This window comes from Rickettsia endosymbiont of Urophora cardui, from assembly GCF_964030725.1.
GTDB lineage: Bacteria > Pseudomonadota > Alphaproteobacteria > Rickettsiales > Rickettsiaceae > Rickettsia.
In genome coordinates this window covers 1-115,343 of the sequence record NZ_CAXIPY010000004.1, presented here as the reverse complement: position 1 = coordinate 115,343, position 115,343 = coordinate 1, and the positions used below count along the sequence as shown (strand labels likewise).

Genomic DNA, 115,343 nt, shown 5'->3' with positions numbered 1-115,343 from the left:
CGTTCATCTAGTTTTTGCATGATGATATTTTTGATTTATGTGGAGTTAGACACGATTTGTAAATGATTTGCAATGCATCGTAAATTCAAACCAATAGCAGAGATTATTGGATTGATAATATCTCCTATCATACCTTTCAAGAAGTTTCTACCCATCCGACCATATTGCTTTAAGTGACCTATTATTGGTTCTATGGCACTGCGTCTCTTGATCATAGACTTGTCCTCTTGTAACAACTTCTTCCGCGTTTTTGGGGTATATACCTTACTCTTCTCCTTTACATTGCTACCACTATACCCAAGATCAACAAATGATTTCTTTATCTTGATTCCAGTGACACTCTCTACTGCTTCAAAGCTCTGATGCAATGTATGACCATCATAAGGATTATTATGAAACGATTTTGCGGATAAAACAAAATTTCTACGACCACTTACTACTACCGCTACTTTATTGCCAAACTCATATGGCTTGTTGCGTTTTCCCTTTCCTATACACTCTACTTCAGGGGCATGAAAACTATATAATACTTTGTTATCTTCTTTATATTGCTTTTTAGCTTCTCTTTTTAAAACAGATTGGTTATGTATTTGTTTTATTTTTTGCAATACTTCTTGATTTTTGAGAGACAAGTTTAATTGCTTATTTTTGATCTCACGCTCACATACTCTAATCAAACGACCCAGTAATATTTTTAAATGCTTCATTATTTTCCAACGCTTCTTGGCTTTACTATGTTCTTTATATTTCCATAGCTTTACTATATCGCGTTTATAGGTTCTAGCGTATGTTTCATTCAAATGTATACCCAAACTGTTGCAAAGCTTTACTATGCTAAGCCTAGCTTTATCCATTAAATAAACATCGTGTGGGTGTTTGATATTCTTAATTTGTACAGTCGTATCAGCGATGATTAATTCCAAATCTTTTTTTTTAATTGTGTTAGTTTTTATCCCAACCCTGATCAACTCCGATAATATCTCATTATATCCAGCTTCACCTAATACACTACGAAACCGTCGTATACTAGTTTCCGAGATAGCTATGTCTTTTTCTATATATTCCCACCCGCAGAAATACTGCCAATACATATTCTCTTTTAGCTCTTCCTCTGATAATGAATCTGAAAAATTATACATTGCTTGTAGCATCGTTATGCCAAGCATCACTCTATGACATTTTCTATTTCTACCAAATTTCTTAATACAAACATTTTTTGATAACCACTCTTCGAGCCTAGACCAATTTATTAATTCTCTTAATTTATATAGCTTATTATTTGGGTTTAATTCTTCTTTTAATTTATAACCAAACAGTTTCCCTTGTTCTTGCGATTTGATAATGTTGTCTATTGGCATTGACTGAAATCCATAAGGTTTATGACCATATTTTATCATTTTCTTACGGATTGTTGTATTACTTCTTGTCTTAAAACCATATTATCTATAAGGCTTGTAGAGTTTTGGCGGACGGACTAGATAATGGCAAAGAATTTACCAATCATGAACAACTATTGCCAAAATCTGAACGAAAAGTATATTTTTGCAATCCTTATTCTCCATGGCAAAAACCATTGATAGAGAAGATTAACTCAATGGTGCACAGAGTATACTCTAAATCTTTAGATATAAAAAAATTAACAATAAAGCAATTACAAGAAATTGAGGATTTTTTAAATAATTTACCAAGAAAAGTGCTCGGTTATAAAACACCCAATGAGGTATGGGAAGAAAATATAAATCTGGCTTAATTAATACTGGAATTTACCTATAATTCAGATATACATTCATAGGCTTTTTATAACCAATACTTGAATGAAATCTGTGATAATTATATTTATTCAGATAATGATCAATCCCATCTTTTAACTCTTTAACATTGTTAAAATCATTAATAAAGATACAATTATATTTTAAAGTTCTAAAAAACCTTTCTATTACTATATTATCAATACTTCTACCTTTGCCATTCATTGAAATTTGGATATCATGCTCCTTGAGAATCTTTATGTGGTCATAACTGGTATATTGGCTACCTTGATCACTATTAAATATCTGTGGAGCGTTATACTTACTGAGAGCTTGTTTCAAGACATCAGTTACAAGAGATGCATCCATAGAATTTGACAGTTTATAGCTCAATATGGCCTTGCTATGCCAATCTATAATAGCTGCCATATACATAAAGCCACCATTAGTTCTAATGTAAGTAATGTCACCACTCCAAACCTCATTCACATTAGGCACATACACTTGCTTTGTTGAGCCAGATTTAGTCCAATATTGATCAAGTAAGTAGCTATAGATCTTATGCTCACTATCGTTTCGAGAAGTAGATTTTTTCTTATGTGGGTAAATAGCTTCTATACCCATCATCCTCATATATTTCAGTACTCGATCTTTACCGACAATAAAACCATCTTCTAGTAACTGTTGATGAATATAGCGATAACCAAATTCAGGATTATCTGTATATATTTCATCTATTCTATTTAAAATACTTAATTTATTTATACTCATCTCCTTGGATTTATAGTAGGCTGTAGATCGACTAATCTTTAATAGTTCACACTGTCTTGATTTTGAGAGTTGATTTAGCTTGGAGTGTACAAGACTCTTTTTATTTGATAAATCCAAGCTTTTGAGCTTTCCCACGGCCCAGTCCCTCTCAACTGTGATTCTACCAAGAGCTTTAGCAAGTTCATCATTTTGCTCTTGTAAATGATTTATTTGTTCTTGATATTCACTCAAAACTTTAGCTGGTTCAAAAGCTAATGCCGCATTACCTAAAAACTGTTTTTTCCAATTTTGAATTGTTTTAACACTTATTGCATATTTTGAAGCTAACTGACCAAGTGTCGACTCCTCTTTTATTAATTCTGGTAAATTCCAGTATTAATTAAGCCAGATTTATATTTTCTTCCCATACCTCATTGGGTGTTTTATAACCGAGCACTTTTCTTGGTAAATTATTTAAAAAATCCTCAATTTCTTGTAATTGCTTTATTGTTAATCTCTCAGGGTTTAATTCCCCGAAGCTCTGCTTCGTGATATACTACTTGAATGGAAGAAAGCAGTTATATACATAAGAGTCATAATGTCACAGTACTAATATATCATTTAGTAACGCCGGCAAAGTATAGAAGAGTAATATTCAATCAAGAACTAGATGATTATTTGTGTAAAATTTGTGAGCACATAGAAGATCGTTATGAAATTAGATTTTTAGAAATAGGAGTAGATAAAGATCACGTACATTTTTTATTACAGTCAATACCAATGTATAGCCCAACAAAAATAACTCAAATCATAAAAAGTATTACTTCTAAGAAAATGTTTGAGAAATATCCAAATCTTAAAGAAAAATTATGGGGAAGTGAGTTTTGGAGTAAGGGATATTTTATGAGCACAGTAGGTAAACATGGTGATGAGCAGAAATTACGTAATTATGTACAGAATCAAGGTTCAGGCAAACCTTCTTATAAAGCATTTCAACAAAAACAGTTAAAGCTTTTTGGATAGATACCTCGTAGCTCTGCTGCGAGGAGCATCATTTTTTTTATATCTAAAGATTTAGAGTATACTCTGTGCACCATTGAGTTAATCTTCTCTATCAATGGTTTTTGCCATGGAGAATAAGGATTGCAAAAATATACTTTTCGTTCAGATTTTGGCAATAGTTGTTCATGATTGGTAAATTCTTTGCCATTATCTAACGTTATGCTTTTGATTATATGCGACAATTGTTTAAGTTTTTTATTCATGTTACCAATCACATCTTGTGTTCTTTTTGAACGGTTTAAAGTGAGAAACACTTTTTGTGTTCTGATATCCACAAGAGCGCCTATATTACGACTTTGATTACCTTTGTTAAAAGTTAAATCACCTTCTAAATGACCTATTGCTGCTATCTTTCTATTTATCTCTGGTCTTTCAGTAATGGAAACTCGATTTGGTATTGTAATTCTTTTGTTTCTGATTCTTGTACCATGATGCAACCTATTTTTCCTTTTTCTTGCTAAAGATAAATATAATTTTTGCCTTTGTGCTATAGGAGATGTATAAATAAACTGGTATATACTCTCTGTAGAAATATTGACAGTATCTCGTGATAGTTTACGTCTACCTGAAATTATATCTGGTGAAATACCCTGTGTTAACTGCTTTATTATTTCTGCTCGTAAATTATTATCAATATCTAATTTTCTTTTTCTCTTACCTTGCCTTAAACTGCAAGCAAGTGTGTTAGCCCTATCTGGTCTATAATTATGCCTCATTCTCTTGAGTTCATAACATATAGTGCTTTTATCACGGCCAATCTTTGTCCCTATATATCGCGAGCTATAACCACTCTTATTCATTTCGTATATTTTAAATCTTTCATCTATCGTTAAATGAGCCATGATATATCTATATTTAAATGATGCTCCTCGCAGCAGAGCTACGAGGTATCTAAAAAAGTTTTAGTTGTTTCTTATGATATCACGAAGCAGAGCTTCGGGGAATTAAACCCTGAGAGATTAAAAATTGATTATATCTGGCTTAATTAATTATAGAACTTTCCCCCGTTTTTTCTGAAGCACTGAAAATTTTTACTTTATTTTTCTTCATCTTTCCTCTTAAGTTTATTGCTATTTATTCTAACTTATTGCGGAAACACACTCCTTCATTTTTTTGTCCAATTTTTTCATGTATGGACCTCCTGTAGAATGCAAGAAAAAAATAACATCAATAATAAAAACAAACAAATGCAGTCATGTATCCGGCTTATAGCTGATAAATCAACCTAATTTATTCTACAGCCCTGATGGAATTCGCTGGCTTACAAACTATATACTTATCAGTCCATCGGCTTCTAAAAGAGCCACTGAAAAACGCAGTTTTTTTGTAAGCTAAGGTTTGTCTTATTTACCATCAATATTAATTATCTCAAGCATATTTCGGGTTGGAATCTCTTACATATTGTTTTGCTTTTACCTATTCATTATATAAATCACCATTTATTTTACTTATAAGTGCTATGCTACACACTCTTTAGCTACAAACTTTACTCTCTACATAATCATCTCCTGATCTTAGTACAGCAAACACCACTCTTGCCAACTTATTAGCTATGGCAACTGTCGTTTTATTATGGCTACTTCGCTCAGATAAATTAAACATCCATTTCGTAAATTGGCTAAAATCTTTTTTAGATTTCTGTTCTTCCGATGTAAATCTTATCTTGGCATTTAGTACAGCTCTAGCCCCTTGAATTAATAAAGTGCGTAAGTATACATCACCTCGCTTGCTAATTCCCAGCAGCTTATCCTTCCCACCACTTGAATGTTGTCTTGGCACTAATCCTAGCCATGCCGATAATTGCCTGCCATTCTCAAAACTTGTAGCATTACCTATTGATGCTATTAAAGCAGTAGCAGTAATTAAACCAAGACCAGGTATAGCTCTTAATCGTTGATATTGAGTTAGGTTACTTGCTATCATTGTTAATCGTTTTTCTATCTCTTTTATTTTTCTGTTATTATCTAAGAATTCTTCTTTTAGTTCACTAAATGTTTGATAACTTAACTGGCTTAATTTCCCTGCATCTAAAATCTCAATTAATTTTGTGATAACCTTATTAATGCCTTGAGGAACAATAAAACCAAACTCATGTAGTAGCCCCCTAATTTCATTAGCAAGTGCTGTACGATTTTTTACCAATCTCTCTCTTACCCTATGTATTGATAAAATTTCTTGTTGCTCTATAGTTTTAATTGCAACAAATCTCATATTAGGTCTTGTCACGGCTTCACATATCGCTTCAGCATCTGCTTGATCATTTTTATTAGTTTTAACATATGGTTTGACAAATTGCGGTGCCATTAGTTTTACTTCATGCCCTAATTTAGTTATTTCTCTTGCCCAATAACTAGAACCACCACAAGCTTCCATCCCTACTAAACATTGTGGTAAATTAGCCATAAATGTCAAAACCTGATCTCTCATCAATTTTTTCTTTAATACTGTCTTGCCATTTTTATCTACACCATGAATTTGAAAAATTCTTTTTGCAATATCTATACCAATTGTAGTAACCTCCATATGGACCTCCTTAATTGTTGTTTTAATATGTTAAATATTAACCCTAGAAGATTAGCAACTGCTTTTCATTCTCTATATCAGGAGGTCCATACCATTAGTCCATTATACGTGTCCTATATTTACGTATTGTGCGTAATTCGCTTGGATACTTATTAATACGTAAATACTTACGTGCCGTTTTTACACTCATACCTGCTTTTGCAGCAGAAATTATCTGATTATATTTTTTGATCTTTTGCATTAAAATACCTACTTGGTTATTTGTACATGTCATCAGTAATTCTCGAATAATATTTAAATATTTAAAAATAAATTTTTATTCGATTTTACTGTCCATAGTTACTTCTTTTTTATAGGTAATTTTAATGTTCGTTGAGGGTAATTCTAATATTCGTTAGTCAATCTTCTATCCCTTGTAAATACTTACTTCCAAACCTAGATTAATCCAGAATTCAGGTATTTAGTGTGCTGAAGGGTGCTTTCGAGATCGAACATACAAGACATAGATCAATTTGGAATGCCTTTGTACATATCTTATCCGCCCTAATTGCATACTGTATGAAACCTAACAAACCTGCTATATCTCAAAATTAGCTAATCCAGAATTCAGGTTAGTAATAGAGTTTTTGGTAAAATTGCCAAAGTTGGGATGAGTAGTTATGGTTGGTTTATGGGATTTAAATTACATTTAATCATTAATCATAAAGCAGAGATTATAGCTGTTAAAATAACAAAAGCAAATAGAGCTGATTTATCTGTTCTTGAATCTATAACTCAGAAGATAACAGGTAAGGTATTTGGTGATAAAGCATATATTTGTAAAGAGTTATGGTTTAAACTCTAGGCTCTGTTTCATCAATTGTGTAAATTTCGTGAGCCATTAAATCCTACCATCAAATTTGATCATAAAATGAGCCATAGCTTCATTCCAATTGGGGATAGGCATAGACCATTTTTTGGTAATATAATCAATTGTCAGATATAAAACCTTAAATACTGCGTCATCATTTGGAAAGATGCGTTTATTCTTAGTAACTTTTCTCAATTGGCTATTCAGCGATTCTATCGCATTTGTAGTGTAAATAATCTTACGAATCTCCTTTGGATATTGCAAGAAAATTATCAAATTATCCCAATTATTATACCAAGATTTAGCTATATGCGGATATTGCTTACTCCATTTTTGATCAAATGACTCAAGAGCTAATTCTGCTTCTTTTTCAGTAGCAGAAGTATAGATTAGTTTCAAATCCGCTGCTAATTGCTTTCTATCTTTATATGATACATATTTGAGGCTATTCCTGATCTGATGGACAATACAAATTTGATGTTCAGTTTTCGGATATACTGATGCAATAGCATCAGACATACCAGTTAGATTATCACTACAAGCAATTAAGATATCTTTTACTCCTCGATTCTTCATTTCAGTAAAATTACCAAGCCAAAATTTAGCTCCTTCATTCTCACTTATCCATAAGCCTAAAATATCCTTTCTGCCAGATAAATCTATTCCTAAAGCTACATATACTGATTTATTAATAATAAGTTTATCTTGTCTTACTTGCACTACTAAACAGTCAAAATATACTATAGGGTATACTGATTCAAGAGGTCTACTCTGCCAAATCTTGACCTCATCTATTACTTCATCTGTAATCCTGCTGATTAGGCTCTCACTGATCTCAGCTCCATATAATTCTTGCAATTGTGTTTTAATATCAGACACACTCATACCCTTCGCATATAAGGATATTATCTTTTGGTCTAAGCCATCTATTCTTGTTTGTTTCTTTGAGACTATTATAGGTTCAAATTTACCTTGTCTGTCTCTTGGAACATTTAGCTCTATAGTACCATTCTCACTAATCAGATTCTTACTAAAACTACCATTCCTCGCATTCTCAGTTTCAGCTCTATCATACTTGCTATAACCTAAATGTTCTGACATCTCAGCATGCAGTGCTCGCTCTAAAATACCCTTGGTTAATCCCTGTTGGGTTAAATTCCCCGTGGCTTGCCACGATTATTTAATGGTAGAAATGATTTATTAATCCACTGCTCGCTAATTTTACAAAAATCATCGACAAAACAAAATAATGCAGTAATATCTTTCTTCATGGGGATACTCTTGTTTTTTTGCTAAAAATTATATAGAGTATCTTCTATCCCTTGTAAATACTTACTTCCAAACCTAGATTAATCCAGAATTCAGGTTATTACAGTCAATACCAATGTATAGCCCAACAAAAATAACTCAAATCATAAAAAGTATTACTTCTAAGAAAATGTTTAAGAAATATCCAAATCTTAAAGAAAAATTATGGGGCAGTGAGTTTTGGAGTAAAGGATATTTTATGAGCACAGTAGGTCAACATGGTGATGAGCAGAAATTACGTAATTATGTACAGAATCAAGGTTCAGGCAAACCTTCTTATAAAGCATTTCAACAAAAACAGTTAAAGCTTTTTGGATAGATACCTCGTAGCGCTGCTGCGAGGAGCATCATTTAGTCCATTCTGACTTAGTACTGTTTTTAAATCTACTCCGCCTTCTATCAGCAAATCTATTGCTTCATTTATTTTTTTATTCTTCTCTATTTGCATTTCTGTTACCTATATTTTTCATTACCAGGAGTTTCGCACTTAGCAAAATTGTGTATTAGTTAGAAGCCATTTAATGTTGTTCTGAATTGATGTTTTTATAACTTCCCAAGTTTGTTGATATAAAGTAATGTTTTCATTTATCCTCCTTTTGTTCATATCAAGCCAGGCCAATACAGCAAGGCAAATATGATTTCTTTGAGCTCGACCCGTGCGTGCCTGACAGCATTCAATACCACAAGTTTGTTTCAATTCTCGATGATAAACTTCTATAGACCAACGCGCCTTAACAATTTTCTCTATTTGCTCACGTGTAGGATTCTCTAAATTAGTTGTTATGTAATCAATGCGACCATTTTTTGCCACAAACTTAAATACCGTAACCCAACCGTATCCACGTAGGTGAATTTTTAGCCCTTCATCGGGAATCTCTAAAGTTTCCAAGCTAACATTACGATTAACTTTTCTATTTTTTCTTAGGTTGGTAACCCATATCCAACCTAAATTACGTATATGTTTTAAATTATCCAAACCACTATACCAAGCATCCATAACTATAGCATCAGGCTTGATACCTCTTTCTTTAGCTAAAGTAAGCATATCACAAAAATGCTCGTTCTTTGTTTTACCATCAGTTTCTTTATCATATATTCTATAATCTACAGGAGTAGATTGATCAATTTGAGTATTGTAATGCAGTAAGTTTACCATTCCTATACCAGGTATAACATCATGTACAGCCCCAGAATATTGATAATTTACAAGCTCGATCCTCTTACTGTATTGCTTTGACAATAAGGTGTCATCTCCCACTAATAAACAAGGATCTTCCAGATCAATATATTTTGACACTTTGCTATAGATTTCGCTAGGGCGAAAATCCTTACTCTTTAACCATCGACTTGCACTATCGTGCGATAGATCTAATGGACTTACTTCAGATAATGCTTTGCTAGTATATCTTACACTACTTGCTTGTAAGAATGATTTATATAAATCTTTGCTACATTTTGATCTTGTCATTTTTATCTAAAACTATTTTTCTCTAGATTAGCATATTATTTGCTAAGTGCGAAACTCCTGATTACTTCTAATATAGGCTCAACAAAAATTTACACAATCATTGCAAAAGACTCATATGTTATTCTGTTGCGTAAATAAGCTCCACCATTGTCACCCCGTGACTCGTTCACGAGGTCAGTTAAAAATACTAAATAAAATTAGTATTTTTTATTATTTTCTGGATCCCGTGGCGGGGCCACGGGATGACACTATATTACAATAATCCACTATAATATTACAAACTGCAATTAATAAGATTTTTGCAGTAATAGTTGTCCCTATTTCAAACTTTATAAAATTCACAAGCAGCATAAAAATTTAAAGTATGGGAACAAATTTTGTAATAGAACTTTTAGAGGTTCGACAATGGACGAAAAAAGAGAGTTTTTAAATTTCACCTTCTCGAACCTAAGCTTGAAGGACGGAAAAGTGCTTTACTCTATGACTTTTTCGTTCGATAAACTGCAAGAAATTTCTAGTTGTCGCATGTGGCGAGAGTGACGGGACTCGAACCCGCGACCTTCTGCGTGACAGGCAGACGCTCTAACCAACTGAGCTACACCCCCCTTTAAGGGATAACAAATTATATATAACAATTCTTTCGATCGTGCAAGAATAAAATAGTTTATTTTCATTTTTTTGGAGTATATATACAGCATATGAAATATTTAACCGCATAGCGAAAATCTAGGGAGCTTGCTCCCTAGATGGATAGCGTTATAATATAAGCGTTGGCATATTATAATTTAGTAGAATGGAATTGAGGCGTAATAGTCATCATGTTTTTAGAATAATGTATCACTTTGTGTGGATACCAAAATCAACTAAACGCAATGGATAAAATTGAAAAAGAAACAAAGCAGTTTAACCTGTTTTGAAACTCGGTCGCTTGCGGCCGAGTTCTTCATATTACATTTAATCATTAATCATAAATAGATCTATCGCACGATAGTGCAAGTCGATGGTTAAAGAGTAAGGATTTTCGCCCTAGCGAAATCTATAGCAAAGTGTCAAAATATATTGATCTGGAAGATCCTTGTTTATTAGTGGGAGATGACACCTTATTGTCAAAGCAATACAGTAAGAGGATCGAGCTTGTAAATTATCAATATTCTGGGGCTGTACATGATGTTATACCTGGTATAGGAATGGTAAACTTACTGCATTACAATACTCAAATTGATCAATCTACTCCTGTAGATTATAGAATATATGATAAAGAAACTGATGGTAAAACAAAGAACGAGCATTTTTGTGATATGCTTACTTTAGCTAAAGAAAGAGGTATCAAGCCTGATGCTATAGTTATGGATGCTTGGTATAGTGGTTTGGATAATTTAAAACATATACGTAATTTAGGTTGGATATGGGTTACCAACCTAAGAAAAAATAGAAAAGTTAATCGTAATGTTAGCTTGGAAACTTTAGAGATTCCCGATGAAGGGCTAAAAATTCACCTACGTGGATACGGTTGGGTTACGGTATTTAAGTTTGTGGCAAAAAATGGTCGCATTGATTACATAACAACTAATTTAGAGAATCCTACACGTGAGCAAATAGAGAAAATTGTTAAGGCGCGTTGGTCTATAGAAGTTTATCATCGAGAATTGAAACAAACTTGTGGTATTGAATGCTGTCAGGCACGCACGGGTCGAGCTCAAAGAAATCATATTTGCCTTGCTGTATTGGCCTGGCTTGATATGAACAAAAGGAGGATAAATGAAAACATTACTTTATATCAACAAACTTGGGAAGTTATAAAAACATCAATTCAGAACAACATTAAATGGCTTCTAACTAATACACAATTTTGCTAAGTGCGAAACTCCTGATAAAGCAGAGATTATAGCTGTTAAAATAACAAAAGCAAATAGAGCTGATTTCTCTGTTCTTGAATCTATAACTCAGAAGATAACAGGTAAGGTATTTGGTGATAAAGCATATATTTGTAAAGAGTTATGGTTTAAACTCTATTCTAGAAATTTAAGAATGATAACTAATATTCGCAAGGATATGAAGAATTATTTACTAGAATTAGAAGATAAAGCTATGTTACGTAAACGATCAGGTAAATTCCAGTATTAATTAAGCCAGATTTATATTTTCTTCCCATACCTCATTGGGTGTTTTATAACCGAGCACTTTTCTTGGTAAATTATTTAAAAAATCCTCAATTTCTTGTAATTGCTTTATTGTTAATTTTTTTATATCTAAAGATTTAGAGTATACTCTGTGCACCATTGAGTTAATCTTCTCTATCAATGGTTTTTGCCATGGAGAATAAGGATTGCAAAAATATACTTTTCGTTCAGATTTTGGCAATAGTTGTTCATGATTGGTAAATTCTTTGCCATTATCTAACGTTATGCTTTTGATTATATGCGACAATTGTTTAAGTTTTTTATTCATGTTACCAATCACATCTTGTGTTCTTTTTGAACGGTTTAAAGTGAGAAACACTTTTTGTGTTCTGATATCCACAAGAGCGCCTATATTACGACTTTGATTACCTTTGTTAAAAGTTAAATCACCTTCTAAATGACCTATTGCTGCTATCTTTCTATTTATCTCTGGTCTTTCAGTAATGGAAACTCGATTTGGTATTGTAATTCTTTTGTTTCTGATTCTTGTACCATGATGCAACCTATTTTTCCTTTTTCTTGCTAAAGATAAATATAATTTTTGCCTTTGTGCTATAGGAGATGTATAAATAAACTGGTATATACTCTCTGTAGAAATATTGACAGTATCTCGTGATAGTTTACGTCTACCTGAAATTATATCTGGTGAAATACCCTGTGTTAACTGCTTTATTATTTCTGCTCGTAAATTATTATCAATATCTAATTTTCTTTTTCTCTTACCTTGCCTTAAACTGCAAGCAAGTGTGTTAGCCCTATCTGGTCTATAATTATGCCTCATTCTCTTGAGTTCATAACATATAGTGCTTTTATCACGGCCAATCTTTGTCCCTATATATCGCGAGCTATAACCACTCTTATTCATTTCGTATATTTTAAATCTTTCATCTATCGTTAAATGAGCCATGATATATCTATATTTAAATGATGCTCCTCGTAGCTCTGCTGCGAGGAGCATCATTATACTAAAAAATAGAATGAACCTAGAGCATACAAGGCATAGATCTCCTGTTAATTTCTTGGTGCATATTCTAGCTTGTGTTACTTCTTATGCTATAGCTAACACGGAAAGGTTTTTACCATAGTTTTTGTATTTACTCACATATTCACCAGATCTAAATCCTATTAAACATTGCTGGACTAACTTTAAAAACTGTTTACGTAAAATTATTGATCAATGCCTAAGTTTTTCCTAATCTGTGGTAGAAACATTTCCGTGTTAGCTATATCACTAAATCTCGTATAAAACTTGATGCTTTAGCTCCAGAACAACTTCTCTTATCCTAAATTGGCGTTAGTACTGTGACATTATGATTCTTATGTATATAACTGCTTTCTTCCATTCAAGTAGTATATCACGAAGCAGAGCTTCGGGGAATTAAACCCTGAGAGATTAAAAAATTTACTTGTTAATTTTAGAAATATTATATATAATGCCGTTCTGATCAATTAACAAATATTAATAATTATGAAAATAAGTAAATTAAGTTTAGCCTTTGCTACATGCATTTTGTCAGTAGCAGCAAATGCGTTAAGCATAGATAATACCTCATCCAAAAAAGGATATAGTTATGTAGTAACTTATGATAAAGATATGTCTTCTATAGCAAGTAGTAATGCTGCTATGTCATTGCTCGAAGGATATCGTGCGTTAGACGATGCTATATTTGCGAATTCCGATAATATAGCTATGAATATTTTAAGCTATGTCACAAGATATACTGCTGCTTCATGGATTATGGTTGCTAATCATGAAATCGGTGGGCATGGTGCTAGGGTGAGAGAGTTTGATTTAAAAGTAACAAAGTATAAAGTTAATCCTTTCGACGGATGGACTCAATATAAGGCAAAAGATTGTGACTCTTTACAGGTTCATAAAAAAGCAGCTATAAATGTTGGAGGAATGCAAGCAAGTTATCTATTATCTGAAAATATTAAAGATAGATATATGAGCAATAATAAAATTAACCCTACTTACGGTATAGGTTATTTTATAGCAAGATTAGATCAAGCAACTTATATTTTTGACACTAATTTTAATGCAACTGATAAAAGCAATGATATTAATGCTTATACAAAATTGATGAATAGCATATATGGTAATAGTTATATTACCAAAAGCAAAATGCGTTCTTATGCTTATTTAGATTTAATTGATCCGTTTTTATTCTATTCTGCTTATTCATTTGTCATGAATACTAATCTTGATAATATTCCAATGATTAATTTAGGAAGAGTAAAATATTTACCAGCTACCAGAGCTATACTTGCTCCATATGGTTTAGAGCGTGGTTTAGTTAATCATTTTGTTATTGACGATAAATATATCCAACTTAATATTAACTACGGAAAAAATCAAAAATTTAAGTCTTATGGCGTTGGATTTAAGGCAAATAACTTAGCAAAATTTGATTTTGTTTCTTTAGGTTTAGAAGCTGCTTATTGGAATCAGCCTAAAATGTTAACTGCTACTCCTTTAAAAGAAAAATGTAAAAAAGGTGGCTTTGGAGCTGTTAATTTTGAACTTAGTTTAAATGGTACATTTAAAATAGTTGCTTCAGGTGGTTATAAAACAGCAGGATTTATAGAGGGTATGCCTTTAAAATCTTCAGCTATAGTTAGAGCGGGTCTAAAACTAGATTTATAAGCCTTAAAATAATGAGTACCAGAGATGAAAAGCGGTTTTCATCTCTGGTACAAAATGTGTAATAGTTGAGATTATATCTTACATTTAGTAAAATAAATTAAGGAAAGTTCTATAATTAATTAAGCCAGATATAATCAATTTTTAATCTCTCAGGGTTTAATTCCCCGAAGCTCTGCTTCGTGATATCATAAGAAACAACTAAAACTTTTTTAGATACCTCGTAGCTCTGCTGCGAGGAGCATCATTAAATATAGATATATCATGGCTCATTTAACGATAGATGAAAGATTTAAAATATACGAAATGAATAAGAGTGGTTATAGCTCGCGATATATAGGGACAAAGATTGGCCGTGATAAAAGCACTATATGTTATGAACTCAAGAGAGAATGAGGCATAATTATAGACCAGATAGGGCTAACACACTTGCTTGCAGTTTAAGGCAAGGTAAGAGAAAAAGAAAATTAGATATTGATAATAATTTACGAGCAGAAATAATAAAGCAGTTAACACAGGGTATTTCACCAGATATAATTTCAGGTAGACGTAAACTATCACGAGATACTGTCAATATTTCTACAGAGAGTATATACCAGTTTATTTATACATCTCCTATAGCACAAAGGCAAAAATTATATTTATCTTTAGCAAGAAAAAGGAAAAATAGGTTGCATCATGGTACAAGAATCAGAAACAAAAGAATTACAATACCAAATCGAGTTTCCATTACTGAAAGACCAGAGATAAATAGAAAGATAGCAGCAATAGGTCATTTAGAAGGTGATTTAACTTTTAACAAAGGTAATCAAAGTCGTAATATAGGCGCTCTTGTGGATATCAGAACACAAAAAGTGTTTCTCACTTTAAACCGTTCAAAAAGAACACAAGATGTGATTGGTAACATGAATAAAAAACTTAAACAATTGTCGCATATAATCAAAAGCATAACGTTAGATAATGGCAAAGAATTTACCAATCATGAACAACTATTGCCAAAATCTGAACGAAAAGTATATTTTTGCAATCCTTATTCTCCATGGCAAAAACCATTGATAGAGAAGATTAACTCAATGGTGCACAGAGTATACTCTAAATCTTTAGATATAAAAAAATTAACAATAAAGCAATTACAAGAAATTGAGGATTTTTTAAATAATTTACCAAGAAAAGTGCTCGGTTATAAAACACCCAATGAGGTATGGGAAGAAAATATAAATCTGGCTTAATTAATACTGGAATTTACCTATAATCTACGGGAGTAGATTGAGCAATTTTAGTATTGTAATGTAGTAAGTTTACCATTCCTATACCAGGTATAACATCATGTACAGCTCCAGAATATTGATAACGTACAAGCTCAATCTTCTGACTGTATTGCTTTGATAATAAGGTGTCATCCCCCACTAATAAACACGGTGCTTCCCAATCTATATATTTTGACACTTCCTTATAGATTTCGCTAGGACGAAAATCCTTACTCTTTAACCATCGACTTGCACTATCGTGAGATAGATCTACTGGACTCACTTCAGATAATGCCTTGCTAGTATATCTGACACTACTTGCTTGTAAAAATGATTTATATAAGTCCTTGCTACATTTTGTTCTTGTCATTTTTATCTAAAACTATTTTTCTCTAGATTAACATACTTTTTGCTAAGTGCGAAACTCCTGATTGAGACACAGCATCCAGGGTATCTAGGATGCCAAGATACATATTATGTAGGCAACTTTAAGGGTATAGGTAAGGTTTATTCTCAGGTATTTATTGATAGCTACAGCAGAGTAGCTGATGTTAAACTATATACTGATAAAACAGCTTTAACTGCTGCTGATATGCTTAATGACCGAGTGTTACCATGGTATGAGACTCAAGGGATACCAATACTTCGTATTCTTACAGATCGTGGGTCAGAATATAAGGGGAATATAGAGCATCATGCTTTTGAATTATTTCTAAGTATCGAAGGTATAGAGCATACTACACTAAAGCATATTCTCCTCAAACAAACGGTATGTGTGAGCGTTTTAATAAAACAATGAAACAAGAATTCTTTGATACAGCTATGCGGAAAAAGATTTATACAAATCTTGATGACCTACAATTAGATCTTGATATCTGGCTAGAGTATTTCAATAATGAAAGACCTCATTCTGGTAAATATTGTTATGGTAAAACTCCTATGCAAACTTTTAAGGATAGTAAGAAATTAGCTGTTGAAAAGAATAATGAAATCTTGTACCTTGAATATGTATCTGACAGTCAAAATTTAACTGACAATCAGGTACGAAATTTATAGTGTCTGTAAGATCAAATCTTGACTTCTACATTAGTACTGTGACATTATGACTCTTATGTATATAACTGCTTTCTTCCATTCAAGTAGTATATCACGAAGCAGAGCTTCGGGGAACTAAACAACCCTCAGCTATAAGCTGAGGGGTTATAAAGTGGCATCGATTAGAAATCGATCATCATTTACTGGCTCACCTTCTTGTTCATCAATATACTGCTGTATCATTTCGTCAGTAATATTACCTGAACTCACCGCCATATATCCTCTAGCCCAAAAATGATTACCCCAAAATTGTTTCCTTAAATGAGCAAATTCTTGCAATAATATTCTTGAGCTACTCCCTTTTAGATATTGTACAAGCTTACTTAAAGCCACTTGAGGACGGTATGAAATAAATATATGAATGATCACAAGATACTTTACCTGAAATTATATATGCTTCATGTTCCATGCAAATTTGCCTTAATAAATCCCTGACTCTCTCAGCTACTTTTCCTACCAATGCTCTTTTTCTATACTTTGGTATCCATATAATATGTACTTTTAAATCATACTGGCTATGACTATTTTTTCTATAACTTCTCATATCTTTTTATCAATTCGTTGCTAAAGCAACTTCATTATATCTTCCCTTCGCCTGAAGGCGAGGGATTTTTTATCCCCGTAGGGGGACATTAAACCCTGAGAGATTAAACATATAGTTCTTTTTATTGTTAAATAAATATTGCTTATATATATGAACTAGTGTATTCTGCCTTTTTGAGGGATACAATATTGGAATTAAAAAAAGGTGGGTTGTCCCGCCTTTTTTTGTTATAAAATTGATAATGCAAACTATTGAACAACAAATAACAGATTTGATACAAGAAACCTTAAGTGATATGGGGTTTGAGTTAGTGCTTGTGCGTGTTAAAGGTCTAAGCTCTAAAGTAGTTGAGATATTAATAGACAAGCTTGATGATCAAAAAGTAACGGTAGAAGATTGCACTAAAGCAAGCAATACTATTTCGGCTATTCTAGATGTTGAAGATTTGATAGAAGAGGCATATTACTTGGAGGTTTCGTCAAGTGGTGTTGAACGTCCATTAGTAAAATTTGAAAATTATAAAAGATTTATAGGACGAGAAGTTAAAGTTAAGCTTAAAGAGTTGTTAAATGGTAGAAGTCGTTATCAAGGTACGATAATTGAGGCTAAAGACGACAAAGTATATTTAAAATGGGAAAACCAAGAAGTAATAATTAATTATGATTTAATTAAAAGTGCTAACCTAGTTTTAACAGAAGAAATGTTTAAAAAATTATTAGGTTCTGAGAATAAAAGTAATACAAGGTAATATAATATATGTCTAATATAGGTAACATAGAAATTTTACAAATTATAGATTCTGTAGCTCGTGAGAAAGGAATATCAAAAGAAGTTTTGATATCAACTGTAGAACAAGCAGTGCAAGTAGCAGGGCGAAAAAAATACGGCAATGAATATAATATCAAAGCACAAATAAATAGAAAAACAGGTGAAATAAATCTTTTAAGAGTGCTTAAAGTAGTAGAAAATGTAGAAGATTATTTAACACAAATTTCACTTACCGAAGCTTTGCAAAAAGATTCTGAAGCTAAAATTGATGGTGAAATATATGAATATTTGCCTTCTATTGATCATGCAAGAGTAGCAGCTCAATCCGCAAAGCAAGTCATAACACAACGTGTTATAGAAGCAGAGCGTGAAAAACAATATCATGATTTCAAAGATAGAAAAGGTGAAGTTATAAATGGTGTTGTCAAAAGAATAGAATATGGTGATATAATAGTTGACCTTAACCGTGCTGAGGCAATAATAAAGAGAGAACAACAGATTAAAGGTGAAAATTTTAAAGTTGGTGATCGTGTTAAAGCATATGTACAAGATGTAAGACACGAAACAAAAGGCCCCCAAATCTTTTTATCTAGAGCAGATGATAGGATGCTTGCTAAACTATTTGAGTTAGAAGTAACAGAAATTTATGAGGGAATGATCGAAATAAAAGCAGTAGCACGTGATGCTGGTTCAAAAGCCAAAATAGCTGTATTTGCTTCAGATAGTAGTATAGACCCGATAGGTTTATGTGTTGGTATTAGAGGCCATAGGGTAAAAGCTATAACAAATGAGCTAAATGGAGAAAAAATTGATATAATATTATGGAATAGAGATGTTGCACAGTTTATAATTAATGCTCTTGCACCTGCTGAAATTTTAAAAATTCTTATTGATGAAGATAAAAGAAAAGTAGAGGTAGTAGTTTCGCAGGAAAATCAAAGTCTTGCTATAGGCAGAAGAGGGCAAAATGTAAGACTTGCTGCTAAGCTTACAGGATGGAATATCGATATAATGACTGAAGAGCAAGAGTCAAAACGAAGAAATGAAGAATTCGTAACTTCTACAGAATTATTTATGGAAGCTTTAGACGTTGAAGAAGTAATAGGGCAGCTTTTATCAGTTAGTGGATTTAACACAGTAGAACAAATTGCAAATAGCGATATTAATGCTTTAATGAATATTGAAGGTTTTGAAGAAGAACTTGCTGTAGCGATTAGAAATAGAGCTATTAATTATGTTAATCTCAAAAATGAAAAGATTGTTAAAGAACTTGAAGAGCTTGGAGTTGAACAGGAATTAATAGATATATTAGAAATACAACCTGAATTAATATTAAAATTTGCTGAATATGGTATTAAGACTATAGAAGATTTAGGTGAAATGAGCGTAAATGAATTTAAAAATCTAGCTCCAAATTCTAATATAACAGATGAAAATATTAAATTATTAATTAAGACTGCTAAACAACATAGCGAGCTAAAAGAAGAATAGTGTCATCCCGTGGCTTGTACCTGCGGAGTCCAGATAAAAAATACTAATAATATTAGTATTTTTTATTGTTTTTCTGGATGCCGTGGACAAGCCACGGCATGACATCGAGAGTGCTTTTCGATCCATGCAACAAAGCCGGCATGTCCACAGGGTGACACCGGTACTAAATACAAAGGTTTAAATATGAAGGATAACCAGGAAAACAAACCCAAAAAGTTGACACTTAGCAATACGAAATTGTCACTTAACAAGTCTTTTGACTCTCTTGCGAGTACTCAAAATTTTGTCAATGCTAAGTCGAAAACATTAGTAGAGGTTAGAAAAAGCTCTAGTGGTTCTACTACTACCCTTTCATTAAATAAAGAGAAAGGTAGTTTAGAAACTGGTTCAAGTAGTGGTAGTGAAGAATTTAACAGACGCTTATCTATTCTAAAAAAAGCTGCAGAACAATCAAAATTAAATGATAATTCACAAATAAGTACTTTAAGTAAACTTGCAAGTATTAATCAATCTATTGCTTCACAAGAAGATCCTATAGAAGTTGAGCAAAAAGAAAGCAGCGATACTAACAAAGTTAAAGAAGAGCCAAAAATAGAAGAAGTAAAAGATACTGAGGCGTCTGCACTTCAAACCCCTAAAAAGAAAGAGGATATTTTTGTAAAGTCTCCATTAGTAGGAACTAGAACACGTTACGGTATAGAATCAGAAAAAGTTGTAGATAAAGTAACCGCAAATAAGGTGATTGCACCAAAACCTACAGTTGAAGAATCAAGAAAGTTTAAAAAGACTGACCTCTTTAATATGGTTGGTGACGATGAAAACGACAATAGGAATAGAACTAGAACTAGAAGTCTTGCTTCTATAAAAAGAGCAAGAGAAAAAGAAAAGCGTAAATCATTAGTACAAGTCCCTGAAAAAGTATATAGAGAAATAACGCTACCTGAAGTTATTGGTGTTGGTGATTTTGCAAATGCAATGTCTGAGCGTGTATCTGATGTTATTAAAGAGTTAATGAAGCTTGGCATTCTTGCTAATGCTAGTCAAATAATTGATGCAGATACTGCAGAGTTAGTAGCTACACATCTAGGTCATGCTGTCAAAAGAGTCCAAGAATCGGATGTTGAAAATATCTTAATTACCAATGATAAAGCAGAAGATTTAAGATCACGTGCACCAGTTGTTACAGTTATGGGGCATGTTGACCACGGAAAAACTTCTCTGCTTGATGCTCTGAAATCTACAGATGTAGCATCCGGTGAGACAGGAGGAATTACTCAGCATATTGGGGCTTATAGAGTAACGCTTGCTGATGGTAGAGCTATTACATTTATTGATACTCCTGGTCATGAAGCTTTCTCAGAAATGCGTTCAAGAGGTGCAGGTGTCACTGATATAGTTATCATAGTAGTTGCAGCAGATGACGGAATTAAGCCGCAAACTGTTGAAGCGATTAACCATGCAAAAGCAGCAAATGTTCCTATAATAGTTGCCATTAATAAGATTGATAAACCTGATATTGATATTGAGCGTGTAAAAAACGAGCTCTATATGTATGAAATTATTGGTGAAGAAGCTGGTGGTGACGTTATGGTTATTCCAATCTCGGCACTTAAAAAAATTAATTTAGACAAGCTTGAAGCAGCTATTTTATTAATTGCAGAAATGCAAAATTTAAAAGCTAGTCCGTTCGGATCAGCTAGCGGCGTTGTGATCGAATCAAAAATCGAAAAAGGAAGAGGTGCGTTAACAACCATGCTAGTTCAGCGTGGTACTTTAAAAAGTGGCGATATTATAATAGCTGGAACTGCGTATGGTAAAGTCAAAAAAATGACTAACGATAAAGGAATAGAAGTTTTAGAAGCTACCCCGTCCGTTCCAATAGAAATTCAGGGATTGAGTCATGTTCCTCATGCCGGTGATATGTTTAACGTAGTACAAACTGAACAGCAAGCAAAAGACATAGCAGAATATAGAGAGCGAGTTGCTAAAGAAAAGAAAATATCTATAGCACCACGTTCAAGCTTAGAAGATTTATTCTTAAAAGCTTCTGGTAGTAGTAAAATTAAAGAATTACCTTTAATTATTAAAGGCGATGTTCATGGTTCAGTGGAAGCTATTGCTGGTAGTTTATTAAAATTACCAAATGATGAAGTTAAGCTCCGCATTCTTCACAGTGGTGTAGGTCCTATAACAGAATCAGATGTATCACTTGCTCATGCTTCTTCAGCTATCATTGTTGGTTTTAATGTTAGAGCAGGTGCAAACGCAAAAACTGCTGCAGAGAAAGAAAAAGTTAAAATTAGATATTATAGCATAATATACGATCTATTAGATGACGTAAAAGCAATCATGAGCGGAATGCTTGATCCGATTATTAGAGAGCAATATATTGGATCAGTAGAAATTAGGCAGATATTTAACATTACTAAGATTGGTAAAATCGCTGGTTCTTATGTCACTAGAGGTATTATTAAGAAAGGAGCAGGAGTACGCTTATTACGTGATAATATAGTAATGCATGAGGGTAAGCTGAAGACTTTAAAACGCTTTAAAGAAGAAGTTAAAGAAGTCAGAGAAGGCTATGAGTGTGGTATCGCATTTGAGAATTACGAAGATATCAGAGAGGGCGATACAGTCGAGGTATTTGAGCTGATTCAAGAGAAAAAACAGTTATAACTTAGTTTCCGTCATTGCGAGAAGAAACTGTAAGTTTCGACGAAGCAATCTAGTAAAAAAATACTAATAACGCCAATTTAGGATAAGAGAAGTTGTTCTGGAGCTAAAGCATCAAGTTTTATACGAGATTTAGTGATAGCATAAGAAGTAACACAAGCTAGTCCGTCCGCCAAAACTCTACAAGCCTTATAGATAATATGGTTTTAAGACAAGAAGTAATACAACAATCCGTAAGAAAATGATAAAATATGGTCATAAACCTTATGGATTTCAGTCAATGCCAATAGACAACATTATCAAATCGCAAGAACAAGGGAAACTGTTTGGTTATAAATTAAAAGAAGAATTAAACCCAAATAATAAGCTATATAAATTAAGAGAATTAATAAATTGGTCTAGGCTCGAAGAGTGGTTATCAAAAAATGTTTGTATTAAGAAATTTGGTAGAAATAGAAAATGTCATAGAGTGATGCTTGGCATAACGATGCTACAAGCAATGTATAATTTTTCAGATTCATTATCAGAGGAAGAGCTAAAAGAGAATATGTATTGGCAGTATTTCTGCGGGTGGGAATATATAGAAAAAGACATAGCTATCTCGGAAACTAGTATACGACGGTTTCGTAGTGTATTAGGTGAAGCTGGATATAATGAGATATTATCGGAGTTGATCAGGGTTGGGATAAAAACTAACACAATTAAAAAAAAAGATTTGGAATTAATCATCGCTGATACGACTGTACAAATTAAGAATATCAAACACCCACACGATGTTTATTTAATGGATAAAGCTAGGCTTAGCATAGTAAAGCTTTGCAACAGTTTGGGTATACATTTGAATGAAACATACGCTAGAACCTATAAACGCGATATAGTAAAGCTATGGAAATATAAAGAACATAGTAAAGCCAAGAAGCGTTGGAAAATAATGAAGCATTTAAAAATATTACTGGGTCGTTTGATTAGAGTATGTGAGCGTGAGATCAAAAATAAGCAATTAAACTTGTCTCTCAAAAATCAAGAAGTATTGCAAAAAATAAAACAAATACATAACCAATCTGTTTTAAAAAGAGAAGCTAAAAAGCAATATAAAGAAGATAACAAAGTATTATATAGTTTTCATGCCCCTGAAGTAGAGTGTATAGGAAAGGGAAAACGCAACAAGCCATATGAGTTTGGCAATAAAGTAGCGGTAGTAGTAAGTGGTCGTAGAAATTTTGTTTTATCCGCAAAATCGTTTCATAATAATCCTTATGATGGTCATACATTGCATCAGAGCTTTGAAGCAGTAGAGAGTGTCACTGGAATCAAGATAAAGAAATCATTTGTTGATCTTGGGTATAGTGGTAGCAATGTAAAGGAGAAGAGTAAGGTATATACCCCAAAAACGCGGAAGAAGTTGTTACAAGAGGACAAGTCTATGATCAAGAGACGCAGTGCCATAGAACCAATAATAGGTCACTTAAAGCAATATGGTCGGATGGGTAGAAACTTCTTGAAAGGTATGATAGGAGATATTATCAATCCAATAATCTCTGCTATTGGTTTGAATTTACGATGCATTGCAAATCATTTACAAATCGTGTCTAACTCCACATAAATCAAAAATATCATCATGCAAAAACTAGATGAACGATAAAAAATCGTTAACAATAGCTCCATATCAAAATTAGACCAACACAGAAATGTATCAGTAAAAATTAACATAACTTATTAATTTTTATTGAAAATCTTAGCAATTTGTTGTCAAAACTCTATCCCATTACAAATGATCAGGATTTGAAGTGTTTTTGGCGGATAGACAAGCTAGAATATGCACCAAGAAAATAATCGTGGCACAAGCCACGGGGAATTTAACCCAATAGGGAATGATGCTCCTCGCAGCAGAGCTACGAGGTATCTAAAAAAGTTTTAGTTGTTTCTTATGATATCACGAAGCAGAGCTTCGGGGAATTAAACCCTGAGAGATTAAAAATTGATTATATCTGGCTTAATTAATTATAGAACTTTCCATTCATTGAAATTTGGATATCATGCTCCTTGAGAATATTTATGTGGTCATAACTGGTATATTGGCTACCTTGATCACTATTAAATATCTGTGGAGCGTTATACTTACTGAGAGCTTGTTTCAAGACATCAGTTACAAGAGATGCATCCATAGAATTTGACAGTTTATAGCTCAATATGGCCTTGCTATGCCAATCTATAATAGCTGCCATATACATAAAGCCACCATTAGTTCTAATGTAAGTAATGTCACCACTCCAAACCTCATTCACATTAGGCACATACACTTGCTTTGTTGAGCCAGATTTAGTCCAATATTGATCAAGTAAGTAGCTATAGATCTTATGCTCACTATCGTTTCGAGAAGTAGATTTTTTCTTATGTGGGTAAATAGCTTCTATACCCATCATCCTCATATATTTCAGTACTCGATCTTTACCGACAATAAAACCATCTTCTAGTAACTGTTGATGAATATAGCGATAACCAAATTCAGGATTATCTGTATATATTTCATCTATTCTATTTAAAATACTTAATTTATTTATACTCATCTCCTTGGATTTATAGTAGGCTGTAGATCGACTAATCTTTAATAGTTCACACTGTCTTGATTTTGAGAGTTGATTTAGCTTGGGCTCTGTCTCATCAATTGTGTAAATTTCGTGAACCATTAAATTCTACCATCAAATTTGATCATAAAATGAGCCATAGCTTCATTCCAATTGGGGATAGGCATAGACCATTTTTTGGTAATATAATCAATTGTCAGATATAAAACTTTAAATACTGCGTCATCATTTGGAAAGATGCGTTTATTCTTAGTAACTTTTCTCAATTGGCTATTCAGCGATTCTATCGCATTTGTAGTGTAAATAATCTTACGAATCTCCTTTGGATATTGCAAGAAAATTATCAAATTATCCCAATTATTATACCAAGATTTAGCTATATGCGGATATTGCTTACTCCATTTTTGATCAAATGACTCAAGAGCTAATTCTGCTTCTTTTTCAGTAGCAGAAGTATAGATTAGTTTCAAATCCGCTGCTAATTGCTTTCTATCTTTATATGATACATATTTGAGGCTATTTCTGATCTGATGGACAATACAAATTTGATGTTCAGTTTTCGGATATACTGATGCAATAGCATCAGACATACCAGTTAGATTATCACTACAAGCAATTAAGATATCTTTTACTCCTCGATTCTTCATTTCAGTAAAATTACCAAGCCAAAATTTAGCTCCTTCATTCTCACTTATCCATAAGCCTAAAATATCCTTTCTGCCAGATAAATCTATTCCTAAAGCTACATATACTGATTTATTAATAATAAGTTTATCTTGTCTTACTTTCACTACTAAACAGTCAAAATATACTATAGGGTATACTGATTCAAGAGGTCTACTCTGCCAAATCTTGACCTCATCTATTACTTCATCTGTAATCCTGCTGATTAGGCTCTCACTGATCTCAGCTCCATATAATTCTTGCAATTGTGTTTTAATATCAGACACACTCATACCCTTCGCATATAAGGATATTATCTTTTGGTCTAAGCCATCTATTCTTGTTTGTTTCTTTGAGACTATTATAGGTTCAAATTTACCTTGTCTGTCTCTTGGAACATTTAGCTCTATAGTACCATTCTCACTAATCAGATTCTTACTAAAACTACCATTCCTCGCATTCTCAGTTTCAGCTCTATCATACTTGCTATAACCTAAATGTTCTGACATCTCAGCATGCAGTGCTCGCTCTAAAATACCCTTGGTTAATTCCTTAATTAATCCATTCTGACTTAGTACTGTTTTTAAATCTACTCCGCCTTCTATCAGCAAATCTATTGCTTCATTTATTTTTTTATTCTTCTCTATTTGCATTTCTGTTACCTATATTTTTAATTACTTCTAATATAGGCTCAACAAAAATTTACACAATCATTGCAAAAGACTCAAATGATCAGGATTTGAAGTGTTTTTGGCGGATAGACTATCTAACGTTATGCTTTTGATTATATGCGACAATTGTTTAAGTTTTTTATTCATGTTACCAATCACATCTTGTGTTCTTTTTGAACGGTTTAAAGTGAGAAACACTTTTTGTGTTCTGATATCCACAAGAGCGCCTATATTACGACTTTGATTACCTTTGTTAAAAGTTAAATCACCTTCTAAATGACCTATTGCTGCTATCTTTCTATTTATCTCTGGTCTTTCAGTAATGGAAACTCGATTTGGTATTGTAATTCTTTTGTTTCTGATTCTTGTACCATGATGCAACCTATTTTTCCTTTTTCTTGCTAAAGATAAATATAATTTTTGCCTTTGTGCTATAGGAGATGTATAAATAAACTGGTATATACTCTCTGTAGAAATATTGACAGTATCTCGTGATAGTTTACGTCTACCTGAAATTATATCTGGTGAAATACCCTGTGTTAACTGCTTTATTATTTCTGCTCGTAAATTATTATCAATATCTAATTTTCTTTTTCTCTTACCTTGCCTTAAACTGCAAGCAAGTGTGTTAGCCCTATCTGGTCTATAATTATGCCTCATTCTATTGAGTTCATAACATATAGTGCTTTTATCACGGCCAATCTTTGTCCCTATATATCGCGAGCTATAACCACTCTTATTCATTTCGTATATTTTAAATCTTTCATCTATCGTTAAATGAGCCATGATATATCTATATTTAAATGATGCTCCTCGCAGCAGAGCTACGAGGTATCTAAAAAAGTTTTAGTTGTTTCTTATGATATCACGAAGCAGAGCTTCGGGGAATTAAACCCTGAGAGATTAAAAATTGATTATATCTGGCTTAATTAATTATAGAACTTTCCCAGGTTCTTAAGTTTATTGCTATTTATTCTAACTTATTGCGGAAACACACTCCTTCATTTTTTTGTCCAATTTTTTCATGTATGGACCTCCTGTAGAATGCAAGAAAAAAATAACATCAATAATAAAAACAAACAAATGCAGTCATGTATCCGGCTTATAGCTGATAAATCAACCTAATTTATTCTACAGCCCTGATGGAATTCGCTGGCTTACAAACTATATACTTATCAGTCCATCGGCTTCTAAAAGAGCCACTGAAAAACGCAGTTTTTTTGTAAGCTAAGGTTTGTCTTATTTACCATCAATATTAATTATCTCAAGCATATTTCGGGTTGGAATCTCTTACATATTGTTTTGCTTTTACCTATTCATTATATAAATCACCATTTATTTTACTTATAAGTGCTATGCTACACACTCTTTAGCTACAAACTTTACTCTCTACATAATCATCTCCTGATCTTAGTACAGCAAACACCACTCTTGCCAACTTATTAGCTATGGCAACTGTCGTTTTATTATGGCTACTTCGCTCAGATAAATTAAACATCCATTTCGTAAATTGGCTAAAATCTTTTTTAGATTTCTGTTCTTCCGATGTAAATCTTATCTTGGCATTTAGTACAGCTCTAGCCCCTTGAATTAATAAAGTGCGTAAGTATACATCACCTCGCTTGCTAATTCCCAGCAGCTTATCCTTCCCACCACTTGAATGTTGTCTTGGCACTAATCCTAGCCATGCCGATAATTGCCTGCCATTCTCAAAACTTGTAGCATTACCTATTGATGCTATTAAAGCAGTAGCAGTAATTAAACCAAGACCAGGTATAGCTCTTAATCGTTGATATTGAGTTAGGTTACTTGCTATCATTGTTAATCGTTTTTCTATCTCTTTTATTTTTCTGTTATTATCTAAGAATTCTTCTTTTAGTTCACTAAATGTTTGATAACTTAACTGGCTTAATTTCCCTGCATCTAAAATCTCACAGGAGTTTCGCACTTAGCAAATAATATGCTAATCTAGAGAAAAATAGTTTTAGATAAAAATGACAAGATCAAAATGTAGCAAAGATTTATATAAATCATTCTTACAAGCAAGTAGTGTAAGATATACTAGCAAAGCATTATCTGAAGTAAGTCCATTAGATCTATCGCACGATAGTGCAAGTCGATGGTTAAAGAGTAAGGATTTTCGCCCTAGCGAAATCTATAGCAAAGTGTCAAAATATATTGATCTGGAAGATCCTTGTTTATTAGTGGGAGATGACACCTTATTGTCAAAGCAATACAGTAAGAGGATCGAGCTTGTAAATTATCAATATTCTGGGGCTGTACATGATGTTATACCTGGTATAGGAATGGTAAACTTACTGCATTACAATACTCAAATTGATCAATCTACTCCTGTAGATTATAGAATATATGATAAAGAAACTGATGGTAAAACAAAGAACGAGCATTTTTGTGATATGCTTACTTTAGCTAAAGAAAGAGGTATCAAGCCTGATGCTATAGTTATGGATGCTTGGTATAGTGGTTTGGATAATTTAAAACATATACGTAATTTAGGTTGGATATGGGTTACCAACCTAAGAAAAAATAGAAAAGTTAATCGTAATGTTAGCTTGGAAACTTTAGAGATTCCCGATGAAGGGCTAAAAATTCACCTACGTGGATACGGTTGGGTTACGGTATTTAAGTTTGTGGCAAAAAATGGTCGCATTGATTACATAACAACTAATTTAGAGAATCCTACACGTGAGCAAATAGAGAAAATTGTTAAGGCGCGTTGGTCTATAGAAGTTTATCATCGAGAATTGAAACAAACTTGTGGTATTGAATGCTGTCAGGCACGCACGGGTCGAGCTCAAAGAAATCATATTTGCCTTGCTGTATTGGCCTGGCTTGATATGAACAAAAGGAGGATAAATGAAAACATTACTTTATATCAACAAACTTGGGAAGTTATAAAAACATCAATTCAGAACAACATTAAATGGCTTCTAACTAATACACAATTTTGCTAAGTGCGAAACTCCTGTCTCAATTAATTTTGTGATAACCTTATTAATGCCTTGAGGAACAATAAAACCAAACTCATGTAGTAGCCCCCTAATTTCATTAGCAAGTGCTGTACGATTTTTTACCAATCTCTCTCTTACCCTATGTATTGATAAAATTTCTTGTTGCTCTATAGTTTTAATTGCAACAAATCTCATATTAGGTCTTGTCACGGCTTCACATATCGCTTCAGCATCTGCTTGATCATTTTTATTAGTTTTAACATATGGTTTGACAAATTGCGGTGCCATTAGTTTTACTTCATGCCCTAATTTAGTTATTTCTCTTGCCCAATAACTAGAACCACCACAAGCTTCCATCCCTACTAAACATTGTGGTAAATTAGCCATAAATGTCAAAACCTGATCTCTCATCAATTTTTTCTTTAATACTGTCTTGCCATTTTTATCTACACCATGAATTTGAAAAATTCTTTTTGCAATATCTATACCAATTGTAGTAACCTCCATATGGACCTCCTTAATTGTTGTTTTAATATGTTAAATATTAACCCTAGAAGATTAGCAACTGCTTTTCATTCTCTATATCAGGAGGTCCATACCATTAGTCCATTATATATCTTTTTATAAATTCGTTGCTAAAGCAACTTCATTATATCTTCCCTTCGCCTGAAGGCGAGGGATTTGTTATCCCCGTAGGGGGACATTAAGATACTGACACTAAATTCGTGGGATGCCTTATTATATGACATATTAAACATTACCACCATGTAAGGACCTTAGTGAAATAAGCTATAGTTCGAAAATTGCAGAAACAAGGGATTTAGTAAACCTAGTATTCTCTAACCTTTCTTTCAATACCAAAAAGCTTGATTTTAAGCTATGTTTGACGTTTGATGTGTTATAAAAAAATACCGAGAACTGGAGAATGGTGGGTTTGAGAAGACTTGAACTTCTGACCTCACGCTTATCAGGCGTGTGCTCTAACCAGCTGAGCTACAAACCCATAGTTAATTAATATTTTTGGTGTTTATCTTTTTACCTATTACTTGATTAGGTTTTTCTCACACTTGTCACCAAATAGGGCTGAATTAACTATAGAATGCGAAGTTAGGATAAGAAATTATTTTAACTTCGGTAAAACGGTTAAATAATATGGTGAGCTCGCCGGGATTCGAACCCGGGACCCTTTGATTAAAAGTCAAATGCTCTACCAACTGAGCTACAAGCTCTTAAATGATATTTATATACTCGCTTTATTTGAAAAATTGGCGACAATGTTCTATAAGTACTGCAGTACGAAACTATATTAAGTATACGCTTCGTTCCTCGTCTTATGAACTCCTTGCTCTTTTCCAAATAAAACTTCGTCTATATTACTTTTTAAATTTATACGTTAAAGCGTTAAAGTTTTATACTTAGTATAATAAATAATATTTAAAATTATGTTTTACTTTATCGCTGAAAAAGGCTAATCTGTCAACAATTATTTTCGGATTTAATTTAAATAAGGTAAATTCATGAAGCATCAAGACGTTGCTATAATCATCCCTTCCCGTCTTAGCTCAACTAGACTTACACGTAAACCTCTACAGCTAATTGGCTCATCTACTTTAATCGAACGTGTATTTAAACAAGTAAATCAAACTAATCTTGAACATATTTATGTTGCGACTGATTCACAGGAAATAGCAAGCGTAATTGAAAAGCTCGGCGGAAAAGTTATATTTACCGATAGTAATATTCCAACCGGTACTGATCGTACTTATGAAGCTTTTAAGTTAATTCCAAATAATCAAAATATTAATTATATAGTTAATGTGCAAGGTGATATGCCCTTCATTGAACCGGAATCAATTTTAAAAGTAATAGAAGATTTAAAAAATAGCAAATATGATATTGTAACCCCTGTAGTAAAAGTAGAGAAAGATTCAGTAGAAGCTGCAAGTAATGTTACTGTAGCTATTGACTCTAAAGGAAAAGCCATATATTTTTCACGTAGTCTTATTCCAAATGGTGCGGAAGACTTTTTATATCACGTGGGGATGTACGGATTTCGTAAAAGTGCTTTGGAAAAATTTGTGGCTCTTGAACCAACATTTTTAGAGAAAACAGAACGCCTAGAGCAATTACGACTTCTTGAAAATGGCATGACAATCGGCACATGTTTAGTTAATAATGTCCCTATTGCAGTTGATACACCTGAAGATTTAAGTAAAGCAGTAAAATTTTATGAAAAGAATCAATTAGTTTAAAGAATGGTACGTTTTATCTTTATTACAGGCGGAGTAGTTTCGGCTCTGTCTCATCAATTGTGTAAATTTCGTGAACCATTAAATTCTACCATCAAATTTGATCATAAAATGAGCCATAGCTTCATTCCAATTAGGGATAGGCAAGACCATGGCTCTGTTTCATCAATTGTGTAAATTTCGTGAGCCATTAAATCCTATAGCTTAATGCGATAAGGTAGTGACTTATAGTATGAGTTGGATTATACTAAATGAAAAACTTATGGCCAAGGCATATTCATACGATTTAAGAATACGAGTAATAAAAAGTTTAACAGATGGTAAAACAATCAAAGAGACTGCAGAGATATACTCTATTAGTAGGAAGACTATAATAGAGTGGAAAAAAATGATGCTCCTCGCAGTAGAGCTACGAGGTATCTAAAAAAGTTTTAGTTGTTTCTTATGATATCACGAAGCAGAGCTTCGGGGAATTAAACCCTGAGAGATTAAATATAACAATATACTATGACCTTATTTAAAAATCTTGACATAATTTTTATTATAGTCTAGGTTGCATTAGAGTTCTTTAACACTCTATAAAATAAGCTCATAGGTAAATTAATGGACGGCGTGAATTCTAACTTCACCTTTTGGAATAGAGCAAGAAATAGTAAATTTAGGCATATAGTTTGGCCGATTAGATCATATGAATTAACCAAATTCATACCTATGGCTTTGTTAATGTTTTTTATTTTGCTTAATCAAAACTTAGTTCGCAGTATTAAGGATAGTTTTGTTGTTACTTTAATTAGTACGGAGGTACTTAGTTTTATCAAACTTTGGGGTGAAATGCCAATGGGTATTTTATTCGTCATTCTTTATTCTAAGCTCTGTAATTTAATGACTACAGAGCAGGTTTTTAGAATAATTACTGCCACTTTTTTGCTTTTTTTTGCTATTTTTGGTTTTGTTCTATTTCCATATAGAGAATTTTTTCATCCTGACCCTGAATTAGTCAAACATTACATAACATTACTTCCACATTTAAAATGGTTTATAATAATTTGGGGACAATGGAGCTTAGTATTATTTTATATAATGGGCGAGTTATGGCCTGTAATAGTCTTTACTCTCTTATATTGGCAACTGGCAAATAAAATTACTAAGGTCGAAGAAGCTCCTAGGTTTTACTCATTTTTTACTTTATTTGGACAGACTAATCTACTAATTTCTGGAACAATAATTATCTATTTTGCTAAAAGCGAACATTTCCTATTGCCATTATTTTCTCATTTAAGCGACACTAATGAAATTCTTTTAAAATCATTTGTTAGCGTTATTTTAGTTTCAGGATTAATTTGTTTAGCTCTGCATAAATTTATCGATAAAAAAATTGTAGAAGCCGATAAGAACATCAAATTTAAAAATCAAAGAACAGATATATTAAAATTAAGCTTAATTGAAAGTACAAAAATAATATTAACTTCTAAATATCTTGGTTTTATTTGTATTCTTTTGATTTCTTATTCGATGAGTATTAGCTTAATTGAAGGGCTATGGATGTCCAAAGTAAAACAATTATATCCTGATACAAAAGATTTTATTTCATATCACGGTAAGGTATTTTTTTGGACAGGGGTACTTACTTTAGTTAGTGCATTTTTAGGAAGCAGTTTAATTAGATTATGTGGTTGGTTCTGGGGAGCAATTATTACCCCAATTATGATGTTTGGAGCGGGCGTGATGTTTTTCTCCTTTACAGTGTTCGAAAATCACTTAAAAAATATTATAGATACGCTGGGTTATAGCTCACCGCTTATTGTAATAGTTTTTATTGGCGGTTTGTGGCATGTGCTTGCTAAATCAGTAAAATACTCACTTTTTGACGCTACTAAAGAAATGGTATATATTCCGCTAGATAGAGAAATGAAAACCAAAGGTAAGGCCGCAGTCGATGTTATGGGAACTAAGATAGGTAAATCAATAGGTGCTATTATTCAATTCGTATCCTTTAGTATTTTTCCAAATGCCGTGCATAATGATATAGCAGGCTTATTAATGTTCAGTTTTATTATAGTATGTTTAATATGGCTATATGGCGTAAAAGTCTTGGCAGAGTACTATAACAAATTGGTAAAACGTTAAAAATATTGTCATACTGTGGCAGCATTGTTGCGTGGATCATTCCCCCCCTGTCATCCCGTGATTTATGAACTAGAGCCAGTTAAAAATACTAATAACCTGAATTCTGGATTAATAATAGGCTCTGTTTCATCAATTGTGTAAATTTCGTGAACCATTAAATTCTACCATCAAATTTGATCATAAAATGAGCCATAGCTTCATTCCAATCGGGGATAGGCATAGACCATTTTTTGGTAATATAATCTGTAGAAGTTAAGATTTGATCTTACAGACACTATAAATTTTGCCCCTGATTGTCAGTTAAATTTTGACTGTCAGATACATATTCAAGATACAAGATTTCATTATTCTTTTCAACAGCTAATTTCTTACTATCCTTAAAAGTTTGCATAGGAGTTTTTCCATAACAATATTTACCAGAATGAGGTCTTTCATTATTGAAATACTCTAGCCAGATATCAAGATCTAATTGTAGGTCATCAAGATCTGTATAAATCTTTTTCCGCATAGCTGTATCAAAGAATTCTTGTTTCATGGTTTTATTAAAACGCTCACACATACCGTTTGTTTGAGGAGAATATGCTTTAGTAGTAGTATGCTCTATACCTTCGATACTTAGAAATAATTCAAAAGCATGATGCTCTATATTCCCCTTATATTCTGACCCACGATCTGTCAGAATACGAAGTATTGGTATCCCTTGAGTCTCATACCATGGTAACACTCGGTCATTAAGCATATCAGCAGCAGTTAAAGCTGTTTTATCAGTATATAGTTTAACATCAGCTACTCTGCTGTAGCTATCAATAAATACCTGAGAATAAACCTTTACCTATACCCTTAAAGTTGCCTACATAATATGTATCTTGGCATCCTAGATACCCTGGATGCTGTGTCTCAATTTCTCCATGAGCTTCTTTTTCATTACGACGCTTCTCTAGCACTTGTAATTGTGCCTCAGTAAGCACAATACCATCTTGAGCCATTTTTGCTTCTAATGCTTTAAGTCTTTTACTGATGTTGTTTAAATCATTACGTAACCAAATTGATCTTACTCCCCCAGGTGATACAAGTACACCTGTCTTTTTAAGCTCATTTGATACTCTTAGCTGACCATATGCTGGATATTCTATTGCCATATCTAGTACTGCTTTCTCTACAGCAGGATCAACTCTATTCGCTATTATTGGCTTTCTTCGACTAATTTCATACAACGCTTCTTCGCCACCAGTTTCATACAGTTCTTTAAATCTGTAATAACTATCTCTACTATATCCCATCGCTTTACATGCTGATGATATACTACCAAGGCTCTTAGCTAATTCAAGTAAACCTAATTTTGGTTTTATTATTTTTTGATTTAAGTTCATTCTTTATCTCCATTTAATAATTAATTTATTTTACTAAATGTAAGATATAATCTTGTATCTTAGTATTGTCTTTAGTAAACAACTATAAGATACTTAAGGGCACTTAAGTAAGAAGACTAATATGCCGTATTAAATCTTAGGGCTATGTAACCCTGTAGTTGAGATCAAACAATTAGTCTTCACATACTCATTAAAGATCGGACGGTATTCTTAGGTCTTGAAATTAATCAATGAACCTGTATTTACAAGGTTGATCTTTGGGTATTCTACTTATTATTAACATAGAAGGTCAAATATGAGTAGCATTATTTTGGGTATAGATATTTCTAAAGCAACATTTGACGTAGCTTTATTAAATGATAATAAAATCAAAACCAAAAAGTTTAATAATACTGCAAAAGGCTTTGCTGCACTAAAACAATGGTTAGAAAAAAAGGGAATAGATACTGCTCACGCTTGTATGGAATCAACAGGTGGTTACGAAGTTAGGTTAGCTCAATATCTTTATGATAATACATTTAAAGTTAGTGTCGTAAATCCAGCTCGCATCAAGGGCTTTGCAATGAGCAAGCTTTCAAGAGTTAAAACTGACAAATCTGATTGTGAATTGATAGCTTCTTTTTGCAAGGCTATGCAACCTGATCTTTGGCAACCAACCCCTATACATATTAAAGAATTACAACAATGGGTAAGACGCTTGGATAGTTTGATTGCTAATAAAAATCAAGAAAATAATAGATTGAGCGGAGCAAGTAAAGCAGTTGCCATTAACATTATGATTCATATTGAATTTCTGGATAAGCAAATTAAGGAAGTAGAAGAACTTATCTCTAATCATATTAAAGGACACAAAGACTTACATGATAAAAGTAAACTTCTTGATTCAATCCCTGGTATAGGAGAAAAAACAATAGGAGTGATACTTGCTTTTCTTGTTGTAGAAAATTTTAATTCTGCAAAACAACTAGCTGCGTTTGTTGGTCTTAACCCAAAGCCAAAACAATCAGGCACTTCTGTCCATGGAATAGGAAAAATATCAAAAACAGGAGATGCTAATTTACGTAAAGCTTTTTATATGCCTGCCATAGTTGCTATAAAACATAATCCGATTATTAAGGATTTTAGTCAACGTTTGAGCAATGTTGGAAAATCTAAAATGGTTATAGTGATTGCTGCTATGCGTAAGTTGCTTCACATAATTTATGGTGTTCTTAATAACAAAACATCTTTTAGTGCAAATATAAAAACCCTGTAAAATAAAATTGAGGTAAAATAATGAAAAAGTTGTTGACACTCAAGACGGTATCTCAACTATTACATATAATCAATTGTCAGATATAAAACCTTAAATACTGCGTCATCATTTGGAAAGATGCGTTTTTCTTAGTAACTTTTCTCAATTGGCTATTCAGCGATTCTATCGCATTTGTAGTGTAAATAATCTTACGAATCTCCTTTGGATATTGCAAGAAAATTATCAAATTATCCCAATTATTATACCAAGATTTAGCTATATGCGGATATTGCTTACTCCATTTTTGATCAAATGACTCAAGAGCTAATTCTGCTTCTTTTTCAGTAGCAGAAGTATAGATTAGTTTCAAATCCGCTGCTAATTGCTTTCTATCTTTATATGATACATATTTGAGGCTATTCCTGATCTGATGGACAATACAAATTTGATGTTCAGTTTTCGGGTATACTGATGCAATAGCATCAGACATGGAAAGTTCTATAATTAATTAAGCCAGATATAATCAATTTTTAATCTCTCAGGGTTTAATTCCCCGAAGCTCTGCTTCGTGATATCATAAGAAACAACTAAAACTTTTTTAGATACCTCGTAGCTCTGCTGCGAGGAGCATCATTTCTTGCAACATTTCTTGTATAATCATACACACTAAAACCCCTTTTGTATTTGAGCGTATTTATATCATAACTTATAAGTTTGGCTATCTTTTTGTCAAAACTTCAGATTCATAGGCTATAGAATAAATAAACTTTGTTATTACTAAAAAAGTATAAAAAAATTGGAATACATTTATGTAAATAAGTAATTTAGAAATTAGTTGGCTGGGACGGGAGGATTCGAACCTCCGGATGACGATACCAAAAACCGTTGCCTTACCACTTGGCGACGTCCCAATGTATGAATTTGCTGTGTTGATGTCATTCCCGCATAGGCGAGAATCCATTAAATTATACTAATGCTAGTATAATTTTGACTGGATCCCGTGGACAAGCAACTAGATGACACCGATGTTTAAGTTGACGCCTGTGCATATTAAACAATATGTGACATAGTTATAGACTTTATACCAATAAATAGCGGAAACGTCAATTACAATAATAGCTATAAAAATAAATTTATTGCATTATCAAACCACTTCTGAGCAGCTGGGGATAATAAATGATGAATTTGTGTTTTAATTTTCTGATAATAATGCTTTATATAACTTATTTCATCATTATTAAGCAATTTAACATCAATCAATTCTTTGGCATAAGGCACTAAGCTTAGAGTTTCAAACTCTAGCCAGCCGTTATTTTCTTTTACATATATTAAATTTTCAATCCTAATACCATATTCCCCAGGAATATAAAACCCTGGTTCGTTGGATAAAATCATACCAGCTTGCAAAATCGTTTTATTACGAAGATTTATACTTTGCGGACCTTCGTGAACGCTTAAGAAGCTTCCAACGCCATGCCCTGTGCCATGAGGATAATCCAGCTCGTCTTGCCATAAATATTGCCGTGCTAAGATATCAAGATTTGCTCCCGTAATGATATTTTTAGGGAATTTGGCTTTAGCTAAAGCAATATGCCCTTTAAGCACCTGCGTATAACGCTCTTTCTGTTCATCGGTAGCGATGCCTATCATAATTGTTCTTGTTATATCAGTAGTAGCACCCTTATATTGACCGCCTGAATCAATAAGCAATATCCCCTGCCCTTCAATCTTCTTAGCGGTTTTAGCGTCAGCTCTGTAATGAATGACTGCACTATTTTCCCTAAAGCCACAAATAGCCGGAAAACTATCCGAAACATAGCCCTCCTGCTTGGCTCTATATTCAGTAAGTTTTAGACCGAGAGTATATTCGTTTAATATTTCGTCATTGCAAGCGGTCCCAGACTGTGTGGCAATCTCCTCATATTCTCCTGAGATTGCTTCGTCGACGCTTTGCGTCTTCTCGCAATGACGAGTACTTTCCTCCAACTCAGCAAAAAACTCGCATAAAGCCACTGCATCTTTGATATGAAAGTTTATAGCATGCTTAATTTCTACTTCATTTTTACAGGCTTTAAGCATTAAGCAAGGATCTTTAATTTTATGTACTTTGTTATCTGCTATCAAATCCATTATATGAATAGATGCTATGCTATCATCGATAAAAATATTATCCTGATCTTTTAAGATATTCTCAAATTCTTCTTCAGGTAAAATCGTTATTTCAGGACGCTCTTTAATAATTTCAGGGCTGATTCTTGCAGGATTAATAAATAGATATAACTTTTCAGGAGTAATTATCACTTTAGCAAACATTAAAGGCGTATAAGCAACATCGCTAGCCCGCATATTCAATAGCCAGCATATAGAAGAGCTATCTAGGATGATTAAAGTATATTCTTCGGTATCTATTTTTCTGGATTCCGTGGATAAACCACAGGATGACGTGTTACGGCATTTATTAATCTTCTCTAGATGTGAGATGCCTGCAAACTGAATGTCATGTAAATAAACTTGAGAATTTGGCTCTTGAGGCTGGTTTTGCCAAATTTTATCAATTAGATTACCTTTGCTTTTTTGTAGATTGTCATCCCATGGTTTATCCACGGAATCCAGTAGATTAGCTATAGCAGGGTAAGTAAATAATTCTGGATCATACCCTGCTCTACTTAAATAATCTTTCCAAGCAAATTTAGATATGTCCTTTAAGTCAAAAATCTTATAAAGCTGCGGGTCAAGTTCTTTGCGTGCTTGTTCTAAATACCTACCATCAGTAAAGAATAGCACTATATCTTTGCATATAACAGCCATACCATTTGAGCCGGTAAAACCTGTAATATACTCAAGCCTTTTAGCATATTCAGGTACATACTCGCTCATATATTTATCATTAGACGGAACTATATAACCATCTATGCTATATTCTTTAAACAAACTTCTTAGCGAATTAATACGTTCTTTTACCATAAACTTTTTTTTATTGCCCACTATTATCTAGTTGCTTGTTCGGCTTTGTTGCATGGCTCGAACAAGCCCTGTATATCATTCCTAGCTAAAAGCGGGAATCCAGCATAAAGCGAGATACCTAAGCTTTTAATTTTAACAACTTGCGGCTTTTTATTTTTCTGGATTTCCGCTTCTACGTAGTAGTTTCTGAAAAAAAATAAACATTGTTATTATTAGGTTTTTTCGTCCAGGAAATAATGATGAGATTGCTTCGTCAATTACCTCGTAATTTCCTCGCAATGACGGAAAAACCGATTCACGTGGGCAATGCCATCACGGGGTGACAAAGGAAAAAAGGAAAAATAGAAAATTGAGCCATAGCGGTCGAAGACCGCCTGGCAATAGATAGGATTAGATTAGAAATTTACTCGTACTTTTAAACTACCTGAATGTGCTTCACACTTCTTAGCAAAAGTAGCAGTATAATTAATGCCGTATTCCATCATATTATGTTTTAATGAAAGACCGACACCTAAATTATAATCTACTTTATTACTCTTAAAGTTAATTGTTGGTAAAGCCTCATCTATACCTTGCAATTGAGCGTTAACACTAGGAGTTGTATTTTTCAGAGAATAATTAACAAAGCTATATAATGCAGGTGTTATCGTTAACTTACCTTGATTTATATTCTTAAATGTTCTCACTCCTAATGTGCTGCTTAATTTATTATAATGTTTCTTCGCAACATTTAAATTCTGAAAGTTAGTTCCAGTTTCTTTATATCCAGAATCTTTAATTAAAGAACCTGTCATTCCTAAGCTTGGTGTAATATAGATGTCATTACTTGTATGATAATCATATCCTAAAGACACGCTACCGCTATATAAATGTGATTTATATTTGCTTGATGCTACTTCGTTACCATTACGTACATTTTTACCTCTTATAACACTTTCTGCATAAGATATAGTACCACCTACAAACCAATTATAATTCGGTATATTATATGAACTATATAATGAGAACATATTAGTTCTGGCTTTGTCCACATTACCTGCATTTTGATTTTGCGGCTTTATGCTTGTGTAAGCGTTAGTATATGCTAAACCAAGAAGTAGATTATCGTTTATTAAGGTATCAACACCTATAGTATTACTATGTCCTTTTGTTTTATAACCACTAAAATATTCTGCTGTCTTATTACTTGCTTTATCTTTACTGTGACTAATTGATGCCCTAGCCCATACGCCATGTTGCCATGTATCACCAGCGACATCATCATCACCTACTACTAAAGGTCCATTACTTAACCTGCTATGTATCGCACTCATTGCAGAATTATGAGTATCTGTTAATGCATGTCTTAACGCTGCACGTATAATTTCGCTATTTCGCTCTTTTGGACGATCAGTTAACTTAGAAAAAGCTTCTTTTATTTGCTGCTCCTCAATTAATCCATCAAGACTCTCACTAAATTTTTCTGCATCACTACCTGGTAATGCTTTATTTAATTGCTCGGCAAATTTTTTATCTTTAGCCGCATTAAAAACTTCCTCTTTATCTTCAAAATAATCTTCATCTTCTTGAGTAACGATACCTGCGTGTTTGTTACGAAGCATTTGGGCATCTTTTATATTAGAAAGTAATTCTCTTGCTGATTCTAGAGTCAATTTTTCATCACTCATCTTTGCTAAAACTACAAGATCTTCAGCAGTAAACGCTCCACAAGAAGTGGTATCACTTTGTTGATGTACTTGTAAGTCACGTAATTGGATCTCAGGTCTTAAAGCTCTTATTGCTTCAAGTAATGGTGTAGAAGTATATGAACCACCATTAGGATCGTTATAATATAATGCAGCAACTCCTGATGCATCTTTACGTATTGCTGATGCAGTCCAATGACCACCAAGATTATTATATATTAAAGATACTTTACCATTATTTAAATTATTAGAAACTTCTTGAGCAATTGGTCCTACATAATAATCTGGATCATTTATTCCATTTACCGGTGCAATGTATATATTTGGATTATTACCCATACGATTCTCTACAACATTACGAATATCATCATCCCCATATGATTGGTTAGGATCAACTACGTTGGTAGATAAAGGTCCAGAAAATGATATGCTACTAGTTAGTAACATTAAAGCAAGAGTACAGCGATTTAGTTTATTAAACATACTAATCTCTCTAATATATTGATTTATTTTTAGTTAATGCGTATTATACACATATTTTATTTTTTCTGTCAATCAAATTATTAATCCCTGTTGGGTTAAATTCCCCGTGGCTTGCCACGATTATTTAAAAATTTTTTGTCAAAACTTCAGTTATAAAGCATTTCAACAAAAACAGTTAAAGCTTTTTGGATAGATACCTCGTAGCTCTGCTGCGAGGAGCATCATTTTTTTCGTGTGTATACTGGCTCCCCGAGCCGGACTCGAACCAGCGACCGAACGGTTAACAGCCGTTTGCTCTACCACTGAGCTACCGAGGAACATTAGAAGCATCTGGAAAATTTCAGATAATTCCTTATAACAAATCTTTTTGTTAACGTCTAGCCTTTTCTTTCAATAAAATAAAAAAAGTTATAAAAATACGGCTAGACATATTTTAATTTAACCTAACTATGGCTTTGCTTTTACTTTTGCATAATTTTTTTAGCTTTAGAATCATCTTTCTGATGAACAGTTTTTGATTTTGAATCTTGCTTAGTTGTCTCTACTGCTTTTAGCTTTGTTGGTTTTAAAATCTCTTCTTCTGAAGTTTTGACAAAATCCTTTCCATAAGGAGAAATGTATTCCAATTTTTTTATACTTTTTTAGTAATAACAAAATTTATTTATTCTATTTGGGTACATAATGTATCAAAAACTGTAGCAATTTTGTCTAATAACGCTAATTTAGGATAAGGGATAGATAGAAAGCTTATAGATAAAGGGTTTAAAGGAGATTAATGTTGAGTTATGATAGATTTTTTTAATAAAAGATCAGTAACTCAACATGAAAAGATGTATCATAACTGTATATTATTTAGTAGATAATTTTTGTAAAATATATGAAGAATGGATAGAACACCGTCTATTATCAACAAATCAGCAAAGGCATAGAATAGGAAAATTAAGTCTTGCAGCATTGATGACAATAGTCATATATTTTTATCTATAGCTAACACGGGAAGGTTTTTACCATTGCTTCCGTTATTGCATCACGAAAATCTTTAAAGTTTTTAATCTCTCAGGGTTTAATCTCTCAGGGTTTAATTCCCCGAAGCTCTGCTTCGTGATATCATAAGAAACAACTAAAACTTTTTTAGATACCTCGTAGCTCTGCTGCGAGGAGCATCATTAATTTTTCTCAAGTAATTTTTAAAATTAGCCCAACAGTGTGCAATAGAATTTAAATCTGGAGAATAGACCGGTAGATAAATAAGAGTACAACCCGCTTTTTCTATTAATGTCCCCCTTCGGGGATCAAAAATCCCTCGCCTTTAGGCGAAGGGAAGATATAATGAAATTGCTTTAGCAATGAATTTATATCAAGAAATATGAGAAGTTATAGAAAGAATAGTCATAGTCAGTATGATTTAAAAGTGCATCTTATATGGATACCAAAATATAGGAAGAGAATATTGATAGGCAAAGTATCGGAAAGGACTAGAGATTTACTGAGGCAGATTTGCATGGAACATGAAGTACATATAATTTCAGGGAAAATATCATGTGATCACGTACATATGTTTATCTCATATAAGCCGCAAATATCTCTTAGCAAGTTAGTACAGTATTTAAAAGGCATTAGCTCAAGAATTTTATTGCAAGAATTTACTCATTTACGAGAACAATTTTGGGGCAATCATTTGTGGGCTAGGGGCTATATGGCAGTCAGTTCAGGTAATATAACTGATGAAATGATACAGCACTATATTGATGAACAGGAAGGTGAACCTGTGAATGATGATCGATTTCTAATCGATTCCACTTTATAACCCCTCAGCTTATAGCTGAGGGTTGTTTAGTTCCTTTACCAACGGTGACTTATGAACCTGAATTCTGGATTAATCTAGGTTTGGAAGTAAGTATTTACAAGGGATAGAAGATACTCTATATAATTTTTAGCAAAAAAACAAGAGTATCCCCATGAAGAAAGATATTACTGCATTATTTTGTTTTGTCGATGATTTTTGTAAAATTAGCGAGCAGTGGATTAATAAATCATTTCTACCATTAATTAATAAAAACCCTACAAGAAAGCCTGAAATAAGCTATTCTGAGCTGTTAACAATAGTGCTTTTATACCATCAATCACCTTGTAAACCTGAATTCTGGATTAGCTAATTTTGAGATATAGCAGGTTTGTTAGGTTTCATACAGTATGCAATTAGGGCGGATAAGATATGTACAAAGGCATTCCAAATTGATCTATGTCTTGTATGTTCGATCTCGAAAGCACCCTTCAGCACACTAAATACTGTTTCGATAATTGAGCGTTTGCGTAATAATATTTTTTCAAATAGTGGCATAAGTTTATTCTTCATTTTCTTCTTTATGCCAGTTACTAACTTGATTCCTTTGCTGTATAGATCATCAAAGAGCTCCTGTTTGATATAACCCTTATCGCCAAACAATAATCCCGTGATATGTTTGGTGATTATCGAAACCGGCGCTCTATCATCTACATTACCAGGCGTTAGTTTTAGACCTTGAATCTCACCTTTTTCGTTAATAACCAAATGTAATTTTAGACCAAAAAACCAACTTTTTGTTGTTTTACCCAAGGCAGCAATACCGGCAAAGACTTTATTCTGAAGTTTTGACAAAATCCTTTCCATAAGGAGAAATGTATTCCAATTTTTTTATACTTTTTTAGTAATAACAAAATTTATTTATTCTATTTGGGTACATAATGTGTCAAAAACTGTAGCAATTTTGTCTAATATTGCTGGTTTATACTTACTAATATTATTTGGTAATTCTAGCTTTTTATTAAATGAGGTTTTGGTAATTTGGTTACTTCCATCAAAACTTGATTTTATTGTAATTTCCAACTTACCGTGTTTATTACTTTTGCGTATTACTGGTGCAAATGGTTTGACCTGATGATTATTTCTAATATTTCTATGATCTGGTATCCCTCTGGATATAGACTTTTCTAATATTTCTTCAAGGGCAATTTGTGGCATAGATCTATAAACTTCACTTGGAGACAACATATTGCTATTGATTTTTTTATCCCATGCCCTTACTTTTCTTGCCTTAACTGAAGATTGTGCATGATACAATATGTTGTACGCTAGCATTACGAATAACATATAATCCTCATCTTTATTTGGATCATTCGTTTGAAATTTATCCATCAATAATTTTGACTTACCAAATTTAAAAAAATGCTCAATATCAAACCTTTGTCTATAGTATTCATATACTTCTTTACCACTGATTTTATCTTTTTGTTGGCCAGAAACACATAACCATAAATCTCTGTTATATTTCCTATTTCCTGATGCATCTAACACCTTAACCTGAATAAAATTCAGCGGTTTATCAGACATGATATGCTGTTTCTTGCCCTTGATTAGATAATTCTTAAATAGTGAAATACTAATTGATATGTCACCATTTTTTGTAGCCTTTACTACAGTTTCTTCTGTATCTGGAATCAGTAAATTATCAGAACTACTACAAGAAATCTTAGCTCCATAAGATCTTTTACGACCTCTTGTTTTTTGCTCCTCTATATATATTTTGTAAATACTGCGATTAATTCTTTGGCGGGTTATTGTTACCGTATTTGCTTCATTGTGCAGCGGGTGAATGAAAGATAGAGCGCTATAACCTGCATCACCTACTGTTATATTTAGAGCCTTTTGTGGTATTTGCTTAACAATTTTCATTATTTGTTTGCTACCTTTGCTATACTTATTCTCATCTGATTTTACTCTATTTATAGATATTGGTACAGACCATTTAGGCTGAGCACCGATGCAAACTACACTATATTCATAACCCGCAACTGGTCGGTTATTAGCATTCTGTCTAATATATGTACGATCAATTGCTTTCTTGGAATCTTTCTTGCTACTCACTGTAGTATCTATTTGCAGTAAGTTTTTACCCTCATTAATCAGTTTACTTATTAAGTATTTTTCTATATCTTCTCGAGTCTTAAAACGTTGCTCATCTCTTATATTTAATGATTCATCACGAGCACAGTAAAAATTCTCTATAGCTCTGTATACACTTGACCAACTACGCTGAAAATATTTATTAGTTGTTAATTCAACAACAGATCTTGCTTTAACGCTATCATTAGTTACTAGTGATAGTATTAATTCTAAAACCACATCTTGATTATAGGGGAAAATTTTTTATTTCTTGCAACATTTCTTGCATAATCATACACACTAAAAACCATTTTGTATTTGAGCGTATTTATATCATACTTTATAAGTTTGGTTATCTTTTTGTCAAAACTTCAGTTTATTACGAGAGATTCTTTTTCGATGACAAACCTCTAACTACCTGAATTCTGGATTAATCTAGGCTTGGAAGTAAGTATTTACAAGGGATAGAAGATACTCTATATAATTTTTAGCAAAAAAACAAGAGTATCCCCATGAAGAAAGATATTACTGCATTATTTTGTTTTGTCGATGATTTTTGTAAAATTAGCGAGCAGTGGATTAATAAATCATTTCTACCATTAATAACCAAATGTAATTTTAGACCAAAAACCAACTTTTTGTTGTTTTACCCAAAGCAGCAATACCGGCAAAGACTTTATTACGAGAGATTCTTTTTCGATGACAAACCTCTAAAGATGTGGCGTCAATATAAGAAACTCCCGTAGATTGAGCTGCCTGCATATACCATTCAAGTAATAAAACTAAATAACTCAGAACTCTTGGTTTTAGAGCTATAAAACGAGTATATGATGGAAGAGTTACAAAGTCTGATTTATATAATTGTAGATAGGACATATAAAAATATTTAAAGTTTTTACAAGGTGATTGATGGTATAAAAGCACTATTGTTAACAGCTCAGAATAGCTTATTTCAGGCTTTCTTGTAGGGTTTTTATTAAATGATGCTCCTCGCAGCAGAGCTACGAGGTATCTAAAAAAGTTTTAGTTGTTTCTTATGATATCACGAAGCAGAGCTTCGGGGAATTAAACCCTGAGAGATTAATTCTAATACTATCCCCGTTTTTTCTGAAGCACTGAAAATTTTTACTTTATTTTTCTTCATCTTTCCTCTTAAGTTTATTGCTATTTATTCTAACTTATTGCGGAAACACACTCCTTCATTTTTTTGTCCAATTTTTTCATGTATGGACCTCCTGTAGAATGCAAGAAAAAAATAACATCAATAATAAAAACAAACAAATGCAGTCATGTATCCGGCTTATAGCTGATAAATCAACCTAATTTATTCTACAGCCCTGATGGAATTCGCTGGCTTACAAACTATATACTTATCAGTCCATCGGCTTCTAAAAGAGCCACTGAAAAACGCAGTTTTTTTGTAAGCTAAGGTTTGTCTTATTTACCATCAATATTAATTATCTCAAGCATATTTCGGGTTGGAATCTCTTACATATTGTTTTGCTTTTACCTATTCATTATATAAATCACCATTTATTTTACTTATAAGTGCTATGCTACACACTCTTTAGCTACAAACTTTACTCTCTACATAATCATCTCCTGATCTTAGTACAGCAAACACCACTCTTGCCAACTTATTAGCTATGGCAACTGTCGTTTTATTATGGCTACTTCGCTCAGATAAATTAAACATCCATTTCGTAAATTGGCTAAAATCTTTTTTAGATTTCTGTTCTTCCGATGTAAATCTTATCTTGGCATTTAGTACAGCTCTAGCCCCTTGAATTAATAAAGTGCGTAAGTATACATCACCTCGCTTGCTAATTCCCAGCAGCTTATCCTTCCCACCACTTGAATGTTGTCTTGGCACTAATCCTAGCCATGCCGATAATTGCCTGCCATTCTCAAAACTTGTAGCATTACCTATTGATGCTATTAAAGCAGTAGCAGTAATTAAACCAAGACCAGGTATAGCTCTTAATCGTTGATATTGAGTTAGGTTACTTGCTATCATTGTTAATCGTTTTTCTATCTCTTTTATTTTTCTGTTATTATCTAAGAATTCTTCTTTTAGTTCACTAAATGTTTGATAACTTAACTGGCTTAATTTCCCTGCATCTAAAATCTCAATTAATTTTGTGATAACCTTATTAATGCCTTGAGGAACAATAAAACCAAACTCATGTAGTAGCCCCCTAATTTCATTAGCAAGTGCTGTACGATTTTTTACCAATCTCTCTCTTACCCTATGTATTGATAAAATTTCTTGTTGCTCTATAGTTTTAATTGCAACAAATCTCATATTAGGTCTTGTCACGGCTTCACATATCGCTTCAGCATCTGCTTGATCATTTTTATTAGTTTTAACATATGGTTTGACAAATTGCGGTGCCATTAGTTTTACTTCATGCCCTAATTTAGTTATTTCTCTTGCCCAATAACTAGAACCACCACAAGCTTCCATCCCTACTAAACATTGTGGTAAATTAGCCATAAATGTCAAAACCTGATCTCTCATCAATTTTTTCTTTAATACTGTCTTGCCATTTTTATCTACACCATGAATTTGAAAAATTCTTTTTGCAATATCTATACCAATTGTAGTAACCTCCATATGGACCTCCTTAATTGTTGTTTTAATCTCTCAGGGTTTAATTCCCCGAAGCTCTGCTTCGTGATATCATAAGAAACAACTAAAACTTTTTTAGATACCTCGTAGCTCTGCTGCGAGGAGCATCATTATGTTAAATATTAACCCTAGAAGATTAGCAACTGCTTTTCATTCTCTATATCAGGAGGTCCATACCATTAGTCCATTATATGGTCCAATCAGACTGACTCTGTTTGCCAGGAAGAATATTTTGTAAAAAGATTACTGTCTTATCCTTACCATGTGCAGCTCTCCATTGTTTCAACCTTTTCTGCAAACAGCGTAATTGCTTCCCATTATAACAGGAGTTTCGCACTTAGCAAAGTTGCGAATCAGTTAAAAGCCATCTGATATTGTTTTGAATTGATGTTTTTATAACTTCCCAAGTTTGTTGATATAAAGTAATGTTTTCATTTATCCTCCTTTTATTCATATCAAGCCAGGCAAATACTGCAAGGCAAATATGATTTCTTTGAGCTCGGCCCGTGCGTGCCTGACAGCGTTCAATACCACAAGTTTGTTTTAATTCTCGATGATAAACCTCTATAGACCAACGTGCCTTAACAATTTTCTCTATTTGCTCACGTGTGGGATTTTCCAAGTTCGTTGTTATGTAATCAATGCGACCATTCTTTGCCACAAACTTAAATACCGTAACCCAACCGTATCCACGTAGGTGAATTTTTAGCCCCTCATCGGGTATCTCTAAACTTGCCAAGCTAACATTATGATTAACTTTTCTATTTTTCCTTAGGGTGGTAACCCATAGCCAGCCTAAATTACGTATATGTTTTAAATTCTCCAACCCGCTATACCAAGCATCCATGACTATGGCATCAGGATTGAGACCTCTTTCTTTAGCTAAAGTAAGCATATCACAAAAATGCTCATTCTTTGTTTTACCATCAGTGTCTTTATCATATATTCTATAATCTACGGGAGTAGATTGAGCAATTTTAGTATTGTAATGTAGTAAGTTTACCATTCCTATACCAGGTATAACATCATGTACAGCTCCAGAATATTGATAACGTACAAGCTCAATCTTCTGACTGTATTGCTTTGATAATAAGGTGTCATCCCCCACTAATAAACACGGTGCTTCCCAATCTATATATTTTGACACTTCCTTATAGATTTCGCTAGGACGAAAATCCTTACTCTTTAACCATCGACTTGCACTATCGTGAGATAGATCTACTGGACTCACTTCAGATAATGCCTTGCTAGTATATCTGACACTACTTGCTTGTAAAAATGATTTATATAAGTCCTTGCTACATTTTGTTCTTGTCATTTTTATCTAAAACTATTTTTCTCTAGATTAACATACTTTTTGCTAAGTGCGAAACTCCTGTATAATTCCCATGATACTTTTCTGTCAAATATGCTAATATGGTAGTTGCTTGCAACTCCGGTGCTGATTCTAGCATTGATTCTATTTCATCCCAGTGCTTCACAAATGGATCCTTACGTGTCCTGACTAATGAATATTAGAATTACCCTCAACGAACATTAAAATTACCTATAAAAAAGAAGTAACTATGGACAGTAAAATCGAATAAAAATTTATTTTTAAATATTTAAATATTATTCGAGAATTACTGATGACATGTACAAATAACCAAGTAGGTATTTTAATGCAAAAGATCAAAAAATATAATCAGATAATTTCTGCTGCAAAAGCAGGTATGAGTGTAAAAACGGCACGTAAGTATTTACGTATTAATAAGTATCCAAGCGAATTACGCACAATACGTAAATATAGGACACGTAAGGATCCATTTGTGAAGCACTGGGATGAAATAGAATCAATGCTAGAATCAGCACCGGAGTTGCAAGCAACTACCATATTAGCATATTTGACAGAAAAGTATCATGGGAATTATAATGGGAAGCAATTACGCTGTTTGCAGAAAAGGTTGAAACAATGGAGAGCTGCACATGGTAAGGATAAGACAGTAATCTTTTTACAAAATATTCTTCCTGGCAAACAGAGTCAGTCTGATTGGACCAATATGAATCAATTGGGTATTTGTATTGGTGGGCAACCAATATCCTCACTTACTATTTCATTTTATGTTGCCTTATTCATGTTGGGAAACTTTTAGCATATGCCATAGTGAAAGTTTTGATACATTAGCATCAGGGTTTGAAAAAGCTGTATGGGAGTTAGGTGGAGTTTTACCAGAGCATCATACAGATAATTTAAGTGCAGCTACCAAGCAATGTGGTAATAGTAGACAATTTACAGAAAGATGGCAAGAATTGCTTGGTTATTACAATGTTGCACCATCGCGAAATAATCCAGGCGTCAGTCATGAAAATGGTTCTGTTGAAAAAAGTCATGATACATTTAAGCAAGCAGTGAATCAACATCTGCTATTACGTGGATCACGTAATTTTGTTGATTTAAAAGCTTATGAATTATTCTATAATGGACTAATGGTATGGACCTCCTGATATAGAGAATGAAAAGCAGTTGCTAATCTTCTAGGGTTAATATTTAACATATTAAAACAACAATTAAGGAGGTCCATATGGAGGTTACTACAATTGGTATAGATATTGCAAAAAGAATTTTTCAAATTCATGGTGTAGATAAAAATGGCAAGACAGTATTAAAGAAAAAATTGATGAGAGATCAGGTTTTGACATTTATGGCTAATTTACCACAATGTTTAGTAGGGATGGAAGCTTGTGGTGGTTCTAGTTATTGGGCAAGAGAAATAACTAAATTAGGGCATGAAGTAAAACTAATGGCACCGCAATTTGTCAAACCATATGTTAAAACTAATAAAAATGATCAAGCAGATGCTGAAGCGATATGTGAAGCCGTGACAAGACCTAATATGAGATTTGTTGCAATTAAAACTATAGAGCAACAAGAAATTTTATCAATACATAGGGTAAGAGAGAGATTGGTAAAAAATCGTACAGCACTTGCTAATGAAATTAGGGGGCTACTACATGAGTTTGGTTTTATTGTTCCTCAAGGCATTAATAAGGTTATCACAAAATTAATTGAGATTTTAGATGCAGGGAAATTAAGCCAGTTAAGTTATCAAACATTTAGTGAACTAAAAGAAGAATTCTTAGATAATAACAGAAAAATAAAAGAGATAGAAAAACGATTAACAATGATAGCAAGTAACCTAACTCAATATCAACGATTAAGAGCTATACCTGGTCTTGGTTTAATTACTGCTACTGCTTTAATAGCATCAATAGGTAATGCTACAAGTTTTGAGAATGGCAGGCAATTATCGGCATGGCTAGGATTAGTGCCAAGACAACATTCAAGTGGTGGGAAGGATAAGCTGCTGGGAATTAGCAAGCGAGGTGATGTATACTTACGCACTTTATTAATTCAAGGGGCTAGAGCTGTACTAAATGCCAAGATAAGATTTACATCGGAAGAACAGAAATCTAAAAAAGATTTTAGCCAATTTACGAAATGGATGTTTAATTTATCTGAGCGAAGTAGCCATAATAAAACGACAGTTGCCATAGCTAATAAGTTGGCAAGAGTGGTGTTTGCTGTACTAAGATCAGGAGATGATTATGTAGAGAGTAAAGTTTGTAGCTAAAGAGTGTGTAGCATAGCACTTATAAGTAAAATAAATGGTGATTTATATAATGAATAGGTAAAAGCAAAACAATATGTAAGAGATTCCAACCCGAAATATGCTTGAGATAATTAATATTGATGGTAAATAAGACAAACCTTAGCTTACAAAAAAACTGCGTTTTTCAGTGGCTCTTTTAGAAGCCGATGGACTGATAAGTATATAGTTTGTAAGCCAGCGAATTCCATCAGGGCTGTAGAATAAATTAGGTTGATTTATCAGCTATAAGCCGGATACATGACTGCATTTGTTTGTTTTTATTATTGATGTTATTTTTTTCTTGCATTCTACAGGAGGTCCATACATGAAAAAATTGGACAAAAAAATGAAGGAGTGTGTTTCCGCAATAAGTTAGAATAAATAGCAATAAACTTAAGAGGAAAGATGAAGAAAAATAAAGTAAAAATTTTCAGTGCTTCAGAAAAAACGGGGATAGTATTAGAATTAATAAAAGAGGAGTCGACACTTGGTCAGTTAGCTTCAAAATATGCAATAAGTGTTAAAACAATTCAAAATTGGAAAAAACAGTTTTTAGGTAATGCGGCATTAGCTTTTGAACCAGCTAAAGTTTTGAGTGAATATCAAGAACAAATAAATCATTTACAAGAGCAAAATGATGAACTTGCTAAAGCTCTTGGTAGAATCACAGTTGAGAGGGACTGGGCCGTGGGAAAGCTCAAAAGCTTGGATTTATCAAATAAAAAGAGTCTTGTACACTCCAAGCTAAATCAACTCTCAAAATCAAGACAGTGTGAACTATTAAAGATTAGTCGATCTACAGCCTACTATAAATCCAAGGAGATGAGTATAAATAAATTAAGTATTTTAAATAGAATAGATGAAATATATACAGATAATCCTGAATTTGGTTATCGCTATATTCATCAACAGTTACTAGAAGATGGTTTTATTGTCGGTAAAGATCGAGTACTGAAATATATGAGGATGATGGGTATAGAAGCTATTTACCCACATAAGAAAAAATCTACTTCTCGAAACGATAGTGAGCATAAGATCTATAGCTACTTACTTGATCAATATTGGACTAAATCTGGCTCAACAAAGCAAGTGTATGTGCCTAATGTGAATGAGGTTTGGAGTGGTGACATTACTTACATTAGAACTAATGGTGGCTTTATGTATATGGCAGCTATTATAGATTGGCATAGCAAGGCCATATTGAGCTATAAACTGTCAAATTCTATGGATGCATCTCTTGTAACTAATGTCTTGAAACAAGCTCTCAGTAAGTATAACGCTCCACAGATATTTAATAGTGATCAAGGTAGCCAATATACCAGTTATGACCACATAAATATTCTCAAGGAGCATGATATCCAAATTTCAATGAATGGCAAAGGTAGAAGTATTGATAATATAGTCAGGAGTTTCGCACTTAGCAAAATTGTGTATTAGTTAGAAGCCATTTAATGTTGTTCTGAATTGATGTTTTTATAACTTCCCAAGTTTGTTGATATAAAGTAATGTTTTCATTTATCCTCCTTTTGTTCATATCAAGCCAGGCCAATACAGCAAGGCAAATATGATTTCTTTGAGCTCGACCCGTGCGTGCCTGACAGCATTCAATACCACAAGTTTGTTTCAATTCTCGATGATAAACTTCTATAGACCAACGCGCCTTAACAATTTTCTCTATTTGCTCACGTGTAGGATTCTCTAAATTAGTTGTTATGTAATCAATGCGACCATTTTTTGCCACAAACTTAAATACCGTAACCCAACCGTATCCACGTAGGTGAATTTTTAGCCCTTCATCGGGAATCTCTAAAGTTTCCAAGCTAACATTACGATTAACTTTTCTATTTTTTCTTAGGTTGGTAACCCATATCCAACCTAAATTACGTATATGTTTTAAATTATCCAAACCACTATACCAAGCATCCATAACTATAGCATCAGGCTTGATACCTCTTTCTTTAGCTAAAGTAAGCATATCACAAAAATGCTCGTTCTTTGTTTTACCATCAGTTTCTTTATCATATATTCTATAATCTACAGGAGTAGATTGATCAATTTGAGTATTGTAATGCAGTAAGTTTACCATTCCTATACCAGGTATAACATCATGTACAGCCCCAGAATATTGATAATTTACAAGCTCGATCCTCTTACTGTATTGCTTTGACAATAAGGTGTCATCTCCTACTAATAAACAAGGATCTTCCAGATCAATATATTTTGACACTTTGCTATAGATTTCGCTAGGGCGAAAATCCTTACTCTTTAACCATCGACTTGCACTATCGTGCGATAGATCTAATGGACTTACTTCAGATAATGCTTTGCTAGTATATCTTACACTACTTGCTTGTAAGAATGATTTATATAAATCTTTGCTACATTTTGATCTTGTCATTTTTATCTAAAACTATTTTTCTCTAGATTAGCATATTATTTGCTAAGTGCGAAACTCCTGATAGTAATAGAAAGGTTTTTTAGAACTTTAAAATATAATTGTATCTTTATTAATGATTTTAACAATGTTAAAGAGTTAAAAGAGGGGATTGATCATTATCTGAATAAATATAATTATCACAGATTTCATTCAAGTATTGGTTATAAAAAGCCTATGAATGTATATCTGAATTATATGCAAAATTATCAGCAAATTGCTGCCTGATAATCGAAAAATTAGGAAAACATACTACTCATTTTTTTGTCTTGATTTTTGAGTCTTTTGCAATGATTGTGTAAATTTTTGTTGAGCCTATATTAGAAGTAATTAAAAATATAGGTAACAGAAATGCAAATAGAGAAGAATAAAAAAATAAATGAAGCAATAGATTTGCTGATAGAAGGTGGAGTAGATTTAAAAACAGTACTAAGTCAGAATGGATTAATTAAGGAATTAACCAAGGGTATTTTAGAGCGAGCACTGCATGCTGAGATGTCAGAACATTTAGGTTATAGCAAGTATGATAGAGCTGAAACTGAGAATGCGAGGAATGGTAGTTTTAGTAAGAATCTGATTAGTGAGAATGGTACTATAGAGCTACATGTTCCAAGAGACAGACAAGGTAAATTTGAACCTATAATAGTCTCAAAGAAACAAACAAGAATAGATGGCTTAGACCAAAAGATAATATCCTTATATGCGAAGGGTATGAGTGTGTCTGATATTAAAACACAATTGCAAGAATTATATGGAGCTGAGATCAGTGAGAGCCTAATCAGCAGGATTACAGATGAAGTAATAGATGAGGTCAAGATTTGGCAGAGTAGACCTCTTGAATCAGTATACCCTATAGTATATTTTGACTGTTTAGTAGTGAAAGTAAGACAAGATAAACTTATTATTAATAAATCAGTATATGTAGCTTTAGGAATAGATTTATCTGGCAGAAAGGATATTTTAGGCTTATGGATAAGTGAGAATGAAGGAGCTAAATTTTGGCTTGGTAATTTTACTGAAATGAAGAATCGAGGAGTAAAAGATATCTTAATTGCTTGTAGTGATAATCTAACTGGTATGTCTGATGCTATTGCATCAGTATATCCGAAAACTGAACCTCAAATTTGTATTGTCCATCAGATCAGGAATAGCCTCAAATATGTATCATATAAAGATAGAAAGCAATTAGCAGCGGATTTGAAACTAATCTATACTTCTGCTACTGAAAAAGAAGCAGAATTAGCTCTTGAGTCATTTGATCAAAAATGGAGTAAGCAATATCCGCATATAGCTAAATCTTGGTATAATAATTGGGATAATTTGATAATTTTCTTGCAATATCCAAAGGAGATTCGTAAGATTATTTACACTACAAATGCGATAGAATCGCTGAATAGCCAATTGAGAAAAGTTACTAAGAATAAACGCATCTTTCCAAATGATGACGCAGTATTTAAGGTTTTATATCTGACAATTGATTATATTACCAAAAAATGGTCTATGCCTATCCCCAATTGGAATGAAGCTATGGCTCATTTTATGATCAAATTTGATGGTAGAATTTAATGGTTCACGAAATTTACACAATTGATGAGACAGAGCCTGATTTTTCATGTATGGACCTCCTGTAGAATGCAAGAAAAAAATAACATCAATAATAAAAACAAACAAATGCAGTCATGTATCCGGCTTATAGCTGATAAATCAACCTAATTTATTCTACAGCCCTGATGGAATTCGCTGGCTTACAAACTATATACTTATCAGTCCATCGGCTTCTAAAAGAGCCACTGAAAAACGCAGTTTTTTTGTAAGCTAAGGTTTGTCTTATTTACCATCAATATTAATTATCTCAAGCATATTTCGGGTTGGAATCTCTTACATATTGTTTTGCTTTTACCTATTCATTATATAAATCACCATTTATTTTACTTATAAGTGCTATGCTACACACTCTTTAGCTACAAACTTTACTCTCTACATAATCATCTCCTGATCTTAGTACAGCAAACACCACTCTTGCCAACTTATTAGCTATGGCAACTGTCGTTTTATTATGGCTACTTCGCTCAGATAAATTAAACATCCATTTCGTAAATTGGCTAAAATCTTTTTTAGATTTCTGTTCTTCCGATGTAAATCTTATCTTGGCATTTAGTACAGCTCTAGCCCCTTGAATTAATAAAGTGCGTAAGTATACATCACCTCGCTTGCTAATTCCCAGCAGCTTATCCTTCCCACCACTTGAATGTTGTCTTGGCACTAATCCTAGCCATGCCGATAATTGCCTGCCATTCTCAAAACTTGTAGCATTACCTATTGATGCTATTAAAGCAGTAGCAGTAATTAAACCAAGACCAGGTATAGCTCTTAATCGTTGATATTGAGTTAGGTTACTTGCTATCATTGTTAATCGTTTTTCTATCTCTTTTATTTTTCTGTTATTATCTAAGAATTCTTCTTTTAGTTCACTAAATGTTTGATAACTTAACTGGCTTAATTTCCCTGCATCTAAAATCTCAATTAATTTTGTGATAACCTTATTAATGCCTTGAGGAACAATAAAACCAAACTCATGTAGTAGCCCCCTAATTTCATTAGCAAGTGCTGTACGATTTTTTACCAATCTCTCTCTTACCCTATGTATTGATAAAATTTCTTGTTGCTCTATAGTTTTAATTGCAACAAATCTCATATTAGGTCTTGTCACGGCTTCACATATCGCTTCAGCATCTGCTTGATCATTTTTATTAGTTTTAACATATGGTTTGACAAATTGCGGTGCCATTAGTTTTACTTCATGCCCTAATTTAGTTATTTCTCTTGCCCAATAACTAGAACCACCACAAGCTTCCATCCCTACTAAACATTGTGGTAAATTAGCCATAAATGTCAAAACCTGATCTCTCATCAATTTTTTCTTTAATACTGTCTTGCCATTTTTATCTACACCATGAATTTGAAAAATTCTTTTTGCAATATCTATACCAATTGTAGTAACCTCCATATGGACCTCCTTAATTGTTGTTTTAATATGTTAAATATTAACCCTAGAAGATTAGCAACTGCTTTTCATTCTCTATATCAGGAGGTCCATACCATTAGTCCACTATCTTCCTTACACAAATTAAAGAAAAGCGAAATAGCTGTAGAAAAGAAAAATTAGCTGAAGAATTAGTTCATTTAAAAGAGTTACCAATCAGGAAATGGAATGCACCTACAATATTATCAGTACGTGTTAATCCAAGCAGTACAGTTAGTATTTTATCTGTAGCTTATTCTGTGCCTAGTCGCTTAATAGGTTATACTTTAAAAGCTTATATTTATTCTGAAGAAATAGAGCTTTACTATGGTAACAAATGTTTACAAAAAATGTCTAGAATCAGCAATGGCTATGTTATTGATTATAGACATATTATTGATAGTTTAGTACGTAAACCTGGAGCATTTGTTCAATATCAATATTATGAAGCTTTATTCCCACGTGCTATATTTCGTCAGGTATATGACCAGCTTATCTCTATATAGTCTATCCGCCAAAAACACTTCAAATCCTGATCATTTGTAATGGGATAGAGTTTTGACAACAAATTGCTAAGATTTTCAATAAAAATTAATAAGTTATGTTAATTTTTACTGATACATTTCTGTGTTGGTCTAATTTTGATATGGAGCTATTGTTAACGATTTTTTATCGTTCATCTAGTTTTTGCATGATGATATTTTTGATTTATGTGGAGTTAGACACGATTTGTAAATGATTTGCAATGCATCGTAAATTCAAACCAATAGCAGAGATTATTGGATTGATAATATCTCCTATCATACCTTTCAAGAAGTTTCTACCCATCCGACCATATTGCTTTAAGTGACCTATTATTGGTTCTATGGCACTGCGTCTCTTGATCATAGACTTGTCCTCTTGTAACAACTTCTTCCGCGTTTTTGGGGTATATACCTTACTCTTCTCCTTTACATTGCTACCACTATACCCAAGATCAACAAATGATTTCTTTATCTTGATTCCAGTGACACTCTCTACTGCTTCAAAGCTCTGATGCAATGTATGACCATCATAAGGATTATTATGAAACGATTTTGCGGATAAAACAAAATTTCTACGACCACTTACTACTACCGCTACTTTATTGCCAAACTCATATGGCTTGTTGCGTTTTCCCTTTCCTATACACTCTACTTCAGGGGCATGAAAACTATATAATACTTTGTTATCTTCTTTATATTGCTTTTTAGCTTCTCTTTTTAAAACAGATTGGTTATGTATTTGTTTTATTTTTTGCAATACTTCTTGATTTTTGAGAGACAAGTTTAATTGCTTATTTTTGATCTCACGCTCACATACTCTAATCAAACGACCCAGTAATATTTTTAAATGCTTCATTATTTTCCAACGCTTCTTGGCTTTACTATGTTCTTTATATTTCCATAGCTTTACTATATCGCGTTTATAGGTTCTAGCGTATGTTTCATTCAAATGTATACCCAAACTGTTGCAAAGCTTTACTATGCTAAGCCTAGCTTTATCCATTAAATAAACATCGTGTGGGTGTTTGATATTCTTAATTTGTACAGTCGTATCAGCGATGATTAATTCCAAATCTTTTTTTTTAATTGTGTTAGTTTTTATCCCAACCCTGATCAACTCCGATAATATCTCATTATATCCAGCTTCACCTAATACACTACGAAACCGTCGTATACTAGTTTCCGAGATAGCTATGTCTTTTTCTATATATTCCCACCCGCAGAAATACTGCCAATACATATTCTCTTTTAGCTCTTCCTCTGATAATGAATCTGAAAAATTATACATTGCTTGTAGCATCGTTATGCCAAGCATCACTCTATGACATTTTCTATTTCTACCAAATTTCTTAATACAAACATTTTTTGATAACCACTCTTCGAGCCTAGACCAATTTATTAATTCTCTTAATTTATATAGCTTATTATTTGGGTTTAATTCTTCTTTTAATTTATAACCAAACAGTTTCCCTTGTTCTTGCGATTTGATAATGTTGTCTATTGGCATTGACTGAAATCCATAAGGTTTATGACCATATTTTATCATTTTCTTACGGATTGTTGTATTACTTCTTGTCTTAAAACCATATTATCTATAAGGCTTGTAGAGTTTTGGCGGACGGACTATATATCCATATAAAGGGCATAAAATATATCTTAAAATATTACAATTAGCAAAAATGTATGGAGAATTGAATGTAGTTACTGCATTAGAAGTGCTATTAGAAAAGAAGATTGAGCCAATAATTGATCATATTACAGATTTACTAAATAGCCAGACTCAAACTGTTTGTTCAGTAAAAATTAATCAACCAATACTGTCTGAATATGATCAATTACATTGCTTTAAAACAATGGAGGTTGCATGAGTGGTAAATTCCAGTATTAATGTCCCCCTACGGGGATAAAAAATCCCTCGCCTTCAGGCGAAGGGAAGATATAATGAAGTTGCTTTAGCAACGAATTTATAAAAAGATATGAGAAGTTATAGAAAAAATAGTCATAGCCAGTATGATTTAAAAGTACATATTATATGGATACCAAAGTATAGAAAAAGAGCATTGGTAGGAAAAGTAGCTGAGAGAGTCAGGGATTTATTAAGGCAAATTTGCATGGAACATGAAGCATATATAATTTCAGGTAAAGTATCTTGTGATCATGTTCATATATTTATTTCATACCGTCCTCAAGTGGCTTTAAGTAAGCTTGTACAATATCTAAAAGGGAGTAGCTCAAGAATATTATTGCAAGAATTTGCTCATTTAAGGAAACAATTTTGGGGTAATCATTTTTGGGCTAGAGGATATATGGCGGTGAGTTCAGGTAATATTACTGACGAAATGATACAGCAGTATATTGATGAACAAGAAGGTGAGCCAGTAAATGATGATCGATTTCTAATCGATTCCACTTTATAACCCCTCAGCTTATAGCTGAGGGTTGTTTAGTTAAGCCAGATTTATATTTTCTTCCCATACCTCATTGGGTGTTTTATAACCGAGCACTTTTCTTGGTAAATTATTTAAAAAATCCTCAATTTCTTGTAATTGCTTTATTGTTAATTTTTTTATATCTAAAGATTTAGAGTATACTCTGTGCACCATTGGGCTCTGTCTCATCAATTGTGTAAATTTCGTGAACCATTAAATTCTACCATCAAATTTGATCATAAAATGAGCCATAGCTTCATTCCAATTGGGGATAGGCATAGACCATTTTTTGGTAATATAATCAATTGTCAGATATAAAACTTTAAATACTGCGTCATCATTTGGAAAGATGCGTTTATTCTTAGTAACTTTTCTCAATTGGCTATTCAGCGATTCTATCGCATTTGTAGTGTAAATAATCTTACGAATCTCCTTTGGATATTGCAAGAAAATTATCAAATTATCCCAATTATTATACCAAGATTTAGCTATATGCGGATATTGCTTACTCCATTTTTGATCAAATGACTCAAGAGCTAATTCTGCTTCTTTTTCAGTAGCAGAAGTATAGATTAGTTTCAAATCCGCTGCTAATTGCTTTCTATCTTTATATGATACATATTTGAGGCTATTCCTGATCTGATGGACAATACAAATTTGATGTTCAGTTTTCGGATATACTGATGCAATAGCATCAGACATACCAGTTAGATTATCACTACAAGCAATTAAGATATCTTTTACTCCTCGATTCTTCATTTCAGTAAAATTACCAAGCCAAAATTTAGCTCCTTCATTCTCACTTATCCATAAGCCTAAAATATCCTTTCTGCCAGATAAATCTATTCCTAAAGCTACATATACTGATTTATTAATAATAAGTTTATCTTGTCTTACTTTCACTACTAAACAGTCAAAATATACTATAGGGTATACTGACTCAAGAGGTCTACTCTGCCAAATCTTGACCTCATCTATTACTTCATCTGTAATCCTGCTGATTAGGCTCTCACTGATCTCAGCTCCATATAATTCTTGCAATTGTGTTTTAATATCAGACACACTCATACCCTTCGCATATAAGGATATTATCTTTTGGTCTAAGCCATCTATTCTTGTTTGTTTCTTTGAGACTATTATAGGTTCAAATTTACCTTGTCTGTCTCTTGGAACATTTATCTCTATAGTACCATTCTCACTAATCAGATTCTTACTAAAACTACCATTCCTCGCATTCTCAGTTTCAGCTCTATCATACTTGCTATAACCTAAATGTTCTGACATCTCAGCATGCAGTGCTCGGCTTTGTTGCATAAATAAGCTTTTGAATATACTGCCCCTAACCCCGCAATGCTAGCCTAGCCAACAGGCACAGAGATAGGTTTACCAATTTCAAACATTTTGTTTAATAAGTGGCATTTAATAGACATTTCTTTTGTCATATTTTGATCATGTCTTGATAGAAACTTACTACCAAAAGAAGTTTTAAATCGAAAGAACGTGTTCTCTACACGCTCCCTTCTACCATAATTATTCTTTACCCTCCATGCTTGGTATCCTTTGTTTTGTTGATATATAACAGCTGCATCTCTCTCAGTTTTATCCCTAAGCGATTGAACTTTTACTGAAGAGTTTGGGGGTCTAATAACTGGTTTTATCTTCTTCTTTCTCAACAATTGATATGTAGATTCACCGTCATACCCTCGATCTCCCAGAAAATCCTTGGCTCTGACATTAGCTATTAGTAGTCCAATCTGTGATCTATCATCTATAGTATGCTCTGTGGTACTATCGGCAAGTATCATACCTTGATCTTCTATAACGATATGTAGCTTTTTCCATATGCGACGCTTATATTGCTTACCATGCTTATTTTCTAGCCATTCGTTCCCTGTGTAGGCTTGTATCCCTGTACTATCCATTGAAATACAACTAAATTCTTTATCTTGATTTCCATGTAAATACCTAAGATCTAATGACTTCATACGCTTACTTAATGTTGTATAGTCTGGACATCTAATAGATAAACCCGATATTTCAAAGAGCCAGTTTATAAAGCCTTGGGTTTGGCGTAACTTAAGACCGAATAAGCATCTGATCTTCAAACACTGTAATATAGCGTGATCACTATAGCGTCTAGGTCTTCCTCGTTTCATTTCCTCTCTGTAATCAGCATACCAGCCAATCGCCAAATCACTGGCAATCATAAAATCTATGCGACCCCTATTGCGTAAAAAATTATTATATTCTGACCAATTCGTTATTTTATATTTAGAATACTTGCGTGATTTACTAAAAGGGGCTTTCTTCCGAGATCTCATATAATCTGGATTATTTTTTAATTCAGGACATCTTACCAGATTATCACCACTCTTGCTCTACAAATTTTATTTATGCAACAAAGCCGAGCGAAGTAGCCATAATAAAACGACAGTTGCCATAGCTAATAAGTTGGCAAGAGTGGTGTTTGCTGTACTAAGATCAGGAGATGATTATGTAGAGAGTAAAGTTTGTAGCTAAAGAGTGTGTAGCATAGCACTTATAAGTAAAATAAATGGTGATTTATATAATGAATAGGTAAAAGCAAAACAATATGTAAGAGATTCCCACCCGAAATATGCTTGAGATAATTAATATTGATGGTAAATAAGACAAACCTTAGCTTACAAAAAAACTGCGTTTTTCAGTGGCTCTTTTAGAAGCCGATGGACTGATAAGTATATAGTTTGTAAGCCAGCGAATTCCATCAGGGCTGTAGAATAAATTAGGTTGATTTATCAGCTATAAGCCGGATACATGACTGCATTTGTTTGTTTTTATTATTGATGTTATTTTTTTCTTGCATTCTACAGGAGGTCCATACATGAAAAATCAAGACAAAAAAATGAGTAGAGTCTTTTGCAATGATTGTGTAAATTTTTGTTGAGCCTATATTAGAAGTAATTAAAAATATAGGTAACAGAAATGCAAATAGAGAAGAATAAAAAAATAAATGAAGCAATAGATTTGCTGATAGAAGGTGGAGTAGATTTAAAAACAGTACTAAGTCAGAATGGATTAATTAAGGAATTAACCAAGGGTATTTTAGAGCGAGCACTGCATGCTGAGATGTCAGAACATTTAGGTTATAGCAAGTATGATAGAGCTGAAACTGAGAATGCGAGGAATGGTAGTTTTAGTAAGAATCTGATTAGTGAGAATGGTACTATAGAGCTAAATGTTCCAAGAGACAGACAAGGTAAATTTGAACCTATAATAGTCTCAAAGAAACAAACAAGAATAGATGGCTTAGACCAAAAGATAATATCCTTATATGCGAAGGGTATGAGTGTGTCTGATATTAAAACACAATTGCAAGAATTATATGGAGCTGAGATCAGTGAGAGCCTAATCAGCAGGATTACAGATGAAGTAATAGATGAGGTCAAGATTTGGCAGAGTAGACCTCTTGAATCAGTATACCCTATAGTATATTTTGACTGTTTAGTAGTGAAAGTAAGACAAGATAAACTTATTATTAATAAATCAGTATATGTAGCTTTAGGAATAGATTTATCTGGCAGAAAGGATATTTTAGGCTTATGGATAAGTGAGAATGAAGGGAAGTTCTATAATTAAATGATGCTCCTCGCAGCAGAGCTACGAGGAGCATCATTTAAATATAGATATATCATGGCTCATTTAACGATAGATGAAAGATTTAAAATATACGAAATGAATAAGAGTGGTTATAGCTCGCGATATATAGGGACAAAGATTGGCCGTGATAAAAGCACTATATGTTATGAACTCAAGAGAATGAGGCATAATTATAGACCAGATAGGGCTAACACACTTGCTTGCAGTTTAAGGCAAGGTAAGAGAAAAAGAAAATTAGATATTGATAATAATTTACGAGCAGAAATAATAAAGCAGTTAACACAGGGTATTTCACCAGATATAATTTCAGGTAGATGTAAACTATCACGAGATACTGTCAATATTTCTACAGAGAGTATATACCAGTTTATTTATACATCTCCTATAGCACAAAGGCAAAAATTATATTTATCTTTAGCAAGAAAAAGGAAAAATAGGTTGCATCATGGTACAAGAATCAGAAACAAAAGAATTACAATACCAAATCGAGTTTCCATTACTGAAAGACCAGAGATAAATAGAAAGATAGCAGCAATAGGTCATTTATAAGGTGATTTAACTTTTAACAAAGGTAATCAAAGTCGTAATATAGGCGCTCTTGTGGATATCAGAACACAAAAAGTGTTTCTCACGTTAAACCGTTCAAAAAGAACACAAGATGTGATTGGTAACATGAATAAAAAACTTAAACAATTGTCGCATATAATCAAAAGCATAACGTTAGATAATGGCAAAGAATTTACCAATCATGAACAACTATTGCCAAAATCTGAACGAAAAGTATATTTTTGCAATCCTTATTCTCCATGGCAAAAACCATTGATAGAGAAGATTAACTCAATGGTGCACAGAGTATACTCTAAATCTTTAGATATAAAAAAATTAACAATAAAGCAATTACAAGAAATTGAGGATTTTTTAAATAATTTACCAAGAAAAGTGCTCGGTTATAAAACACCCAATGAGGTATGGGAAGAAAATATAAATCTGGCTTAAATGATGCTCCTCGCAGCAGAGCTACGAGGTATCTAAAAAAGTTTTAGTTGTTTCTTATGATATCACGAAGCAGAGCTTCGGGGAATTAAACCCTGAGAGATTAAAAATTGATTATATCTGGCTTAATTAATTATAGAACTTTCCTCATATACAGGAGTTTCGCACTTAGCAAAAAGTATGTTAATCTAGAGAAAAATAGTTTTAGATAAAAATGACAAGAACAAAATGTAGCAAGGACTTATATAAATCATTTTTACAAGCAAGTAGTGTCAGATATACTAGCAAGGCATTATCTGAAGTGAGTCCAGTAGATCTATCTCACGATAGTGCAAGTCGATGGTTAAAGAGTAAGGATTTTCGTCCTAGCGAAATCTATAAGGAAGTGTCAAAATATATAGATTGGGAAGCACCGTGTTTATTAGTGGGGGATGACACCTTATTATCAAAGCAATACAGTCAGAAGATTGAGCTTGTACGTTATCAATATTCTGGAGCTGTACATGATGTTATACCTGGTATAGGAATGGTAAACTTACTACATTACAATACTAAAATTGCTCAATCTACTCCCGTAGATTATAGAATATATAAGGAGTTTCGCACTTAGCAAAATTGTGTATTAGTTAGAAGCCATTTAATGTTGTTCTGAATTGATGTTTTTATAACTTCCCAAGTTTGTTGATATAAAGTAATGTTTTCATTTATCCTCCTTTTGTTCATATCAAGCCAGGCCAATACAGCAAGGCAAATATGATTTCTTTGAGCTCGACCCGTGCGTGCCTGACAGCATTCAATACCACAAGTTTGTTTCAATTCTCGATGATAAACTTCTATAGACCAACGCGCCTTAACAATTTTCTCTATTTGCTCACGTGTAGGATTCTCTAAATTAGTTGTTATGTAATCAATGCGACCATTTTTTGCCACAAACTTAAATACCGTAACCCAACCGTATCCACGTAGGTGAATTTTTAGCCCTTCATCGGGAATCTCTAAAGTTTCCAAGCTAACATTACGATTAACTTTTCTATTTTTTCTTAGGTTGGTAACCCATATCCAACCTAAATTACGTATATGTTTTAAATTATCCAAACCACTATACCAAGCATCCATAACTATAGCATCAGGCTTGATACCTCTTTCTTTAGCTAAAGTAAGCATATCACAAAAATGCTCGTTCTTTGTTTTACCATCAGTTTCTTTATCATATATTCTATAATCTACAGGAGTAGATTGATCAATTTGAGTATTGTAATGCAGTAAGTTTACCATTCCTATACCAGGTATAACATCATGTACAGCCCCAGAATATTGATAATTTATAAGCTCGATCCTCTTACTGTATTGCTTTGACAATAAGGTGTCATCTCCCACTAATAAACAAGGATCTTCCAGATCAATATATTTTGACACTTTGCTATAGATTTCGCTAGGGCGAAAATCCTTACTCTTTAACCATCGACTTGCACTATCGTGCGATAGATCTAATGGACTTACTTCAGATAATGCTTTGCTAGTATATCTTACACTACTTGCTTGTAAGAATGATTTATATAAATCTTTGCTACATTTTGATCTTGTCATTTTTATCTAAAACTATTTTTCTCTAGATTAGCATATTATTTGCTAAGTGCGAAACTCCTGTATATGATAAAGACACTGATGGTAAAACAAAGAATGAGCATTTTTGTGATATGCTTACTTTAGCTAAAGAAAGAGGTCTCAATCCTGATGCCATAGTCATGGATGCTTGGTATAGCGGGTTGGAGAATTTAAAACATATACGTAATTTAGGCTGGCTATGGGTTACCACCCTAAGGAAAAATAGAAAAGTTAATCATAATGTTAGCTTGGAAAGTTTAGAGATACCCGATGAGGGGCTAAAAATTCACCTACGTGGATACGGTTGGGTTACGGTATTTAAGTTTGTGGCAAAGAATGGTCGCATTGATTACATAACAACGAACTTGGAAAATCCCACACGTGAGCAAATAGAGAAAATTGTTAAGGCACGTTGGTCTATAGAGGTTTATCATCGAGAATTAAAACAAACTTGTGGTATTGAACGCTGTCAGGCACGCACGGGCCGAGCTCAAAGAAATCATATTTGCCTTGCAGTATTTGCCTGGCTTGATATGAATAAAAGGAGGATAAATGAAAACATTACTTTATATCAACAAACTTGGGAAGTTATAAAAACATCAATTCAAAACAATATCAGATGGCTTTTAACTGATTCGCAACTTTGCTAAGTGCGAAACTCCTGATATACTCGTTTTATAGCTCTAAAACCAAGAGTTCTGAGTTATTTAGTTTTATTACTTGAATGGTATATGCAGGCAGCTCAATCTACGGGAGTTTCTTATATTGACGCCACATCTTTAGAGGTTTGTCATCGAAAAAGAATCTCTCGTAATAAAGTCTTTGCCGGTATTGCTGCTTTGGGTAAAACAACAAAAAGTTGGTTTTTTGGTCTAAAATTACATTTGGTTAATGATGCTCCTCGCAGCAGAGCTACGAGGTATCTAAAAAAGTTTTAGTTGTTTCTTATGATATCACGAAGCAGAGCTTCGGGGAATTAAACCCTGAGAGATTAAAAATTGATTATATCTGGCTTAATTAATTATAGAACTTTCCTTCTTATGATATCACGAAGCAGAGCTTCGGGGAATTAAACCCTGAGAGATTAAAAATTGATTATATCTGGCTTAATTAATTATAGAACTTTCCAAGCACTATTGTTAACAGCTCAGAATAGCTTATTTCAGGCTCTGTCTCATCAATTGTGTAAATTTCGTGAACCATTAAATTCTACCATCAAATTTGATCATAAAATGAGCCATAGCTTCATTCCAATTGGGGATAGGCATAGACCATTTTTTGGTAATATAATCAATTGTCAGATATAAAACCTTAAATACTGCGTCATCATTTGGAAAGATGCGTTTATTCTTAGTAACTTTTCTCAATTGGCTATTCAGCGATTCTATCGCATTTGTAGTGTAAATAATCTTACGAATCTCCTTTGGATATTGCAAGAAAATTATCAAAGAGTCTTTTGCTGACTAACGAATATTAGAATTACCCTCAACGAACATTAAAATTACCTATAAAAAAGAAGTAACTATGGACAGTAAAATCGAATAAAAATTTATTTTTAAATATTTAAATATTATTCGCGAATTACTGATGACATGTACAAATAACCAAGTAGGTATTTTAATGCAAAAGATCAAAAAATATAATCAGATAATTTCTGCTGCAAAAGCAGGTATGAGTGTAAAAACGGCACGTAAGTATTTACGTATTAATAAGTATCCAAGCGAATTACGCACAATACGTAAATATAGGACACGTAAGGATCCATTTGTGAAGCACTGGGATGAAATAGAATCAATGCTAGAATCAGCACCGGAGTTGCAAGCAACTACCATATTAGCATATTTGACAGAAAAGTATCATGGGAATTATAATGGGAAGCAATTACGCTGTTTGCAGAAAAGGTTGAAACAATGGAGAGCTGCACATGGTAAGGATAAGACAGTAATCTTTTTACAAAATATTCTTCCTGGCAAACAGAGTCAGTCTGATTGGACCAATATGAATCAATTGGGTATTTGTATTGGTGGGCAACCATATCCTCACTTACTATTTCATTTTATGTTGCCTTATTCATGTTGGGAAACTTTTAGCATATGCCATAGTGAAAGTTTTGATACATTAGCATCAGGGTTTGAAAAAGCTGTATGGGAGTTAGGTGGAGTTTTACCAGAGCATCGTACAGATAATTTAAGTGCAGCTACCAAGCAATGTGGTAATAGTAGACAATTTACAGAAAGATGGCAAGAATTGCTTGGTTATTACAATGTTGCACCATCGCGAAATAATCCAGGCGTCAGTCATGAAAATGGTTCTGTTGAAAAAAGTCATGATATAGCTAACGCGGAAAGGTTTTTACCATAGTTTTTGTATTTACTCACATATTCACCAGATCTAAATCCTATTAAACATTGCTGGACTAACTTTAAAAACTGTTTACGTAAAATTATTGATCAATGCCTAAGTTTTTCCTAATCTGTGGTAGAAACATTTCCGTGTTAGCTATATAGGGACAAAGATTGGCCGTGATAAAAGCACTATATGTTATGAACTCAAGAGAATGAGGCATAATTATAGACCAGATAGGGCTAACACACTTGCTTGCAGTTTAAGGCAAGGTAAGAGAAAAAGAAAATTAGATATTGATAATAATTTACGAGCAGAAATAATAAAGCAGTTAACACAGGGTATTTCACCAGATATAATTTCAGGTAGACGTAAACTATCACGAGATACTGTCAATATTTCTACAGAGAGTATATACCAGTTTATTTATACATCTCCTATAGCACAAAGGCAAAAATTATATTTATCTTTAGCAAGAAAAAGGAAAAATAGGTTGCATCATGGTACAAGAATCAGAAACAAAAGAATTACAATACCAAATCGAGTTTCCATTACTGAAAGACCAGAGATAAATAGAAAGATAGCAGCAATAGGTCATTTAGAAGGTGATTTAACTTTTAACAAAGGTAATCAAAGTCGTAATATAGGCGCTCTTGTGGATATCAGAACACAAAAAGTGTTTCTCACTTTAAACCGTTCAAAAAGAACACAAGATGTGATTGGTAACATGAATAAAAAACTTAAACAATTGTCGCATATAATCAAAAGCATAACGTTAGATAATGGCAAAGAATTTACCAATCATGAACAACTATTGCCAAAATCTGAACGAAAAGTATATTTTTGCAATCCTTATTCTCCATGGCAAAAACCATTGATAGAGAAGATTAACTCAATGGTGCACAGAGTATACTCTAAATCTTTAGATATAAAAAAATTAACAATAAAGCAATTACAAGAAATTGAGGATTTTTTAAATAATTTACCAAGAAAAGTGCTCGGTTATAAAACACCCAATGAGGTATGGGAAGAAAATATAAATCTGGCTTAATTAATACTGGAATTTACCTAAAGCCACCATTAGTTCTAATGTAAGTAATGTCACCACTCCAAACCTCATTCACATTAGGCACATACACTTGCTTTGTTGAGCCAGATTTAGTCCAATATTGATCAAGTAAGTAGCTATAGATCTTATGCTCACTATCGTTTCGAGAAGTAGATTTTTTCTTATGTGGAGTCTTTTGCAATGATTGTGTAAATTTTTGTTGAGCCTATATTAGAAGTAATTAAAAATATAGGTAACAGAAATGCAAATAGAGAAGAATAAAAAAATAAATGAAGCAATAGATTTGCTGATAGAAGGCGGAGTAGATTTAAAAACAGTACTAAGTCAGAATGGATTAATTAAGGAATTAACCAAGGGTATTTTAGAGCGAGCACTGCATGCTGAGATGTCAGAACATTTAGGTTATAGCAAGTATGATAGAGCTGAAACTGAGAATGCGAGGAATGGTAGTTTTAGTAAGAATCTGATTAGTGAGAATGGTACTATAGAGCTAAATGTTCCAAGAGACAGACAAGGTAAATTTGAACCTATAATAGTCTCAAAGAAACAAACAAGAATAGATGGCTTAGACCAAAAGATAATATCCTTATATGCGAAGGGTATGAGTGTGTCTGATATTAAAACACAATTGCAAGAATTATATGGAGCTGAGATCAGTGAGAGCCTAATCAGCAGGATTACAGATGAAGTAATAGATGAGGTCAAGATTTGGCAGAGTAGACCTCTTGAATCAGTATACCCTATAGTATATTTTGACTGTTTAGTAGTGAAAGTAAGACAAGATAAACTTATTATTAATAAATCAGTATATGTAGCTTTAGGAATAGATTTATCTGGCAGAAAGGATATTTTAGGCTTATGGATATAGCTAACGCGGAAAGGTTTTTACCATAGTTTTTGTATTTACTCACATATTCACCAGATCTAAATCCTATTAAACATTGCTGGACTAACTTTAAAAACTGTTTACGTAAAATTATTGATCAATGCCTAAGTTTTTCCTAATCTGTGGTAGAAACATTTCCGTGTTAGCTATAAGTGAGAATGAAGGAGCTAAATTTTGGCTTGGTAATTTTACTGAAATGAAGAATCGAGGAGTAAAAGATATCTTAATTGCTTGTAGTGATAATCTAACTGGTATGTCTGATGCTATTGCATCAGTATATCCGAAAACTGAACATCAAATTTGTATTGTCCATCAGATCAGGAATAGCCTCAAATATGTATCATATAAAGATAGAAAGCAATTAGCAGCGGATTTGAAACTAATCTATACTTCTGCTACTGAAAAAGAAGCAGAATTAGCTCTTGAGTCATTTGATCAAAAATGGAGTAAGCAATATCCGCATATAGCTAAATCTTGGTATAATAATTGGGATAATTTGATAATTTTCTTGCAATATCCAAAGGAGATTCGTAAGATTATTTACAGGCTCTGTCTCATCAATTGTGTAAATTTCGTGAACCATTAAATTCTACCATCAAATTTGATCATAAAATGAGCCATAGCTTCATTCCAATTGGGGATAGGCATAGACCATTTTTTGGTAATATAATCAATTGTCAGATATAAAACTTTAAATACTGCGTCATCATTTGGAAAGATGCGTTTATTCTTAGTAACTTTTCTCAATTGGCTATTCAGCGATTCTATCGCATTTGTAGTGTAAATAATCTTACGAATCTCCTTTGGATATTGCAAGAAAATTATCAAATTATCCCAATTATTATACCAAGATTTAGCTATATGCGGATATTGCTTACTCCATTTTTGATCAAATGACTCAAGAGCTAATTCTGCTTCTTTTTCAGTAGCAGAAGTATAGATTAGTTTCAAATCCGCTGCTAATTGCTTTCTATCTTTATATGATACATATTTGAGGCTATTCCTGATCTGATGGACAATACAAATTTGATGTTCAGTTTTCGGATATACTGATGCAATAGCATCAGACATACCAGTTAGATTATCACTACAAGCAATTAAGATATCTTTTACTCCTCGATTCTTCATTTCAGTAAAATTACCAAGCCAAAATTTAGCTCCTTCATTCTCACTTATCCATAAGCCTAAAATATCCTTTCTGCCAGATAAATCTATTCCTAAAGCTACATATACTGATTTATTAATAATAAGTTTATCTTGTCTTACTTTCACTACTAAACAGTCAAAATATACTATAGGGTATACTGATTCAAGAGGTCTACTCTGCCAAATCTTGACCTCATCTATTACTTCATCTGTAATCCTGCTGATTAGGCTCTCACTGATCTCAGCTCCATATAATTCTTGCAATTGTGTTTTAATATCAGACACACTCATACCCTTCGCATATAAGGATATTATCTTTTGGTCTAAGCCATCTATTCTTGTTTGTTTCTTTGAGACTATTATAGGTTCAAATTTACCTTGTCTGTCTCTTGGAACATTTAGCTCTATAGTACCATTCTCACTAATCAGATTCTTACTAAAACTACCATTCCTCGCATTCTCAGTTTCAGCTCTATCATACTTGCTATAACCTAAATGTTCTGACATCTCAGCATGCAGTGCTCGCTCTAAAATACCCTTGGTTAATTCCTTAATTAATCCATTCTGACTTAGTACTGTTTTTAAATCTACTCCGCCTTCTATCAGCAAATCTATTGCTTCATTTATTTTTTTATTCTTCTCTATTTGCATTTCTGTTACCTATATTTTTAATTACTTCTAATATAGGCTCAACAAAAATTTACACAATCATTGCAAAAGACTCTATTTACACTACAAATGCGATAGAATCGCTGAATAGCCAATTGAGAAAAGTTACTAAGAATAAACGCATCTTTCCAAATGATGACGCAGTATTTAAGGTTTTATATCTGACAATTGATTATATTACCAAAAAATGGTCTATGCCTATCCCCAATTGGAATGAAGCTATGGCTCATTTTATGATCAAATTTGATGGTAGAATTTAATGGTTCACGAAATTTACACAATTGATGAGACAGAGCCCTTATGTGGGTAAATAGCTTCTATACCCATCATCCTCATATATTTCAGTACTCGATCTTTACCGACAATAAAACCATCTTCTAGTAACTGTTGATGAATATAGCGATAACCAAATTCAGGATTATCTGTATATATTTCATCTATTCTATTTAAAATACTTAATTTATTTATACTCATCTCCTTGGATTTATAGTAGGCTGTAGATCGACTAATCTTTAATAGTTCACACTGTCTTGATTTTGAGAGTTGATTTAGCTTGGAGTGTACAAGACTCTTTTTATTTGATAAATCCAAGCTTTTGAGCTTTCCCACGGCCCAGTCCCTCTCAACTGTGATTCTACCAAGAGCTTTAGCAAGTTCATCATTTTGCTCTTGTAAATGATTTATTTGTTCTTGATATTCACTCAAAACTTTAGCTGGTTCAAAAGCTAATGCCGCATTACCTAAAAACTGTTTTTTCCAATTTTGAATTGTTTTAACACTTATTGCATATTTTGAAGCTAACTGACCAAGTGTCGACTCCTCTTTTAATGATGCTCCTCGCAGCAGAGCTACGAGGTATCTAAAAAAGTTTTAGTTGTTTCTTATGATATCACGAAGCAGAGCTTCGGGGAATTAAACCCTGAGAGATTAATTCTAATACTATCCCCGTTTTTTCTGAAGCACTGAAAATTTTTACTTTATTTTTCTTCATCTTTCCTCTTAAGTTTATTGCTATTTATTCTAACTTATTGCGGAAACACACTCCTTCATTTTTTTGTCCAATTTTTTCATGTATGGACCTCCTGTAGAATGCAAGAAAAAAATAACATCAATAATAAAAACAAACAAATGCAGTCATGTATCCGGCTTATAGCTGATAAATCAACCTAATTTATTCTACAGCCCTGATGGAATTCGCTGGCTTACAAACTATATACTTATCAGTCCATCGGCTTCTAAAAGAGCCACTGAAAAACGCAGTTTTTTTGTAAGCTAAGGTTTGTCTTATTTACCATCAATATTAATTATCTCAAGCATATTTCGGGTTGGAATCTCTTACATATTGTTTTGCTTTTACCTATTCATTATATAAATCACCATTTATTTTACTTATAAGTGCTATGCTACACACTCTTTAGCTACAAACTTTACTCTCTACATAATCATCTCCTGATCTTAGTACAGCAAACACCACTCTTGCCAACTTATTAGCTATGGCAACTGTCGTTTTATTATGGCTACTTCGCTCAGATAAATTAAACATCCATTTCGTAAATTGGCTAAAATCTTTTTTAGATTTCTGTTCTTCCGATGTAAATCTTATCTTGGCATTTAGTACAGCTCTAGCCCCTTGAATTAATAAAGTGCGTAAGTATACATCACCTCGCTTGCTAATTCCCAGCAGCTTATCCTTCCCACCACTTGAATGTTGTCTTGGCACTAATCCTAGCCATGCCGATAATTGCCTGCCATTCTCAAAACTTGTAGCATTACCTATTGATGCTATTAAAGCAGTAGCAGTAATTAAACCAAGACCAGGTATAGCTCTTAATCGTTGATATTGAGTTAGGTTACTTGCTATCATTGTTAATCGTTTTTCTATCTCTTTTATTTTTCTGTTATTATCTAAGAATTCTTCTTTTAGTTCACTAAATGTTTGATAACTTAACTGGCTTAATTTCCCTGCATCTAAAATCTCAATTAATTTTGTGATAACCTTATTAATGCCTTGAGGAACAATAAAACCAAACTCATGTAGTAGCCCCCTAATTTCATTAGCAAGTGCTGTACGATTTTTTACCAATCTCTCTCTTACCCTATGTATTGATAAAATTTCTTGTTGCTCTATAGTTTTAATTGCAACAAATCTCATATTAGGTCTTGTCACGGCTTCACATATCGCTTCAGCATCTGCTTGATCATTTTTATTAGTTTTAACATATGGTTTGACAAATTGCGGTGCCATTAGTTTTACTTCATGCCCTAATTTAGTTATTTCTCTTGCCCAATAACTAGAACCACCACAAGCTTCCATCCCTACTAAACATTGTGGTAAATTAGCCATAAATGTCAAAACCTGATCTCTCATCAATTTTTTCTTTAATACTGTCTTGCCATTTTTATCTACACCATGAATTTGAAAAATTCTTTTTGCAATATCTATACCAATTGTAGTAACCTCCATATGGACCTCCTTAATTGTTGTTTTAATATGTTAAATATTAACCCTAGAAGATTAGCAACTGCTTTTCATTCTCTATATCAGGAGGTCCATACCATTAGTCCATTATACCTTCTCTTGCACACATATAAACTTTCTGAGAAAACCTTCTTTACAGGTTAATCTGTAGTTGTATTACAGATGCATGTTCCTTATAGGATTTTTGAGTTCTATAATTGTAAGCTAATTGTAGCTTTACGTTTCTTCTTTGAGCAATTAACCCGGCTCCTACATTATATTTATTCCTAACAGCTCTTGGTAGTTTAACACGCACGTCTCCTTTTATCACTGCTCCTTGAGTAATACTTGCTATTAATATTTTACGATCGTTCGTTATTCTTCTCTCTAAACATGCATGCATGGTTGGGGTTAACTGCACAGATGAACCAAACTCAATAGGATTGAAGATTACCTTGATACCAAAGTCTGAGCTTAAGATTCTCTCATGCTTGTGATTTACAAGAATTGTTTGTTCTGCTTGCTTTTGTCCTTTATCAACTCCTCCACGTAAGTAGTTGTATCTCAGGCCTATTGTAGGTAATAACTGCATACCATTACTAAAGCTATGGCGGTAAGTTAGATTGCTCTCTAAGATGATATTATCGACATATAACTCCTTTTTATTCTCACCTACAATCTTAGATTTAATAGTGCTTGATGCTGCAGACCCTACTAACTGAAAATAGAAATTGCGTTGCAAACCATGCTGAGAATAGATGCTTAAAATATGCGAGTTAATACGGCTCTTGCCCTTTAAACTATTAAACTTCAGATTTGCCTTAGCATTGCTATAAGCAATACCCAAGATGCTACTGTCTCCTAACGCTATATCTCCGCCGATAGTCATAACTGCCATTCTGCTTTTATATGGCAAGTGATTACTGAAGTTTCCTTGCTTTGAGATAGAGTAACCAGCACTTGTCCATATTCCAGTACTGCCTTGCTTATTCTCATCCCCTGCTGCTATCGGCATAAAATCATCATTCAATAGTCTGTTCTTGATAATATTATGAGGCATGGCATAACTTGCACTTGCTACATCTATTATTGCCTTCAGATGATGCATTTCAACTGCAGCCTTCTTATTTATATTATGAATTTCATTGTTTAATGCTACTGGCTTTGTCTCATCTACACCTTCTGACAATCCTTCTGTGTTTATTACAGTATTAATAGATGTGGTGGGTGAATCCTTAGAGGAATCATCTATTGCCACTTCTTCACTGTCAGTTGTAGATATTCTATTTGTATCCTCGGTCTCTTCGGCAAACTCTTGATCTTCAAACTCCCAGTTTTCTATAATCTCATCAGATAAGTCGTTTTCTAGTACCAATAAATCTTCTGTGCTAGACTGATCTTTAGTCTCTATTAAATTAATATGCTCTAATGATCTTTTTTTTGCTCTAATATTTGAACAAGAACCCTCTACTAATTCATCAGCCATACTTAAGCATTTATGATTTTGTTGACTACTAGTCTCTTCTTTCAATACATTAGGATCAAATACTAATTTTCTCACGACATTTTTTGTATTCTCATCATTGTTCTTATCAGCACTTGCTAATTCATCCTTTAAATTACCCTCAAGCTTCTTGTCTGTTGGATTAAGAGTGGAAGTATATAATAAGTGATGTATATTTGGGTGTTCTATAATATATGAAGCACTACTTCGTGTATTATTATCTACTTCATAATAATCTGATGATGAGGGTGTATTGAATACTTGTACGTAATCAACATTATGCACTTGAGATATATCAGATATACTATGTGGTGATTCTGCTGTTGAATTAGGAGTGGAAGTTAATAAGCGACGTATGTTTGGGTCTTCTATAGTATATGAAGCACTACTTCGTATATTATTATCTACTTCATGATGATCTGATGATGAGGGTGTATTAGATACTTGTACGTGACCAACATCATGCACTTCAGATATAGTGTGAGTTAGACTATTAAGATTATGATTATCTGATACAGACGCCAAATCTGAATTGGAGCTTTGTGTAAGTGTTACTGGGGAATGGCGTTCTAATGGTAATGCAATACTAACCTCTTGTTGAGTATCAGAAGTGACATTATGATTATTACGGCGAACAGTGAGTTCGTATTCTATATTCTTAAATTCATTCTGCAAAATATTAAGATTTTTATTATACTCTATTGAGATCTCATCCTGTTTTATAAGATAGTTAAGATTTTCATGTAATTGTGCTATCTGATCCTGATACTGTAATACTTTATCATAATTGTTCACACCATGTTCTTGTTCTTTTTGCAATAGTGTGCTTATTGCAGTAATATTATTCATGATATCCGTTGACTGAGTTTGTCTATTTTCACGTACGGTTGGACCTCCTATTTTTGCTCTTAGTTCCTTTATTTCATTCCTCTTGCTATAAAACGCTTCTCGTAAATTGTCATCACTTAACTCTTGATAATTTACAGCTATGCTAGCCTTTACGATTCCAATTGTCATCAATAGTATAACGATATATTTTATATATTGTTTTAACATAAGTTAACCATCACTATGTTTGGATTTGTCACATCTATTGCTAAGAGCCTGTCTTGAAAAACTATAGCTTAATGCGGTAAGGTAGTGACTTTTTTAAGAACATAGTAAACAGCATCATAGAATGTTTCAAAATCTCCTGCAACTTTCCTAATTTCATTCTTGATTTTAAACCAGTAATGCTCAATAGGATTTAAATCAGGAGAATAAGTTGGTAAAAATAAAATACTGCAACCAACAGATTCAATTAACGTTTTCACTTTTGTACTTTTATGAAAACTAAACAACCCTCAGCTATAAGCTGAGGGGTTATAAAGTGGAATCGATTAGAAATCGATCATCATTCACAGGTTCACCTTCCTGTTCATCAATATAGTGCTGTATCATTTCATCAGTTATATTACCTGAACTGACTGCCATATAGCCCCTAGCCCACAAATGATTGCCCCAAAATTGTTTTCGTAAATGAGTAAATTCTTGCAATAAAATTCTTGAGCTAATGCCTTTTAAATACTGTACTAACTTGCTAAGAGATATTTGCGGCTTATATGAGATAAACATATGTACGTGATCACATGATATTTTCCCTGAAATTATATGTACTTCATGTTCCATGCAAATCTGCCTCAGTAAATCTCTAGTCCTTTCCGATACTTTGCCTATCAATATTCTCTTCCTATATTTTGGTATCCATATAAGATGCACTTTTAAATCATACTGACTATGACTATTCTTTCTATAACTTCTCATATTTCTTGATATAAATTCATTGCTAAAGCAATTTCATTATATCTTCCCTTCGCCTAAAGGCGAGGGATTTTTGATCCCCGAAGGGGGACATTAATATTATCCATTACGACTATCTGACTAGGCTTTAATTCCTTGATCAATATCTCTTGTACATAAGTTTCAAAAATGTTCTTATTACATGTTCCATCAAATATTATCGGGGCAATCATATCTTTGACACACAGCCCAGCAATCATACTAATACGTGATTGATGTTGATAGACCTTTTCACCATAACATCTTTGACCGATAATGCTCCACCCGTGTTCTCTACAGCTATTATCTTCTATCCCAGACTCATCTATAAATACTAAATCTTGTTTATCTATAGTTTTTAGTTTCAATATAAACTCATTCCTTAGACCAATATCCCTTTTGGGATGAAGAAAAGTTTTTTTTATAACTATAACCTAATTTATTAAGCAATCTTGATATAGTACTTGCGGATACTTTTTGACTCCAGTTCTTAGCTAGCTCCATGGTGGTTTTATCAAAATTAAGTTCTATAAATTTTTTAAATCCCTCTATGTCTCTTAATTATTCTACGATGTCCTGTATGATAACCACTTTTTGCTTTGACATCGCCAGTTTGTTTCTTTACTTTTTTCCACTCTATTATAGTCTTCCTACTAATAGAGTATATCTCTGCAGTCTCTTTTATTCAGGAGTTTCGCACTTAGCAAAATTGTGTATTAGTTAGAAGCCATTTAATGTTGTTCTGAATTGATGTTTTTATAACTTCCCAAGTTTGTTGATATAAAGTAATGTTTTCATTTATCCTCCTTTTGTTCATATCAAGCCAGGCCAATACAGCAAGGCAAATATGATTTCTTTGAGCTCGACCCGTGCGTGCCTGACAGCATTCAATACCACAAGTTTGTTTCAATTCTCGATGATAAACTTCTATAGACCAACGCGCCTTAACAATTTTCTCTATTTGCTCACGTGTAGGATTCTCTAAATTAGTTGTTATGTAATCAATGCGACCATTTTTTGCCACAAACTTAAATACCGTAACCCAACCGTATCCACGTAGGTGAATTTTTAGCCCTTCATCGGGAATCTCTAAAGTTTCCAAGCTAACATTACGATTAACTTTTCTATTTTTTCTTAGGTTGGTAACCCATATCCAACCTAAATTACGTATATGTTTTAAATTATCCAAACCACTATACCAAGCATCCATAACTATAGCATCAGGCTTGATACCTCTTTCTTTAGCTAAAGTAAGCATATCACAAAAATGCTCGTTCTTTGTTTTACCATCAGTTTCTTTATCATATATTCTATAATCTACAGGAGTAGATTGATCAATTTGAGTATTGTAATGCAGTAAGTTTACCATTCCTATACCAGGTATAACATCATGTACAGCCCCAGAATATTGATAATTTACAAGCTCGATCCTCTTACTGTATTGCTTTGACAATAAGGTGTCATCTCCCACTAATAAACAAGGATCTTCCAGATCAATATATTTTGACACTTTGCTATAGATTTCGCTAGGGCGAAAATCCTTACTCTTTAACCATCGACTTGCAATATCGTGCGATAGATCTAATGGACTTACTTCAGATAATGCTTTGCTAGTATATCTTACACTACTTGCTTGTAAGAATGATTTATATAAATCTTTGCTACATTTTGATCTTGTCATTTTTATCTAAAACTATTTTTCTCTAGATTAGCATATTATTTGCTAAGTGCGAAACTCCTGTTATTGTTTTACCATCTGTTAAACTTTTTATTACTCGTATTCTTAAATCGATAGTGGACTAATGGTATGGACCTCCTGATATAGAGAATGAAAAGCAGTTGCTAATCTTCTAGGGTTAATATTTAACATATTAAAACAACAATTAAGGAGGTCCATATGGAGGTTACTACAATTGGTATAGATATTGCAAAAAGAATTTTTCAAATTCATGGTGTAGATAAAAATGGCAAGACAGTATTAAAGAAAAAATTGATGAGAGATCAGGTTTTGACATTTATGGCTAATTTACCACAATGTTTAGTAGGGATGGAAGCTTGTGGTGGTTCTAGTTATTGGGCAAGAGAAATAACTAAATTAGGGCATGAAGTAAAACTAATGGCACCGCAATTTGTCAAACCATATGTTAAAACTAATAAAAATGATCAAGCAGATGCTGAAGCGATATGTGAAGCCGTGACAAGACCTAATATGAGATTTGTTGCAATTAAAACTATAGAGCAACAAGAAATTTTATCAATACATAGGGTAAGAGAGAGATTGGTAAAAAATCGTACAGCACTTGCTAATGAAATTAGGGGGCTACTACATGAGTTTGGTTTTATTGTTCCTCAAGGCATTAATAAGGTTATCACAAAATTAATTGAGATTTTAGATGCAGGGAAATTAAGCCAGTTAAGTTATCAAACATTTAGTGAACTAAAAGAAGAATTCTTAGATAATAACAGAAAAATAAAAGAGATAGAAAAACGATTAACAATGATAGCAAGTAACCTAACTCAATATCAACGATTAAGAGCTATACCTGGTCTTGGTTTAATTACTGCTACTGCTTTAATAGCATCAATAGGTAATGCTACAAGTTTTGAGAATGGCAGGCAATTATCGGCATGGCTAGGATTAGTGCCAAGACAACATTCAAGTGGTGGGAAGGATAAGCTGCTGGGAATTAGCAAGCGAGGTGATGTATACTTACGCACTTTATTAATTCAAGGGGCTAGAGCTGTACTAAATGCCAAGATAAGATTTACATCGGAAGAACAGAAATCTAAAAAAGATTTTAGCCAATTTACGAAATGGATGTTTAATTTATCTGAGCGAAGTAGCCATAATAAAACGACAGTTGCCATAGCTAATAAGTTGGCAAGAGTGGTGTTTGCTGTACTAAGATCAGGAGATGATTATGTAGAGAGTAAAGTTTGTAGCTAAAGAGTGTGTAGCATAGCACTTATAAGTAAAATAAATGGTGATTTATATAATGAATAGGTAAAAGCAAAACAATATGTAAGAGATTCCAACCCGAAATATGCTTGAGATAATTAATATTGATGGTAAATAAGACAAACCTTAGCTTACAAAAAAACTGCGTTTTTCAGTGGCTCTTTTAGAAGCCGATGGACTGATAAGTATATAGTTTGTAAGCCAGCGAATTCCATCAGGGCTGTAGAATAAATTAGGTTGATTTATCAGCTATAAGCCGGATACATGACTGCATTTGTTTGTTTTTATTATTGATGTTATTTTTTTCTTGCATTCTACAGGAGGTCCATACATGAAAAATCAAGACAAAAAAATGAGTAGTATGTTTTCCTAATTTTTCGATTATCAGGCAGCCATTTGCTGATAATTTTGCATATAATTCAGATATACATTCATAGGCTTTTTATAACCAATACTTGCATGAAATCTGTGATAATTATATTTATTCAGATAATGATCAATCCCCTCTTTTAACTCTTTAACATTGTTAAAATCATTAATAAAGATACAATTATATTTTAAAGTTCTAAAAAACCTTTCTATTACTATATTATCAATACTTCTACCTTTGCCATTCATTGAAATTTGGATATCATGCTCCTTGAGAATATTTATGTGGTCATAACTGGTATATTGGCTACCTTGATCACTATTAAATATCTGTGGAGCGTTATACTTACTGAGAGCTTGTTTCAAGACATCAGTTACAAGAGATGCATCCATAGCATTTGACAGTTTATAGCTCAATATGGCCTTGCTATGCCAATCTATAATAGCTGCCATATACATAAAGCCACCATTAGTTCTAATGTAAGTAATGTCACCACTCCAAACCTCATTCACATTAGGCACATACACTTGCTTTGTTGAGCCAGATTTAGTCCAATATTGATCAAGTAAGTAGCTATAGATCTTATGCTCACTATCGTTTCGAGAAGTAGATTTTTTCTTATGTGGGTAAATAGCTTCTATACCCATCATCCTCATATATTTCAGTACTCGATCTTTACCGACAATAAACCCATCTTCTAGTAACTGTTGATGAATATAGCGATAACCAAATTCAGGATTATCTGTATATATTTCATCTATTCTATTTAAAATACTTAATTTATTTATACTCATCTCCTTGGATTTATAGTAGGCTGTAGATCGACTAATCTTTAATAGTTCACACTGTCTTGATTTTGAGAGTTGATTTAGCTTGGAGTGTACAAGACTCTTTTTATTTGATAAATCCAAGCTTTTGAGCTTTCCCACGGCCCAGTCCCTCTCAACTGTGATTCTACCAAGAGCTTTAGCAAGTTCATCATTTTGCTCTTGTAAATGATTTATTTGTTCTTGATATTCACTCAAAACTTTAGCTGGTTCAAAAGCTAATGCCGCATTACCTAAAAACTGTTTTTTCCAATTTTGAATTGTTTTAACACTTATTGCATATTTTGAAGCTAACTGACCAAGTGTCGACTCCTCTTTTATTAATTCTAATACTATCCCCGTTTTTTCTGAAGCACTGAAAATTTTTACTTTATTTTTCTTCATCTTTCCTCTTATAGCTAACACGGAAATGTTTCTACCACAGATTAGGAAAAACTTAGGCATTGATCAATAATTTTACGTAAACAGTTTTTAAAGTTAGTCCAGCAATGTTTAATAGGATTTAGATCTGGTGAATATGTGAGTAAATACAAAAACTATGGTAAAAACCTTTCCGCGTTAGCTATACATTTAAGCAAGCAGTGAATCAACATCTGCTATTACGTGGATCACGTAATTTTGTTGATTTAAAAGCTTATGAATTATTCCTTACACAAATTAAAGAAAAGCGAAATAGCTGTAGAAAAGAAAAATTAGCTGAAGAATTAGTTCATTTAAAAGAGTTACCAATCAGGAAATGGAATGCACCTACAATATTATCAGTACGTGTTAATCCAAGCAGTACAGTTAGTATTTTATCTGTAGCTTATTCTGTGCCTAGTCGCTTAATAGGTTATACTTTAAAAGCTTATATTTATTCTGAAGAAATAGAGCTTTACTATGGTAACAAATGTTTACAAAAAATGTCTAGAATCAGCAATGGCTATGTTATTGATTATAGACATATTATTGATAGTTTAGTACGTAAACCTGGAGCATTTGTTCAATATCAATATTATGAAGCTTTATTCCCACGTGCTATATTTCGTCAGGTATATGACCAGCTTATCTCTATATATCCATATAAAGGGCATAAAATATATCTTAAAATATTACAATTAGCAAAAATGTATGGAGAATTGAATGTAGTTACTGCATTAGAAGTGCTATTAGAAAAGAAGATTGAGCCAATAATTGATCATATTACAGATTTACTAAATAGCCAAACTCAAACTGTTTGTTCAGTAAAAATTAATCAACCAATACTGTCTGAATATGATCAATTACATTGCTTTAAAACAATGGAGGTTGCATGAGTAAACAGATAATAACTCCGCAACCGCTAAATAATTTACTCAAGAACCTTTGCTTACCTACTTTTGCATCGTGCTATAAATCAGTTGCAGAAAGCTTTGAGCAAGAAAAGAAAACATATATAGATTATCTACAGGAGTTAGCCATACGTGAGTTAGAACATAGACAACAACAACGTATTGCCAGATTGCTGAAGCAAGCAAAACTCTCTCGAGATAAGTTATTAAGCAACTTTGATATTAAGCGTATCCCAGGATTATCGCCAACTAAGATCCAATATCTTGCACAAGGAGAATTTATGGATCGCTATGAAAATATACTTATTTTTGGTAATCCTGGCACTGGCAAAAGTCATCTTAGTATAGGTTTAGCACGTGAGTGGTGTCTTGCTGGTAGACGTGTATTATATACAACAGCAGCTAATTTGGTTCAACAATTACTAGAAGCAAAGCTTAGTTTAAAACTTAAGCAAATTATTAAAAAATTCGATTATTTTGAAATATTCAGGAGTTTCGCACTTAGCAAAATTGTGTATTAGTTAGAAGCCATTTAATGTTGTTCTGAATTGATGTTTTTATAACTTCCCAAGTTTGTTGATATAAAGTAATGTTTTCATTTATCCTCCTTTTGTTCATATCAAGCCAGGCCAATACAGCAAGGCAAATATGATTTCTTTGAGCTCGACCCGTGCGTGCCTGACAGCATTCAATACCACAAGTTTGTTTCAATTCTCGATGATAAACTTCTATAGACCAACGCGCCTTAACAATTTTCTCTATTTGCTCACGTGTAGGATTCTCTAAATTAGTTGTTATGTAATCAATGCGACCATTTTTTGCCACAAACTTAAATACCGTAACCCAACCGTATCCACGTAGGTGAATTTTTAGCCCTTCATCGGGAATCTCTAAAGTTTCCAAGCTAACATTACGATTAACTTTTCTATTTTTTCTTAGGTTGGTAACCCATATCCAACCTAAATTACGTATATGTTTTAAATTATCCAAACCACTATACCAAGCATCCATAACTATAGCATCAGGCTTGATACCTCTTTCTTTAGCTAAAGTAAGCATATCACAAAAATGCTCGTTCTTTGTTTTACCATCAGTTTCTTTATCATATATTCTATAATCTACAGGAGTAGATTGATCAATTTGAGTATTGTAATGCAGTAAGTTTACCATTCCTATACCAGGTATAACATCATGTACAGCCCCAGAATATTGATAATTTACAAGCTCGATCCTCTTACTGTATTGCTTTGACAATAAGGTGTCATCTCCCACTAATAAACAAGGATCTTCCAGATCAATATATTTTGACACTTTGCTATAGATTTCGCTAGGGCGAAAATCCTTACTCTTTAACCATCGACTTGCACTATCGTGCGATAGATCTAATGGACTTACTTCAGATAATGCTTTGCTAGTATATCTTACACTACTTGCTTGTAAGAATGATTTATATAAATCTTTGCTACATTTTGATCTTGTCATTTTTATCTAAAACTATTTTTCTCTAGATTAGCATATTATTTGCTAAGTGCGAAACTCCTGATATTGATAATTGATGATATATCATATGTACCATATAATCGTGAAGAAACTGATGTTTTATTTACCTTATTAGCTGAACGTTATGAAATGCGTAGTGTATTAATTACTAGCAATTTAGTTTTTGCAAAATGGAATACTATTTTTAAAGATGAAATGACTACGTCAGCAGTTATTGACAGATTGGTTCACCATTCTTCAATTCTTGAACTCAATACTGAAAGTTATAGAATCGCTACAGCTAAAGGCAAAAAATTAACTATAAAATCGGAGGATAATAATGTAACACTTTAGACAATATTTTTTACTCAAAAATGGGTAATTTTAATATTCGTCATGGGTAATTCTAATGTTCGTTCATCAGGCTTAGACCAAAAGATAATATCCTTATATGCGAAGGGTATGAGTGTGTCTGATATTAAAACACAATTGCAAGAATTATATGGAGCTGAGATCAGTGAGAGCCTAATCAGCAGGATTACAGATGAAGTAATAGATGAGGTCAAGATTTGGCAGAGTAGACCTCTTGAATCAGTATACCCTATAGTATATTTTGACTGTTTAGTAGTGAAAGTAAGGCAAGATAAACTTATTAATGATGCTCCTCGCAGCAGAGCTACGAGGTATCTAAAAAAGTTTTAGTTGTTTCTTATGATATCACGAAGCAGAGCTTCGGGGAATTAAACCCTGAGAGATTAATAAATCAGTATATGTAGCTTTAGGAATAGATTTATCTGGCAGAAAGGATATTTTAGGCTTATGGATAAGTGAGAATGAAGGAGCTAAATTTTGGCTTGGTAATTTTACTGAAATGAAGAATCGAGGAGTAAAAGATATCTTAATTGCTTGTAGTGATAATCTAACTGGTATGTCTGATGCTATTGCATCAGTATATCCGAAAACTGAACATCAAATTTGTATTGTCGGAAAGTTCTATAATTAATTAAGCCAGATATAATCAATTTTTAATCTCTCAGGGTTTAATTCCCCGAAGCTCTGCTTCGTGATATCATAAGAAACAACTAAAACTTTTTTAGATACCTCGTAGCTCTGCTGCGAGGAGCATCATTAATAAGTTTATCTTGTCTTACTTTCACTACTAAACAGTCAAAATATACTATAGGGTATACTGATTCAAGAGGTCTACTCTGCCAAATCTTGACCTCATCTATTACTTCATCTGTAATCCTGCTGATTAGGCTCTCACTGATCTCAGCTCCATATAATTCTTGCAATTGTGTTTTAATATCAGACACACTCATACCCTTCGCATATAAGGATATTATCTTTTGGTCTAAGCCATCTATTCTTGTTTGTTTCTTTGAGACTATTATAGGTTCAAATTTACCTTGTCTGTCTCTTGGAACATTTAGCTCTATAGTACCATTCTCACTAATCAGATTCTTACTAAAACTACCATTCCTCGCATTCTCAGTTTCAGCTCTATCATACTTGCTATAACCTAAATGTTCTGACATCTCAGCATGCAGTGCTCGCTCTAAAATACCCTTGGTTAATTCCTTAATTAATCCATTCTGACTTAGTACTGTTTTTAAATCTACTCCGCCTTCTATCAGCAAATCTATTGCTTCATTTATTTTTTTATTCTTCAGGAGTTTCGCACTTAGCAAAATTGTGTATTAGTTAGAAGCCATTTAATGTTGTTCTGAATTGATGTTTTTATAACTTCCCAAGTTTGTTGATATAAAGTAATGTTTTCATTTATCCTCCTTTTGTTCATATCAAGCCAGGCCAATACAGCAAGGCAAATATGATTTCTTTGAGCTCGACCCGTGCGTGCCTGACAGCATTCAATACCACAAGTTTGTTTCAATTCTCGATGATAAACTTCTATAGACCAACGCGCCTTAACAATTTTCTCTATTTGCTCACGTGTAGGATTCTCTAAATTAGTTGTTATGTAATCAATGCGACCATTTTTTGCCACAAACTTAAATACCGTAACCCAACCGTATCCACGTAGGTGAATTTTTAGCCCTTCATCGGGAATCTCTAAAGTTTCCAAGCTAACATTACGATTAACTTTTCTATTTTTTCTTAGGTTGGTAACCCATATCCAACCTAAATTACGTATATGTTTTAAATTATCCAAACCACTATACCAAGCATCCATAACTATAGCATCAGGCTTGATACCTCTTTCTTTAGCTAAAGTAAGCATATCACGAAAATGCTCGTTCTTTGTTTTACCATCAGTTTCTTTATCATATATTCTATAATCTACAGGAGTAGATTGATCAATTTGAGTATTGTAATGCAGTAAGTTTACCATTCCTATACCAGGTATAACATCATGTACAGCCCCAGAATATTGATAATTTACAAGCTCGATCCTCTTACTGTATTGCTTTGACAATAAGGTGTCATCTCCCACTAATAAACAAGGATCTTCCAGATCAATATATTTTGACACTTTGCTATAGATTTCGCTAGGGCGAAAATCCTTACTCTTTAACCATCGACTTGCACTATCGTGCGATAGATCTAATGGACTTACTTCAGATAATGCTTTGCTAGTATATCTTACACTACTTGCTTGTAAGAATGATTTATATAAATCTTTGCTACATTTTGATCTTGTCATTTTTATCTAAAACTATTTTTCTCTAGATTAGCATATTATTTGCTAAGTGCGAAACTCCTGTTCTTCTCTATTTGCATTTCTGTTACCTATATTTTTAATTACTTCTAATATAGGCTCAACAAAAATTTACACAATCATTGCAAAAGACTCTTTAATATTCGTCATGGGATAGTGGACTAATGGTATGGACCTCCTGATATAGAGAATGAAAAGCAGTTGCTAATCTTCTAGGGTTAATATTTAACATATTAAAACAACAATTAAGGAGGTCCATATGGAGGTTACTACAATTGGTATAGATATTGCAAAAAGAATTTTTCAAATTCATGGTGTAGATAAAAATGGCAAGACAGTATTAAAGAAAAAATTGATGAGAGATCAGGTTTTGACATTTATGGCTAATTTACCACAATGTTTAGTAGGGATGGAAGCTTGTGGTGGTTCTAGTTATTGGGCAAGAGAAATAACTAAATTAGGGCATGAAGTAAAACTAATGGCACCGCAATTTGTCAAACCATATGTTAAAACTAATAAAAATGATCAAGCAGATGCTGAAGCGATATGTGAAGCCGTGACAAGACCTAATATGAGATTTGTTGCAATTAAAACTATAGAGCAACAAGAAATTTTATCAATACATAGGGTAAGAGAGAGATTGGTAAAAAATCGTACAGCACTTGCTAATGAAATTAGGGGGCTACTACATGAGTTTGGTTTTATTGTTCCTCAAGGCATTAATAAGGTTATCACAAAATTAATTGAGATTTTAGATGCAGGGAAATTAAGCCAGTTAAGTTATCAAACATTTAGTGAACTAAAAGAAGAATTCTTAGATAATAACAGAAAAATAAAAGAGATAGAAAAACGATTAACAATGATAGCAAGTAACCTAACTCAATATCAACGATTAAGAGCTATACCTGGTCTTGGTTTAATTACTGCTACTGCTTTAATAGCATCAATAGGTAATGCTACAAGTTTTGAGAATGGCAGGCAATTATCGGCATGGCTAGGATTAGTGCCAAGACAACATTCAAGTGGTGGGAAGGATAAGCTGCTGGGAATTAGCAAGCGAGGTGATGTATACTTACGCACTTTATTAATTCAAGGGGCTAGAGCTGTACTAAATGCCAAGATAAGATTTACATCGGAAGAACAGAAATCTAAAAAAGATTTTAGCCAATTTACGAAATGGATGTTTAATTTATCTGAGCGAAGTAGCCATAATAAAACGACAGTTGCCATAGCTAATAAGTTGGCAAGAGTGGTGTTTGCTGTACTAAGATCAGGAGATGATTATGTAGAGAGTAAAGTTTGTAGCTAAAGAGTGTGTAGCATAGCACTTATAAGTAAAATAAATGGTGATTTATATAATGAATAGGTAAAAGCAAAACAATATGTAAGAGATTCCAACCCGAAATATGCTTGAGATAATTAATATTGATGGTAAATAAGACAAACCTTAGCTTACAAAAAAACTGCGTTTTTCAGTGGCTCTTTTAGAAGCCGATGGACTGATAAGTATATAGTTTGTAAGCCAGCGAATTCCATCAGGGCTGTAGAATAAATTAGGTTGATTTATCAGCTATAAGCCGGATACATGACTGCATTTGTTTGTTTTTATTATTGATGTTATTTTTTTCTTGCATTCTACAGGAGGTCCATACATGAAAAATCAAGACAAAAAAATGAGTAGTATGTTTTCCTAATTTTTCGATTATCAGGCAGCAATTTGCTGATAATTTTGCATATAATTCAGATATACATTCATAGGCTTTTTATAACCAATACTTGAATGAAATCTGTGATAATTATATTTATTCAGATAATGATCAATCCCCTCTTTTAACTCTTTAACATTGTTAAAATCATTAATAAAGATACAATTATATTTTAAAGTTCTAAAAAACCTTTCTATTACTATATTATCAATACTTCTACCTTTGCCATTCATTGAAATTTGGATATCATGCTCCTTGAGAATATTTATGTGGTCATAACTGGTATATTGGCTACCTTGATCACTATTAAATATCTGTGGAGCGTTATACTTACTGAGAGCTTGTTTCAAGACATCAGTTACAAGAGATGCATCCATAGAATTTGACAGTTTATAGCTCAATATGGCCTTGCTATGCCAATCTATAATAGCTGCCATATACATAAAGCCACCATTAGTTCTAATGTAAGTAATGTCACCACTCCAAACCTCATTCACATTAGGCACATACACTTGCTTTGTTGAGCCAGATTTAGTCCAATATTGATCAAGTAAGTAGCTATAGATCTTATGCTCACTATCGTTTCGAGAAGTAGATTTTTTCTTATGTGGGTAAATAGCTTCTATACCCATCATCCTCATATATTTCAGTACTCGATCTTTACCGACAATAAAACCATCTTCTAGTAACTGTTGATGAATATAGCGATAACCAAATTCAGGATTATCTGTATATATTTCATCTATTCTATTTAAAATACTTAATTTATTTATACTCATCTCCTTGGATTTATAGTAGGCTGTAGATCGACTAATCTTTAATAGTTCACACTGTCTTGATTTTGAGAGTTGATTTAGCTTGGAGTGTACAAGACTCTTTTTATTTGATAAATCCAAGCTTTTGAGCTTTCCCACGGCCCAGTCCCTCTCAACTGTGATTCTACCAAGAGCTTTAGCAAGTTCATCATTTTGCTCTTGTAAATGATTTATTTGTTCTTGATATTCACTCAAAACTTTAGCTGGTTCAAAAGCTAATGCCGCATTACCTAAAAACTGTTTTTTCCAATTTTGAATTGTTTTAACACTTATTGCATATTTTGAAGCTAACTGACCAAGTGTCGACTCCTCTTTTATTAATTCTAATACTATCCCCGTTTTTTCTGAAGCACTGAAAATTTTTACTTTATTTTTCTTCATCTTTCCTCTTAAGTTTATTGCTATTTATTCTAACTTATTGCGGAAACACACTCCTTCATTTTTTTGTCCAATTTTTTCATGTATGGACCTCCTGTAGAATGCAAGAAAAAAATAACATCAATAATAAAAACAAACAAATGCAGTCATGTATCCGGCTTATAGCTGATAAATCAACCTAATTTATTCTACAGCCCTGATGGAATTCGCTGGCTTACAAACTATATACTTATCAGTCCATCGGCTTCTAAAAGAGCCACTGAAAAACGCAGTTTTTTTGTAAGCTAAGGTTTGTCTTATTTACCATCAATATTAATTATCTCAAGCATATTTCGGGTTGGAATCTCTTACATATTGTTTTGCTTTTACCTATTCATTATATAAATCACCATTTATTTTACTTATAAGTGCTATGCTACACACTCTTTAGCTACAAACTTTACTCTCTACATAATCATCTCCTGATCTTAGTACAGCAAACACCACTCTTGCCAACTTATTAGCTATGGCAACTGTCGTTTTATTATGGCTACTTCGCTCAGATAAATTAAACATCCATTTCGTAAATTGGCTAAAATCTTTTTTAGATTTCTGTTCTTCCGATGTAAATCTTATCTTGGCATTTAGTACAGCTCTAGCCCCTTGAATTAATAAAGTGCGTAAGTATACATCACCTCGCTTGCTAATTCCCAGCAGCTTATCCTTCCCACCACTTGAATGTTGTCTTGGCACTAATCCTAGCCATGCCGATAATTGCCTGCCATTCTCAAAACTTGTAGCATTACCTATTGATGCTATTAAAGCAGTAGCAGTAATTAAACCAAGACCAGGTATAGCTCTTAATCGTTGATATTGAGTTAGGTTACTTGCTATCATTGTTAATCGTTTTTCTATCTCTTTTATTTTTCTGTTATTATCTAAGAATTCTTCTTTTAGTTCACTAAATGTTTGATAACTTAACTGGCTTAATTTCCCTGCATCTAAAATCTCAATTAATTTTGTGATAACCTTATTAATGCCTTGAGGAACAATAAAACCAAACTCATGTAGTAGCCCCCTAATTTCATTAGCAAGTGCTGTACGATTTTTTACCAATCTCTCTCTTACCCTATGTATTGATAAAATTTCTTGTTGCTCTATAGTTTTAATTGCAACAAATCTCATATTAGGTCTTGTCACGGCTTCACATATCGCTTCAGCATCTGCTTGATCATTTTTATTAGTTTTAACATATGGTTTGACAAATTGCGGTGCCATTAGTTTTACTTCATGCCCTAATTTAGTTATTTCTCTTGCCCAATAACTAGAACCACCACAAGCTTCCATCCCTACTAAACATTGTGGTAAATTAGCCATAAATGTCAAAACCTGATCTCTCATCAATTTTTTCTTTAATACTGTCTTGCCATTTTTATCTACACCATGAATTTGAAAAATTCTTTTTGCAATATCTATACCAATTGTAGTAACCTCCATATGGACCTCCTTAATTGTTGTTTTAATATGTTAAATATTAACCCTAGAAGATTAGCAACTGCTTTTCATTCTCTATATCAGGAGGTCCATACCATTAGTCCATTATATTCATATATTTTACAAAAATTATCTACTAAATAATATATAGTTATGATACATCTTTTCATGTTGAGTTACTGATCTTTTATTAAAAAAATCTATCATAACTCAACATTAATCTCCTTTAAACCCTTTATCTATAAGCTTTCTATCTATCCCTTATCCTAAATTAGCGTTTTCAGTCCACTAATCCTGGATTATTTTTAATTCAGGACATCTTACCAGATTATCACCACTCTTTCTCTACAAATCTTATTTATGCAACAAAGCCATACCTCGTAGCTCTGCTGCGAGGAGCATCATTTAAATATAGATATATCATGGCTCATTTAACGATAGATGAAAGATTTAAAATATACGAAATGAATAAGAGTGGTTATAGCTCGCGATATATAGGGACAAAGATTGGCCGTGATAAAAGCACTATATGTTATGAACTCAAGAGAATGAGGCATAATTATAGACCAGATAGGGCTAACACACTTGCTTGCAGTTTAAGGCAAGGTAAGAGAAAAAGAAAATTAGATATTGATAATAATTTACGAGCAGAAATAATAAAGCAGTTAACACAGGGTATTTCACCAGATATAATTTCAGGTAGACGTAAACTATCACGAGATACTGTCAATATTTCTACAGAGAGTATATACCAGTTTATTTATACATCTCCTATAGCACAAAGGCAAAAATTATATTTATCTTTAGCAAGAAAAAGGAAAAATAGGTTGCATCATGGTACAAGAATCAGAAACAAAAGAATTACAATACCAAATCGAGTTTCCATTACTGAAAGACCAGAGATAAATAGAAAGATAGCAGCAATAGGTCATTTAGAAGGTGATTTAACTTTTAACAAAGGTAATCAAAGTCGTAATATAGGCGCTCTTGTGGATATCAGAACACAAAAAGTGTTTCTCACTTTAAACCGTTCAAAAAGAACACAAGATGTGATTGGTAACATGAATAAAAAACTTAAACAATTGTCGCATATAATCAAAAGCATAACGTTAGATAATGGCAAAGAATTTACCAATCATGAACAACTATTGCCAAAATCTGAACGAAAAGTATATTTTTGCAATCCTTATTCTCCATGGCAAAAACCATTGATAGAGAAGATTAACTCAATGGTGCACAGAGTATACTCTAAATCTTTAGATATAAAAAAATTAACAATAAAGCAATTACAAGAAATTGAGGATTTTTTAAATAATTTACCAAGAAAAGTGCTCGGTTATAAAACACCCAATGAGGTATGGGAAGAAAATATAAATCTGGCTTAATTAATACTGGAATTTACCCCTTATATGCGAAGGGTATGAGTGTGTCTGATATTAAAACACAATTGCAAGAATTATATGGAGCTGAGATCAGTGAGAGCCTAATCAGCAGGATTACAGATGAAGTAATAGATGAGGTCAAGATTTGGCAGAGTAGACCTCTTGAATCAGTATACCCTATAGTATATTTTGACTGTTTAGTAGTGAAAGTAAGACAAGATAAACTTATTATTAATAAATCAGTATAGCTAACACGGAAAGGTTTTTACCATAGTTTTTGTATTTACTCACATATTCACCAGATCTAAATCCTATTAAACATTGCTGGACTAACTTTAAAAACTGTTTACGTAAAATTATTGATCAATGCCTAAGTTTTTCCTAATCTGTGGTAGAAACATTTCCGTGTTAGCTATATATGTAGCTTTAGGAATAGATTTATCTGGCAGAAAGGATATTTTAGGCTTATGGATAAGTGAGAATGAAGGAGCTAAATTTTGGCTTGGTAATTTTACTGAAATGAAGAATCGAGGAGTAAAAGATATCTTCAGGAGTTTCGCACTTAGCAAAAAGTATGTTAATCTAGAGAAAAATAGTTTTAGATAAAAATGACAAGAACAAAATGTAGCAAGGACTTATATAAATCATTTTTACAAGCAAGTAGTGTCAGATATACTAGCAAGGCATTATCTGAAGTGAGTCCAGTAGATCTATCTCACGATAGTGCAAGTCGATGGTTAAAGAGTAAGGATTTTCGTCCTAGCGAAATCTATAAGGAAGTGTCAAAATATATAGATTGGGAAGCACCGTGTTTATTAGTGGGGGATGACACCTTATTATCAAAGCAATACAGTCAGAAGATTGAGCTTGTACGTTATCAATATTCTGGAGCTGTACATGATGTTATACCTGGTATAGGAATGGTAAACTTACTACATTACAATACTAAAATTGCTCAATCTACTCCCGTAGATTATAGAATATATGATAAAGACACTGATGGTAAAACAAAGAATGAGCATTTTTGTGATATGCTTACTTTAGCTAAAGAAAGAGGTCTCAATCCTGATGCCATAGTCATGGATGCTTGGTATAGCGGGTTGGAGAATTTAAAACATATACGTAATTTAGGCTGGCTATGGGTTACCACCCTAAGGAAAAATAGAAAAGTTAATCATAATGTTAGCTTGGAAAGTTTAGAGATACCCGATGAGGGGCTAAAAATTCACCTACGTGGATACGGTTGGGTTACGGTATTTAAGTTTGTGGCAAAGAATGGTCGCATTGATTACATAACAACGAACTTGGAAAATCCCACACGTGAGCAAATAGAGAAAATTGTTAAGGCACGTTGGTCTATAGAGGTTTATCATCGAGAATTAAAACAAACTTGTGGTATTGAACGCTGTCAGGCACGCACGGGCCGAGCTCAAAGAAATCATATTTGCCTTGCAGTATTTGCCTGGCTTGATATGAATAAAAGGAGGATAAATGAAAACATTACTTTATATCAACAAACTTGGGAAGTTATAAAAACATCAATTCAAAACAATATCAGATGGCTTTTAACTGATTCGCAACTTTGCTAAGTGCGAAACTCCTGATCTTAATTGCTTGTAGTGATAATCTAACTGGTATGTCTGATGCTATTGCATCAGTATATCCGAAAACTGAACATCAAATTTGTATTGTCCATCAGATCAGGAATAGCCTCAAATATGTATCATATAAAGATAGAAAGCAATTAGCAGCGGATTTGAAACTAATCTATACTTCTGCTACTGAAAAAGAAGCAGAATTAGCTCTTGAGTCATTTGATCAAAAATGGAGTAAGCAATATCCGCATATAGCTAAATCTTGGTATAATAATTGGGATAATTTGATAATTTTCTTGCAATATCCAAAGGAGATTCGTAAGATTATTTACACTACAAATGCGATAGAATCGCTGAATAGCCAATTGAGAAAAGTTACTAAGAATAAACGCATCTTTCCAAATGATGACGCAGTATTTAAAGTTTTATATCTGACAATTGATTATATTACCAAAAAATGGTCTATGCCTATCCCCAATTGGAATGAAGCTATGGCTCATTTTATGATCAAATTTGATGGTAGAATTTAATGGTTCACGAAATTTACACAATTGATGAGACAGAGCCTAAATTATCAATATTCTGGGGCTGTACATGATGTTATACCTGGTATAGGAATGGTAAACTTACTGGCTTTGTTGCATAAATAAGCTTTTGAATATACTGCCCCTAACCCCGCAATGCTAGCCTAGCCAACAGGCACAGAGATAGGTTTACCAATTTCAAACATTTTGTTTAATAAGTGGCATTTAATAGACATTTCTTTTGTCATATTTTGATCATGTCTTGATAGAAACTTACTACCAAAAGAAGTTTTAAATCGAAAGAACGTGTTCTCTACACGCTCCCTTCTACCATAATTATTCTTTACCCTCCATGCTTGGTATCCTTTGTTTTGTTGATATATAACAGCTGCATCTCTCTCAGTTTTATCCCTAAGCGATTGAACTTTTACTGAAGAGTTTGGGGGTCTAATAACTGGTTTTATCTTCTTCTTTCTCAACAATTGATATGTAGATTCACCGTCATACCCTCGATCTCCCAGAAAATCCTTGGCTCTGACATTAGCTATTAGTAGTCCAATCTGTGATCTATCATCTATAGTATGCTCTGTGGTACTATCGGCAAGTATCATACCTTGATCTTCTATAACGATATGTAGCTTTTTCCATATGCGACGCTTATATTGCTTACCATGCTTATTTTCTAGCCATTCGTTCCCTGTGTAGGCTTGTATCCCTGTACTATCCATTGAAATACAACTAAATTCTTTATCTTGATTTCCATGTAAATACCTAAGATCTAATGACTTCATACGCTTACTTAATGTTGTATAGTCTGGACATCTAATAGATAAACCCGATATTTCAAAGAGCCAGTTTATAAAGCCTTGGGTTTGGCGTAACTTAAGACCGAATAAGCATCTGATCTTCAAACACTGTAATATAGCGTGATCACTATAGCGTCTAGGTCTTCCTCGTTTCATTTCCTCTCTGTAATCAGCATACCAGCCAATCGCCAAATCACTGGCAATCATAAAATCTATGCGACCCCTATTGCGTAAAAAATTATTATATTCTGACCAATTCGTTATTTTATATTTAGAATACTTGCGTGATTTACTAAAAGGGGCTTTCTTCCGAGATCTCATATAATCTGGATTATTTTTAATTCAGGACATCTTACCAGATTATCACCACTCTTGCTCTACAAATCTTATTTATGCAACAAAGCCAGTCAGAATGGATTAATTAAGGAATTAACCAAGGGTATTTTAGAGCGAGCACTGCATGCTGAGATGTCAGAACATTTAGGTTATAGCAAGTATGATAGAGCTGAAACTGAGAATGCGAGGAATGGTAGTTTTAGTAAGAATCTGATTAGTGAGAATGGTACTATAGAGATAAATGTTCCAAGAGACAGACAAGGTAAATTTGAACCTATAATAGTCTCAAAGAAACAAACAAGAATAGATGGCTTAGACCAAAAGATAATATCCTTATATGCGAAGGGTATGAGTGTGTCTGATATTAAAACACAATTGCAAGAATTATATGGAGCTGAGATCAGTGAGAGCCTAATCAGCAGGATTACAGATGAAGTAATAGATGAGGTCAAGATTTGGCAGAGTAGACCTCTTGAGTCAGTATACCCTATAGTATATTTTGACTGTTTAGTAGTGAAAGTAAGACAAGCTAAACTTATTATTAATAAATCAGTATATGTAGCTTTAGGAATAGATTTATCTGGCAGAAAGGATATTTTAGGCTTATGGATAAGTGAGAATGAAGGAGCTAAATTTTGGCTTGGTAATTTTACTGAAATGAAGAATCGAGGAGTAAAAGATATCTTAATTGCTTGTAGTGATAATCTAACTGGTATGTCTGATGCTATTGCATCAGTATATCCGAAAACTGAACATCAAATTTGTATTGTCCATCAGATCAGGAATAGCCTCAAATATGTATCATATAAAGATAGAAAGCAATTAGCAGCGGATTTGAAACTAATCTATACTTCTGCTACTGAAAAAGAAGCAGAATTAGCTCTTGAGTCATTTGATCAAAAATGGAGTAAGCAATATCCGCATATAGCTAAATCTTGGTATAATAATTGGGATAATTTGATAATTTTCTTGCAATATCCAAAGGAGATTCGTAAGATTATTTACACTACAAATGCGATAGAATCGCTGAATAGCCAATTGAGAAAAGTTACTAAGAATAAACGCATCTTTCCAAATGATGACGCAGTATTTAAAGTTTTATATCTGACAATTGATTATATTACCAAAAAATGGTCTATGCCTATCCCCAATTGGAATGAAGCTATGGCTCATTTTATGATCAAATTTGATGGTAGAATTTAATGGTTCACGAAATTTACACAATTGATGAGACAGAGCCAAAGATTTAGAGTATACTCTGTGCACCATTGAGTTAATCTTCTCTATCAATGGTTTTTGCCATGGAGAATAAGGATTGCAAAAATATACTTTTCGTTCAGATTTTGGCAATAGTTGTTCATGATTGGTAAATTCTTTGCCATTATCTAACGTTATGCTTTTGATTATATGCGACAATTGTTTAAGTTTTTTATTCATGTTACCAATCACATCTTGTGTTCTTTTTGAACGGTTTAAAGTGAGAAACACTTTTTGTGTTCTGATTCCACAAGAGCGCCTATATTACGACTTTGATTACCTTTGTTAAAAGTTAAATCACCTTCTAAATGACCTATTGCTGCTATCTTTCTATTTATCTCTGGTCTTTCAGTAATGGAAACTCGATTTGGTATTGTAATTCTTTTGTTTCTGATTCTTGTACCATGATGCAACCTATTTTTCCTTTTTCTTGCTAAAGATAAATATAATTTTTGCCTTTGTGCTATAGGAGATGTATAAATAAACTGGTATATACTCTCTGTAGAAATATTGACAGTATCTCGTGATAGTTTACGTCTACCTGAAATTATATCTGGTGAAATACCCTGTGTTAACTGCTTTATTATTTCTGCTCGTAAATTATTATCAATATCTAATTTTCTTTTTCTCTTACCTTGCCTTAAACTGCAAGCAAGTGTGTTAGCCCTATCTGGTCTATAATTATGCCTCATTCTCTTGAGTTCATAACATATAGTGCTTTTATCACGGCCAATCTTTGTCCCTATATATCGCGAGCTATAACCACTCTTATTCATTTCGTATATTTTAAATCTTTCATCTATCGTTAAATGAGCCATGATATATCTATATTTAAATGATGCTCCTCGCAGCAGAGCTACGAGGTATCTAAAAAAGTTTTAGTTGTTTCTTATGATATCACGAAGCAGAGCTTCGGGGAATTAAACCCTGAGAGATTAAAAATTGATTATATCTGGCTTAATTAATTATAGAACTTTCCTATATTTTTAATTACTTCTAATATAGGCTCAACAAAAATTTACACAATCATTGCAAAAGACTCGTAGCTTTAGGAATAGATTTATCTGGCAGAAAGGATATTTTAGGCTTATGGATAAGTGAGCATGAAGGAGCTAAATTTTGGCTTGGTAATTTTACTGAAATGAAGAATCGAGGAGTAAAAGATATCTTAATTGCTTGTAGTGATAATCTAACTGGTATGTCTGATGCTATTGCATCAGTATATCCGAAAACTGAACATCAAATTTGTATTGTCCATCAGATCAGGAATAGCCTCAAATATGTATCATATAAAGATAGAAAGCAATTAGCAGCGGATTTGAAACTAATCTATACTTCTGCTACTGAAAAAGAAGCAGAATTAGCTCTTGAGTCATTTGATCAAAAATGGAGTAAGCAATATCCGCATATAGCTAAATCTTGGTATAATAATTGGGATAATTTGATAATTTTCTTGCAATATCCAAAGGAGATTCGTAAGATTATTTACACTACAAATGCGATAGAATCGCTGAATAGCCAATTGAGAAAAGTTACTAAGAATAAACGCATCTTTCCAAATGATGACGCAGTATTTAAGGTTTTATATCTGACAATTGATTATATTACCAAAAAATGGTCTATGCCTATCCCCAATTGGAATGAAGCTATGGCTCATTTTATGATCAAATTTGATGGTAGAATTTAATGGTTCACGAAATTTACACAATTGATGAGACAGAGCCTGAAAACTAGCTATAGCTAAGGCATTTATGCCGTAATCTTAAGCCCTGCATTTACAATGCAGGGTGATTAACTAAGCAATCTTGATATAGTACTTGCAGATACTTTTTGACTCCAGTTCTTAGCTAGCTCCATGGTGGTTTTATCAAAATTAAGTTCTATAAATTTTTTAAATCCCTCTATGTCTCTTATTATTCTACGATGTCCTGTATGATAACCACTTTTTGCTTTGACATCGCCAGTTTGTTTCTTTAATTTTTTCCACTCTATTATAGTCTTCCTACTAATAGAGTATATCTCTGCAGTCTCTTTTATTGTTTTACCATCTGTTAAACTTTTTATTACTCGTATTCTTAAATCGTATGAATATGCCTTTGCCATAAGTTTTTCATTTAGTATAATCCAACTCATACTATAAGTCACTACCTTATCGCATTAAGCTATATCACTAAATCTCGTATAAAACTTGATGCTTTAGCTCCAGAACAACTTCTCTTATCCTAAATTGGCGTTACAAAGGCATTGTCGCCAATTTTTGAAATTCACCGAGTATAAGGATTCTTGGTTTTTACGTAGATGAATCTAATAGGAACGCCTGGCATATCGAAAGCTTCACGCATATTATTCACCAAATATCTTGTGTAGCTATCGGTAATTTTGTCTGGATTATTGGAGAATAGTTTGAATGTAGGTGGTCTAGTTTTTGTTTGAGTCATATATTTTACACGCACTCGCTTACCTCCTTTCTGCAGAGGCAACGGATGTGCTTCAGTAGTAAAATTAAGCCACTCATTTAATTTGCTGGTAGTTATTTTTTTATTCCAAGTTTTATAAATCTTAATACAGCTATCCAATACATCGGCTATATTTTGTTTATTTTTTGCTGAGATAAATAAGGCAGGAACACTTTTAATCTGCGGCAGGTGATTATTTATCTGATAATAAAACTCTTCTTTAAATGCTTCTTTCTCTGATTCTTTAATTAGATCCCATTTATTGACTACTATAACGATGCTTCGCCCTTCATTTGCTACATGGCTTGCAATGTTTAAATCCTGCTGTTTCAAAGGCGATAAAGCATCAATCATTACAATTACAGTATTAGCAAATTTGATGCTATTAATAGCATCTGATGCTGATAATTTTTCTAAAGATTCTGTAATAGTGGCTTTTTTACGAAGCCCTGCCGTATCAATCAGTTTGATATGATTACCTTTATATTGCCAATCAATTTCAATCGATTCACGAGTAATTCCTGCTTCCGGTCCGGTTAGTAATCTTTCATCGTTAATTAAAGCATTTATGAAAGTAGATTTACCAGCATTAGGTCTACCGCTTACAACTATTTGCAGACAATCCCCTCTAATTGGGTCATGTATTTCTGCTTCTTCTGAATTTTCTTCGGGCAGTTTGGCAATAATTTCATCATATAAATCAATCATTCCTGTGCCATGCTCGGCAGAGATAGCAACCATACTATCAAACCCGAGCTTGTAATATTCCTTATCGAAATCAAAAGCCTTTTCGCATTTGTTAATTACCAAGACCGCCGGCTTATTATATTTTCTAACAAAATCGCTAAGTAATTTATCGTCAGGTAATATTCCGCTTCTACTATCTACCATAAAGCAAATCAAATCTGCTTCATTTATCGCTTTAGTAGTCTGCTCCATTAGCCTTTTACCAAAGCTATCAGGATTTTCTTCAAGCCCTGGCGTATCAATAAGCGAAAACTCAAACGAGCCAATTCTGCCATCCGTATATTTCCTATCTCTAGTAACACCGGGTAGATCATGAACAATAGCTTTTTTACGTGTACTTAAGCGATTAAACAACGTTGATTTACCAACATTTGGACGCCCTACTAAGGCAATAATTTTTTTAGTCATTATGTTTATACAATACAAATATGAAAAGCAGACGAACTGAAGTTTTGACAAAAATTCTAATTTTTCTGACTAAAGTAAAAATTTATATTTAAAGTTAAATATTTAGTGCTTTTATCAGCTTAAAAGCGATATTTCTACAATTTAAAGTAAATTATTTGATATATAATACAAATTATAGATTGATACACTCGCCACTTTTTTTAATCTCTCAGGGTTTAATTCCCCGAAGCTCTGCTTCGTGATATCATAAGAAACAACTAAAACTTTTTTAGATACCTCGTAGCTCTGCTGCGAGGAGCATCATTAAATGTAAGATCAAATGTCAACTAATACAGGTAACATTATTTTTATATATGCTTTCTTATGCATATCTTCGAAAAACTTCTGAGCTTTTTGAGAAATCTTTTTATTTGTTAGAAAATTTACCACATAATTATTTTCGTCTTCGCTAATGTTTAAGATTTTTTTAGTACATACCTGCACTATCTCAAACTCATTATATTTTTCAAAAACATTACTTGTTTGATTAGGGTTCAAGTCTTTTACTATAGTTTGCTTGGCTTCTTCTATTTTACTAAGCTTATCAGTAATTACTGTCATTGTTGCGAAATTCTCATAAAGAGATTTCTTAACATCTGAACAGTTCTTTAACTTACTTTTTAAATTATTCATCTGTGCAAAAGTTTTATCACTCTTATCTTTAGAAGTAAAAATCTGCATTGACACTTCCACTTCTTTTTGATCGCTAGATAAAATTGCTACATCTATTTCTTTATTACTTACTTGTACTGACCGTGATAAACCTGATAGAACATTCATCTTAATTAGTTCAGACTTAATTTGGGAAATAAAGCTATCAGGATTAACCGATCTACTTTTTAAGTATTGAAGAAGAGAGCCATGAGGCATTTTATTACGATCTTCAATAGAGTTGATAGCGTTATCTATTTCTTCTTGTGAAATTTCTTTATCACCATAATATTGGAAAAGTAAAGATTCATCAATCAAGCTTTTTATAGCTATATCACTTAACTGCTTATTCTGAGCAGGTGTTACCTCCTCAACATCATTTAATGCCATGATCATTTTTTTTCTGGCACGAAACTCATTAAGAGTAATCGGTTCATTATTTACAAGTGCCACTATATTTGATGTTTCAGCAACCGCACTACATGTAAAAAAAACAGTAATTATTAGTAATAATTTTTTCATATTTAACTCTGTAATATTATGTAATATTAATACAATTTAGTAGACGAAGTTTTATTTGGAAAAGAGCAAGGCGTCCCCCAGCTGATAACCGGAGCGTACATATTAGTACGTGAGGATTATCAGCAAAAGACTTTATCGCCAATTTTTCAAATAAAACGAGTATACTACATATTCAGGACTCTTAAACCCACAGAAATAGTAAGCGAGGATTTAGTTTTTTTAATTCCTCTACTTTCATCGGATAAATAATCAGAATAAATCTTAGCTGCGATTCTAACACAATCTTTAGCGTATGTCACTCTAATAGTTCTAGTCAATAAATCTGCTGAGCCTTTTGAAAGATCAATACGTCCACCAATTCCAACAGACCAATTATCTGTCAATTGGTAATTGACATTTCCGTAAAATTGTCTTGCTCGATTACTTGAAAGCTGCATCTCTTCTGCTCTATAATACTTTTTAAGATTTGTAAGCTGAATAAGACTCCCGGTTAAACTGATTCTACCATAATATAAATTAGCTCCTACCTCATCACGTATAGGCTTAAAATATCTATTTTTTCGGAAATCATAAAATAAGTCTAGATTATTAGAAATATTTCCTGAGATTTTACCAACATTTTCAGTATCACTTGCTTTTTGATATACACTATATCTAGTATTAAGAGACTGTCCTAAAAATAATCTCAGATAATTTTCTTCTTTAGCAAAGCTAGTGTTCACACCATAATTTAATCTATTACCAAAATCATGGCAATCAATACCGCTATAACGATTAGATAAGAAGAGGTTTTTTCCTGATAGCTCATATTTCATAGGATCAATTATAACAAACTTCATATCTTTACTGGATAATTTACGCCCTATAGTAAAAGAAACTATCGGCTCAATAAGTACATTTATTGTTTTTGTTATAGCACCTGTGAATGGATAACGCCATAAAGTGTGAAATTCCGGTATATTACGTTGAAGCGATTTAGCTGATCTTGTTCTCTCAAAATAAGCCTGTTTTGCTATATAAAAATCTCCTCTATCCCGAGCAACAAACTCAAAAATTTGTCCCGAAGAAGTTATAAGATTATGAATATAGGATAATTGTAGAGAAGTTCTAGTAAGCTGCTTTCCTATCCTTTCTTTATACATTAAAGTGTTATTTTCGATAACGATATGCCTACTTTCGTCATCATTTAGACTTATTACATTTTTTGTAGTGATTTTTGGTAATACTAGTGGATAGTTAGATCTGCTATCATTACTACCTAACCCTTGCGAAGTTAAAGCTTCTATCTGAAAATAATCCGCCTTATGAATTTTATTTAAAAATACCCTAGAAGTTAGGTATGAAGCATAGTTATTATAATAATTTTTTAAATAAGCTTTATCAGACGTACGCTCTGCTTTAAAACCATAATTATAAACTTTATCACTACTATAAAAATTACCATTTACAATATAATGATAGGCAGAGATTTTTTTATCCTTTATTTTATCTCCATTTTTTTCTAGAAGATAAGGTAGTCTACCATAACTACCATCAAAACTTATATTATCGGTATTATTTGGTCTATAACGCCCTTCTAGCTCAAAAATTGGGTCTTTATTAAAAACTCTTGGAGTTAATGTAAAATCCATATTAGGTTTTGCACGCAAATATAGAGGCACTCCAAATCTTCCATTCTTCACATCAGGCACTAGTAGCCCTGAGGAAGCAGGAGCTGACGGAGTTGGATGGAAAAAATATGGTAAGTAAAAAACTGGTATACCATATACCTCGAAAAATACATTCTTATAAACTATTTTATGCTCTGCAGAATGAATATCAGTATTTTTAGCAGAAATTTGCCAGAGGGGATTTCCACTACAAGTAACTTCGCAGGGAGTAAACTTAGCATAATGAAGCCGTATATTATTTTCATCTATTCTTTCAGCGAGCTTAGCAACTAAAAGGCTGTTGTTATTAAAAAGCATAATAAATTTAGACACTACACCTTGTTTAAATTCATTTTTTAAGATTGCCTTATCACCTAATGTAATTCTATTGTCTTTATCTTTAACTCTTACATTACCTTCTACCCATAAAATATCATTATTTACGTCATAAAGTAAATTATCTGCTGTTAGTAAATGCTCATCCGTAAGAATTTTTAAATTACCTTTAGCATATATTAAACCCTCATTTTCATTATATTCTACAAAATCAGCAATTAAATTATTAATTTTAACGCCGCTGCTTTTTGTCAAGCTATTTGCGAAACTAAACAAAGGAGATATTACGATAATAAATAGAAATATTACCCGTAGCATTTATCATTAACCAAATATTTAAATAGTAGGAAATAATAGCAAGCTATTATTAATATAGCAAATAATAAAAATTTTGCTTGCTCTTTTGAGTATTGGAGGGTTATTCTTGGGATGATAAACGTCACTGCGGGGAGCGAAGCTTTGCTGCAATCTTTTATAAACCTCCCGAGATTGCTTCGTCGAAACTTGCAGTTTCTTCTCGCAATGACGGATAGCACCTACCCCTAGCCAAAAACCAAATATTAATAAAATGCTAGATAATTTTACTTCCAGTCAAACTACTAAAGAATTTTCCGTTAGTGAAATTTCTAACAAAATTAAAGAATTATTAGAAAATAATGTCGGTTATATTAAAGTAAAAGGCGAGATTTCTGGCTTAAAAATAGCTAGTTCAGGACATGCTTATTTTAACTTAAAAGAAAACACTGCAATTTTAGCTTGTACTTGCTGGCGTCCTATTCTTGCTAAAATCAAGTTTCCGTTAAATGACGGGATGGAAGTAGTAATTAGCGGCAAGCTTTCGAGTTATGCGGGGAATTCACGTTATCAGCTATCAGTCGAGAATTTACAGCCCGCAGGGCTCGGAGCTATGATACAAATTCTAAACGAACGTAAAGCACGTTTAGAAAAAGAGGGATTATTTAACAAAATACGTAAACCTATACCATTTTTACCTAATAAAATAGGCGTTATAACTTCAATCACTGGTGCTGTTATACAAGATATTATTCACCGAATCCGTGAACGTTTTCCAACTCATGTAATAATATGGCCCGTTAGTGTACAAGGTGAGAATTCTGGTAATGAGATTGCTGAAGCCATAGATGGTTTTAACAAGCTAGAAGAAGCAAATAAGCTGGACGTTATAATAGTTGCAAGAGGCGGTGGTTCTATCGAAGACCTTTGGTCGTTTAATGATGAAGTACTAGTGCGTGCTACTTACAACTCAAGAATCCCTATTATCTCAGCTGTAGGTCATGAGGTGGATTATACTTTAATAGATTTAGCAGCCGATAAAAGAGCCCCTACTCCAACTGCTGCCGCTGAATTTGCTGTACCTGTGCGGTCTATTTTAAATAGCACCCTGCAATCTTATGAAAAAGTATTAGTAACTAATACCAAGCAGTTAGTTAAAAATCATGAACAAGCTATTACAAATTATGATAAAATAAATAGGTGTCTTGCCCATTATATGAATCATAAACAACAATTACTCGATGAAACGGGCTTTAACCTATTAGACTCCTTACCATGCCTAATTAGTCTAAAAGAAACAAAGCTTAAATCATTTTCAAAAGAAAGAATCCATCCTCATAAAATCATTACTTATAAGACACTCGAATTAACACATAAAGCCGCTTATATCATAAAATCGGCAAATAATACTTTGAAAAATTTTGAGTATAAATTAGAATTAAATAGTCTGTTACTATTAAGCTTAGACTATCATAATGTACTAAAACGTGGCTTTGCTATAGTTAAAGGGGAATCAGGTCATTTTGTATCTTCTAAAACTACTACTGAAAAAGTGTTAAATATACAATTTTTTGATGGGAATATTAAAGCAGTTCGTGATTAATTTTATTTTAAGGTGTGTGAAGAAATGAAAATTTTCAAACTTTTTATTTTTATACTAATTATTTTAAAAAGTTTTTATTCCTTAAGCAATTCAATATCTAAACAAGAAGCAGCTTTAGAATGCGAAAACTTACCTGATAAAAAAACTTTAACCACTGCTTGGTATATAAATGAACCTTATCAATATTGGATGGTTACTTCAAATGGTAGTGCTAATGTTTCTGGTATGGATATTGAAATGATGCTCCTCGCAGCAGAGCTACGAGGTATCTAAAAAAGTTTTAGTTGTTTCTTATGATATCACGAAGCAGAGCTTCGGGGAATTAAACCCTGAGAGATTAATTAATGCTCTTGCTGCAAAAATAGGTATTAATATCGAGTATCACCAAGATAATTGGTATCAAGATCAGTTAGATATTCAAAGCGGTGCTGCTGACATGACTGCAGGTGCTACTTATACTGATGAGAGAAATAATTACGCTTATTTTTCAAAGCCATATCGCATGGAAGAATTCTCTTTATTTATTATCAAACAATTAGCTAAAAAACTAAGTTTTCAAAATAGTGATGAATTAATGGCACAAATACGCTTATTTAATCTTCAGATTGGAATAGTAAAAGGTACGATATATGGAGAACAAAAATTCACAGATTTTTTATTTGACGATAAAAACCAAGATATAATTAAAATATATCAAAATAATGTAGAATTAATAAATGGGATGGTAAAAAAAGAGATTGATGGTTTTATTAGCGATAAAATAGTCGGTTCAGTGAATATTTTAAGCAAACCTACAGATAGAAAAATAGTAGAAGTTCCTTTAAATATTAAAACCCCGTTACATTTGATGTTCAGTAAAAAAACCGTATCTTTAAATGTAGTTGAACAATTTAATTTTGCTATAGATGATTTTCTTGCAAGTAGCGAATATAAAAAAATTGTTAAAACTTACATTTATCATATTTTGCTCCCGAAATCTATCGACTCACATTGGTGTCATATAATAGGATTACTTGGTAGCCTTGCTTTTGCTTTTTCTGGAATTATTCTAGGTATAAAAAATAATAGCACCTTATTCGGTACATTTTTATTGGCAATATTGCCATCTGTTAGCAGCTGTATAATGCTTGATTTAATAATAAATCACGATACAGGACATTTGAATCTATATTTCACCCCATCTTACTTTTATTATATATTTACAGTAGTACTGCTTAGCTTTATCGCTGTTAAATTATTTAGTTATTATAATAAACAAATTACCGAAGATAGTTATTTAGAAAATTCTTTAAACAATACAATCGCAGTTTGTGATGCATTCGGGCAAGCAGCTTTTATAATTATCGGTGTTGCAATGGTTATTATTAAAAAAATTGAACCTCTAAATTTTTGGGGTCCACTATTTGCATTTCTTACTTCTAACGGCGGAATTATAATTAGAGATTTTATTCTTGGAGAAAATTCTGTAAAAAGAGTACCAAAAGGTCTTAGTATTGAAATAACACTAATATGGGCTTTAGTCTTTAGTATATTGTTAGATATGTATGGTGCTAATCCAAATTACGATACGATAAAATATTCTATGATTATAATAATTATCAGTGCCTTTGTTACTCATCTTTTACTTTATCATTTTGGTTTTCGTGAGTGGCGATTCCGCAATAAGGGAGTAACAACTAACGAAGCAGAAAGTGGTGCAGAAAAATAAAATAGACTTCTTACATAACTTATTTTATAAAGAAAACTAGGTTCTGCACGAGAGGGTTAATGAAGATTGCTACTTGGAATATTAATTCCATAAAAATGCGAATTAATATATTGCGTGATTTTTTAGCAAATGAAAATCCTGATATTTTATTATTACAAGAATTAAAATGCGAGAGTGATAAATTCCCTTTCGAGGAGTTATCTGATCTACCTTATAATTTTTATGTTCATGGGCAGAAATCGTATAATGGTGTTGCTATTCTTTCAAAATTTCCTGCCGATGAAATAGTTAAGGATTTTCCAAATAATCACTGTTCTGATCAAGCAAGATTTATAGAAGCAAAAATATCATTACCTATCGGATTTTGTAATATTATTTCTTTATATGCTCCTAACGGTTCAATGGTGGGTAGTGATAAATTTACGGCAAAACTAGCATTTTATGATAGTTTTTTTAATTATCTATCAAGCAAAAAATCTTTTGATGAAAAAACCATTATAGGGGGTGATTTTAATATTGCACCTTTTGATATTGATGTATATTCACCTACAGCCCTTGCAAATACTACCTGCTTTACGGAAATTGAACAAAAGAAAATGCGAACTATTTTAAATTCTGGATTTGAAGATTGCTATAGGTTTTTGTATCCCAAAAAACAAGAATTTTCATGGTGGGACTATAGAGCTGGATGTTTTGAACAGAATAAAGGTATGAGAATAGATATGATCCTTGGTAGCAATAATAGCATTGACTATCTGGAAAATTGCTATATGGATTATAATTTAAGAACTAAGGAAAAACCCTCCGATCATATACCGGTAATTGCTAATTTTAAAAATCCATAATTGTTACCTGATGGCAAAGCGTGACTCAAGCCACCATTTGTCATCCCGTGGACAAGCCACGGGATGACACCATGCGTGTTTTTCGATCCACACAACAATGCCTATAAAAAACTAACTATAACTTAAATATGCTTCCATCAATTGCTAAACATGCAGCAAGTCATCAAATCCATCCTCTCAAAAAGCATGGTCAGAACTTCATTTTTGATAGTAGCTTATGTGATAAGATCGTGCGAGCTAGTGGACTTGAAGAAAATAGTAATGTTCTAGAAATAGGTCCTGGTACAGGCGGACTTACTAGATCGATATTACATAAAAATCCAAAACTTTTAACAGTTATTGAAACAGATGAAAGATGCATCCCTTTACTTAATGAGATTAAGCAATATCACCCTAATCTAAATATAATCAAACAGGACGCTCTTAAACTTAAATTAAGCGATTTAAATACTAACAAAATAACTATCATTTCTAATCTACCTTATCATATAGGAACTGAACTAGTAATTAGGGGGTTGAAAGAAGCAAGCCTTGTTACTAGCATGACATTGATGCTACAAAAAGAAGTAGTGGAGCGGATTTGTGCTAAACCCTCGACCAAAGCATATGGCAGGTTATCGGTAATATGCAGCTTAATTGCAACAGTAGAAAAATGCTTTGATGTAGCACCTACAGCTTTTTACCCGCCCCCTAAAGTATATTCAGCAATAGTTAAACTGAATCCTTTAGAAAATATTCTCAATAGTGATTTAATAAGTAAAGTTGAATTAATAACTAGAATGGCTTTTGCAGGACGCCGAAAAATGATTAAATCATCACTAAAAAACCTTGCCCCTAACATATCTGAACTTTTAACTAAGCTAGATATAAGCGATAATTGCCGAGCAGAAAACCTTACCCCTAACGATTATTTATCCTTGGCTAGTTTGATATAATTAAGCCTCATATGTCATTCCTGCATATGCGGGAACCCACAAATAAAAAGTACAAATACAATAAGTTCTTAAAACGCCAATTTAGGATAAGAGAAGTTGTTCTGGAGCTAAAGCATCAAGTTTTATACGAGATTTAGTGATAGCATAAGAAGTAACACAAGCTAGAATATGCACCAAGAAAATGATGCTCCTCGCAGCAGAGCTACGAGGTATCTAGTCCGTCCGCCAAAACTCTACAAGCCTTATAGATAATATGGTTTTAAGACAAGAAGTAATACAACAATCCGTAAGAAAATGATAAAATATGGTCATAAACCTTATGGATTTCAGTCAATGCCAATAGACAACATTATCAAATCGCAAGAACAAGGGAAACTGTTTGGTTATAAATTAAAAGAAGAATTAAACCCAAATAATAAGCTATATAAATTAAGAGAATTAATAAATTGGTCTAGGCTCGAAGAGTGGTTATCAAAAAATGTTTGTATTAAGAAATTTGGTAGAAATAGAAAATGTCATAGAGTGATGCTTGGCATAACGATGCTACAAGCAATGTATAATTTTTCAGATTCATTATCAGAGGAAGAGCTAAAAGAGAATATGTATTGGCAGTATTTCTGCGGGTGGGAATATATAGAAAAAGACATAGCTATCTCGGAAACTAGTATACGACGGTTTCGTAGTGTATTAGGTGAAGCTGGATATAATGAGATATTATCGGAGTTGATCAGGGTTGGGATAAAAACTAACACAATTAAAAAAAAAGATTTGGAATTAATCATCGCTGATACGACTGTACAAATTAAGAATATCAAACACCCACACGATGTTTATTTAATGGATAAAGCTAGGCTTAGCATAGTAAAGCTTTGCAACAGTTTGGGTATACATTTGAATGAAACATACGCTAGAACCTATAAACGCGATATAGTAAAGCTATGGAAATATAAAGAACATAGTAAAGCCAAGAAGCGTTGGAAAATAATGAAGCATTTAAAAATATTACTGGGTCGTTTGATTAGAGTATGTGAGCGTGAGATCAAAAATAAGCAATTAAACTTGTCTCTCAAAAATCAAGAAGTATTGCAAAAAATAAAACAAATACATAACCAATCTGTTTTAAAAAGAGAAGCTAAAAAGCAATATAAAGAAGATAACAAAGTATTATATAGTTTTCATGCCCCTGAAGTAGAGTGTATAGGAAAGGGAAAACGCAACAAGCCATATGAGTTTGGCAATAAAGTAGCGGTAGTAGTAAGTGGTCGTAGAAATTTTGTTTTATCCGCAAAATCGTTTCATAATAATCCTTATGATGGTCATACATTGCATCAGAGCTTTGAAGCAGTAGAGAGTGTCACTGGAATCAAGATAAAGAAATCATTTGTTGATCTTGGGTATAGTGGTAGCAATGTAAAGGAGAAGAGTAAGGTATATACCCCAAAAACGCGGAAGAAGTTGTTACAAGAGGACAAGTCTATGATCAAGAGACGCAGTGCCATAGAACCAATAATAGGTCACTTAAAGCAATATGGTCGGATGGGTAGAAACTTCTTGAAAGGTATGATAGGAGATATTATCAATCCAATAATCTCTGCTATTGGTTTGAATTTACGATGCATTGCAAATCATTTACAAATCGTGTCTAACTCCACATAAATCAAAAATATCATCATGCAAAAACTAGATGAACGATAAAAAATCGTTAACAATAGCTCCATATCAAAATTAGACCAACACAGAAATGTATCAGTAAAAATTAACATAACTTATTAATTTTTATTGAAAATCTTAGCAATTTGTTGTCAAAACTCTATCCCATTACAAATGATCAGGATTTGAAGTGTTTTTGGCGGATAGACTATAGTCCGTCCGCCAAAACTCTAAAAGCCTTATAGGCAATAGGGTTTTAAGGCAAAAATGCATAGTAAAATCCATAAGAAAATGAAAGGTTTTATATCAAAAGCTTATGGAAATACAAAAAAATGACAATAAAAAAATGAATGCATTTTGGGAAATAGTGTGGTTTTTAATACAAAAATTTAAAATCAGCCCTCAAAATTAGAGTAATTTGCTCTAAAATCGCACTATTTTTGGAAATTAGTGACACAAGTGATATTTTTTAGAGTTTTGGCGGAGGGACTATCTATCCAAAAAGCTTTAACTGTTTTTGTTGAAATGCTTTATAAGAAGGTTTGCCTGAACCTCGATTCTGTACATAATTACGTAATTTCTGCGCATCACCATGTTTACCTACCGTGCTCATAAAATATCCTTTACTCCAAAACTCACTTCCCCATAATTTTTCTTTAAGATTTGGATATTTCTCAAACATTTTCTTAGAAGTAATACTTTGTATGATTTGAGTTATTTTTGTTGGGCTATACATTGGTATTGACTGTAATAAAAAATGTACGTGATCTTTATCTACTCCTATTTCTAAAAATCTAATTTCATAACGATCTTCTATGTGCTCACAAATTTTACACAAATAATCATCTAGTTCTTGATTGAATATTACTCTTCTATACTTTGCCGGCGTTACTAAATGATATATTAGTACTGTGACATTATGACTCTTATGTATATAACTGCTTTCTTCCATTCAAGTAGTATATCACGAAGCAGAGCTTCGGGGAATTAAACCCTGAGAGATTAAACAAGTATACTTATCTATACTCATAATCTTTGTGGAGCTTGTTAGCTAGTGCCTGCTCCCAGCGATCACCGTTTTGCAGTAATCTTTCTTTATCATAAATAAGAGCTGTATGGGTTAGGCTTGCAAACTCGAAATTTGGTCCTTCAACTATCGCATCAACAGGGCAAGCTTCTTGGCATAGCCCGCAATAAATACATTTCGTCATATCTATATCATAACGGGTGGTACGTCTACTACCATCTTCCCGCTCATCTGCTTCAATGACTATTGCCTGTGCCGGACAGATAGCCTCGCAAAGCTTGCAGGCAATACAACGCTCTTCACCATTTTCATAACGACGTAAAGCATGCTCACCCTTAAACCTTGGGCTAACTGGGCTTTTCTCATAAGGATAATTGATGGTGACTTTAGCTTTGAAGAAATATCTTAAAGTCAAAGCCAGACCTCTTATTATCTCATATAGAAAAAATGATTTTAGATAATTTATCATATTTTATTTTTCAAGCTTGAATCGATAGTGTTAAGTAGCTCTTTTATTAGAGGAACATAATTTCTTATCCTTTTATAGATCTCATCAGCAAGTTTTTCATCATAAGTGTGCGAGGTCATATTACGATCAGCAAGCATATAAATCCATAAATCTTCATCATTTATAATACCAACCGCAAATGCTTCTTTCAGAACTTCCTTAGGATAGTTAAGTATTATCCCTTTCCCTGCAAAATACTCTTTTAAAAATTTCCAAGCAAGTGCAAACGTAAATTCAAATCTTTGTATTGTTGCGTCAATATATGCTCGATCATCTGTTATTGGTTTTAAGTAGATGGCCTCAAGACTCGCAAAAGCTTTACGAAAATTTTCAAACTTAATGTTTATCTTTGACATATATGACTTTTTTGTTCTTCAAGATATTTGTACAAAACTCATAATTTATTTTATTAGGCTCAAATCTAATATAATCTATCTTCAAACTGCAGTTTTGACAAAATCCTTTCCATAAGGAGAAATGTATTCCAATTTTTTTATACTTTTTTAGTAATAACAAAATTTATTTATTCTATTTGGGTACATAATGTATCAAAAACTGTAGCAATTTTGTCTAATATTGCTGGTTTATACTCACTAATATATTGGGTAATTCTAGCTTTTTATTAAATGAGGTTTTGGTAATTTGATTACTTCCATCAAAACTTGATTTTATTGTAATTTCCAACTTACCCTGTTTATTACTTTTGCGTATTACTGGTGCAAATGGTTTGACCTGATGATTATTTCTAATATTTCTATGATCTGGTATCCCTCTGGATATAGACTTTTCTAATATTTCTTCAAGGGAAATTTGTGGCATAGATCTATAAACTTCACTTGGAGACAACATATTGCTATTGATTTTTTTATCCCATGCCCTTACTTTCCTTGCCTTAACTGAAGATTGTGCATGATACAATATGTTGTACGCTAGCATTACGAATAACATATAATCCTTGTATCTTAGTATTGTCTTTAGTAAACAACTATAAGATACTTAAGGGCACTTAAGTAAGAAGACTAATATGCCGTATTAAATCTTAGGGCTATGTAACCCTGTAGTTGAGATCAAACAATTAGTCTTCACATACTCATTAAAGATCGGACGGTATTCTTAGGTCTTGAAATTAATCAATGAACCTGTATTTACAAGGTTGATCTTTGGGTATTCTACTTATTATTAACATAGAAGGTCAAATATGAGTAGCATTATTTTGGGTATAGATATTTCTAAAGCAACATTTGACGTAGCTTTATTAAATGATAATAAAATCAAAACCAAAAAGTTTAATAATACTGCAAAAGGCTTTGCTGCACTAAAACAATGGTTAGAAAAAAAGGGAATAGATACTGCTCACGCTTGTATGGAATCAACAGGTGGTTACGAAGTTAGGTTAGCTCAATATCTTTATGATAATACATTTAAAGTTAGTGTCGTAAATCCAGCTCGCATCAAGGGCTTTGCAATGAGCAAGCTTTCAAGAGTTAAAACTGACAAATCTGATTGTGAATTGATAGCTTCTTTTTGCAAGGCTATGCAACCTGATCTTTGGCAACCAACCCCTATACATATTAAAGAATTACAACAATGGGTAAGACGCTTGGATAGTTTGATTGCTAATAAAAATCAAGAAAATAATAGATTGAGCGGAGCAAGTAAAGCAGTTGCCATTAACATTATGATTCATATTGAATTTCTGGATAAGCAAATTAAGGAAGTAGAAGAACTTATCTCTAATCATATTAAAGGACACAAAGACTTACATGATAAAAGTAAACTTCTTGATTCAATCCCTGGTATAGGAGAAAAAACAATAGGAGTGATACTTGCTTTTCTTGTTGTAGAAAATTTTAATTCTGCAAAACAACTAGCTGCGTTTGTTGGTCTTAACCCAAAGCCAAAACAATCAGGCACTTCTGTCCATGGAATAGGAAAAATATCAAAAACAGGAGATGCTAATTTACGTAAAGCTTTTTATATGCCTGCCATAGT

The 115,343-nt window shown here is 32.9% G+C and carries 88 protein-coding genes, 5 tRNA genes and 37 pseudogenes; 63 read left to right on the top strand and 67 right to left on the bottom strand.

Annotation, left to right across the window (positions count from 1 at the left end; genetic code table 11):
• Positions 1 to 35: 35 nt before the first annotated feature.
• Positions 36 to 1,397, bottom strand: a complete 1,362-nt coding sequence (locus AAHI98_RS03700; RefSeq protein WP_342224717.1) for an IS5 family transposase — start codon at positions 1,395 to 1,397, stop codon at positions 36 to 38.
• A 77-nt stretch (positions 1,398 to 1,474) separates the two neighbouring features.
• On the opposite strand from AAHI98_RS03700, the pseudogene AAHI98_RS03695 reads away from it, so the two are divergent.
• Positions 1,475 to 1,750, top strand: a pseudogene (locus AAHI98_RS03695) (transposase); the annotation flags it as partial.
• Positions 1,751 to 1,763: 13 nt separating this feature from the next.
• Here AAHI98_RS03695 and AAHI98_RS03690 read toward each other — a convergent pair.
• A complete protein-coding gene (locus AAHI98_RS03690; protein WP_342225364.1) occupies positions 1,764 to 2,873 on the bottom strand; it encodes an IS3 family transposase in 1,110 nt (369 codons plus the stop codon).
• A 189-nt stretch (positions 2,874 to 3,062) separates the two neighbouring features.
• Between AAHI98_RS03690 and tnpA (AAHI98_RS03685) the strand changes: the two genes are divergently transcribed.
• The gene (gene tnpA / locus AAHI98_RS03685) at positions 3,063 to 3,521 is read left to right on the top strand and encodes an IS200/IS605 family transposase (protein WP_342224823.1); all 459 of its coding nucleotides are present in this window, start codon (positions 3,063 to 3,065) and stop codon (positions 3,519 to 3,521) included.
• On the opposite strand, the gene AAHI98_RS03680 is transcribed toward tnpA (AAHI98_RS03685), so the two are convergent.
• From AAHI98_RS03680 to AAHI98_RS03670, 3 genes are all read right to left on the bottom strand, one after another.
• A complete protein-coding gene (locus AAHI98_RS03680) occupies positions 3,491 to 4,402 on the bottom strand; it encodes an IS30 family transposase (RefSeq protein WP_342225080.1) in 912 nt (303 codons plus the stop codon). The two genes, tnpA (AAHI98_RS03685) and AAHI98_RS03680, sit on opposite strands and share 31 nt — an antisense overlap.
• A gap of 631 nt (positions 4,403 to 5,033) precedes the next feature.
• Entirely contained in the window at positions 5,034 to 6,083 is a 1,050-nt protein-coding gene (locus AAHI98_RS03675) for an IS110 family RNA-guided transposase (protein WP_342224642.1), read from the bottom strand.
• Positions 6,084 to 6,177: 94 nt separating this feature from the next.
• Entirely contained in the window at positions 6,178 to 6,357 is a 180-nt protein-coding gene (locus tag AAHI98_RS03670) for a hypothetical protein (protein ID WP_342225079.1), read from the bottom strand.
• A 182-nt stretch (positions 6,358 to 6,539) separates the two neighbouring features.
• Between AAHI98_RS03670 and AAHI98_RS03665 the strand changes: the two are divergent.
• Both AAHI98_RS03665 and AAHI98_RS03660 read left to right on the top strand, forming a co-directional pair.
• Positions 6,540 to 6,677, top strand: a pseudogene (locus AAHI98_RS03665) (IS982 family transposase); the annotation flags it as partial.
• A gap of 19 nt (positions 6,678 to 6,696) precedes the next feature.
• Positions 6,697 to 6,924: pseudogene (locus AAHI98_RS03660) on the top strand (transposase); the annotation flags it as partial.
• Between the two features lie 39 nt (positions 6,925 to 6,963).
• Here AAHI98_RS03660 and AAHI98_RS03655 read toward each other — a convergent pair.
• Positions 6,964 to 8,073, bottom strand: a pseudogene (locus AAHI98_RS03655) (IS256 family transposase); the annotation flags it as partial.
• Between the two features lie 20 nt (positions 8,074 to 8,093).
• A pseudogene (locus AAHI98_RS18470) lies at positions 8,094 to 8,204 on the bottom strand (IS982 family transposase); the annotation flags it as partial.
• 77 nt (positions 8,205 to 8,281) lie between these two features.
• Between AAHI98_RS18470 and tnpA (AAHI98_RS03650) the strand changes: the two are divergent.
• Positions 8,282 to 8,560 carry an IS200/IS605 family transposase gene (gene tnpA / locus AAHI98_RS03650; RefSeq protein WP_342225362.1) on the top strand — a complete coding sequence of 93 codons (279 nt, stop codon included), beginning with the start codon at positions 8,282 to 8,284 and terminating at the stop codon, positions 8,558 to 8,560.
• On the opposite strand, the gene AAHI98_RS03645 is transcribed toward tnpA (AAHI98_RS03650), so the two are convergent.
• From AAHI98_RS03645 to AAHI98_RS03635, 3 genes are all read right to left on the bottom strand, one after another.
• Positions 8,543 to 8,689 (bottom strand): hypothetical protein, encoded by a 147-nt coding sequence (locus AAHI98_RS03645; RefSeq protein WP_342225077.1) that lies wholly within the window; start codon positions 8,687 to 8,689, stop codon positions 8,543 to 8,545. The two genes, tnpA (AAHI98_RS03650) and AAHI98_RS03645, sit on opposite strands and share 18 nt — an antisense overlap.
• A gap of 39 nt (positions 8,690 to 8,728) precedes the next feature.
• Positions 8,729 to 9,709, bottom strand: coding sequence for an IS701 family transposase (locus AAHI98_RS03640; RefSeq protein WP_342224656.1), 981 nt, complete (start codon positions 9,707 to 9,709; stop codon positions 8,729 to 8,731).
• Positions 9,710 to 10,237: 528 nt separating this feature from the next.
• Positions 10,238 to 10,314 (bottom strand) — tRNA-Asp (locus AAHI98_RS03635).
• Positions 10,315 to 10,680: 366 nt separating this feature from the next.
• Between AAHI98_RS03635 and AAHI98_RS03630 the strand changes: the two are divergent.
• Positions 10,681 to 11,565 (top strand): annotated as a pseudogene (locus tag AAHI98_RS03630) (IS701 family transposase); the annotation flags it as partial.
• Entirely contained in the window at positions 11,549 to 11,833 is a 285-nt protein-coding gene (locus AAHI98_RS18095) for a transposase (RefSeq protein ID WP_410526207.1), read from the top strand. The pseudogene AAHI98_RS03630 and the gene AAHI98_RS18095, both read left to right, overlap by 17 nt.
• Here the strand turns inward: AAHI98_RS18095 and AAHI98_RS03625 are convergent, their stop codons facing one another.
• On the bottom strand, positions 11,834 to 12,796 hold the full coding sequence (locus AAHI98_RS03625) for an IS30 family transposase (protein ID WP_342224646.1): 963 nt from the start codon (positions 12,794 to 12,796) through the stop codon (positions 11,834 to 11,836).
• Between the two features lie 58 nt (positions 12,797 to 12,854).
• On the opposite strand from AAHI98_RS03625, the pseudogene AAHI98_RS18465 reads away from it, so the two are divergent.
• The 3 genes and pseudogenes from AAHI98_RS18465 to AAHI98_RS03610 form a co-directional block, all read left to right on the top strand.
• Positions 12,855 to 12,974: pseudogene (locus AAHI98_RS18465) on the top strand (IS982 family transposase); the annotation flags it as partial.
• A gap of 383 nt (positions 12,975 to 13,357) precedes the next feature.
• A complete protein-coding gene (locus AAHI98_RS03620) occupies positions 13,358 to 14,536 on the top strand; it encodes a hypothetical protein (protein ID WP_342225075.1) in 1,179 nt (392 codons plus the stop codon).
• Between the two features lie 261 nt (positions 14,537 to 14,797).
• A pseudogene (locus AAHI98_RS03610) lies at positions 14,798 to 15,762 on the top strand (IS30 family transposase).
• A gap of 16 nt (positions 15,763 to 15,778) precedes the next feature.
• Here AAHI98_RS03610 and AAHI98_RS03605 read toward each other — a convergent pair.
• A pseudogene (locus AAHI98_RS03605) lies at positions 15,779 to 16,150 on the bottom strand (IS701 family transposase); the annotation flags it as partial.
• A 60-nt stretch (positions 16,151 to 16,210) separates the two neighbouring features.
• On the opposite strand from AAHI98_RS03605, the pseudogene AAHI98_RS03600 reads away from it, so the two are divergent.
• Positions 16,211 to 16,836 (top strand): annotated as a pseudogene (locus tag AAHI98_RS03600) (integrase core domain-containing protein); the annotation flags it as partial.
• A gap of 144 nt (positions 16,837 to 16,980) precedes the next feature.
• Here AAHI98_RS03600 and tnpA (AAHI98_RS03595) read toward each other — a convergent pair.
• Positions 16,981 to 17,419 (bottom strand): annotated as a pseudogene (tnpA, locus tag AAHI98_RS03595) (IS200/IS605 family transposase).
• Between the two features lie 241 nt (positions 17,420 to 17,660).
• Here tnpA (AAHI98_RS03595) and rimP point away from each other — a divergent pair.
• The 4 genes from rimP (at position 17,661) to AAHI98_RS03575 (ending at position 23,954) form a co-directional block, all read left to right on the top strand.
• Positions 17,661 to 18,167, top strand: a complete 507-nt coding sequence (gene rimP / locus AAHI98_RS03590) for a ribosome maturation factor RimP (RefSeq protein ID WP_342225071.1) — start codon at positions 17,661 to 17,663, stop codon at positions 18,165 to 18,167.
• Between the two features lie 8 nt (positions 18,168 to 18,175).
• The gene (gene nusA / locus AAHI98_RS03585; protein ID WP_342225070.1) at positions 18,176 to 19,678 is read left to right on the top strand and encodes a transcription termination factor NusA; all 1,503 of its coding nucleotides are present in this window, start codon (positions 18,176 to 18,178) and stop codon (positions 19,676 to 19,678) included.
• 183 nt (positions 19,679 to 19,861) lie between these two features.
• Positions 19,862 to 22,354 carry a translation initiation factor IF-2 gene (gene infB, locus AAHI98_RS03580; protein WP_342225069.1) on the top strand — a complete coding sequence of 831 codons (2,493 nt, stop codon included), beginning with the start codon at positions 19,862 to 19,864 and terminating at the stop codon, positions 22,352 to 22,354.
• Between the two features lie 238 nt (positions 22,355 to 22,592).
• Complete coding sequence (locus tag AAHI98_RS03575) at positions 22,593 to 23,954, top strand: IS5 family transposase (RefSeq protein WP_342224717.1); 1,362 nt, start codon at positions 22,593 to 22,595, stop codon at positions 23,952 to 23,954.
• A 394-nt stretch (positions 23,955 to 24,348) separates the two neighbouring features.
• Here the strand turns inward: AAHI98_RS03575 and AAHI98_RS03570 are convergent, their stop codons facing one another.
• The 4 genes and pseudogenes from AAHI98_RS03570 to AAHI98_RS03555 form a co-directional block, all read right to left on the bottom strand.
• Complete coding sequence (locus AAHI98_RS03570; protein WP_410526198.1) at positions 24,349 to 25,038, bottom strand: IS3 family transposase; 690 nt, start codon at positions 25,036 to 25,038, stop codon at positions 24,349 to 24,351.
• Positions 25,038 to 26,252 (bottom strand): IS256 family transposase, encoded by a 1,215-nt coding sequence (locus tag AAHI98_RS03565; protein WP_342224662.1) that lies wholly within the window; start codon positions 26,250 to 26,252, stop codon positions 25,038 to 25,040. Before AAHI98_RS03565 ends, AAHI98_RS03570 begins: the two co-directional genes overlap by 1 nt.
• 72 nt (positions 26,253 to 26,324) lie before the next feature.
• Positions 26,325 to 27,056: pseudogene (locus AAHI98_RS03560) on the bottom strand (IS30 family transposase); the annotation flags it as partial.
• A gap of 583 nt (positions 27,057 to 27,639) precedes the next feature.
• Positions 27,640 to 28,218 (bottom strand): IS110 family RNA-guided transposase, encoded by a 579-nt coding sequence (locus tag AAHI98_RS03555; protein WP_410526197.1) that lies wholly within the window; start codon positions 28,216 to 28,218, stop codon positions 27,640 to 27,642.
• 46 nt (positions 28,219 to 28,264) lie between these two features.
• On the opposite strand from AAHI98_RS03555, the gene AAHI98_RS03550 reads away from it, so the two are divergent.
• Positions 28,265 to 29,245 carry an IS701 family transposase gene (locus AAHI98_RS03550; RefSeq protein ID WP_342224656.1) on the top strand — a complete coding sequence of 327 codons (981 nt, stop codon included), beginning with the start codon at positions 28,265 to 28,267 and terminating at the stop codon, positions 29,243 to 29,245.
• A gap of 15 nt (positions 29,246 to 29,260) precedes the next feature.
• Here AAHI98_RS03550 and AAHI98_RS03545 read toward each other — a convergent pair.
• From AAHI98_RS03545 to AAHI98_RS03535, 3 genes and pseudogenes are all read right to left on the bottom strand, one after another.
• A pseudogene (locus tag AAHI98_RS03545) lies at positions 29,261 to 29,749 on the bottom strand (IS110 family RNA-guided transposase); the annotation flags it as partial.
• Between the two features lie 419 nt (positions 29,750 to 30,168).
• A tRNA-Ile gene (locus AAHI98_RS03540) sits at positions 30,169 to 30,245 on the bottom strand.
• A 150-nt stretch (positions 30,246 to 30,395) separates the two neighbouring features.
• Positions 30,396 to 30,471, bottom strand: a tRNA-Lys gene (locus AAHI98_RS03535).
• Positions 30,472 to 30,759: 288 nt separating this feature from the next.
• Here AAHI98_RS03535 and AAHI98_RS03530 point away from each other — a divergent pair.
• From AAHI98_RS03530 to tlc2, 3 genes are all read left to right on the top strand, one after another.
• Positions 30,760 to 31,494: a 3-deoxy-manno-octulosonate cytidylyltransferase gene (locus AAHI98_RS03530; RefSeq protein ID WP_342225067.1), complete on the top strand. Its 735-nt coding sequence runs from the start codon at positions 30,760 to 30,762 to the stop codon at positions 31,492 to 31,494.
• A gap of 229 nt (positions 31,495 to 31,723) precedes the next feature.
• On the top strand, positions 31,724 to 31,915 hold the full coding sequence (locus AAHI98_RS18090; RefSeq protein WP_410526196.1) for an IS630 transposase-related protein: 192 nt from the start codon (positions 31,724 to 31,726) through the stop codon (positions 31,913 to 31,915).
• A gap of 179 nt (positions 31,916 to 32,094) precedes the next feature.
• Complete coding sequence (tlc2, locus tag AAHI98_RS03525; protein ID WP_342225066.1) at positions 32,095 to 33,618, top strand: nucleotide exchange transporter Tlc2; 1,524 nt, start codon at positions 32,095 to 32,097, stop codon at positions 33,616 to 33,618.
• Between the two features lie 274 nt (positions 33,619 to 33,892).
• On the opposite strand, the pseudogene AAHI98_RS03520 reads toward tlc2, so the two are convergent.
• Positions 33,893 to 34,988, bottom strand: a pseudogene (locus tag AAHI98_RS03520) (IS481 family transposase).
• Positions 34,989 to 35,283: 295 nt separating this feature from the next.
• On the opposite strand from AAHI98_RS03520, the gene AAHI98_RS03515 reads away from it, so the two are divergent.
• Positions 35,284 to 36,243, top strand: coding sequence for a transposase (locus AAHI98_RS03515; RefSeq protein ID WP_342224639.1), 960 nt, complete (start codon positions 35,284 to 35,286; stop codon positions 36,241 to 36,243).
• Positions 36,244 to 36,314: 71 nt separating this feature from the next.
• Here the strand turns inward: AAHI98_RS03515 and AAHI98_RS03510 are convergent.
• From AAHI98_RS03510 to AAHI98_RS03485, 6 genes and pseudogenes are all read right to left on the bottom strand, one after another.
• Positions 36,315 to 36,706: pseudogene (locus AAHI98_RS03510) on the bottom strand (IS256 family transposase); the annotation flags it as partial.
• A gap of 352 nt (positions 36,707 to 37,058) precedes the next feature.
• Positions 37,059 to 37,133, bottom strand: a tRNA-Gln gene (locus AAHI98_RS03505).
• Between the two features lie 208 nt (positions 37,134 to 37,341).
• Positions 37,342 to 39,186 carry an aminopeptidase P family protein gene (locus tag AAHI98_RS03500; RefSeq protein WP_342225361.1) on the bottom strand — a complete coding sequence of 615 codons (1,845 nt, stop codon included), beginning with the start codon at positions 39,184 to 39,186 and terminating at the stop codon, positions 37,342 to 37,344.
• A 395-nt stretch (positions 39,187 to 39,581) separates the two neighbouring features.
• Positions 39,582 to 41,354, bottom strand: a complete 1,773-nt coding sequence (locus AAHI98_RS03495) for an autotransporter outer membrane beta-barrel domain-containing protein (protein ID WP_342225065.1) — start codon at positions 41,352 to 41,354, stop codon at positions 39,582 to 39,584.
• Positions 41,355 to 41,596: 242 nt separating this feature from the next.
• Positions 41,597 to 41,671: transfer RNA gene (locus AAHI98_RS03490), tRNA-Asn, on the bottom strand.
• 144 nt (positions 41,672 to 41,815) lie between these two features.
• Positions 41,816 to 41,980, bottom strand: a complete 165-nt coding sequence (locus AAHI98_RS03485) for a hypothetical protein (protein ID WP_342225064.1) — start codon at positions 41,978 to 41,980, stop codon at positions 41,816 to 41,818.
• A gap of 196 nt (positions 41,981 to 42,176) precedes the next feature.
• Between AAHI98_RS03485 and AAHI98_RS18460 the strand changes: the two are divergent.
• A pseudogene (locus tag AAHI98_RS18460) lies at positions 42,177 to 42,338 on the top strand (IS982 family transposase); the annotation flags it as partial.
• 136 nt (positions 42,339 to 42,474) lie between these two features.
• Here AAHI98_RS18460 and AAHI98_RS03480 read toward each other — a convergent pair.
• Complete coding sequence (locus AAHI98_RS03480; RefSeq protein WP_410526206.1) at positions 42,475 to 42,603, bottom strand: hypothetical protein; 129 nt, start codon at positions 42,601 to 42,603, stop codon at positions 42,475 to 42,477.
• A 117-nt stretch (positions 42,604 to 42,720) separates the two neighbouring features.
• On the opposite strand from AAHI98_RS03480, the gene tnpA (AAHI98_RS03475) reads away from it, so the two are divergent.
• A complete protein-coding gene (gene tnpA, locus AAHI98_RS03475; protein ID WP_342225063.1) occupies positions 42,721 to 43,161 on the top strand; it encodes an IS200/IS605 family transposase in 441 nt (146 codons plus the stop codon).
• A gap of 151 nt (positions 43,162 to 43,312) precedes the next feature.
• Positions 43,313 to 43,489 (top strand): annotated as a pseudogene (locus tag AAHI98_RS03470) (IS982 family transposase); the annotation flags it as partial.
• 17 nt (positions 43,490 to 43,506) lie between these two features.
• On the opposite strand, the pseudogene AAHI98_RS03465 reads toward AAHI98_RS03470, so the two are convergent.
• The 6 genes and pseudogenes from AAHI98_RS03465 to AAHI98_RS03440 form a co-directional block, all read right to left on the bottom strand.
• A pseudogene (locus AAHI98_RS03465) lies at positions 43,507 to 43,980 on the bottom strand (IS982 family transposase); the annotation flags it as partial.
• Positions 43,981 to 44,058: 78 nt separating this feature from the next.
• Complete coding sequence (locus AAHI98_RS03460) at positions 44,059 to 45,516, bottom strand: transposase (RefSeq protein WP_342224664.1); 1,458 nt, start codon at positions 45,514 to 45,516, stop codon at positions 44,059 to 44,061.
• A 343-nt stretch (positions 45,517 to 45,859) separates the two neighbouring features.
• A pseudogene (locus AAHI98_RS03455) lies at positions 45,860 to 46,260 on the bottom strand (transposase); the annotation flags it as partial.
• Positions 46,261 to 46,843: 583 nt separating this feature from the next.
• A complete protein-coding gene (locus AAHI98_RS03450; protein ID WP_342224642.1) occupies positions 46,844 to 47,893 on the bottom strand; it encodes an IS110 family RNA-guided transposase in 1,050 nt (349 codons plus the stop codon).
• Between the two features lie 202 nt (positions 47,894 to 48,095).
• A complete protein-coding gene (locus tag AAHI98_RS03445) occupies positions 48,096 to 48,245 on the bottom strand; it encodes a hypothetical protein (RefSeq protein WP_342225061.1) in 150 nt (49 codons plus the stop codon).
• Entirely contained in the window at positions 48,246 to 49,226 is a 981-nt protein-coding gene (locus AAHI98_RS03440) for an IS701 family transposase (RefSeq protein WP_342225060.1), read from the bottom strand. It lies immediately after the preceding gene.
• A 310-nt stretch (positions 49,227 to 49,536) separates the two neighbouring features.
• On the opposite strand from AAHI98_RS03440, the gene AAHI98_RS03435 reads away from it, so the two are divergent.
• The 4 genes from AAHI98_RS03435 to AAHI98_RS03420 all read left to right on the top strand — a co-directional run bounded on the left by AAHI98_RS03435 (position 49,537) and on the right by AAHI98_RS03420 (position 52,974).
• Positions 49,537 to 50,040: a hypothetical protein gene (locus tag AAHI98_RS03435; RefSeq protein ID WP_342225059.1), complete on the top strand. Its 504-nt coding sequence runs from the start codon at positions 49,537 to 49,539 to the stop codon at positions 50,038 to 50,040.
• Positions 50,009 to 50,392: a hypothetical protein gene (locus AAHI98_RS03430; protein WP_342225058.1), complete on the top strand. Its 384-nt coding sequence runs from the start codon at positions 50,009 to 50,011 to the stop codon at positions 50,390 to 50,392. Before AAHI98_RS03435 ends, AAHI98_RS03430 begins: the two co-directional genes overlap by 32 nt.
• Positions 50,393 to 50,469: 77 nt before the next feature.
• A complete protein-coding gene (locus AAHI98_RS03425; protein ID WP_342224642.1) occupies positions 50,470 to 51,519 on the top strand; it encodes an IS110 family RNA-guided transposase in 1,050 nt (349 codons plus the stop codon).
• 423 nt (positions 51,520 to 51,942) lie between these two features.
• Positions 51,943 to 52,974: an IS3 family transposase gene (locus AAHI98_RS03420; RefSeq protein ID WP_342225057.1), complete on the top strand. Its 1,032-nt coding sequence runs from the start codon at positions 51,943 to 51,945 to the stop codon at positions 52,972 to 52,974.
• On the opposite strand, the gene AAHI98_RS03415 is transcribed toward AAHI98_RS03420, so the two are convergent.
• Positions 52,955 to 53,935 (bottom strand): IS701 family transposase, encoded by a 981-nt coding sequence (locus AAHI98_RS03415; protein WP_342224656.1) that lies wholly within the window; start codon positions 53,933 to 53,935, stop codon positions 52,955 to 52,957. The two genes, AAHI98_RS03420 and AAHI98_RS03415, sit on opposite strands and share 20 nt — an antisense overlap.
• 39 nt (positions 53,936 to 53,974) lie before the next feature.
• On the opposite strand from AAHI98_RS03415, the gene AAHI98_RS03410 reads away from it, so the two are divergent.
• Entirely contained in the window at positions 53,975 to 54,199 is a 225-nt protein-coding gene (locus AAHI98_RS03410) for an integrase core domain-containing protein (RefSeq protein WP_342225056.1), read from the top strand.
• Between the two features lie 123 nt (positions 54,200 to 54,322).
• Positions 54,323 to 55,537, top strand: a complete 1,215-nt coding sequence (locus tag AAHI98_RS03405) for an IS256 family transposase (RefSeq protein WP_342225055.1) — start codon at positions 54,323 to 54,325, stop codon at positions 55,535 to 55,537.
• A gap of 391 nt (positions 55,538 to 55,928) precedes the next feature.
• Here AAHI98_RS03405 and AAHI98_RS03400 read toward each other — a convergent pair whose 3' ends face one another.
• Complete coding sequence (locus tag AAHI98_RS03400; protein ID WP_342224642.1) at positions 55,929 to 56,978, bottom strand: IS110 family RNA-guided transposase; 1,050 nt, start codon at positions 56,976 to 56,978, stop codon at positions 55,929 to 55,931.
• A 104-nt stretch (positions 56,979 to 57,082) separates the two neighbouring features.
• Here AAHI98_RS03400 and AAHI98_RS18085 point away from each other — a divergent pair, with 104 nt between their 5' ends.
• Positions 57,083 to 57,499: a Mu transposase domain-containing protein gene (locus tag AAHI98_RS18085; RefSeq protein WP_410526205.1), complete on the top strand. Its 417-nt coding sequence runs from the start codon at positions 57,083 to 57,085 to the stop codon at positions 57,497 to 57,499.
• Positions 57,500 to 57,701: 202 nt separating this feature from the next.
• Here AAHI98_RS18085 and AAHI98_RS03395 read toward each other — a convergent pair whose 3' ends face one another.
• The gene (locus AAHI98_RS03395) at positions 57,702 to 59,063 is read right to left on the bottom strand and encodes an IS5 family transposase (protein ID WP_342224717.1); all 1,362 of its coding nucleotides are present in this window, start codon (positions 59,061 to 59,063) and stop codon (positions 57,702 to 57,704) included.
• Between the two features lie 145 nt (positions 59,064 to 59,208).
• On the opposite strand from AAHI98_RS03395, the gene AAHI98_RS03390 reads away from it, so the two are divergent.
• Together AAHI98_RS03390 and tnpA (AAHI98_RS03385) are read left to right on the top strand one after the other, a co-directional pair.
• Positions 59,209 to 59,385: a hypothetical protein gene (locus AAHI98_RS03390; protein WP_342224661.1), complete on the top strand. Its 177-nt coding sequence runs from the start codon at positions 59,209 to 59,211 to the stop codon at positions 59,383 to 59,385.
• A 108-nt stretch (positions 59,386 to 59,493) separates the two neighbouring features.
• On the top strand, positions 59,494 to 59,934 hold the full coding sequence (gene tnpA / locus AAHI98_RS03385) for an IS200/IS605 family transposase (RefSeq protein ID WP_342225002.1): 441 nt from the start codon (positions 59,494 to 59,496) through the stop codon (positions 59,932 to 59,934).
• 30 nt (positions 59,935 to 59,964) lie between these two features.
• On the opposite strand, the pseudogene AAHI98_RS03380 reads toward tnpA (AAHI98_RS03385), so the two are convergent.
• The 3 genes and pseudogenes from AAHI98_RS03380 to AAHI98_RS03370 all read right to left on the bottom strand — a co-directional run.
• Positions 59,965 to 60,120 (bottom strand): annotated as a pseudogene (locus AAHI98_RS03380) (IS30 family transposase); the annotation flags it as partial.
• Positions 60,121 to 60,159: 39 nt separating this feature from the next.
• Positions 60,160 to 61,298, bottom strand: a pseudogene (locus tag AAHI98_RS03375) (IS256 family transposase).
• Positions 61,299 to 61,304: 6 nt separating this feature from the next.
• Entirely contained in the window at positions 61,305 to 62,267 is a 963-nt protein-coding gene (locus AAHI98_RS03370) for an IS5 family transposase (RefSeq protein ID WP_342224734.1), read from the bottom strand.
• Between the two features lie 52 nt (positions 62,268 to 62,319).
• Here AAHI98_RS03370 and AAHI98_RS03365 point away from each other — a divergent pair, with 52 nt between their 5' ends.
• The 4 genes and pseudogenes from AAHI98_RS03365 to AAHI98_RS03345 all read left to right on the top strand — a co-directional run.
• Positions 62,320 to 62,466, top strand: coding sequence for a hypothetical protein (locus tag AAHI98_RS03365; RefSeq protein WP_342225052.1), 147 nt, complete (start codon positions 62,320 to 62,322; stop codon positions 62,464 to 62,466).
• A 444-nt stretch (positions 62,467 to 62,910) separates the two neighbouring features.
• Positions 62,911 to 63,558: pseudogene (locus AAHI98_RS03360) on the top strand (IS256 family transposase); the annotation flags it as partial.
• A 60-nt stretch (positions 63,559 to 63,618) separates the two neighbouring features.
• Positions 63,619 to 64,581 (top strand): annotated as a pseudogene (locus tag AAHI98_RS18455) (IS30 family transposase).
• Between the two features lie 211 nt (positions 64,582 to 64,792).
• Positions 64,793 to 65,170, top strand: a pseudogene (locus AAHI98_RS03345) (IS701 family transposase); the annotation flags it as partial.
• A 14-nt stretch (positions 65,171 to 65,184) separates the two neighbouring features.
• Here the strand turns inward: AAHI98_RS03345 and AAHI98_RS03340 are convergent.
• The gene (locus AAHI98_RS03340) at positions 65,185 to 66,165 is read right to left on the bottom strand and encodes an IS701 family transposase (RefSeq protein WP_342225049.1); all 981 of its coding nucleotides are present in this window, start codon (positions 66,163 to 66,165) and stop codon (positions 65,185 to 65,187) included.
• A 26-nt stretch (positions 66,166 to 66,191) separates the two neighbouring features.
• Between AAHI98_RS03340 and AAHI98_RS03335 the strand changes: the two genes are divergently transcribed.
• On the top strand, positions 66,192 to 66,833 hold the full coding sequence (locus AAHI98_RS03335; RefSeq protein WP_342225360.1) for a transposase: 642 nt from the start codon (positions 66,192 to 66,194) through the stop codon (positions 66,831 to 66,833).
• 15 nt (positions 66,834 to 66,848) lie between these two features.
• Positions 66,849 to 67,073: pseudogene (locus AAHI98_RS03330) on the top strand (transposase); the annotation flags it as partial.
• A 312-nt stretch (positions 67,074 to 67,385) separates the two neighbouring features.
• On the opposite strand, the pseudogene AAHI98_RS03325 reads toward AAHI98_RS03330, so the two are convergent.
• Positions 67,386 to 67,637: pseudogene (locus AAHI98_RS03325) on the bottom strand (transposase); the annotation flags it as partial.
• A gap of 133 nt (positions 67,638 to 67,770) precedes the next feature.
• Here AAHI98_RS03325 and AAHI98_RS03320 point away from each other — a divergent pair.
• Together AAHI98_RS03320 and AAHI98_RS03315 are read left to right on the top strand one after the other, a co-directional pair.
• Positions 67,771 to 68,544: a hypothetical protein gene (locus tag AAHI98_RS03320; protein WP_342225047.1), complete on the top strand. Its 774-nt coding sequence runs from the start codon at positions 67,771 to 67,773 to the stop codon at positions 68,542 to 68,544.
• Between the two features lie 139 nt (positions 68,545 to 68,683).
• A pseudogene (locus tag AAHI98_RS03315) lies at positions 68,684 to 69,577 on the top strand (IS30 family transposase); the annotation flags it as partial.
• Positions 69,578 to 69,590: 13 nt separating this feature from the next.
• Here AAHI98_RS03315 and AAHI98_RS03310 read toward each other — a convergent pair.
• Complete coding sequence (locus AAHI98_RS03310) at positions 69,591 to 69,776, bottom strand: hypothetical protein (protein ID WP_342225046.1); 186 nt, start codon at positions 69,774 to 69,776, stop codon at positions 69,591 to 69,593.
• A 60-nt stretch (positions 69,777 to 69,836) separates the two neighbouring features.
• Between AAHI98_RS03310 and AAHI98_RS03305 the strand changes: the two are divergent.
• Positions 69,837 to 70,457 (top strand): annotated as a pseudogene (locus AAHI98_RS03305) (IS256 family transposase); the annotation flags it as partial.
• Between the two features lie 172 nt (positions 70,458 to 70,629).
• Positions 70,630 to 71,052, top strand: a pseudogene (locus AAHI98_RS03300) (IS256 family transposase); the annotation flags it as partial.
• Between the two features lie 11 nt (positions 71,053 to 71,063).
• Here AAHI98_RS03300 and AAHI98_RS03295 read toward each other — a convergent pair.
• Entirely contained in the window at positions 71,064 to 72,278 is a 1,215-nt protein-coding gene (locus AAHI98_RS03295; RefSeq protein WP_342224662.1) for an IS256 family transposase, read from the bottom strand.
• Between the two features lie 74 nt (positions 72,279 to 72,352).
• On the opposite strand from AAHI98_RS03295, the pseudogene AAHI98_RS03290 reads away from it, so the two are divergent.
• A pseudogene (locus AAHI98_RS03290) lies at positions 72,353 to 72,556 on the top strand (transposase); the annotation flags it as partial.
• Positions 72,557 to 72,569: 13 nt separating this feature from the next.
• On the opposite strand, the gene AAHI98_RS03285 reads toward AAHI98_RS03290, so the two are convergent.
• The 7 genes and pseudogenes from AAHI98_RS03285 to AAHI98_RS03255 all read right to left on the bottom strand — a co-directional run bounded on the left by AAHI98_RS03285 (position 72,570) and on the right by AAHI98_RS03255 (position 79,757).
• Entirely contained in the window at positions 72,570 to 73,001 is a 432-nt protein-coding gene (locus tag AAHI98_RS03285; protein WP_342225043.1) for an IS3 family transposase, read from the bottom strand.
• 709 nt (positions 73,002 to 73,710) lie between these two features.
• Positions 73,711 to 74,760 carry an IS110 family RNA-guided transposase gene (locus AAHI98_RS03280; protein ID WP_342224642.1) on the bottom strand — a complete coding sequence of 350 codons (1,050 nt, stop codon included), beginning with the start codon at positions 74,758 to 74,760 and terminating at the stop codon, positions 73,711 to 73,713.
• A 148-nt stretch (positions 74,761 to 74,908) separates the two neighbouring features.
• A complete protein-coding gene (locus tag AAHI98_RS03275; RefSeq protein WP_342225042.1) occupies positions 74,909 to 77,314 on the bottom strand; it encodes an autotransporter outer membrane beta-barrel domain-containing protein in 2,406 nt (801 codons plus the stop codon).
• 68 nt (positions 77,315 to 77,382) lie between these two features.
• Positions 77,383 to 77,592: pseudogene (locus AAHI98_RS03270) on the bottom strand (transposase); the annotation flags it as partial.
• Positions 77,593 to 77,620: 28 nt separating this feature from the next.
• Positions 77,621 to 78,061, bottom strand: coding sequence for an IS200/IS605 family transposase (gene tnpA, locus AAHI98_RS03265; protein ID WP_095568239.1), 441 nt, complete (start codon positions 78,059 to 78,061; stop codon positions 77,621 to 77,623).
• A 53-nt stretch (positions 78,062 to 78,114) separates the two neighbouring features.
• Positions 78,115 to 78,444, bottom strand: coding sequence for a transposase (locus AAHI98_RS03260; RefSeq protein WP_342225041.1), 330 nt, complete (start codon positions 78,442 to 78,444; stop codon positions 78,115 to 78,117).
• Positions 78,445 to 78,776: 332 nt separating this feature from the next.
• Positions 78,777 to 79,757 carry an IS701 family transposase gene (locus AAHI98_RS03255; RefSeq protein WP_342225040.1) on the bottom strand — a complete coding sequence of 327 codons (981 nt, stop codon included), beginning with the start codon at positions 79,755 to 79,757 and terminating at the stop codon, positions 78,777 to 78,779.
• 216 nt (positions 79,758 to 79,973) lie between these two features.
• On the opposite strand from AAHI98_RS03255, the gene AAHI98_RS03250 reads away from it, so the two are divergent.
• Positions 79,974 to 81,023 (top strand): IS110 family RNA-guided transposase, encoded by a 1,050-nt coding sequence (locus AAHI98_RS03250; RefSeq protein ID WP_342224642.1) that lies wholly within the window; start codon positions 79,974 to 79,976, stop codon positions 81,021 to 81,023.
• 396 nt (positions 81,024 to 81,419) lie between these two features.
• Here AAHI98_RS03250 and AAHI98_RS03245 read toward each other — a convergent pair whose 3' ends face one another.
• On the bottom strand, positions 81,420 to 82,616 hold the full coding sequence (locus AAHI98_RS03245) for an IS3 family transposase (RefSeq protein ID WP_342225039.1): 1,197 nt from the start codon (positions 82,614 to 82,616) through the stop codon (positions 81,420 to 81,422).
• 197 nt (positions 82,617 to 82,813) lie between these two features.
• Between AAHI98_RS03245 and AAHI98_RS03240 the strand changes: the two genes are divergently transcribed.
• Positions 82,814 to 83,527 (top strand): Mu transposase domain-containing protein, encoded by a 714-nt coding sequence (locus AAHI98_RS03240; RefSeq protein WP_342224780.1) that lies wholly within the window; start codon positions 82,814 to 82,816, stop codon positions 83,525 to 83,527.
• Complete coding sequence (locus tag AAHI98_RS03235) at positions 83,524 to 84,063, top strand: ATP-binding protein (protein ID WP_342225038.1); 540 nt, start codon at positions 83,524 to 83,526, stop codon at positions 84,061 to 84,063. The genes AAHI98_RS03240 and AAHI98_RS03235 overlap by 4 nt, the downstream gene beginning before the upstream one ends.
• Here the strand turns inward: AAHI98_RS03235 and AAHI98_RS03230 are convergent.
• Complete coding sequence (locus tag AAHI98_RS03230) at positions 84,044 to 85,024, bottom strand: IS701 family transposase (RefSeq protein ID WP_342224656.1); 981 nt, start codon at positions 85,022 to 85,024, stop codon at positions 84,044 to 84,046. The two genes, AAHI98_RS03235 and AAHI98_RS03230, sit on opposite strands and share 20 nt — an antisense overlap.
• 39 nt (positions 85,025 to 85,063) lie before the next feature.
• On the opposite strand from AAHI98_RS03230, the gene AAHI98_RS03225 reads away from it, so the two are divergent.
• Together AAHI98_RS03225 and AAHI98_RS03220 are read left to right on the top strand one after the other, a co-directional pair.
• Entirely contained in the window at positions 85,064 to 85,375 is a 312-nt protein-coding gene (locus tag AAHI98_RS03225; RefSeq protein WP_342225037.1) for an ATP-binding protein, read from the top strand.
• A 60-nt stretch (positions 85,376 to 85,435) separates the two neighbouring features.
• Positions 85,436 to 86,006: pseudogene (locus AAHI98_RS03220) on the top strand (transposase); the annotation flags it as partial.
• 145 nt (positions 86,007 to 86,151) lie between these two features.
• Here AAHI98_RS03220 and AAHI98_RS03215 read toward each other — a convergent pair.
• Both AAHI98_RS03215 and AAHI98_RS03210 read right to left on the bottom strand, forming a co-directional pair.
• A pseudogene (locus AAHI98_RS03215) lies at positions 86,152 to 86,667 on the bottom strand (IS256 family transposase); the annotation flags it as partial.
• A 38-nt stretch (positions 86,668 to 86,705) separates the two neighbouring features.
• Positions 86,706 to 87,686: an IS701 family transposase gene (locus AAHI98_RS03210; RefSeq protein WP_342224689.1), complete on the bottom strand. Its 981-nt coding sequence runs from the start codon at positions 87,684 to 87,686 to the stop codon at positions 86,706 to 86,708.
• Positions 87,687 to 87,960: 274 nt separating this feature from the next.
• Here AAHI98_RS03210 and AAHI98_RS03205 point away from each other — a divergent pair, with 274 nt between their 5' ends.
• Entirely contained in the window at positions 87,961 to 89,010 is a 1,050-nt protein-coding gene (locus AAHI98_RS03205; protein ID WP_342224642.1) for an IS110 family RNA-guided transposase, read from the top strand.
• Between the two features lie 396 nt (positions 89,011 to 89,406).
• Here the strand turns inward: AAHI98_RS03205 and AAHI98_RS03200 are convergent, their stop codons facing one another.
• Both AAHI98_RS03200 and AAHI98_RS03195 read right to left on the bottom strand, forming a co-directional pair.
• Positions 89,407 to 90,603, bottom strand: a complete 1,197-nt coding sequence (locus AAHI98_RS03200) for an IS3 family transposase (RefSeq protein WP_342224663.1) — start codon at positions 90,601 to 90,603, stop codon at positions 89,407 to 89,409.
• Between the two features lie 423 nt (positions 90,604 to 91,026).
• The gene (locus tag AAHI98_RS03195) at positions 91,027 to 92,076 is read right to left on the bottom strand and encodes an IS110 family RNA-guided transposase (protein WP_342224642.1); all 1,050 of its coding nucleotides are present in this window, start codon (positions 92,074 to 92,076) and stop codon (positions 91,027 to 91,029) included.
• A gap of 419 nt (positions 92,077 to 92,495) precedes the next feature.
• Between AAHI98_RS03195 and AAHI98_RS03190 the strand changes: the two genes are divergently transcribed.
• From AAHI98_RS03190 to AAHI98_RS03170, 5 genes and pseudogenes are all read left to right on the top strand, one after another.
• Positions 92,496 to 93,458: an IS30 family transposase gene (locus AAHI98_RS03190; protein ID WP_342224646.1), complete on the top strand. Its 963-nt coding sequence runs from the start codon at positions 92,496 to 92,498 to the stop codon at positions 93,456 to 93,458.
• Positions 93,459 to 93,469: 11 nt separating this feature from the next.
• A pseudogene (locus tag AAHI98_RS03185) lies at positions 93,470 to 93,700 on the top strand (transposase); the annotation flags it as partial.
• Between the two features lie 121 nt (positions 93,701 to 93,821).
• Positions 93,822 to 94,061, top strand: coding sequence for a transposase (locus AAHI98_RS18080; protein ID WP_410526195.1), 240 nt, complete (start codon positions 93,822 to 93,824; stop codon positions 94,059 to 94,061).
• A gap of 2 nt (positions 94,062 to 94,063) precedes the next feature.
• Positions 94,064 to 95,044: an IS701 family transposase gene (locus tag AAHI98_RS03175; protein WP_342224659.1), complete on the top strand. Its 981-nt coding sequence runs from the start codon at positions 94,064 to 94,066 to the stop codon at positions 95,042 to 95,044.
• Positions 95,045 to 95,058: 14 nt separating this feature from the next.
• Positions 95,059 to 95,580: pseudogene (locus AAHI98_RS03170) on the top strand (IS256 family transposase); the annotation flags it as partial.
• 158 nt (positions 95,581 to 95,738) lie between these two features.
• On the opposite strand, the gene AAHI98_RS03165 reads toward AAHI98_RS03170, so the two are convergent.
• Positions 95,739 to 96,701: an IS5 family transposase gene (locus tag AAHI98_RS03165; protein WP_342224734.1), complete on the bottom strand. Its 963-nt coding sequence runs from the start codon at positions 96,699 to 96,701 to the stop codon at positions 95,739 to 95,741.
• A gap of 51 nt (positions 96,702 to 96,752) precedes the next feature.
• Between AAHI98_RS03165 and AAHI98_RS03160 the strand changes: the two genes are divergently transcribed.
• Entirely contained in the window at positions 96,753 to 97,919 is a 1,167-nt protein-coding gene (locus tag AAHI98_RS03160) for an IS256 family transposase (protein WP_342225035.1), read from the top strand.
• A gap of 36 nt (positions 97,920 to 97,955) precedes the next feature.
• Here AAHI98_RS03160 and AAHI98_RS03150 read toward each other — a convergent pair.
• Positions 97,956 to 98,791, bottom strand: a pseudogene (locus AAHI98_RS03150) (IS30 family transposase); the annotation flags it as partial.
• 224 nt (positions 98,792 to 99,015) lie between these two features.
• Here AAHI98_RS03150 and AAHI98_RS03145 point away from each other — a divergent pair.
• Positions 99,016 to 99,660, top strand: a pseudogene (locus AAHI98_RS03145) (IS256 family transposase); the annotation flags it as partial.
• Positions 99,661 to 99,764: 104 nt separating this feature from the next.
• Here AAHI98_RS03145 and AAHI98_RS03140 read toward each other — a convergent pair.
• The 4 genes from AAHI98_RS03140 to AAHI98_RS03125 all read right to left on the bottom strand — a co-directional run bounded on the left by AAHI98_RS03140 (position 99,765) and on the right by AAHI98_RS03125 (position 105,099).
• Positions 99,765 to 100,106, bottom strand: a complete 342-nt coding sequence (locus AAHI98_RS03140) for an IS630 transposase-related protein (protein ID WP_342225032.1) — start codon at positions 100,104 to 100,106, stop codon at positions 99,765 to 99,767.
• Between the two features lie 131 nt (positions 100,107 to 100,237).
• On the bottom strand, positions 100,238 to 101,584 hold the full coding sequence (der, locus tag AAHI98_RS03135; protein ID WP_342225031.1) for a ribosome biogenesis GTPase Der: 1,347 nt from the start codon (positions 101,582 to 101,584) through the stop codon (positions 100,238 to 100,240).
• 315 nt (positions 101,585 to 101,899) lie between these two features.
• Positions 101,900 to 102,796 carry a SurA N-terminal domain-containing protein gene (locus AAHI98_RS03130; protein ID WP_342225030.1) on the bottom strand — a complete coding sequence of 299 codons (897 nt, stop codon included), beginning with the start codon at positions 102,794 to 102,796 and terminating at the stop codon, positions 101,900 to 101,902.
• Between the two features lie 164 nt (positions 102,797 to 102,960).
• Positions 102,961 to 105,099, bottom strand: coding sequence for an LPS-assembly protein LptD (locus AAHI98_RS03125; RefSeq protein ID WP_342225029.1), 2,139 nt, complete (start codon positions 105,097 to 105,099; stop codon positions 102,961 to 102,963).
• A 250-nt stretch (positions 105,100 to 105,349) separates the two neighbouring features.
• On the opposite strand from AAHI98_RS03125, the gene xseA reads away from it, so the two are divergent.
• The 6 genes from xseA (at position 105,350) to AAHI98_RS03095 (ending at position 111,822) form a co-directional block, all read left to right on the top strand.
• Positions 105,350 to 106,678 (top strand): exodeoxyribonuclease VII large subunit, encoded by a 1,329-nt coding sequence (gene xseA / locus AAHI98_RS03120; RefSeq protein ID WP_342225028.1) that lies wholly within the window; start codon positions 105,350 to 105,352, stop codon positions 106,676 to 106,678.
• Positions 106,679 to 106,702: 24 nt separating this feature from the next.
• On the top strand, positions 106,703 to 106,951 hold the full coding sequence (locus tag AAHI98_RS03115) for a hypothetical protein (protein WP_342225027.1): 249 nt from the start codon (positions 106,703 to 106,705) through the stop codon (positions 106,949 to 106,951).
• 25 nt (positions 106,952 to 106,976) lie between these two features.
• Positions 106,977 to 108,386 (top strand): transporter substrate-binding domain-containing protein, encoded by a 1,410-nt coding sequence (locus AAHI98_RS03110; protein ID WP_342225358.1) that lies wholly within the window; start codon positions 106,977 to 106,979, stop codon positions 108,384 to 108,386.
• Between the two features lie 59 nt (positions 108,387 to 108,445).
• Positions 108,446 to 109,231 carry an exodeoxyribonuclease III gene (gene xth, locus AAHI98_RS03105; RefSeq protein ID WP_342225026.1) on the top strand — a complete coding sequence of 262 codons (786 nt, stop codon included), beginning with the start codon at positions 108,446 to 108,448 and terminating at the stop codon, positions 109,229 to 109,231.
• A gap of 128 nt (positions 109,232 to 109,359) precedes the next feature.
• Entirely contained in the window at positions 109,360 to 110,166 is an 807-nt protein-coding gene (gene rsmA / locus AAHI98_RS03100; RefSeq protein WP_342225025.1) for a 16S rRNA (adenine(1518)-N(6)/adenine(1519)-N(6))-dimethyltransferase RsmA, read from the top strand.
• Positions 110,167 to 110,460: 294 nt separating this feature from the next.
• Positions 110,461 to 111,822 (top strand): IS5 family transposase, encoded by a 1,362-nt coding sequence (locus AAHI98_RS03095; RefSeq protein ID WP_342224717.1) that lies wholly within the window; start codon positions 110,461 to 110,463, stop codon positions 111,820 to 111,822.
• A gap of 487 nt (positions 111,823 to 112,309) precedes the next feature.
• On the opposite strand, the gene tnpA (AAHI98_RS03090) is transcribed toward AAHI98_RS03095, so the two are convergent.
• The 4 genes from tnpA (AAHI98_RS03090) to AAHI98_RS03075 form a co-directional block, all read right to left on the bottom strand.
• Positions 112,310 to 112,768: an IS200/IS605 family transposase gene (gene tnpA / locus AAHI98_RS03090; protein ID WP_342225024.1), complete on the bottom strand. Its 459-nt coding sequence runs from the start codon at positions 112,766 to 112,768 to the stop codon at positions 112,310 to 112,312.
• A gap of 64 nt (positions 112,769 to 112,832) precedes the next feature.
• Positions 112,833 to 113,312 carry an NADH-quinone oxidoreductase subunit NuoI gene (gene nuoI / locus AAHI98_RS03085; protein WP_342225023.1) on the bottom strand — a complete coding sequence of 160 codons (480 nt, stop codon included), beginning with the start codon at positions 113,310 to 113,312 and terminating at the stop codon, positions 112,833 to 112,835.
• A complete protein-coding gene (locus tag AAHI98_RS03080; protein WP_342225022.1) occupies positions 113,309 to 113,707 on the bottom strand; it encodes an HI0074 family nucleotidyltransferase substrate-binding subunit in 399 nt (132 codons plus the stop codon). The genes nuoI and AAHI98_RS03080 overlap by 4 nt, the downstream gene beginning before the upstream one ends.
• A 214-nt stretch (positions 113,708 to 113,921) precedes the next feature.
• A complete protein-coding gene (locus tag AAHI98_RS03075) occupies positions 113,922 to 114,269 on the bottom strand; it encodes a hypothetical protein (RefSeq protein ID WP_342225021.1) in 348 nt (115 codons plus the stop codon).
• A gap of 280 nt (positions 114,270 to 114,549) precedes the next feature.
• Between AAHI98_RS03075 and AAHI98_RS03070 the strand changes: the two genes are divergently transcribed.
• On the top strand, positions 114,550 to 115,343 hold a 794-nt coding region (locus tag AAHI98_RS03070), incomplete at its 3' end, for a transposase (RefSeq protein WP_342225020.1).

Excerpts from the sequence above, each read along its gene's own strand:
- AAHI98_RS03700 (WP_342224717.1), bottom strand. The coding sequence starts at position 1,397 with ATGATAAAATATGGTCATAAACCTTATGGATTTCAGTCAATGCCAATA.
- tnpA (WP_342224823.1), top strand. The coding sequence starts at position 3,063 with ATGGAAGAAAGCAGTTATATACATAAGAGTCATAATGTCACAGTACTA.
- AAHI98_RS03680 (WP_342225080.1), bottom strand. The coding sequence starts at position 4,402 with ATGGCTCATTTAACGATAGATGAAAGATTTAAAATATACGAAATGAAT.
- AAHI98_RS03675 (WP_342224642.1), bottom strand. The coding sequence starts at position 6,083 with ATGGAGGTTACTACAATTGGTATAGATATTGCAAAAAGAATTTTTCAA.
- AAHI98_RS03670 (WP_342225079.1), bottom strand. The coding sequence starts at position 6,357 with ATGACATGTACAAATAACCAAGTAGGTATTTTAATGCAAAAGATCAAA.
- AAHI98_RS03645 (WP_342225077.1), bottom strand. The coding sequence starts at position 8,689 with ATGCAAATAGAGAAGAATAAAAAAATAAATGAAGCAATAGATTTGCTG.
- AAHI98_RS03640 (WP_342224656.1), bottom strand. The coding sequence starts at position 9,709 with ATGACAAGATCAAAATGTAGCAAAGATTTATATAAATCATTCTTACAA.
- AAHI98_RS03625 (WP_342224646.1), bottom strand. The coding sequence starts at position 12,796 with ATGGCTCATTTAACGATAGATGAAAGATTTAAAATATACGAAATGAAT.
- AAHI98_RS03620 (WP_342225075.1), top strand. The coding sequence starts at position 13,358 with ATGAAAATAAGTAAATTAAGTTTAGCCTTTGCTACATGCATTTTGTCA.
- rimP (WP_342225071.1), top strand. The coding sequence starts at position 17,661 with ATGCAAACTATTGAACAACAAATAACAGATTTGATACAAGAAACCTTA.
- nusA (WP_342225070.1), top strand. The coding sequence starts at position 18,176 with ATGTCTAATATAGGTAACATAGAAATTTTACAAATTATAGATTCTGTA.
- infB (WP_342225069.1), top strand. The coding sequence starts at position 19,862 with ATGAAGGATAACCAGGAAAACAAACCCAAAAAGTTGACACTTAGCAAT.
- AAHI98_RS03575 (WP_342224717.1), top strand. The coding sequence starts at position 22,593 with ATGATAAAATATGGTCATAAACCTTATGGATTTCAGTCAATGCCAATA.
- AAHI98_RS03570 (WP_410526198.1), bottom strand. The coding sequence starts at position 25,038 with ATGGTTCACGAAATTTACACAATTGATGAGACAGAGCCCAAGCTAAAT.
- AAHI98_RS03565 (WP_342224662.1), bottom strand. The coding sequence starts at position 26,252 with ATGCAAATAGAGAAGAATAAAAAAATAAATGAAGCAATAGATTTGCTG.
- AAHI98_RS03550 (WP_342224656.1), top strand. The coding sequence starts at position 28,265 with ATGACAAGATCAAAATGTAGCAAAGATTTATATAAATCATTCTTACAA.
- AAHI98_RS03530 (WP_342225067.1), top strand. The coding sequence starts at position 30,760 with ATGAAGCATCAAGACGTTGCTATAATCATCCCTTCCCGTCTTAGCTCA.
- AAHI98_RS18090 (WP_410526196.1), top strand. The coding sequence starts at position 31,724 with ATGAGTTGGATTATACTAAATGAAAAACTTATGGCCAAGGCATATTCA.
- tlc2 (WP_342225066.1), top strand. The coding sequence starts at position 32,095 with ATGGACGGCGTGAATTCTAACTTCACCTTTTGGAATAGAGCAAGAAAT.
- AAHI98_RS03515 (WP_342224639.1), top strand. The coding sequence starts at position 35,284 with ATGAGTAGCATTATTTTGGGTATAGATATTTCTAAAGCAACATTTGAC.
- AAHI98_RS03500 (WP_342225361.1), bottom strand. The coding sequence starts at position 39,186 with ATGGTAAAAGAACGTATTAATTCGCTAAGAAGTTTGTTTAAAGAATAT.
- AAHI98_RS03495 (WP_342225065.1), bottom strand. The coding sequence starts at position 41,354 with ATGTTTAATAAACTAAATCGCTGTACTCTTGCTTTAATGTTACTAACT.
- tnpA (WP_342225063.1), top strand. The coding sequence starts at position 42,721 with ATGAGAAGTTATAGAAAGAATAGTCATAGTCAGTATGATTTAAAAGTG.
- AAHI98_RS03450 (WP_342224642.1), bottom strand. The coding sequence starts at position 47,893 with ATGGAGGTTACTACAATTGGTATAGATATTGCAAAAAGAATTTTTCAA.
- AAHI98_RS03440 (WP_342225060.1), bottom strand. The coding sequence starts at position 49,226 with ATGACAAGAACAAAATGTAGCAAGGACTTATATAAATCATTTTTACAA.
- AAHI98_RS03435 (WP_342225059.1), top strand. The coding sequence starts at position 49,537 with ATGACATGTACAAATAACCAAGTAGGTATTTTAATGCAAAAGATCAAA.
- AAHI98_RS03430 (WP_342225058.1), top strand. The coding sequence starts at position 50,009 with ATGTTGCCTTATTCATGTTGGGAAACTTTTAGCATATGCCATAGTGAA.
- AAHI98_RS03425 (WP_342224642.1), top strand. The coding sequence starts at position 50,470 with ATGGAGGTTACTACAATTGGTATAGATATTGCAAAAAGAATTTTTCAA.
- AAHI98_RS03420 (WP_342225057.1), top strand. The coding sequence starts at position 51,943 with ATGAAGAAAAATAAAGTAAAAATTTTCAGTGCTTCAGAAAAAACGGGG.
- AAHI98_RS03415 (WP_342224656.1), bottom strand. The coding sequence starts at position 53,935 with ATGACAAGATCAAAATGTAGCAAAGATTTATATAAATCATTCTTACAA.
- AAHI98_RS03405 (WP_342225055.1), top strand. The coding sequence starts at position 54,323 with ATGCAAATAGAGAAGAATAAAAAAATAAATGAAGCAATAGATTTGCTG.
- AAHI98_RS03400 (WP_342224642.1), bottom strand. The coding sequence starts at position 56,978 with ATGGAGGTTACTACAATTGGTATAGATATTGCAAAAAGAATTTTTCAA.
- AAHI98_RS03395 (WP_342224717.1), bottom strand. The coding sequence starts at position 59,063 with ATGATAAAATATGGTCATAAACCTTATGGATTTCAGTCAATGCCAATA.
- tnpA (WP_342225002.1), top strand. The coding sequence starts at position 59,494 with ATGAGAAGTTATAGAAAAAATAGTCATAGCCAGTATGATTTAAAAGTA.
- AAHI98_RS03370 (WP_342224734.1), bottom strand. The coding sequence starts at position 62,267 with ATGAGATCTCGGAAGAAAGCCCCTTTTAGTAAATCACGCAAGTATTCT.
- AAHI98_RS03340 (WP_342225049.1), bottom strand. The coding sequence starts at position 66,165 with ATGACAAGATCAAAATGTAGCAAAGATTTATATAAATCATTCTTACAA.
- AAHI98_RS03320 (WP_342225047.1), top strand. The coding sequence starts at position 67,771 with ATGACATGTACAAATAACCAAGTAGGTATTTTAATGCAAAAGATCAAA.
- AAHI98_RS03295 (WP_342224662.1), bottom strand. The coding sequence starts at position 72,278 with ATGCAAATAGAGAAGAATAAAAAAATAAATGAAGCAATAGATTTGCTG.
- AAHI98_RS03280 (WP_342224642.1), bottom strand. The coding sequence starts at position 74,760 with ATGGAGGTTACTACAATTGGTATAGATATTGCAAAAAGAATTTTTCAA.
- AAHI98_RS03275 (WP_342225042.1), bottom strand. The coding sequence starts at position 77,314 with ATGTTAAAACAATATATAAAATATATCGTTATACTATTGATGACAATT.
- tnpA (WP_095568239.1), bottom strand. The coding sequence starts at position 78,061 with ATGAGAAGTTATAGAAAGAATAGTCATAGTCAGTATGATTTAAAAGTG.
- AAHI98_RS03255 (WP_342225040.1), bottom strand. The coding sequence starts at position 79,757 with ATGACAAGATCAAAATGTAGCAAAGATTTATATAAATCATTCTTACAA.
- AAHI98_RS03250 (WP_342224642.1), top strand. The coding sequence starts at position 79,974 with ATGGAGGTTACTACAATTGGTATAGATATTGCAAAAAGAATTTTTCAA.
- AAHI98_RS03245 (WP_342225039.1), bottom strand. The coding sequence starts at position 82,616 with ATGAAGAAAAATAAAGTAAAAATTTTCAGTGCTTCAGAAAAAACGGGG.
- AAHI98_RS03235 (WP_342225038.1), top strand. The coding sequence starts at position 83,524 with ATGAGTAAACAGATAATAACTCCGCAACCGCTAAATAATTTACTCAAG.
- AAHI98_RS03230 (WP_342224656.1), bottom strand. The coding sequence starts at position 85,024 with ATGACAAGATCAAAATGTAGCAAAGATTTATATAAATCATTCTTACAA.
- AAHI98_RS03210 (WP_342224689.1), bottom strand. The coding sequence starts at position 87,686 with ATGACAAGATCAAAATGTAGCAAAGATTTATATAAATCATTCTTACAA.
- AAHI98_RS03205 (WP_342224642.1), top strand. The coding sequence starts at position 87,961 with ATGGAGGTTACTACAATTGGTATAGATATTGCAAAAAGAATTTTTCAA.
- AAHI98_RS03200 (WP_342224663.1), bottom strand. The coding sequence starts at position 90,603 with ATGAAGAAAAATAAAGTAAAAATTTTCAGTGCTTCAGAAAAAACGGGG.
- AAHI98_RS03195 (WP_342224642.1), bottom strand. The coding sequence starts at position 92,076 with ATGGAGGTTACTACAATTGGTATAGATATTGCAAAAAGAATTTTTCAA.
- AAHI98_RS03190 (WP_342224646.1), top strand. The coding sequence starts at position 92,496 with ATGGCTCATTTAACGATAGATGAAAGATTTAAAATATACGAAATGAAT.
- AAHI98_RS18080 (WP_410526195.1), top strand. The coding sequence starts at position 93,822 with ATGCCTAAGTTTTTCCTAATCTGTGGTAGAAACATTTCCGTGTTAGCT.
- AAHI98_RS03175 (WP_342224659.1), top strand. The coding sequence starts at position 94,064 with ATGACAAGAACAAAATGTAGCAAGGACTTATATAAATCATTTTTACAA.
- AAHI98_RS03165 (WP_342224734.1), bottom strand. The coding sequence starts at position 96,701 with ATGAGATCTCGGAAGAAAGCCCCTTTTAGTAAATCACGCAAGTATTCT.
- AAHI98_RS03140 (WP_342225032.1), bottom strand. The coding sequence starts at position 100,106 with ATGAGTTGGATTATACTAAATGAAAAACTTATGGCAAAGGCATATTCA.
- der (WP_342225031.1), bottom strand. The coding sequence starts at position 101,584 with ATGACTAAAAAAATTATTGCCTTAGTAGGGCGTCCAAATGTTGGTAAA.
- AAHI98_RS03130 (WP_342225030.1), bottom strand. The coding sequence starts at position 102,796 with ATGAAAAAATTATTACTAATAATTACTGTTTTTTTTACATGTAGTGCG.
- AAHI98_RS03125 (WP_342225029.1), bottom strand. The coding sequence starts at position 105,099 with ATGCTACGGGTAATATTTCTATTTATTATCGTAATATCTCCTTTGTTT.
- xseA (WP_342225028.1), top strand. The coding sequence starts at position 105,350 with ATGCTAGATAATTTTACTTCCAGTCAAACTACTAAAGAATTTTCCGTT.
- AAHI98_RS03115 (WP_342225027.1), top strand. The coding sequence starts at position 106,703 with ATGAAAATTTTCAAACTTTTTATTTTTATACTAATTATTTTAAAAAGT.
- xth (WP_342225026.1), top strand. The coding sequence starts at position 108,446 with ATGAAGATTGCTACTTGGAATATTAATTCCATAAAAATGCGAATTAAT.
- rsmA (WP_342225025.1), top strand. The coding sequence starts at position 109,360 with ATGCTTCCATCAATTGCTAAACATGCAGCAAGTCATCAAATCCATCCT.
- AAHI98_RS03095 (WP_342224717.1), top strand. The coding sequence starts at position 110,461 with ATGATAAAATATGGTCATAAACCTTATGGATTTCAGTCAATGCCAATA.
- tnpA (WP_342225024.1), bottom strand. The coding sequence starts at position 112,768 with ATGGAAGAAAGCAGTTATATACATAAGAGTCATAATGTCACAGTACTA.
- nuoI (WP_342225023.1), bottom strand. The coding sequence starts at position 113,312 with ATGATAAATTATCTAAAATCATTTTTTCTATATGAGATAATAAGAGGT.
- AAHI98_RS03080 (WP_342225022.1), bottom strand. The coding sequence starts at position 113,707 with ATGTCAAAGATAAACATTAAGTTTGAAAATTTTCGTAAAGCTTTTGCG.